Origin of the sequence: Paenibacillus cucumis (ex Kampfer et al. 2016) (assembly GCF_019748695.1) — a bacterium.
Classification (GTDB): domain Bacteria; phylum Bacillota; class Bacilli; order Paenibacillales; family Paenibacillaceae; genus Paenibacillus; species Paenibacillus polysaccharolyticus.
This window is the reverse complement of the sequence record NZ_JACLIC010000010.1, coordinates 57,672-173,014: the sequence shown is the minus strand read 5'-3', so window position 1 is coordinate 173,014 and position 115,343 is coordinate 57,672. Positions and strand designations below refer to the sequence as shown.

Below are 115,343 nucleotides of genomic sequence, written 5' to 3'. Positions count from 1 at the left end.
TGAAGTCATTCATCAGGCCACTGCTCTGTTCCATACCTGAAAGCCCTTCCGACATCGTGCCAATTACCTCTACCATGCCTTCTACGGATGTGTTGATGGTTCTGAACAACTTACCTGACGTAAGCATACGCTCCTGCCCTAATTCCGTTTCTTGAACGCCAACACGTAGCTCATTTACTACACCCTGTGAATCTTGCTGGATATCCTGAGTGATGGTCGTAATTTCTTCAACGGAAGCTTGGACAGCTTCTGACAATTTCCGGACCTCCGATGCTACAACAGCAAAACCGCGTCCACTCTCTCCAGCCCGTGCAGCTTCAATCGATGCATTCAACGCGAGTAAGTTGGTTTGGCGAGCAATGTCGTGAATCACCAAAACCAGCTTGGAAATGTCTTCATTTTTACGGTTTAGCTCCTCCATCTTGCTCATTGAGGACGATACCGAGCTGGCAATCTGTTGCATCTGTTGCACGGATTCTTCCATGGATTTGCGGCCGCTCTGTCCCTGCTCCAACACTTGATTGGACATCATACGAAGCTGATTTCCCTGTTCCGCATGCTGCTGAATATGATTATTCAAATCTTCCACTGTGCGAGCCGACTCCACAGCGGTCTGAGCCTGACTCTCAGCCGCCTTAGCCGATTCCTCCATTGTGATCGCAATTTGCTGACTGCCGATCTTCACTTCTTCCGAAGCAATGGCCAGTTCGCTACTCTGACGATTCACCGATTCAGCTACACGCCTTACATTGATCACCATCGAGGTCAGGTTACCTTTCATCTCATTGACTGCTTTCGCCAGGGCGCCCACTTCATCTTCATGTTTGGTATGTACATCCTGCACGTTTAATTGACCTTCCGCGATCAATTTAACAGCACTGATGACACGAAGCAACGGTTTAACCACCTGTGTGCGGATGATTGGAACAAATATGGCGGTAATGATAATCATCGCAAGCACACCTATGAGCACAGACAACCTGCCATCTTGAACAGAACGAATGGTTTGAGATGCCGAAATATCGGATTGCTGCTGGTTGTAATTGACGAGATAATCCAGATCAACCTGCATCAAATCAAACGAAGCAGATCCTTTGTCAGCTACTTCTTTGGCAAGCTGAGTCTGCCCTTCGTCACTAACCCGAATGGCTTGTGCATTCATTTTAAGATAGTCTTCCCATTTACTCTTAAACGCTGTCCAGTGCTCATTCTCTTCCTCAGACTTTGCCTGTTTATCATAAATTGCAATCGTCTGAGCCGTTTCACGAATATACTTGGTGCGCTCTTCGTTAAGTTTGGACTTGTCCGCTTCCTCAGCGTCAAAGTAACGATAACTCAGTGACAAAACATGTTCGGTTGAATAATTTAATTGGTTGATCTTCTGGATCGAAGGCATCCAATTACCTGTAATGTCATTTGTGTTAGTCTCAATTGAATTCATCCGGCCAATGATGGTAACACTCAGAATAATTAAACAGAGGATTAACAGATAAAATGCGATGCTGATACGCAGACCGATGCTCTTGATTTTAAATCGGCTAAACATATAATTTCCCCCTCATGACAACTTTCGCCACATTTACAATTTAGTACTTTTCTAGCAAATAAACCCATCTATTAGCCCCTTGCAAATTACACTCTTCTATATTTATCTGCATTATAGCGATAAAGTATTATAGCATTCTTTTGTCGGTAAACGCTGTAATCTATGAAATTTTGTTGAACTTTATCGAATTAAAAATGAGCTGCAACATCTGTATGATTCAGATCTGCAGCTCATCACCATCTTAACATCACCTAACACTTGATTAGGCAATTTTAGATTCACTTTGTCCCTTAACTCATTCTAGATTTTAACAAGCGGTAGGACTCCAGCCTGCATTCATAATCAGGACCACCCGTTACCACGAGGATCCGGTTGGTATCCAGCCTCTGCCCTACTTGCCGAATGTACTGCCATACTTGTTCGGGTGTGCCAGCAACATGCCGCTTCACCTCGTTGTCCTCTTTATGGACAGAAATACTCTGAGGCTTATCCTTGACGCTACCCACGTTGGTATCTCGCTCATTTGTGTGCTCTTCACGACTTTCCTGGCGCTGGTTCTCAATCTCACGACTCCACCTTAAAGCATCGTTCTCCGTTGCCGCACACATTGCACTGAGCGCCACCATCACTTCTGGTTCCTTCAGCCCAACACTAGGCACGAATTCCTCACGATAGCGACGTACAGCCTGGGTTCCATCCGAATCACTCAGGAACTGTCCAAAAACATAACCCATACCAAACTTCGCAGCATATGCTGCGCTTTTGACATTGGTCCCTAGCATCCATAAGGATAATGGAATTTCTGGAACTGGACGCGCTGTAACCGGAACATCCTCATACGTAAAACGGTCTTCCAGCAATTCGGTAAGCGAAGCCAGTTTGGCGGGAAGGTTCGAGACATGTTGCAAATAATTGCCACTGAGGGCCATCGTTGCATGAGGTCCTCCGCCAGGAGCCCGTCCTAACCCGAGCTCGATCCGTCCCGGATAGAGTGAAGCCAGCAGACGGAACGACTCTGCAACCTTGAGTGGACTATAATGCGGAAGCAGAACAGCTCCCGACCCAAGCAGAATGGTATCTGTCTTTGCACCAATATGAGATAGCAACACCTCAGGAGAAGCCGAAGCAAGTTCAGGCATATCATGATGCTCAGACGTCCAATATCGTGTGTAACCCCATGCTTCAGCTTGTTGAGCCAAAAGCACTGCTTGCTGAAGAGCATGCTCAGCGGATGCACCATTCAGTCTAGGAACGAGATCCAGCACGCCGAGACTGAATTTTTCTCCAGAGCAATCTTGTGTGCTGGCACCTAAGCTCTCAGTAAAGGTTTCACTTAAATTTGCAACCACACTGTACAACTCCTTTGATCTCTTGCCTCTCTTTGATTTTGCACCTAGTCCAGATCGTAGATCGAACCGACCTTCAGGCCATAAAGTTCATTATAAATTTTCTCGGCAAATGCATCGGTCATCCCCGCAATGTAATCAATCACCATATGCTCCCAAGTCCAGATCGGATGTGCTTTGGCTTGATCCTTCTCATATCGTTGCAACCAATCGGAAGGAATGATGGATTTTGACGTTTCCGGATCGAGAAATGCATCCCAGAGCCGTTTAATCATCCACTCACTGCGCTTCTGCAAACGCTGAACACGCAGATCCCGAATCATCGTCACCCAGGCGAAGCTCTTAAGCACACTAACGGTGCGCAGCATGTCAAGGTCTTCTACACCTTCGCGGACAAAGGTTACCTTTTTCCAATCCCCGTCATCAATGACTCCTAGACTTCCTACAAAAAGACTGACCCAATAAGCCTTCACCTCACGACGAGTACGCGAGTAATCATGCTCGCAGAAAGGCATTTTCTCATTCCAGATGCGCAGAAACGATGCGAGAACTTCTTCCACTTTTTCCGCGATTGCCTCTCTTGCCCAGCCCTTCCAGAACAGATCTTCAAGTGTAGTAATTTTGTCTACGATGAGCCGGTTAATATGCTGGTCTTGCAGAAAATGCTCATGCACCTCGATTTTGCCTGCCTTGATGCCATCCTCCAGATCATGTGCGGAGTACGCAATATCATCGCATAGATCCATCAGTTGTGCTTCGAGCGTTTTCTTGCCCGCCGGGATGTTCCAGCGCTCCCGAATCTCACGAATGTACTGCCACTCGTGGTGATACATGCCTTTCTTGCTCTCTGTTCCAGGGTACGGATACTTGTTGATCCCTAGCAGCACAGCATCCGACAAGTTCAGTCCGTCGATATCTTCACGTTTCTCCAAATACATGATCAGGCGGAAGTTATGTGCGTTGCCTTCAAAATGCTCGTATTTCCGTTTGAGCTCCGCTCGTACGTCAGACTCAGCCTTAGGGGCTTTCGCGGCCCGACTTTTTTTCATAATCTTCTTCGTCTCACTGTTGATCAGATCATCTAAAATGCCATCAAGCACTTCTTCCCCTTTATGTCCAAAAGGTGGATGACCAAAGTCATGTGCGATCGCCGCACATTCTACAACTTCCGAATCGATAATCAGACCGGGGTTCTCTGCCCGGCCCCAATCTACCTCCGGGTAATGACGCAACAGGCTTCTCGCCGCTTCTCGCGCAATCTGTGCCACCTCAAGGGAATGGGTCAGACGTGTCCGGTAATAATCACCCGTACCTGCGCCAAACACTTGCGATTTGCCCTGCAGTCTCCGGAACGTTGGGGAATGAATCAATCGGGAATAGTCTCGCTCATACGCTGCACGAGAGCCCTCCAGCTTGGTAAGTTCAGGGTATTGTCTATGTTCTCTCAGATCATGCCATTGCATGTAGATCACTCCTAGCCGACTGTCTCTATTTTGAGTGATTATACACAACATCTGCGGTTTCGAAAAGCAAAATCCGTCTGTCATGTCATCTCTTCTTACATCAACATATGATGCACAGTCCTCTCTATGTATATTATACCCTGCAAGACTACTGTCTGTGCATAGAATGAAGAACTGTACGTCGATAGTTGAGCCGGTGAGTGTTACCTCGATATAAAAAGAAAACCCGACAGACGAATGACGTCTTGTCGGGTTAAACTTCAAATGAAGTTTTAAATCTAGCAGATCTATACCATCACTTTGCAGATATCATTTGTAAATTCTACCGGGTCTTGAATCGGCAATCCTTCAATCAGCAACGCTTGATGATACAAGAGGCTCGTATACAGGCTGAGCTTCTCTTTATCCTGCGCAAAAGCATCTTTCAACGATTTGAACACATCATGGTTCACGTTGATCTCCAGCACTTTATCCGCTTGAACATCTCCGCTGTTTGGCATAGCTTTCAGCACTTTCTCCATCTCAATCGTCAAATCACCCTCGGTGGACAAACATACCGGGTGGCTGCGAAGACGTTTGGACGCTTTCACCGCTTTAACTTTGCCCTCCAGCTGTGCCTGCATCGCTTCGAACAATTCTTTGTTGTCATTGTCCTGCGCTTCAGTCTCTTCTTTTTCCGCACTGTCTTCAATACCAAGATCACCACTGGAGATGGATTTGAACTCTTTCTCCTTGTAATTCGTGATCATCTTGATCGCGAATTCATCGATATCGTCGGTGAAGTAGAGCACTTCGTACCCTTTTTCCAATACGCCCTCGATCTGTGGCAGTTTCTCGATTCGGCTGATGGACTCACCCGCAGCATAATAGATATACTTCTGATCTTCTGGCATTCTGGAGACGTATTCGTCCAGGCTCACCAGCTTGCTCTCTTTAGAAGACGTGAACAGCAACAGATCCTGTAATGTGTCTTTGTTTGCGCCATAATCGCTGTATACGCCGTACTTCAGCTGACGACCGAACGCTTGATAGAACTTCTCGTAGTTCTCGCGCTCGTCTTTGAGCAGACTTTGCAGTTGGCCTTTGATTTTGTTTTTGATGTTCTTCGCAATCAGGCTAAGCTGGCGGTCGTGTTGAAGCATCTCACGTGAGATGTTCAGAGATAGATCCTCGGAATCCACCATCCCTTTCACAAAACCAAAGTAATCTGGCAACAGGTCGCCGCACTTATCCATGATCAATACGCCGTTGGAGTATAACTCCAGACCTTTTTCATACTCTTTCGTATAGTAGTCAAACGGCGTATTCTCCGGAATAAACAGGATCGCATTATACACCACCGCGCCGTCCGCGCTAATGTGCAGATGTTTCAGCGGTTTGTCAAAACCGTACCGTTTCTCCATATAGAAGTTGGTGTAGTCTTCTTCGGTCAGTTCACTTTTATTTTTACGCCAGATCGGCACCATGCTGTTAACCGTTTGTTCTTCCTTGTAATCCTCGAACTCGTTCTCCGTACCTTCCTTCGGACGGTGATTGGTTACATCCATTTTGATTGGATAACGAATGAAGTCAGAGTATTTCTTGATGATGGATCTCAGGCGGTACTCTTCCAAAAACTCGTCATACGAGTCTTCTTCGGTATTTTGTTTAATCGTTAGAACGATTTCTGTACCCACGGTATCTTTTTCCGCAGGTGTAATCGTGTACCCGTCAGCACCTTCGGATTCCCATTTCCAAGCTTCGTTGCTGCCCAGCGTTTTACTCGTTACTGTCAGCTTGTCCGCCACCATGAACGCCGAGTAGAATCCTACTCCGAATTGACCGATAATGTTATGACCGTCTTTGGCTTCGTTTTCTTTTTTGAATGCCAGGGAACCACTCTTCGCAATGACTCCGAGGTTGTTCTCCAGCTCTTCCTGTGTCATACCAATCCCGGTATCGGTAAGGGTAAGTGTGCGGTTTTCCTTGTCAATGGTAAGCTTGATATAGTAGTCCTCTTTGTTGAAAACGAGCGTGTCGTCCGTCAATGCTCTGTAATATATTTTGTCGATGGCATCACTGGAGTTGGAGATCAGTTCTCTGAGGAAAATTTCTTTCTGTGTGTAAATGGAGTTGATCATCATATCCAGCAAACGTTTGGATTCTGCCTGAAATTCTTTTTTAACCGCCATGAATGAAGTGCTCCTTTCGAATTTGGGTATCAAATGATTCAGTTGAGTACAGAGGCAAGCTGAGCCATATACGACTGAACCATTCCATATGTAGTGGTGTATATTAGCTTCATTTGTTAGCACTCAAAGACTCAGAGTGCTAAACCCTTCTTTTTATATAACATATGGGAAAATTGGGTGTCAATACGAAGACGGTTATTTTAACAAAATCATGGATTTCATTCTGTAAAAAACCGATTAAACTTCTATACGGACAACCACTCTTCCCAGTGTAACGCACTTGCTCCAGCAATACAAAAACCGCCACGAATTGAAATTCGGGACGGTTGGGTGATATCGGTTATTTCTTCGCCATCTTTGGGTCAAGAGTGTCACGCAGGCCATCGCCCATCAGATTGAAACCAAGTACCGTCAGCATAATGGAAAGACCGGGAAAGATGAGCGTCCACGGAGCCTTTTGGATGTACTGCCGTGAATCCGAAAGCATCTTGCCCCACTCCGGGTCCGGTGGTTGCGCCCCCATACCCAGAAATCCGAGCGCCGCTGCCTCGATAATCGCTGTACCGATTCCGAGTGTACCTTGCACAATAAGGGGCGTAAGACTGTTTGGTAAAATGTGTCGAAACAAGATTCGGCCGTTCCCCGCTCCCAATGTCCGTGCCGATGTAATAAACTCTTCCTGCCGCAAGCTAAGTACACGCGATCTCACCAACCGTCCATACGTTGGAATATTCACGATCGCAATGGCGAGCAACGCATTCTGCAAAGAAGGGCCCAGAATCGCGACAATCGCGATCGCCAGCAAGATGCCCGGAAATGCCAGCAAAATATCAAACAGACGCGAGATCAACATGTCCGCCCATTTTCCATAGAACCCCGCAACCAGTCCAAGAAGTGCTCCAGCAACAATAGACCCAATGACGGAGAAAAATCCAACCCACAGCGATATTCTTGCGCCATGAATTACACGGGAAAACACATCCCGTCCCAGGTCATCCGTTCCGAACCAGTGCTCAGCCGACGGAGCTTGAAGCCTGTCCTGTAGCACCTGCTCTTTGTAATCATAGGGCGCAATATAGGGGGCAAGGAAGGCTAATACGATGAAAAAAAGAATAATGATTAAGCCTGCCAACGCAAGCCGATTCCGCCGAAACGTCCTCCACGCCTCACGCCAAGGACCCGATCTACTCGCGCTGACTGCGTCAACGGTTTGTCCGGTATTGGTCGACAATTTGGCCATACAGGTTCTCCTTTGCTGAACTTAGATAATGGAAGAGATAAACGGATTGTTTACACAGAAGAATAAACCAGCCATCGGGACTTTATCGTTGTATCGTAGGATGCTTTGCTCTGCTATCCTGTCCCTCCTACTTGTAACTGATTCTTGGGTCAAACACCGCATAGAGCAAATCTACGATCAGATTAATCAATACAAAAAAGAAAGCTACGATCAGGATTCCGCTCTGAATCACAGGATAGTCCCGTGAACTAATCGCTTCATATATGTAACGCCCTACACCCGGCCAGGCAAAAATCGTTTCCGTCAGCACAGCGCCACCCAGCAGAGACCCCGTTTGAATGCCGATAACAGTCAGCACGGGGATAAATGCATTCTTCAGCGCATGCCCGTATATGACAAAAAACGGCCCCAATCCTTTCGCCTTGGCGGTACGAATATAATCGGAACTCATCACTTCCAGCATGCTGGAACGTGTCATGCGCGCAATCACAGCCATCGGGATGGTGCCCAGCGCCACACTTGGCAGAATCAGATGTTTGGTCACCGTCCACAGCTGATCCCAGCGTCCTGCAAGCATCGTGTCCAGCACATACAAACCTGTAATCGCATCCACCGGATCACGTGCGTTCATTCGTCCAATGGACGGTAGCCATTGCAGTTTGTTAGCAAACAGCCATTGCTCCATCAACCCGAGCCAAAAAATCGGCATGGATACCCCTACAAGCGCAATTACCATGCAGCAGTAATCAAACCAGGAGTTGTGCTTCCAAGCACTGACAATCCCTGCATTCACACCAATAATGACAGCAAACAACATACTTGCCATCGTAAGTTCGAGTGTCGCTGTCAGATAAGGCACGATTTCCTGGGCAATAGGTACCTTGGTGCGAATAGATGTGCCCAGATCCCCTTTCAGCAAGTCGCCTAGATAGGCGAAATATTGCTGGAACCAGGGTTTGTCCAGTCCGAGCTGATCCCGGAGAGCCTGCTTGGATTGTTCCGTTGCTTTTTGCCCCAGAATCGTCTCGGCCGGATCACCGGGTATCGCATGAATGATGGAAAAAACGATCAACGTCATGCCCAGCAAAACGGGCAGCAGTACCAGCACACGTTTGACAATATAGCTGTTCACTTCCAGATCACCTGCCCTAAAGGGTTCATCTGCATGATTTCAACTTTGGCAAAATCATAGAAATAGCGCTGGCGAACACGTATGCTTTGGCTCGTCACGACCCGGATGTAGAATCTAATAAGCATTGCATGTCCGCCAGCGCATAACTTGGTTTAATACTTGAGTTTCATTTATTTTCACTCGAAAGTTTTATTCAAAATAAGCCCCCACATACGATTCCGTTCCCAGCGGAGAGGTTACAAAACCCTTCAGGCTGGCTTTCCCGGCAAGAATCGGTGTGGTATGCACAAGTGGAATCCAAGGAGCGTCTTCCTTGATGATGACCTGAGCCTGTTTGTAAAGCTCGGCACGTTTATCCTGATCCGTCTCCGTTTGTGCTTTTGTGAGTAAGGAATGCAACTCTTCATTTACATAGTAGCTACGGTTGTTGCCCGGGATGGCGTCCTTATCCAAAAGGGTATACAGGAAGTTATCCGGGTCACCGTTATCCCCTGTCCAGCCGAGCATGTATATGTCGTCCTTCTCCCCGGCTTTGGAATCTTCCAGATAGGTCGCCCACTCCGGAGATTCGATCGTTGTTTTGACACCGATTTTCTCAAAATCAGCCTGAATCGCTTCTGCTACCTTCTTGCCATCAGGCATGTACGGACGGGATACCGGCATGGCATAAAATGTTACCGGATCTGGCAATCCGTCAGGGAAGCCGGCTTCAGCCAGCAACGCTTTTGCTTTTTCCAGATCATACGCGTAATCTTCGATCTCATCGTTGTAACCCCATAGCGTAGGTGGCATCGGGTTCACCGCAGGCTCTGCCTGTCCAGCAAAGAACGCGTCAATAATGGCCTGTTTGTTCACGGCATGGTTCAGGGCTTGTCTGACTTTCACGTTATCAAACGGTTTTTTCTTAAAATTAAACCCGATATATGCCACGTTGAACGGCGGACGTTCAATCTTCTGTAGCTCGCTATTGCCTTCCAGAATGCTCAGATCATCCGGATTCAGGTCTTCCATAATATCGATCTCGCCATTTTGCAATGCATTGAAACGAGCCGTGTTATCCGGAATGGAGCGCACGATTACCTTGTTCAGCTTCGGAAAACCTTCCCTCCAGTAGTCTGAATTTTTCTCCAGCGTGATGGAATCGTTCCGTTTCCACTCTTTAAATACAAATGGCCCAGTGCCGACAGGCTCACTCTTGAAGTTTTCTTTCTTCTCCTGGATGGCAGCCGGACTGCCAATGCCAAACGGAGTCATCGCAATATTTTGCAGGAAAGGAGCTTGTGGCTGGTTCAGGGTAAACTCCACTGTCGATTCATCGAGTGCCTTCACTTCTTTGATCACACGCGCGCCATCTGGCCCAAACATGGAATCATAATAGTCGAAGGAATCGCCTTCGAATTTATATTCACTTGCCGGATCGCTCCAGCGATTAAAATTAAACACTACGGCATCCGCGTTAAAGTCAGTTCCATCATGGAACTTCACCCCGGATTTCAGCTTAAATACATACTTCAGCCCGTCCGCGGAAATTTCCCAGCTCTCGGCCAGCGCCGGAACCACTTCGGTTCCACCCTCTTTGTAATCGAGGAGCGAATCAAATACCTGATGCCCAATCTTGAGAGATTCTCCATCCGTCACAATCGAAGGATCAAGGGCGACCGAGTCCCCGCCACGTCCCATAATCATCGTATCCTGGGCGGCTGCTTCTGTTGGAGGTTCATTACCTTCAGCAGGTGCCGGCGTTCCTTCCCCGCCATCTTTGCTGCTGGAGCAGCCAGATAACACAAGTACGGTACTCAGAGCCAAAGTCAGTAAACCGGACATCCATTTTTTTCTCATTCGCATACGATACAACACCCTTCCCTGTCTCATAATGTTTGTGATGATTGCGACCGAAAAACGGTACCTCTGGCCGTGCGTGCGATGATGTGGTGGTGCTAGCTAGTAATCAGATCATCCCTAGTTATAATCTTTAAATTCTTGTATCATCTATTAAAGGCTTTATATGCCTCTGATACCTGTTTTAGAGTGCTGAGAGTTTTTCAACGAGTTAAATTAGCAGAGTGAGAGGGTACCATAGATGTAGAACCATTGAAAAAACACGGATCAACGGATCAGTAGCGTTAGAGTATAAAGCTTCTAGCATTCTGAGATAGGGCGATGCATCTATTTGAACCAAGGTCAATTCGAAACAGCAAATCTGCCCTTGAATGGGTACAAAAATAGAACACAAATGTTGGCCTTGGGACTTTGTTCCGTGAGTTTGTCTTCATGAAGTATGAATTAGATTTAATTCGATTTATGGGTAGAAAAAAGAATAGAACAGATCGACACTACAATAACTTTTCATGTTATGGTTTTGTCATGATGAGGAGGTTTGAGTATTAAATCGTGGTGAAAAACATTTTCGTGTAACTTACTTTACATCACATTTACCAATTAGACAAGAACTTTACAGACATACGTTTTTAAGTTTATCACACGCGTCAGAATTAGTGACATTATGTACAAAAAAGGAACATAGCTCGACAAAATAGCTCATGTTCCCTGCTTTTCCTCCACAGTCAAATCTGTTCTATTGAAGTAAAACTAAATTTGCTTACACTAAGCACCTGATAACGGAATAACCATTGTTGTGTAAATAATCAGTCTTGCTTATAACCTGATTTGATTCACTTTTTAAACAAACCTCTACGGTGCATCACGGTAATAAAACGATAAAAATCGTAGCTCGCACCGTTATCGATGCTAAACAACGGATTTTTGGCATCATAGGCCAGAGCAGCATCTACAGCAGCCTTCGCCCAGACAGGGACCTCCATCTGCTGACGCGCTTGCAAACGATCAACCTGTGCTTTCAGCGCATCAAACGCAGCTTTCTCTTCGGCTGTCATTGGTTCGCCTCCTTTCGGTGGTACAGTTGGTGGATTCGGATTCGGTGGTGTAGTCGGGTTCGACGGGTTACCAGGATTAGTCGGATTGGTTGGATTCGTAGGACTTGGGTTTGGCGTAGCCGCCGCATATCTCGCTCTAAGCTGCGCTGCTGTTCCCTCGAATTCATTCATGTCTACATTTCCGCTAATACCGTTCACCTTACCTGAATCCGTATACTGCCAGAACGTCCAGCGCTTCCATGCCGGCTGAGCATCCGGTACACGTGTCGTGCTGTAACGCGCAACCCACAGATCGTACGAGCCCAAAGAAGCATCGAAATTGCTAGCAAATGAATTGCCTGTATATATGATCGGTTTTACACCTGTGAGACGTTGCAATTCTGTTAAAAAGGCTTTGGCTACCGTATTCATCTGGGCTTTGCTCAGATTGCCGGGATTGTTCTCGTAATCCATAACCGGTGGCAATTGCAGAGCCTTGGCTCCCCCGATCTGGTTCAGCGTATTGGCATAATGTGCCGCTTCTGCCCTCGCAATCTCGACAGTCGTTCCGCGGAAGAAATGATAGGTTCCCACCATCATGCCCGCCGTAAGCGCACCGTTTACATTTTTCTGAAAATTCGGATCGATATATGTCCGCCCTTCGGTTGCTTTGATAAACACAAAGGTCATGCCGCTTGCCTTTACCTTCGCCCAGTCGATATTGCCCTGATACCTGGAGACATCAATGCCCTGCGTATTGCCCTGGGTTCTATTTTGCAAATTTCTCACACCCTTTATTCGGCTAGTTGCCGTTTGTATTTAGTAAATGCGGACGGGTTGAAGATTGCTTGTGTGCGTGTCCCTTGTTGTACGATGTATGACCCAGAATACCGAGCTAGCCTTATGAAAGAAAACTCCTATTTGGAACAGCTCAAATACTACTACGATCTTATTATTAAGTTGAACCAATAATCTGTAAGCAAGATAAATACAGAGTGACGACTGAAAGTAAAGAAAGCACCCGTTGGGTGCTTTTCTTATTGTTACGCTGTGCTTTTCTTATTATCTGAATTCTCTTGATCCGTGGCTTTTTCTTTGGATTGCTCATTTTCTGGAGGATGATCAATTTCGCCTTCGGAATGATCCAACGACGGAGGGGGATGTGGCAACGGAGAAGATAACACATCTTCCCCCGCCTTTCCTTTGAGCACTTGAATCGCCTGCCGAATGACAGGAGGGATCGGAGCACCCAGTTTGCCCCCATTTTCAATGATGGACAACAACTCATTCGCAATATAAAAAAAGGCGACCGCATCCCTGAACAAATGTCCGTCTCCCAGAACACCGTCCACCAGATGAGCCACCGATACCATTGCAAATATAAATACCTTTCGTGCAATGCCAAACAATCCAATATTACTCTCAAGCTTGCCTGTCATTCCCGCCGCCGCGATACCTGTCAGGTAATCGAAGATGACAAAGACTAGCAATACACCGAGCACCCCTGACCAGCCTCCAAAGAAGTAGGATGCCGAGCTACTCATCACCGCAATCCCCCATTTCCATAGGGTGTCCCATCGTTCCATGGCTTCACCTCCTTTTGTTTTGTATTCATAAAACGACTTATCTTATCCTTAATCGTCTGTATTGGCTGATTCCAATAGTACAGCCACCTGACTTCGACTACTCTCTGGAACTTGGTGTAGCTCAATCAATTTTTTATTAATCATCATTACGTATACAGCTAACATAGTCTCACCTCTCCTTATAAACATCACAGGCTAGTGGATCGCAAACCTTCAAACTTATCCCTGATTTGGCGGTACCACACTAAGCACAAGCATGTGTAATTCCATTAAAGCCAGTTGATTGGCATTACTTTCCTCAGCTAAACGTTTGTTTTCCAATTCTGATTCTGCAAGACGCTGTTTTAAAATGTCCAGTTCGGACGCTTCTTCTGGCTGCGGCTTAGTCAATTCTTCAATTTCTTCCTTGCTCAGCCCTTCCACCCATAGCTTAGGCAAACTTTCCTGTGGTGCTTCTTGCATAGCGTCCTGGTATGCTTCCCAAGCCGCCAAGTCAAAGCGCGGCCGGAACAGACCAGCAGGAACAGGTACGCCAACCAGATACCCAGCAATTTTCTGTTCCTCTTCGTTCACACCATCCGGTTGCTCAACCTGATTTGGGTCAAATACCACAGGCTCCGGTTTGGCATAAAAAGGGACGATACCACTAAAGGCATCGTCCACTAATTCGTCCTCTAAATAGAGTCCGTCTGTATTTACTTTAGGTACGGCTTTCATGGTAAACCTCCTTTATTGTTCAGCTAGAAAAGAGATATTCTCTAGATTAAGCCACGTGTTTCCTCCAGCGAATCCCAAGTACACGACTCCATTAGACGCAATCTCCAATGTGGCAACCACCAGTGTAGTTCCGTTGGATGTAAGTGTGTTAAATAAGATTGCCCTTTTGGGGCGGTATCCTACAGGCAAATTAAAAATGAATGTTCCAGTACCGCTTGTTCCGCTACTAATTAAACCGCGCAAGTGGACTACCCCTTGGCTGTCTTTGTAATAACCAGGAGGTTGATATGCTGCTGAATAATTGATCCAGCCATTAAGCAATGTCGGCGTTATCCATGCAGGATTATCTTTCTCAGCTTTCTTACTTTCAAGGACGGATATGCGTGTAGTGTTTTCTTGCAACGTTTTGACGGTATCCAGTAGCAGAGCCTTTTCATTCTTTGCATACGTACCAGTGATGTCCACAGCCGGATACTTGTCTAACATCAGGTATGTGACGCTGTAGGTTGCAGTAGGATCATATGATACTCCAAGTATTGATTCTTGCGCGGCAGAAAATTTAAACCACATTGGATCCAATTTCCCATTCTTGTATACATTAAGAACTAATTTTGATTTATTTTTAAAATCTTGAGCACCTGGACCAGCATAAATGTTACCAATATTCCAACGTCCGTAACCATCCCTAATCGGCGTAGGTGCTACTTCGCGTAATACAATCCCCGTACCCACTTCAATCTGATTATCCCCGTCAATAAACGTCAATTGCCCCTCAGACGTGATCGGCTCAACGATTGGTTTAGCTAGTTGGTATAGAAGTTGATATGAGGTCCAGTTTGGTGCTGGAACTGTTGGCACTTTCGTAAAAAAATTTTGTGAATTCTTGGATAGTAATGGTGTCCATACCTTAGTTCCAGACCCATTATACCCGGCTCCATTGTTATTCGGGTCTTGTCCAGCTGTATACATAAAATATCCCATGAAATAAGCCTTAATTTCATCAGAGGTCAGGTTAGTATAGCTGTCTCCCCACCCACTATCCGCGCTTGAAATAGAAATCTGAAAATTATCGAATACCCCGTTAGCACCAGATGAACCGATATTTAGATTATCCGTTGCGCTGTTTACAGTAACGAAATCTGTCTCTTTGATCACTTTACCTTGATACTTCGTCAGCGTACCTGATCCGTCAACGGCTGGGGGTCCCGGAAGCATTGCATTAACAACCTTAAAACCATTCTGCCCTCCCCACAATGAAAAATTGATGTCAGGACCCAACGTAACCTTACGCCACTTCGCCAATTTATAATACTGACCATCACGCTCAAAAACGCTATCCGGGTTTTCTCCCGTATCTGGATTGGCGTGTAGCTCAGTTTGTAGTGCGAGAAAAGAGTCTTCGCGTGGTTTAAACGTCATTGCTGACGTACCTAAGTTTAAACACGGATTCTTAAAAATTGCAGTTCCTGTTGTCTCGCTATCAAAACCGATAACAATACGTACACTCTTCGCGTTATCAGGGGTTTTAAAGATATTCCCTAATGTGAACTTCCCGTTTGCCTTTGCATAGGGAGGCTTATTAAACGACGTTATGGCATTATCATCTTCATCGTAGTACCATCCATTCCAATAAACTCCAGCTACTCCATTACCACCAAAGTTAGTCACGTCTACAGTAGTTGAAAATGTATATGCCGTAGAGGGAGCCACGTTTACAGTACAAATGAAATTGCTAAAACCCACCGTACCGCTTGCCTTTGTCATTTTCAGTTGGTAGGGTGCCTCGATCTCACTTGGACCTGCTATTGCTGTCTCACTCCACTCATAAAATGGCGGTAATAAGTTTTGTCCATAGCGAATGGCATACGGATTTAAAACTGGTTGGACACTATCAACGTAAGGGTAATTACGTGCAATCTGCTCCGTTGTCATATTTTCGAGTGCAACATACTCTGAGGCACTAATTTCGTAAAGTCTAATTGCATCAATATACCCTGAACTTCCAGATGCTCCAACAACTTGACTAACAAAAAAAGTGCTAATATCGGTAGAAATGCTATATGCTCCCCATAACGTACTGAATCTTTTACTATTACTTGAAGTAACATTCCCTTTGTTCGGGTTAAGCTCATTTAAGTACATACCTACCAATTCTCCAGATATCAGCTTTGCTGAAGAGAGAACAATATAATACTTCCCTGATTTTAAATTAATAGGGGATATCGATAATGCTCCTGCTGGCGTTGCTGTTGTCGTAATTTTCAAAGATTGATTTCCTTGTACTTTGTTAGATGTATCAGCCGTTATCGTAGATTGATAGGAGTTTACTAAGCTTGCTTGTTCACAACCTCCAGCACGCCCCAGCAAATTAACCAATGTTCTCCCCTTAATGCTCGAAAGATTAAACGTTGCCTCCTGATTAGCACTCACTACATTTACGCCAGGTTGTAATGTAGCAGCTCCTCGTTTATCTGTATCCAACCTCTCTTGCAAACTACTTACCTTCGTTGCTGTTTCTTCGGCCTGTTCCCCTATCTTCTCTGCAAAATCATCAATCTTCTCCCAGTTCTGATCCAGATATTTGTCCAGATCAAAGTAGGTTGTTGATGGCGAGGAACGATCGATTTTATTCAAACCCAGATTGGGTGTTTTTGGTTCACTCATTACGCTCCACCTCCTGCTAGTTTATCCTGCCGGGTTTGTTCCATCTCACTCAGAGTCATGCTTTCAACCTCGGCGATGGTCAGATACCGCAAACGGTACTCGACAGTCATGTGAGCCGGTTTAATATCTTCAATCGCTTCTTTTAGATCGTCCAGATTAGGTGGCAGTCCCAATGTGTCGATAAAACGGATCAAGATGCGATACTCACTTGAATCAACCGACACTTCAATGCCCCCGTTTTCGTACGCCTGAGCAACGTTTTTTAGCATGGAACCTGAAACTTTGCCACTGCCACGCATTTTGGAGATGATGACGGACCTTCGTTGATCGTCCGGTTTGGCACGGTTGGTCGGAATCTGCAAATCATGTTCATATCGCTCCAACGCCCACGTTGCGGATTCCGGGTAAAACTGCTGCAATACATCTCCCACACCGGCTGCAAGCTGGTCCAGTTCAGCACCTTCTGTCTGTGTCAGCAACTGCATCTCCAGCACATTTTCATATAGCGGGGGCAGTAGGTTCATCAGTACATCTGCTTTACTCACGTCACCTTCACCGTCCCAAGCACGGCTACAGCTCCCGGTGTAATCTCCAGATTGGACATGCCACCGTTAACCAGCAGATTGCTATAATCGATCACGGGCGGAATATCCAGAATGACATTGGCAATCCGTGTCCAGCGAACGAGCGGATCAGCAAACGCCAGCTCTTTCAGATACGCTGTCACCCCTGTCTCAATCAAGGATTTCACCCCATCGTACGTTGATCCTGATGCGAGCGTAACCTGCACCTCGATATGAATCGGGACTTCTTCCGCCCCTACAACGGTGACAACCGGACCGATGGGTGCTGCCCCTTCCCCCATGCCATCCTGCGAAGGATCGATGTATTGCTGCACGGCCTCGATCACTCCCTCCGCAGGAGCATGCATCTCATTATTAAGTAGGGCTACCTTGACTGTGCCTGGACCATTCCAGAGCGGAAAGGCCTTCGCTTTGCCAACTCCCGAATTCTCCCGCGCCCACAGCTCATACTGATACTTGTTGGCACTTGTGATCGGACGGGAAACTTTGTCCTGATAACGATCATACAGAGCTTGATCCGTCTCCTCGTCTTCACCTGGAACAAGCAGTTTGGTTAATCTCGCGGTGGTCAGGCCTGCAATATAATCAATGGGTAACAGTGTCCCGGTATACTCGTTACCTTCCGCACCGGCAATCTCACATTCGAGCACATATTGCCCTGCAGTAATTCGCTCCACCGCTCTGTACACTCGTTCTCCTGTCGAAAAACGACTTTCCATTGGAATCTCCACGGGTTTGCCCTCTTGATCCTGAAAGCTGGCAGACCAGCGCGCCCTTGCAGGTGGTTTGCGATTAATACCTGACCATGCTACTGCACGATCCAGATATTCACCTGATGCGGTATCCGCGAATTTAAGATTCGCATTGATATCCAGCTCAATATACATCTGAGCCATCTCCACTGCTGCTGGAGCGAGAGCATCATAGATAATGCTGCCCTCGCGTTTATCCACACCATCCGGAATTTTATCCAACATCCGGTTCAAAATGACCTCAAATGTCTCCTGTTCATACATTCATATTCACCTCCGTCTCTTGCCTGAAGTTGCCAAAATCTGTTGCCACGGTAAAAGAAACCTTAACGCCATCCGGCTCATGGACAAACTCAAATTCAGTGACTTCCGAAATCCGGTCGTCCGAAAGCAATGCTTCTTGAATCCAGCGTTCTAATTCAGATTCAACCATGGATCTCCCGGAAATGCCTTCCCAAGACCATTCCATTCCATAATCAGATGAATAGATCAGATGTTCATAACGACGTGTGGACAAAGCTTTGTACACCGCCTGTTTAACGGCCTCTTTTCCATCCAACTGAAGTCTGCCGATCCGTTGTCCCGAGGCTTGCAGTACGTAGGTCAAACTTGGAAGCACTGAAACTTCTTCCAGATTATCCTCCCCGCCGATCTGAGAACCTTGTGGAATCATGGTTTCACCAGCCGATCCAGCACAACATAACTGTCCCCGCCCTGCACACGTAGCAATAGGGCCGAGTCACCGATCATCCAGTTTTTCTGTGCCACCGATTCCGTGACAACGAGAAAAGGGTCACTTAGCGCAAGCCGCTGTTCCACGGTAATCTCCAAAGGCTGTGTATTCGTTACAGTTCCGTACATAATTTGTACGGGAGATTTAGCATCTACGGCGGCGACTGCCGCCTTTTTAATCACATCAAGCATCATAAATGGCTACACCACCTTCAAATCCAGAGACATGGTGTGCACACCCCCCTGTACCTTGTGCGTACACTCGTCCACCAGAAAATATTGATTGATCTTCAATTCATCGATCTGAATATTGACAAAACTCCCGGCTCTCACCTTGAAATCGCCAATGGCATCCACCTTTAACTTCTGTGTCTCACGGTTACGCAAGGTCATCAGGGTTTTCAGCATGTCATCAATCTGACCTTTATTCAGACCATCGTCCGCTTTTTGGTACAAAAAAAGCATCCCCCATTGACGGATGCTGTTTGAGTCCTGATGCACAAACGTCTCCCGTTTGCCCGTATCTTTGTTATCCCGGTATAACTTGATCTTGTTATAAGTCTGGTCGTCGATGGATCGTGTATAGCTGTAGTCCGTTAGTAGACTATGATCCCCTATCACAAAGCCATAGGGCATCTCTTCAACATCTCGAAGGACAAGCTTGCCGAAATCATCGTAGAAAATATAGTTTTTTCCGCCATAAATCAGCGTTCTGTCCAGAGCTTCGCAGATCATATCAATCAGCTTTTTATTATCAAAAACCATGCGCGGAATAGCGTAATTGGGTTGCTTCAAATCTCCTATTTTTAACTGGAAATCCGTTGCAATCCGCTTGATGACATCCGCTACTGTTGCGTTAACAAACTTATACGTCTGATTTGCGGTTAGATATCGTGTCTGGTCATAGGCTTTGATCTTTACTTTTTCGTCCTTGCCACTGTCGACAGAAAAGATATATCCGTAAAATATTCCCTGTTTTCCACGGGTGTACCTCACTACATAACCATTCTCATAGCTAAACTTTCGATGCTGAAACAAGCTGCCCTTAATCAACGTGAATTCGAGAGAGGATGGCTTGCCGATACGTGAAGTCTTGTACGTAATCTCGCCAGCAATGTCGCTGATATCCCAGATGTTTCCCTGTTTGTCATCCAGCAATAGCTGTTCCTTCTCAATGATCTGCCTGTTGTCCAGATGGATTTCCTTTTGCATATCGTCTCTCCTTTCACGGAAGCTTGATAACAAGACCAACAGGCAGCTTCTTGAGCTGTGCGTCTTTGATACCATTCAGCTTCTGCAACTCTTTCCAGCGTGCTCCGTCACCCAGATGAGCTTTGGCGACAGACCATAAGGAGTCTCCGGCTTTCAGCGTTACGGTTTTCGGTTTTACTTTTTCATCCGGCCGGGAGGCTTTGGTTTTCGTTTTCGAAGCTTCGGCCTTGTTCTGACTGTTCTTCAGCGGTACTACTTTTTTGGCAGCATAAAAAACATACTGCTTCAGCTTGATATCATACTGCACGTCGCCCACCGTTCCCGCTGTCTCCTTCCAATCGAAGCTCTCAATGGAGACGGCCATGTTAACCGTATATCTTTCACTCGAAAAGATTAGCCTGACGGGGCGCCCTGTCTGCATCCAGCGGATGATATCTTTCACGTACTCGTAGGGATCACGGTAAAACTCATTCTTTACTTTCGGGTCTTTTACGTCATATTTGTAATGATACGGACTGTAATCTGCCGGAAAAATGCCGCTGAAGCTCACTTCACGTAGTTTGGGGGACTTGATCACATTAATTTCCCCTAGACGACTAACGTTAAACGTGCTCCCATCCCCTGCATCTGAAAACTCAATACTCTCCGGTATAACCGGAAAAAATATATATTCGGCGCGGTTGTTAAAGCTAAGCTGTATCGAATAGCTCACTTATCCATACACCCCCTGGGCACCCGAGACGATCTGACTGTTCATTTCTTCGGTAATTTTGCTAATGATACTGTCCACATCATGTCCGCTATTGATATCACCTGTCGTCACCTGCACGGTTGGCGTCAGACTGACGAATCGCTGAATGGCCTGCATCTCGGCAAGCTCACGCATCAGTTTCAAGTCCTCACTCGTTACATCCACCGTGCCATCCACATCACCGATTTTGTCCACCTGTCCGATATTGTTAATCTTGTTGAGGTTACTCATATTGTTCATGTTTGTGGGGGCAGGTGCTGTTGGTATCGGTGGCATAGGAGGTGTTTTGGGTTTATAGTCCTTGCCAAAGCCGCCGGGCAATTCATCGGAAGTTTGGGAAAATGGATTTTTAGTGTTAGCCACTAAGTCATGGCCTTTCTTAAACCCTTGGTCAAATGAATTCTTATAATCTGCTGATGCATCCATTCTCCATAATTTAACAACATCTTCTTTATTCTCAGGAACACTATCTTCAAGATCATTCATTAGTCCTTTGATCTTCTCACTCATCGAGTGAATATTGTCATCTGATACAAGTTCAATTCCACCCCAGTCTGTACCAAAAATTTTATTCAGGTAAGGTATAACTGTATTAATGCCCTCAATTATCCAATTGATTTGATCCTTGAATCCTATTGCGAAATCTTCTACCCCTTTTGTTATGTTGTATAAGATTTGTAAAACAATAAGCCCCATGTCAGCAAACAACTTTTTAAAAGCGTAAGTCGGTTCTTTGAAAACATTAATGACGAACTCGGCCCAAGACATGAAATAATTCAGGATGGATGCGAAAATCGATTTCATATGCTCATATACCATGTAAAAGTAACCAATTATCGTTCCAACCATATCTCCAGCGGTGAATCCACACGCTTGCAAAATATAGATAAGTACTGTAATAGCACCAATTATAAGTAATATAGGCCAATTAGCTGCTGCCAACATCAAAAACTGAGCTATAACAACACCAAGTTTAATAATAAGATTACCTAGCAGAACTACAGCGATTGCAGTCAAAATAGGCGCAATAATATCCCAGTTTTCTTGCACAGCTGTGGCGAAATTTACGAATCCATCAACAATAAAAACAATGACCTGAGCGATGATCGCAAATGCTCCACTGATCCATTCAATAAAACTGCTGAACTGTCCTGAGCTCATCGCTTCGTTCAGTCGATCAAGTACTGGAGAAAGTACCTCCAACGCTTTTGTACCGACCTCAGATAGGATGCCATTGAACTGATTCACCAGAGCGGTCCATTTTTGTAATGGAGAATCCAGCATCGTATCAAATGCTTCTTGAGTATAACCTTGCATTTCAAGAACCGATTGCAAGCCCTGGATAAAACCATCCAAATCTTTCGTTTGAATAAATCCTTCCAAACCTGCACCACTCAATGTGCTCTCGGAGATTCCAAACTGACTTGCCAAATCACCGTTATCTCCATTCATAGCGCTTTGGATGGCACCAGAAGCATCCGACAGACTTTTGCCATCTGGTGACAACATACTTAGGCGTTGCGTAAGGTCATTTAACTGCTCTACTTGTCCTGTATTCTGTGCCATTGGCAAATAACCAAGGGATGCCTTAAGTGAATCATTCACATTTTGCCCCTTTTTAGAAGCCTGATCTCGGAATTTATGATAAATCCCTTCACCAATTTCCGGATCTTGAGCAGCTACCATATAACGATATTTAAAGTCTTCTTCTTCAGCGGCCGCTTTTAACACGATGCTTCCAGCCGACTTTATCATCTGCAGCCACTTGGAGAGCTTACTTAAGTTATCTCCGAGTTTATCCGTTGTATCATCAGCTGTATCCTCCAACTTTTCCATCAAGTTAATGGTTACATTCATCTGTTGATTCACTTGATTAAAGTGATTGGCAATATTGGTTTGATTAAACTGATTCAAGTTAATTTGATTCATCTGGTTGAAATTATTGATAATTTCTGTCGTTTTCACTTGGACCAGATTCAAATTATTGATCAGATTATTAATCGTCGGAGGATTGATTACCGTTATGCTCGTGTCCGACATTCATTTCCCTCCTTTCTCCACTATTTCTTCCGCATGCGGCTTCTCGCCCGCTCTTTCTTCTCTTCCTCCACCCGGACCTGGATCATCGCATAGATGGCTGCTCGTTCTCGCATGGAGAAAGCCATTAGATCATGCGGCAAAATCTTTAATTCATGGAGAGCGTAATAAGCCAGATTGGCCTCGGAATCGCCCTCTTTGATTAGTTTTTTACGTCATCCACCAATTCGTTCATGTCCTGATTGAAACCATTCAGCTTCTGTACCTGTTCACCCAGCGAAGCAAATTCACCAGGCAACAGCATTTTGCGCAAAAGCGACTCTGCACCCATCACATTATAGGAGCGCTGAAGTTCGGTATTTTTCAAATCCGGGTAGACCACGCTTGCCGTCATCAAACGAGCCATGTAATCATTGGCATCAATATCAGGAGTGTAGACACCATTCTTGCCCTTGATTTTGCGGGTAGCGGCCTTGCGGCATTCCTGGTTCTCGTCCTCGGTCATGCTTCGCAATTTCCAGGCAACCGGTGCACCTTTGTCATCTTTGAAACGAGGAGAGACGATAAATTCCTCCGTTGTATCCGCTACTGCATTTTGTGCAAAAAACATACTCAATCCACTCATGTTTAGTTCCTCCTCTTAAATTAGGGCTCCCCGCCGCATAGAGCGGCGAAGAGCATTTATACTGGGCTATTTACAAGCAAAGCTCGCTATGTTCAGAGCGAATACCTAAAAAATTTGGACACGCCAAATAACCCGTAACACAGGCAAGTTGAACCGGTTTCTTTTACAAAACCAATGCTCGATTATTTATTATTAATCTTGGTTTACGTGCTACTCTCATATATCGCTTACTTCGGAAGATTAAAGGACACAGGCATATCTACATCTTCAAACGTAAAGCTCACTTCTTCTTCCAGCGCCTCCGCCTCGGTATCCAGCGATGCCATGATTACACTGTCCAGATTAACACCTTTGAGGGTCACGGTCTGTTTACCAACGGTAGACGACGGATCTTCGTTAGTTACTTCAATGTCGAAGTAGGTGTCCACGCCATTTTGCATGTACTGAAGCATCAGCTCGCGGAAACGGGAAGTGGTATAGAAAATCGTCATGGAGCCTGAACCGGACCAGCCTGTCGCTTTGTGCTGCACGCCGCGGCGACCCAGAGTTTTAACCTCAGCTTTTTGTTTCTCCACCGTTGCTTCCAGTGTCTTCACATAGAACATTTCTTCCGTCTGTCCGTTAATGGTTGCATATGCACGGCCCTCTTGGCCGGAAATCGTGTCGCTTGCTTTCAAAAATGCCATCTTAAACCACCTTCACTTTCATGTATACTTTTTCAACGGAATCCACAGGTTGTACCTGCACTTCGATCAAAATACTGTCGGTTTCATTGCCCGGTAGCACGGTAATATCGGTTTTGGAATCAAAGTTTTGAATTGCTCCAATGTCTTGAAGCTGCTTCAAATAAGTTACACATTGCGAGCGGAACAGACTGCGCCCATCCTCGTTGTTGTTTACTTTGCCGATGTAATAGGATTCAAAAATACGTTTCATGTCGTTAGCGATACCATCCAGAACACGCACCACACGGTTTTTGGCAAAATGACGTGCCTTATCCGGGGTTACGGAACGGAATGTGTTCACATCCTGCTCAACCAGCGCACGGTTACTGCTTGCTGTAAATACAAACTCGCCGCTCCGCAGTGCCGCCTCTGTCTCGGTGTGTGTCAACCGTCCATTTACATCCACAGCATCGTCATACGCACGGAAGGTTAGAGACTCGTTCAGGTTAGCCCCTGCCGTTGCACCGGCAGTCCAAGCTACCGTTTGTTTCGGTGTAAGCACAGTACCGTCCGCAAGCACAACTCCGTTTTTCACACTAATGACACCTTCATGATCCGCAGCTGGATAGTTGGAAAGCACCAGTTGTACCTTCTTGCCCTCGATATCGCGCAAACGCTTGATATATGCGGTGTACACGGATTTCAATGTAGCATCATCCGAGATCAGACCAACCGTATTGAAATCAAGTACTTCCAGTTTGCTCAGGAAATCGGCATGCTCCTGGTTGGTAGATGTACCATCATTTCCGCCTGTTAGCGGAAGAGCAGCCGTATTCGTGAGCGTGCCTTCGCCAGTGAAGGTGATAAATGCATTGGAATGCAGTTGACCGATGTTGGACACCGTCTGTTTGTGTACTTCTTTACCTGCCAGCAAAGTAGATACATCAAATTGTTCCGGCTCATTCATATTTGCTGAAATGACAATGGCCAGGTCGTTTCCTCGAACGCCGCCATGCTGAGCAGTTACTGTAAGGGTGTCCAATGTGGCTTTAGCTTTCGTTCCTTCATTAAGACGATATAAAAGTAGAGTCTGTGCACGTTTCAACGCTTCACGAATCAGCAACAGTTGTGGTGCTGTCCAGTCATAACCAAGCTTCGATTGTACATCTTCACCTGCCTGTACCGTCAGGAGCGTATTAGCTTGCCCCCATGACATGGGAAGTGCCAAAGCCACCGTTCCTCGCTCTCCAACCGTTCCCGGTAAAGTGCCCTCTGATGCAAAGTTCATATATACGCCGGGGCGTACCTTATTTTGAGTTGTCCATGTTCCTCCAGCCATTATTGTGCCTCCCCATTCATAAATTGTTGGATGTGTTGCTGTGCAGCTTGCACGGTGTACGTTTTTTCTTCCGATAGAACGGCTACCAAAATATCTTTTTCCAACCGGCTAAACTGCCGGGCGTCGGCAAACTGTTCTTTCTTATATTCGGTATCGTTATGCTGCTGTTCTGTTTCTTCCAGGTTCTTCCTTTGATCGGTTTCTTTCTTGGTAAACATCGCGAGCGCGCCTCCTATTCCTCTCATAATAAGTCCTCCTAAAATAAGTTCATCCTACTATGGTGATTTCAAAGCAGTTGGTCGTTGTTCCAGCAGTTGCATTGGACTGGAGGACCCCGACAATTTGATGGTTCGCATCGTGTAATACACCCACAGTTTGGGTGTCTCTCCCCACGCTTTCCATCGCAGTTCTGTTGCTCGATAGGGCGTACCTTCCACTTCGATTGTTTCGAGTGCTTCAAAGAGCTTGTCTGGCAAGTCTTCGGGAATGTTGCTCCCATCCAGCCACCGAATCTCGAAGATGTGAGATTGCACGAATCGATCACTGCGCTCACGAGTTAGTTTGGCGGCGAGTAGGCGGTAGGTTAGCCCTTGGGTATCTGGAGCTATTGTTCCCGTTGCAGGCTGGATTGGGATGTTAGGGAGATGATGTGATAGTGTTGCTGCGATGGCACTAGTAAGTTGGGTTGTGGTCATGGTTCACCTCCTTTTCAATTAAAACTACAGACCAAAGACAAAACACTCTAAAGAATTCTGGTTAGATCGAGCATAATATTGAACTCCGAAATTTACGCTTCTTTCTCCAAACTCAACATATGAAAAATCGAAATTCGACGATTCCGGAGAGCTAGTACCAGCACTTGCTCCCACAGAAGTGCTTCTCTTTAAAGTATTACTTTCGTCTAACCAAGCTAAAATATTACCATTGGATCTAACACTTCCAATCATACCGCCAACTTCACGATATGATGAACTTTGCACTAATAAGAATAAAGGCTTAAAAGATAAAGATGAGATGCTCCCTCCTGAAGCAGAAACTGTAGCACTTTTAAATTTTATACTAGTTCTAAGTGAGCTTATGTTATTGGACATCATCAGGAATGAAGCATCCGCTGCCGTTGGAATACCTTTGCCAGTAATGGCGGCAGCAATGCTCGCTTTCCCACTACTGACAGATGACTTTAAATCCGAAAGAGTTGTAGGTCCATTCTTATCTCTAAAAATCAATTCTCCTCCATATTCATTCGCAATTGTTAAATCAATTCCACCGGGAGTGCCAAAGCCAATGTAGCCCTTCCTCCCTGCATTAACACCTGCTGGCAAAAAACTTTGGTAAACATGAGTTGATCCAACAAGATTTAACACTCCCGCATCGCCTACCAATGAGCCTCCTGACTTTGGTAAACTCGCATTTTTTGCATTTGTTTCAGCTGCTGTAGCTGCATCCCTAACCGCCTTCTCCGTAGCAGCCCGATTTTCACGGGTACCATCAACTGCGTTGGACAGTTGCACGATTCCCTTATTTGTTAAGGATGCATCATCAATAACGACTTCTCCGACTTTCTGATCGGTGTATACTTTTACTTCTTCAATATCATCCCTTGTGGGTACTTTTTTCCATGGCCCCCAGCCGACATAGTAATTCCTTTGAAAAACTTGTAGGTTACTCGGTTCAAATGTTGTTAGAGTCTGGACCACACCAGCATGTTTTTCTATTGTCAAATGAAAGGCTACTCCTACTGGGGAATTAGCTAAAGTTCCTACTGTGGCATTCGTTGGGCAATAATATTCTCCTTCTGTAATATAGCTATTAAGATCAGAGCCCGCAGATATAAGGATGGATTCACGTGTTGCAACGCCTGCGTCAATCTTTTCAAAAATTCCATTAATACTTTCCCTCGTTACTGTCTCGTTCCCCAAGGGAAGGGGTAGCTTCAATCGATCGGTTTCCTTTGGCATTACGCCCACACCTCCAGTTCATTCCACGTCAGGGACGCGGCATCAAGTTCATCCCAAGTTTTCTGCTTCTTATCCAAGTCATCCCAGACTAGATATCGGTATTTATATTCCACGGCCATGTGAGCTGGTTTCAGTTCATCAATGGCTCGTTTGAGATCATCGATATTGGGCGGAACGCCCATCGTGTCTACAAAACTCACCGTAAAGCTCCACGCTTCCGGCTGAAAAGTTACATCCACCTTCCCCCCGGCATACGCTTCGGCCACATTTGCGACCTGCCTGCCCGAAAACTTACCTGCTCCGCGCAGCTTCGACTCTACCACAGCACGCCGCTGCTCTACAGGTTTGAGACGATCCGTCTCAATACCAAGCTCCTGCTCCCAGAAGTCCAGCCCCCATGTCGCCGTGCGGACAAAAAACTGTTCCAGCGTCTCGTCCAGAGCCTGGTACAGCAAATCCATCTCACTGCCCTTGGCCTGCATATCGGCCTGCATCACACGCGAAGTCTCATAATATTGGGGCAAATACGAGAACATCTCTCGCCCCTTTTCACTCGTTAGTCCAGCACTACTCATGCACATCCACCGTCCCCAGCACAGCCACTTGGCTGGCGGTCATCTCGATATTCTGGTCGCTTACACCGTTCACGGTTAGCTCCGAATAATCAATAATCGGCGGGATGTCCAGCAGAATCGCAGCAATACGAGTGTAACGTACGAGTGGATCGGCAAAAGCAAGTTGCTTCAAATACGCTGTCACGCCGCGCTCGATTAATGCCCGGACATCCGCCAGCGTGGCATCACTTGCCAGCGTCAGCTTCACCTGAATGTTCATCGGCACTTCCTCTGCCGGCATCACCGTCACAACAGGTCCAGCCGGGGCAACGCCCTCGCCTTGTCCATCTTGCGTGGGGTCAACATACTTTTGCACCGCAGCCACCAGATCAGATCCCGCAGCACGCTTGTCCGTATCGAGCAGATACAGCCCAACGGTGCCCGGCCCCTGCCATAGCGGGATCACCCGCGCGGCCCCGACGCCCGGCACTTCACTGGCCCATTGCACATACTGTGCCTTGTTGCCGCTTGTACCCTGGTTGCGGACTTTGGCATAAAAGCGCTCCAGCAGCGCGGTATCTGCCTCGATGTCCGCACCGCCCTTGATGACGTCCGTATTCACCACGGACGTCACGCCGCTTACCGGTGTAGACAGCACGGTTAACGTGCCTGCGGGTACATTGCTCTCTTTTCCGGCGACAAGCGCACGTACCCCTATACTTCCCAGACCATCCTCATCCAGCTCCACACGGCCCACCGTTTCATATTCCAGCGACGCTTCACCGGACACCTCATCTGCGAGCGTAGCTACAACCGTACCTGCTGGCACGACTTTCCCCGGCTCACCCGTAAATTTCACGGTGCCCTGTGCCGCCACCGCCGCCCGGCGTGTAATGCCATGTTCCCCCGCGCGCAAATCCAGTTCCTCCGAACGAAAATTCGGATCACGGCTCGCCGCTGTACTGGCAAATCCGCGCCGCAACAGCTCCTGCGCCCAAAGCGCCGCCTCGGACAGCATAAAAGCTACCGGAGCCTCCGCATCCCACAAAAACGACCCTTCCGACTTGTCCAGATCCGCGGGCAGACGATCCAGCATGCGCTGCATAATCTGTTCCTCCGTCTGGCCCTCCAAATAACGCGGAATCTCAGCCATCCCGTCAGATCACCTCACTTTCCAGAATAAACATCTCATCCTGCACACTCATCACCCGGCACGTAAACCCGCACTGCTCCCGGTCCCAATCGAATATAAACTGGTCCACCGCATCCGTACGAGGATCAGCGAGCAGCGTTTCCGTCACCATCCGGGCAATCTCACTTTCCATCACACCGCGGCTATCCCCCTGACCGATCAGATCCTCCAGCTCCGAACCGTAGTCCCGAGAGTAGATCACATGTCTGTACCGCGGAGTTTTCACCGCCTTGATACACCATTGCACCCACGCTTCATGCGCGTCTGCTGTAGCCACCTTGCCACTTGGAGTCAACACAAAATCACCAGCATCATAGTCATAGCGCCAGCTTCGCCCAAAACGCACTTCTTCCGAAGCCGCACCCGACAGGTCCTCTTCATCTCCCCAGACCATACCCGTTTCCGGAAACAAACTAGGCATTCGCACTCACCACCTTACACAGCACCACAATATCGTTCCCTCCATTCACCCGCATCGCTAGCACGCGATCCCCGGCTTTCAAACCTTTGCCCAAAGACCAGACTGCTTCTTCCACTTCCTCTTTTTGCAAAAGAAAGCGTCCCGTGCCCGTCGTACCGCCGCCAGCCACGTCAGATATCCCGGAAATCGCGCCAGCCTGCTCGCGCTCCGGCAACCCCAGCGTGCCCGGTAGCTCAGCCACGAGATAGTCCTGCACTTCGTGCTTGAAATCGTCCAGCTTCACACCAGACGCCGTGATCGTACCAAGCACCGCGCCCAGACCGCTCACCGCCTGACGGGAATGTGTGCTCATCGCTCCCCGCATCACATCGGCAAACTGCCCATACGGATCTTCTTTATTCAAGATAAAACCTCCTTTTCACCAGCTCCGCCGTGCCCAGTTCCAGCGTCATCGTGCCCGGCCCGGCTGACAGATCCCGGCTGACAGACATGACGATCAGCTTTAGACCTTTCAGCATGACCGCATCTCCTGCGCGAATCGTATTGATATCCGGGGCCGAGATCGTAAACGTCTCCTGTATGCCTGTCAGCTTGCTTTTCGCCAGTTTTTTTGCGGCGGACGCTGTTTTTACCTGATCGTCCTCGACCAGTTTTTGCAATGTACCCAGCTGCTCTGTATCACTCTGCTCAATCGCTAACACTTTGGAAGGCACCTCTTTACCGCTACCGCCAGACTCAGACGCTGCCATCACCTTTACTTTCGTGACTGCGCCTTCGAGTGTACGCATCTGCGTCAGATCGATTAGCCGATCCAGCGCGTGCACCTTCGTGTTACTACCTACCTTGAACAACTGCAACCCTTCAGGCATCATCCGTGGGTGGTACATGTCTCCACCGGACTTGGCTGTTTCTTTCAGATCGGCAAATATCATCGAAAAAATCGTCTGTGACCGATACACCGCCTTACCCAGCTTGGTCTTGATCTCTGGCAACGTAGCCAAAGGAATTTTCCATTCCTTAGCGTAAGCTTTGAGCCGTTGTACTGCCGTCTGATCCTTGGGAAACAGGAATTCATCCTCCGATTTTTCGAGATAAATCATTCGGTCGTAGACCGTGAGGGACAAACGCTTGGTACCGCTATTGGAGCTTTCCGCTTCCCAAATGACCGCTGGATGGAGAAGATAGACCATTGATTTTTCGCCAAAAGGAACCCCGCTGATCCGTACCGCCATGCCCGGTGAAATCGCAGGAAGACCTGAAGATGCCGACACGGCCAGCCGGATGTTCGCCTGATAGGCAATCTGGTCGAGTGAGTCCTTCAGCGTAATCGTCTCCACCAGCTTGGTGATATCGTACTTGTCATCGACAATGACCTTGTAGGTCATGGCATCACCAGCTTTTGCCCCGGCTTGATCCGGTTCGGATCGCTACCGATGATCTTGGTGTTGAGCTTGTAAATCTCGTTCCATTTGGAACTATTTCCGAGCTCAAGCTTGGCTATTTTGGACAGGGAATCCCCGGCTTTGACGGTATACGTCTTGCTATTTTTTTTCAGATCGGTACGTGAACCAGACTTGCTACCAGCAGCACCCGAACCCACTTTCTCCACTTTCGAATCCCGCCAGGTTCGCAGCGTCAGATCGAAATATATATCTCCAGGCTCCCCGCCGCGAAAACTCGAATTGAGTGAAATCAGAAACACAGGTACGTTCACTCCGGTCCCCGAGATGATGAAACGCATCGGTTTTTTGGAGATGAGAAAATTGTTCAATACATCAAGCGCCACGCGTGGATCTAGAAAATACTTCTCGTCCATGCAATAGGATGGATCATACACTTTGGGAAAAAAAGAAGAGAAGGTGATCTCCTTCACCTTCTCCCCTTGTGCAAAATCAAACTCGCCATGCTCCAACATATTAATAGTTTCGTATCCTTTGGATCTGGAAATGTTGACTTCTTCCGGGTTCACCGGGAATACAAACGAAGTACTTCCATCCTTCAACGTGAACGACATTTCGTTAGGACCAACTTTATCTTCAAGTACAGACATATCTGCGGCCTCCTTTCTGCTTAGGCCATAATCGTTTTGCGATTTTGCATCGCCCGGCGGAGCTCGTTCGAGATCCGTTGCCCTACCTGTTGAGTCACAGCATCGTAATCAATTGCGTTCTCGCGGACCGTCACCTGTACCGTTCCCGGCGCAACATTCACCGAAATCTGGTTGGTCGTTTCCGTTTTGAAATCCTTAAGGTAACCTGCCAGACTGCTCATCTGTTCTTCGGAGATACTTACTGTGAGTGGCGATGCTTTACCGCTCTGCTGTCCCGTTTGATTTAACGCCATCGCTTGAGATTGCATCATACTTGTTCCAATCAAACCCGTAGCTGTCGGTGAGCCCAATCGATTGTTCATATAAGCTTCGGGTCCGGTGATCGATAAAAATTCTGGCCTGTACGCTGGCGGCATTTGCGGCGCTGCAGGTACGGAAGGGGTTGAAGCAATGGTTGCAGGCGGAGTAGTCTGTTCTTCTTTTTTCGATCCAAAACCGAAAAAATTAGAAAATCCCTCAGTGAGACTCTTTGCTTTCTCAGAGACGAAGTCAGCAGCACCAGATAACGCGTTGCCTAAACCTTCCGATGCATTGGATACAAAGCTACCGATATCCTTCGCCTTATCTCCAATCCAGCCTCCCACTTCACCACCAGCCCAACCACCAACAGCACCACCAATGTAAGTACCGATTCCTGGCAAAATAAAACTACCAATGGCGCTACCAATCGCAGTACCCGCCGTTCCGCCAATCATAGAGCCAACTGCCCTGCCCCTCTCCTCGGCAGGTGCATTGGCGATATTAGCCACGTCTGCCAGCATGCTGATTGGGCCTAGCAATTTCTTTGCACCTTTGGCAAAGCCGCCACCCAACTTGCCTAACATGCCATCTCCCGAAAACAAGTTAGACATTCCCATTGGTGAAGAGGACATGATCCCAGAAACCAGGTTGGATCTTCTGCCACCGCCAATTCCCCGGTTTCGATTCATATTTCTTGCTTCATTTACAGCACGATCTGAAGTGTCTGTAAGGATTCTTGGGACATTTGGCCTTGGCACAGACGCAGGGCTGGGTGCTCTCGAAGCAGATCTTCTTCCTCTTCCACCAGCCACTCTCCGAGTGGGTGCATTTCTAGAAACGTCTCCGCCATTTCTACTATTAGTACGTGTTTGACGGTTACCTTTAGTTGCTGTTCTTCGAACACTTCCTACTCGACCACCGCTAGAGCAACAGCAACATTTAGCTGCAGGACTTGTGGTTGGATCAGTTGTATTACTCCCTTTCTTTTTAGTAAATAGGCCTTTAATTTTTTCGAATTTATCCACGAAGTTATCAATGAGATCATTAAAATTATTAGCCATTTCTACATATTCATTGGCTTTCTCAAGCCAACTCTTATCTTCTTCTTTCGCCACATTCTTAACTGTATTGTTGTTGTTCCCAATGTTCAACGCCAATGAAGGCCCGCTAGCCGGGGTCAATTTCCCCATCGCCACTTCAACCTTCTGTTTCACCTCAACCGATACCGTTCCCGAAGCCTTTACTAACTGATTACGGAAGCTGTTCAGTTTGATCAACGCACGATCCAAAGCCGGGCTGAGCTGATCATCCAATCCAATTCTCGGTGTGATTCGCAAGCGGCTCAGGCGGACAGCAGTACTATAGATGCTCTCTAGTCTGCGTCCGGTGGTTCTCAGCTCATCATTCACTTTGATCAACCCTTGATAACGCACCCGGTTTAAACGATCTGTGGAACGTTGAATCTGATCCAGATAACGAAGGGTCGTCTTCATTTGTGTGTTGGATTGGGATAACCCGATAATCATTTCTGCCATTTGTTTCACCTCCTGCCTGTTTGGCTTAACGATTCATTTGAGCGGATATGGCCGCCATCTCTTCTTCCGAGAAAGCAAGCAAAAGCGAGCGCTCCCCCCGTGGCAAAGACCAGAACTCTCCGGGACGGAGATGATGACGCACCCACATGTGATATAGGAACGTGGTCATCCCGCCGGAGTGAATCAGTTTTTTAGGTCTTCAATCTCCACGCCGAAGCCGGATAGTTCGAGCACTTTGTCACCAACCGCATCCAGTTCACCAGCCAGCAACATACGGCGCACCGCCTGCTCTCCACCTGACAACTTCATACGTCCTGTGATGCGGTTGTCTCCCCAGCCGGACAGTTCCAGTCCGCGTACACTCATTTTCACCGTAGCCTCGGAGATCAGCAGGGCATTAAACGTTTCGGTATCCACCTTTTCTTCGGTGCGCCCCTTTGTCGTTTTGCGAATCGTACAGCGTTCGCGAATCTGATCCACTTTGGAAGAAGTCAATCCACGCAAGGTGAGTAGCAGATCCAGACGCTGGATACGCACATTTTCTTCTGGCAGACGTTCTGCCGCCTCAAACAACTGATCCAAAATCTGCTCTTCGGACAAATTTTCATTCATACTCATCGGTTAAAAATCTCCTTTTTCTCATGTATTCTCTGAATTCGAAGTGCTTCCGTGTGTATTTCATAATCATCTTAAGACACCAAAAAGACCGAGAGGTTCCCGGTCTGCTTCAGTGCCCTTGCCTGCTGTTAACAAGTTCAATAACCTTTCATAAAAATCAGTTCGCTACAATCGGATTCAGCAATTCGAATCCCTCAAAGGTAAAGCCCGTTTCTTCCGGCACTTCCTCGCCTGCCGTCCAGTTCGCCAGCTGAATTTTATCTACCATGCAACCTTTCAGCAGCACACTTTCATGTCCGTACGACTCGGGATCGTCCAGCTTGGAGATAATCTGAAATTTGGTGAAGCCGCGCTTGATCATATCGGACGTAACCTTGTAACCTGTCATCGTACCTGTACCTTTTTTAGCACCGTTTTTGTGAACCTTCCACTCGTTGCCGACCAGATTCAGCTCTCGTTTCTCAATCTCTACGCTGGCCTCCAGCTTGTTAATATTGGTCTGCCACACACCATCCATATGCAATTGACCGTGGGTACCGAGAATTACTCTTGACGCATCCAACATGTATATTTCCTCCTTTTTATGGTTGAGTGGTTATTGTTCACACATCATAACGATGCCGTCAGAAATCCTCCGAATCACTGTATCCCTAGAATTTCGCTGTTCTCCCCGTTATTTGTATAAACCAACCACTCAACATGTCCTTCTACTTTTTTCACAAAATGATCTACTAGCCTGTTAGCCTGCTTTCAAGCCTTTTACCTTATTGCACGTAAAACGTACCAAACAGTTGCTCCATCACATCCGTCAGCTTCACATTCCATTGCAGGAATACCTGATCTGCCTCCGGTTTCAGCACGGGTGCATCACCGTAATATGCCGGGTCGAGAACAACATCATACCCTTCGGCCTCGATAACATTGCTCTGTGCGAGCAACGCCAAATAAGCCTTCATCGCACCAATCAATGCCTGACGACCTTCTTCGGTATTGTTCACTTTGCCGATATACGTATCTTCTGCGGAGCGCTGCAAATCTGTATTAATCGCATCCATGACCCGGATCGACCGGATTTTTTTCCACGCATTATTTTGTCCGGCAGCAGGGGTAACCAGAGTATTCACGCCACGGAGAGCTTTAACCCGGCGTCCATCGTGGAAGAAAATAAATACGCCATTCTGTACAGCCTGCTCCTGCTCGGCGCGTGTCCAGCGGCGTGTAACATCATCGAACGGTGTTGCCGCATATGTCGTGGATTCGTTCAGACGTTGTCCGGCGATAAGACCTGCAACATAAGCCGAGGTCTGTGCGGAGCTATAGAAAGCATCGCCCAAACGCACGCCCGTGCCCACATTAATCACACCTTCATGGTTCAGCGTAAGGGAGCGCGTTGCAGCCTTCTGAGCTGCCGAAGCAGACGTATCGTCTGCTGTGGAGCCACCGAATACAGCCATGACTGGCTTGCCTTCACTGCGAACCCGTTTGACCCACGCCGCAAAGCTCGCAAGCAACGCTGCATCCGCCGCATGATCCAGGGCAAGCACATCAAACTGTTCGCCTTCCAGCGCGCCCTGCAAAGCAATGTACTCTGCATTCGTCAGTGCATCATTGCCGCTTACGCCGCCTTTGAAAGCCGCTCCCGATACGTTCGCAACCTCCCCAGTCCCTTCTCCAATCGCCTGAGCCGTGATCCACAGGTTTTGCTCATCGGCATTGATCTCTTTGGCAAGAGTTACAGCAGTAACATCTGCAGTCAAGAGCGCATACAACATGCGGTTGCCTTCAAACAAACGCACTTCAAACTTCGTATTGTCGATCACACCTGGCTGAATCGTTACATAGAAGCCATTCGCACGGTCGCCTGGATACTTTGCATCGAGTTGGAGCACATCCGCACCACCACCGTCTTTCAGCGTCAGCGTAGCTGCTTTCGCTACCGAACTTGCCACCCGATAAGCGAGCAGTTTCTTCGGTCCGCCAAGTAAAGCCAGCTTCAAAGACGCATAGGCCGTGCCGTTATCCAGTGCATTTGCCGCAAATGTACGTTCAATTGCCGTTTCACTGCTTACTTCCACAAACGTGTCCACCGGACCCCAGTTAGCCTTGACCGGCACAACGACCGTTCCACGACTGCCCGCCTGAATAGCCGAAGACGCCGCCGCCTGAAAATTCATATACAATCCCGGAAGGACCGGACGATTTGTTTGTTCCCAAGTTCCACCTGCCATTATTCATTCACCTTCGCTTTCAAAAATTGGTTGATTCTTGCCTGTGCTTCTTCAATGGAAAACGTCTGGTGCGCCGCTTCGTGCAGCGCACCAGCCAGCACCTCTGCCTTCACGGCAAAGAGGGCTTCCGAATGATTCATCAGTTCAGCCCGCGTATACTGCGGGAGAACCGGTAACTTTTTTTTCAAAAAGCTTGCCATGTATCTCTCACCTCGTTGATCTAACAAAGTTCAAATGATCTCGTCTCACCTATGAATTTTTGATCCTGTAATCTATAAAATTTCTACGAAGAAGCAGTCTTACTAAAGCTATGAGTCTACATAAGCTAAGGTATAAAACGATCTGAAACTATCCCTTAGTGATAACTTCTCTGGGGCTTACTTTTACTCGATTCCTTTGTTATGGTGGATCTCACGCATAAGAGGTGCACTTGTAACCGGACGACGGATTCGCTGTGTTAACGTTAGACGAATCTGTCCATTCAGATACGCATCGGCTTGCAAATCCGCTGTTACCTCATCTACTGTCACATAACGTGTGTGACTCTCGCCCATCGTGTTAGCTCCAGCTTCCTCACTATCCGATGGAGTCATTGGAATCCGCGATTGAAGTGCCAATTGCTTGACCAGATAACTTGCCGCCTGATCCGTCAGAATTGTATCATCGGTAAGAACATGCCCGATCCACTGTTTGCGTACTTCAAGCGCCGAGGTTCCCGCCACCGCGGTACTGTTCCCGTTTAATCGCCACAGTACAGACGGCATCCTATACCCACCTGGCCAACTATTGGCATACACAGACCAGTTCGATCCTAGCATGTTCGCTGTCCAAAGCTGCAGTGCAACAAGCCAAGGGTCATCCATCACAGGGCTATTCCCGGCGGCACCTTGCGGTTCAGGAACGTACACACCAAAGCGCAAACTACGTGTGATCAAACCTGAGGCAACATCTGCACGGTCGCTGTCCGTAGAACCCAGATAGAGGCAAGTAAAAGCTCCACCTTCCTCATCCTCCAGCCGCACCTGATGCAAGCCCGCGATTAACGATGCTGACCAGACCTCCACCAGCTCTGCACCCCCGTCTTCCGATCGGGCATACGGTGAAATCTTGATGATTCGCCTGTATCCTGCCCAAGCTGACTTCGGTACTTCTTCGGCAAAAGCAACAACTGCGCATGGACCTGACAATACTTCACCCGAAGCGGGAATATCCTGCACGCGGCCTTCCCAAGCAGGTATAAGAGCCGCAAGCTTCTGCTTTAACGTCTTTTTAATACGTGTGCTAATAGACACATTCATTTCGCCCCCTTCCGCCGTAAAAATGAATACTGCCCGCATGTTACAGCAACCATGTGGCAGTTCGGGACTCCCCCTTTTTCCACACTCCAAGTAGAAACCGGATCAAAATGCAGGGACAATCTCACCGCATCAAAAAGACCAGCCGTATTGGCTGGTCTGTACATTAGCGTATGTGCTTTCGGTGTGTCCCTCGGCAATTGATCCGATAATACTATCTTACAGCCTTTTTCCCCTACCGCGGATGGTGATTGGGTTGACTTGTGCGCGAATAAGGGCGGAGCTTGGGAGGTAAAAAGACGACACTTCTTATGTGATTTTTTTCTCATAAAGATAGACATTTACATGATAAAAACATACCCTTAATAAAGTGATCGTGTTCTATTAGAATGGAGGCGATTAAATGAAGAAATCTGATCTATTTTACATCTGGGTGTTCATCTCAAGTTATTTGGCAGGTGTAGTTGCTTATACTTTGAGTTTATTTCTACTTTATGATGAAAAAATGAGTGGTTGGGGACAACTTCTCATGTGGACAGCCCCCTCTTTTTTCACAGTAACCTTGCTATTATTTCTCTTATCCATTCTTCTATTGAAATTGATGAATAAGTACTTTCTTTGGACACAAACGCTGTTATTCACACTTGCAGCCATTGTCCCCGTATATTCTATCCCTATTCTTCCTGGATTTTGGAACTTTACAAGCAGTGCTTTTCTATTTTCTCCAGAAGGAATGTTGTTCTACCTATTTTTCTTTATCTCATCTCTCATGTCTTCTTATGGGTTATGGATCGCACATAAGCGTCACAATAATAAATCATTTCTCATACTTTCTTTTGTCGTAGCTATGATGTTCGTCATCATAGTTGCTTGGAATTGAGAATAGGAAAGCGAGCTACCGTTCATGAGTAGCTCGCTTTATTCGTTCTCAACTTAAACTACAGCCCATTTCTCCTGTCATTCTAAAACATGATTTTAATTCATCCTCACCTGCGGGCTCAGCGTAATTTCGAACGCGCGTCCCCAGATGAAATCAGGGTTATTGTATTCCAGAAGTGCACCGTTATACGTGGCGTACGTCAGTTGCCCGTCACAGATTTGGCGGATGGCCGGATTACCTTGCCCGAAAGCCGGTTTGCTCGCCAGTTCAGCGGTGTGTGTCTGCATGAGATCGCGTAACAAGCTTTGCAGATGAGCATAGTCCTCTTCCGAGTTAAACAGCACCATATTCTGATCCGCCAGTGTTGCCACATTGGTATACAGGGCATGCGCACGCGAATAGGTGCGAACATCGGCAATGGCTACCGCTTTGTAGCTGTAGTCCTTCAGGAAACGTTTGAACAATAGTGAGCCGTGTGCATTCATGGCATCCCGCAACTTATGTTTATGCTTTTCCGTAGTGATTAGCGCAAATCTTGATTGTGCCATGCCAACCGCAAGACCAATTTTGTTTCCCGGTGTATTCCAGGCACTGTATCCAAGTACACGTCCGGTATATGGACTATTGAGCAATACTTCAGCCACATCGACGTTCGCAGGCCCTTTACCCACAAAATCAATCAGGATCGAAGGCAACCCCTGCTCCCCATTCGTTGCCAAACGCTCCACCGCCTCCTGCACCTGATCAAGTGCTGTAATGGCGATGATCTCCATATCCACTGCGGAATCTGCCCCATCCTCAATCATAACACCGCCGACGATATCGACGTGGTGGACAACGTTTTGGTGTACATCCATATATTCATAGGTATTGATGATCGTCGAACCGTGTGGCCCGTAATACTTCACGCCATATTTTGTTTTAGCCCCACCTCTGAACAGCTGATTCGCCATCCGTGCGACCAAAGCATGTCCCAATCCATCGGCATCCGGCAAAATAATCGCACGATCCGGGTTCTGTCCATCCGTACCGCCAAGCCATTCGTTAATCCGCGCTTCGACATACTTGATCTCGTTGATCTGAACCCCTTGGGTATTCGCATCATCCACACCAACGGCAAGGAAATCAATATATCCTGTACGAGCCAGGTGATCCAGAATGTAACGGTTGGTTTTGAACTTGTGCTGTCTTGTATTATAGTATTTCGGTTTATCGAAATATGTGGTTTCCCCGTATTCTACTCCATCTGGAGAAACGTTATATCCTTGAATAATATCTTCAAATTCCGTAAAGGTTTGGCGTGGTTGTTGCATCAGAGAGCGAGATTCATTATACGCATCCAGTGCCAATCCATCTGCAAACGAAGTCGTTGCCAGTCGCATAATCGTATCCATCACAAACAACGGTTTGCGCGGGTACTTCGTTTTAATGATTCGAATGACGTCCAGCAAATGAGTCGTATGCTCGTCATATGACGGATACGTTCCGCCGCCGTTTTCGCGAAGCTGACGGCTGCCGATCAATCCACCGTAAGCGAGCATATCCGTTGAAATGATGAAACCGTCTGCCTTCGCTGCATGTTTGACAATGAAATCATAGATGTTGGACGGATTCCCGTAAATGGGCGTCGAAGTGCCCAGTAGCGTTGTGCCGTCGCTCGTCTTCTTCGTATCCAAACGGTTCTTGATATCTTTCAGGTTGGGTGTAACGATGTGAAGACCGGCTGCTTTACCTTGTACAATTACGTCATCCAGATTCGCCGGACGATCATCGAGTGGTACATACAATACTGTTTTCATATCATGTAGCCTCCTGTTTTTTGATATTCTTCAATACCCGATCAGGGCAAGGGCGCAATCACCGAAATGAAAAAAAACCAGCATTTGCTGGCCTGACTTTCGTACGGGATCTACTTTTCTGTTTCTTGCACGTCGTATAGACATTGTACACTGTACACTACACGTTGCTCCCTTGCTTCTGATCCGATAATATCATCTTACCTTCTTTTCTCCCTCATACAGACGGTATTGCGGATGAATTACGCCGATTTCTCGTTGGTTTTCTGCGAGAAAATGGAAATGACGAAAAAGCACCTGCCGCTTGGACAAGTGCTTGATTTAATGAACGTTAATTTTGAGTAATGGATCTTTCTAAGGTTTACTAGATACATATAGATTGTATAGAATGTGATTTGTTTGTTATACTTCCTACGCAATAATATAACGGAAGTTCTCCCAAATTTCAGGCATAGGTTCCTCATGTTTGGCATGGTGATAGAAGCTGAACGGAAATTTGAAAATATGCCCGCCATACCAGTCACGGCAGCGCCGATCCGTCAACCAGTACTCCAATTCATGCGGAAGAGCACGTGACCGCTCAGCTTGTTCTAATGGTAACATGTCCACAGGGGATTGCAGCGTGGCTGCCTCCGGCGTCAGATCGATATCACGGCTCAAGCGCAAGGCCTTGACCATTTTGAGAAAAGGCGGAATGCCTTTATAAAACAGGGCCTGATATCCCAGCTCATAAAGCATGTTCAGCGCATGACCGTAGGTAAGCATATGTCCAATCAGATCATGATGGACTTCCGCTTGATAAATCGTACGAAACGCACCAAGTTCCTCCAGAATGAACTGAGACAACTGAATCGGATGCAGTATCTCAGGAAAATTGTCATTCTCGTCCAGCTGCATAAGGCGAATCTCTTTTACCGTTGTATTCACCCAGGATCTGCCTGGAATCGTGCGTTCAAACGACTCAATTAATTGAGCAATCTGCTCAATCTCTTCTACGGTGCCCCATCCTTCCAGTTCACGAATGGCTTTGAGACTAATCGCTCCATAGATCACTTGGTGTCCTACCCAGTACAACTCGCCAATCGTGTGCTCCAGCGCGTCTGCAATACGCGCTTCGGCTTCTTCTAACGGCATGCGTTCACTTGGTGAAGCCGTATGACTGATATGTGTCCCATGCTGGCGAAGCATCGCTTTCGCTTCCGCGGTAACACTGCCAGCGGCAAGGGCCGTGAGACGATTTTCCCTCACCCAAAAGTAAGCCGCAATTGCCCCTGCCCCATAATGGGCATGCCATAGATCACCGGTGCGTTCCCGACTGGAGGCAATTGTCGCTAGTCCCTCTTCCAACAAACGTCGATCCAAGTGTGCCATCCCCCTTCAAGTTATGGAAGCCTCGCTACAAGCCGGACTACTCCTGATTCCAATAAAATAAAGCGTTTACTTCTATAACATGATGGAGTTCAGATACTTATTCCCCTTTTGCGCTATATCTGATCTAAAGATATTTTATACGGACACTCCAGTGGCGGAATATCCTGAAGAGTCGCTGCCATCTCCATTGAATTGAAGCTTGCCCACTTGATGGATCGTAGCTTCTAACGGGAAAATCTGTGCCTTTTGATTAGAGAAAAACCATACTCGTTCCTTCCTCACCACAATAAACAAACCGTTTCGATCACCTACAGGAGAAAACGTATCACTTCCTTCGCCCCAGCGGGATAATCCTGCTTTCTCCAGTTCGTGCACTGTGGCTGGCACATCCTCCGAAACCAGCCCGATCTCACACACCTTCAAAATATCTTCCACCGAAAATGCGCGCTCTTGCTCGTTGTTTTTCCTGTGATGAGCAATCAGCTCCACAATGTTCCCAGCCGGATCTTCAAAATATAGTGAGTGGGAGTCCCAGTTGTTAGAGTAAGTTTCATCCCGCTCTCCATCTGTGCTTAGCCTCACTCGTGACGCCGCCCACTGCTTGGCTTCCTGAAACTGATTCGTCGGGATCATCCAGGCAAAATGATAGAACGGCGCTCGGCCCTTTCCCTCTACTTGGGATGCAGTGTTCCAATGTTTGAATATCATTTTGGTACTTCCGGCCTGCAAAGTGAAGGCTTCCTCCACAGGATTAATCTCGGATACCCTCATGCCCAGCGTAACTCCATAGAAATGATGCAGTTCCTCCAGCTTTACGCTATAAAACAGTACTTCCTCTATGATCATATGCTTCTCCCATGCATTTTCTCCCATTCACTCCACGGCACCAAACCAAGCTCTGGCTTCGCTTCGTCCGGCAGCACAGCAATGAATTCTAACGAGTGACCATCCGGATCGGCAAAGTAAACAGAAACCGCTGGCATCCAGCCAAAAACATATGGCTCTCCAATGTCATCATCCAGAAAATTACGGGTGGCGATGCCCTTGTTTTCAAGGTATTCAACGGCATGTTTCATATCTTCCAGGGATACTTGAAAAGCAAAGTGCTGACGTTGCACCTGCGCGGGATCTTTCTCCCACAACCCTAGCATGGCATGGCGCTCGCCGCCAATCCAGTAAAATAAGTATCCGCGTTCCGGGTTTTCACTAGCAAGAGGTAATCCAAGTACCTTCTCGTAGAAATGATGTGATCTTTGAAGATCTGTAACATTCAGATGGGTTTCATATAAACCTTTAATCATGCTGTATTCCCTCCTTCTATTTCGTTAAAATGATGAATTTTATTAATTGAAATGATGCCCTAATTGTCAGCTGGATTACTCTACAGTGCGCTTCTTGCCGCCGTTAACGTCTGAGCCAGATTCAGAAAAGAGCCCAGTACACGCTGCACCCGTTCCTCAATATCCTGACTTCCTTCGTATTCCTCATATCCGTCAAACGTCGCTTCAAATCGTCTGCGCTGCGCACCACCAATGGAAATCCATTCCGGAGCATTAATTCCGTGCAGATTACGTACCATGGTTTGCATTTGGGTAAGTGAGCTTACCCCAACCGCTCCTCCCGCGGAGCTGATCGACAGAACGGGTTTGCCGCTGAAATGAGCCTGACTTAGGTGATCCAGCGCATTTTTAAGTACACCGCTTATGCTACCGTGGTACTCCGGTGTAGAAAGAATGATGGCATCCGCCGCAAGCATCAAGGTATTCAATGCTGCCAGGTTCTCGTCAGTCTCTTGCTTTTCATCCGGAGCATAGAATGGCAGTGGTTTTTCATACAGATTAAACAAGCTCGCCTCGTGTCCTTGTCCTTGAATGATCTCTACGGCATATTCACCCAGACGTGTGCTCGTTGCATTTCTTCGGTTGCTGCCTGCCAATATCACAATATTCATTACAATCACTCTCCTGATCGCTGTTATTATCGTCATCCATGCTCTTGCTTCTCGACTTTGGTTATCCTTATTTTACCTTGATGTAGGTCGGCATTCGTCAGCTAATGGACTTAACTTCAGCACAAAAAAACTCAACCTTTCGGTTGAGTTCATACGACTTTAGTCTGAATTTTGTCTGAATTTGGCGACTACAATGATAGCCTGCAACTCACTACAGTTCCCAGCCATTCCGAACAGCATGAAGCGCTGCCTGAGTACGGTCTGCAAGCCCTAGTTTATCGAGCAGATGACTGACATGTGTTTTAACTGTTTTCTCCGTAATCACAAGCCGAACCGCAATCTCTTTATTGCTCAGCCCTTGAGCGATCAGCCCCAGCACTTCGCGTTCACGGCGAGTGAGTGCATTTAGACCTTCATCGGACGGAGGACTCGATGGATTAGAGTTCCATGAATGACTTGAATGATTTGAACGACTTGAATAACCTGGTTCATCTAACTTACTCGGATTACTCCGTTCACTTGGTCCACTCGTTTGGTGTACAGTCTGGTTCGAACCTTGGAAAAGCGTTTCCTCTTGAGACCTGCCCTCCACTCGACTTGCTTCTGACAGCATATCCATCGATGCCATGACGTGCATCAATTGACTTGCAGCCGCCGGATGTAATTCGACCTGACCGGAATGCACATTACGGATCGCAACGGCTAAATCCTCAGGCTCGATATCTTTGAGCAGATATCCCTTTACGCCTGCACGAACGGCAGGAACGACATGATCCTGATCCGAGAACGAAGTTAGCACGATGATCCGTGTATGTGGTAGCAGATTACGCAAACGCCTGGCTGTTTCAATACCGTCCATGACAGGCATATGAAGATCCATCAGAATAACATCCGGCTCCAGGTCCTGCGCTTGCTCCAAGGCTTCTTGCCCGTTCGATGCTTCACCGATAACCTTCATATCCTCCTGCGTTTTCAGAAAAACATGTAGTCCCCGTCTGACCATGACATGATCGTCGGCAAGTAATATTGTAATCGGCATCTTTGCCTGCCTCCTGACTCTATTCCGTTTCATGCGGAAGTGGTATAACTGCCGTCACGGTTGTTCCTTTACGCGAAGAACTCCATATATTGAGCTTGCCTCCGAGTGATTGCGCACGCTCCCTCATAATCGACAATCCGAGTGAACTTTCCGATGATGGCTTCCGTCGCTTAGCACCGCCCTTCCCCCGATCGGAGATCGTGAGCTTCGCTTCACGTTCACTGAATTCAAGCTGTATGCATGCCGAGGATACCCCTGCGTGCTTCCGAATATTGTTCAGCGCCTCCTGACCAATACGCCACAAACCTTCTTCAATAAAACGTGGTATGGAGCGCATCCCCTTACGATCAGCGATAACTTGAAGCCCCTGTTTTGCACCGTACTCCTGAAGCGCGCTTACCAATCCGGCCTCCAAACCTGATGGACGAAGTTGCATAATCAACGCTCGCATCTCCTTGAGCGCTTCCTGGGACAAAGCTCGTATATCTCTCATCACTTCTGCTGCCGGATGCACCGGTTCCGAACCGGAGAGCATACTCTCTGCACCTTTCGCCGTCAGCGATAGGGAGAATAAAATCTGATTCACCGAATCATGCAAATCCCGAGCAAGCCGATTCCGCTCTTCAAGCCTCGCCAGTTCGCGCCGATGATCTGCCAGCTTCAAGCTCTCCCGTGAAGCAATGATATGTTCTGCCAGAGCCTCAAGGACTTCTTTGTCTGCCCGGATCAGATCAAGAGATCGTGACTTAGTACCAACGATCAGCACTCCTGGTTCCTCTGGTGCATGATATGGGAGAGGCACACCAACCCCTGAAGCAAATTCACCCCATTGAAATTCAAGCCTGAATTGGCAGAATATTTCAGCAAGTTCATCTGCGGATAGGATGGCTGCACGATAGTGATCCACGATCCGATCCATAAGGCGTGTCCCGTCCAAGGAAAGGGGATCTGGCGTGTCCGTCCATACCTCACCATGAGCATACATTGCATGTATATGAAATGTGCTATTCGTTTGTTGTACAAGCGCGGCGAACGGCCAATCAAAATGCTTGCCAAGTAACCTTACCACGGTATCAGGCAATGCATTCGACTCGGTACACTCATTGATCGCAAGACTTAATGCTGTACCGAAATCTCCGAGCCGGGCATAAAGTTCTGCCCGTCGTTGCTCCGCACGATACAATCGCATTCGCTCCATTGCACTGCCAATCTGATAGGCTACCGCCTGCAAAAGCGCGAGTTCGCTATCGCTGAAAACCTCTTTACCTGGCGCTGCCACATTGAGCAGTCCCAACATTCGTTCACCCGAGCGCAGTGGGACTGTAGCGTGGTGTGTAATATCCTGTGTGTCTCCCCACTTAAACTCCACAGCATCTTCAAGACGTTTGCAGTTAATGATATTAACCGCATGCTGCAGCCTTCCATCCCTGAAACGATTGATACACCAGCACGTTCCCGTTCTCATGGGCTCTTTATCGTTTCGAATTAAAGCTGGCGGCAGGTTATAGTCTGATACACAGGCATACTCTCCGCGTTCATCGATGAGAAAAAGCCATCCCGCCGTGAGTCCGGTTAGCTCAAGTAATTTGCCAACCACCGTATCCAGCATCAGACTAAGGTCATTGGAGGTGTTTAACGTTTCCGCAATGGTTTTCAGTGTCACCATTTCCTGCATTCCAGCCTCTTCCGGCATTGGCACTCCCCCTCAGATGCTCCGTCTGTGATTTTGTCCAAACCATTGTAACCAATCCTTCGGGGATATGAAAGCTTCAACTTTTTGCCTAATGCTCAGCCAGACTTCTTCCGTTCTTTTCTTGTGCATGACAGAGGTTCCATATTCATCAGCCCACGGTCAGACAAAGCCAGCGCCAATTTGTAAAAAGCACGGGTACGAATCTTGGTATAGGTATCCTTGCTCACAGGCGGATCAAAAACATGGTTGTATATTTTATAGTCAAAGACATCATCGTCCTTCATATAGCGCTCGTTTACCAATACCCGTTCTTTCTCACTGAGCCGAGATACGATATGATCAATGGTATCGCAGTAAGCCTGACGCGCTCGCTGGACATCCACATTAAAGATTGCTGTTTTCGCGGTAGAATCTCCTGTGACATTGGTAGCCCCATGAAAACGTTCCGTATAACTTGCAGTCACCTGCACCTCACGTTCTTCAAAAGCAATCGTTTTATAAATCCGATACTTCTCCAATACAGCCTCGACAGCTGCCTGCGTTTTCCGACGATCCAATTCCGGTAATATCAATTCCATATTTGTCATCGTTGCCATAGTCATTCTCCTCCTAATGTTAATTCACTCTATATTTCATTCCATTTTGACGACTCATACTGATATTTCTGCTCATCCCCATCTTCTAGCCAAGACTGTCTCCCACATAGAATTGTTCCGATTTTTCAAAACATAACGTATTTTATTTTTTTCTTCCATTGCCTTTTGGAAACGGCTCTCTGTTTACATTATGTTCGTACTTTGTTCGTATTTCTATTAGAGGATACCACTTTCTGGAGAAAAGAGTAAACCTTCATTTTGGGTCATTTAGACGATAAAATAAAACCTTCGCTCTCATTTTCTATACCTTTTGGCATAAATGTTTCATATCTCTTTACCTAATGGTATATATACGATATAGTACAGATAATTACTGAACTCGTATAAGTCATTTGTTTTTATGAAGAAGTCCATGGCTCTGGGAATGATTCCACGTCGGCAGGCGCACAGACGAAGTGCAGGAGGCGGAATCAATTCTGGAGAAGCGGAGCGCTCGCCTTTATCACCGGATTTCTCCCTTTAAGGAGAACATGACAGGAAATCCGGGGATAACAGCGATCGAAAGAATGATCCGCTTTCGGAACGGGTAAGTTTGCAGAACGTCGCATGAGCAGAACGAACTTCTTTATAATCACAAGCACTTATGACGAGTCGAAGGAGATGCATGAGTTGTGGAGCACGCTTTTGGTCCTTATATGAAACAACTGCGAGAGCAGCAGGGATTCAGCATCAACCAGCTCGCTGAAGCGGCTGGAATAAGCAATTCACAGATTTCACGGATTGAAAATGGTGTGCGCGGGGTGCCTAAACCAGCAACGATCCGAAAAATTGCCGACGCACTCGCCGTACCTTACTCAGACATGATGAAACAGGCAGGTTATATGGAGACAGGCCTTGAGGCGAACCCTCAGGAAGTACCGGAATGGGCAACGTACAAGGATCGCCGGGATTTTAAAAAAATGCTGGAGGATGACGACGATCTGATGTTCGACGGTATTCCGCTGGATGAAGAGGACAAGAAACGGATCAAAGACGTGCTGACTGGTTTGTTCTGGGAAGCCAAACAGATGAATAAACGGAAAAAGCCAGGCGAATCGGATCAACGCCCATGAGACCAGGACGCGAGTTCAAACTTATTGAAACTGCAGGTGAGATCATATGGATGACATCGTAACCAAGCTGATTCGCAAACACCGAACCAACTGTCCGTTCAGCATTGCCCGTGCTGTAGGAATACAGATTCGTTTTACGAATCTGGGCAAGTCGACGAAAGGGCTGTATTTCCGTAAACTTCGTCGCAGATTTATTGTGATTCACAATGACTTGCCCCCTGAATGGCAGCGATTTGTATGTGCACATGAACTGGGGCATGACAGACTGCACAAAGGAATTAACCGTTTCTTCCTTGAGGAGCATTCCTACTTCGCTCCAGGCAAATTGGAGAGACAAGCCAATCTTTTTGCCATTCAACTATTGACGGCCGGAGTCACACCGGAACCGGAAGAATCTCTTGAGAAATTTTGCTTACGTACCGGACTGCCGCGTGATGCGCAGCATTTTTTTTACAGTAATTAAGAACATACGTTCTTTATCATGTAGTGTTGAACCCGTTTTCCAGGCAGAATCAGATGTCACTTTCAGGTTACTTATTTTTACGCAAATCACGAGATTTCCTCAACATAGTCTGTTAAAATACTACATGAGCTGTATAAACGCTCTAATAGATTACTATTTTGGGAGGTTTCGGATTCATGAAAAACTGGAAAAACGTTGTTTTACTTCTGCTAACGGTTTGTTTACTGTTCGGCAGTGTAGGCATTGCGGCAGCAGCAACGGATTCTGCTCCAGGAACAGGTAAACACATCACTATCCTACATACCAATGACATGCATGCTCGAGCAGTGGAACAATCACCTGCTATGGGTTTTGCCAAAGTCGCAGGCATCGTTGATAAATATCGCAGCGAAAATCCTAACACCCTCTTGCTGGATGCAGGCGATGCGGTACACGGTACCACATTTGCAACTCTTGTTAGAGGCGAGAGCATTGTGCAGGTCATGAACGAAATAGGCTATCAGGCGATGGTACCTGGTAACCATGAATTCAACTATGGCTCGGAACGTCTCATGGAGCTGGCGAAGATGATGAAATTCCCTATGCTCAGTGCAAACGTAAAGAAAAAAGATGGAACTCGTATCTTCGAACCGTACCTTATTAAAGAAGTGGATGGTGTGAAGATCGGAATTATTGCCTTGACTACACCAGAAACCATGTACAAAACGAACCCGAAAAACGTAGAAGGTCTGCAAATTACAGATCCTTCTGCAGAAGCTAAAGTTCTTGTGAATGAAATTCGTAGCAAAGTCGATGTTGTCGTTGTTCTCGGACACCTTGGACAAGATGTTTCCAGTACGGATACAAGCTTCAAAGTCGTTAAAGAGGTGCCGGGCATTGATGTGTTCATCGATGGACATAGCCATACCGTATTGAAAAACGGACTTGTATCTGATCATGGAACTTTGATTGCAAGTGCAGGTGAATATACCAATTATGTAGGTGTCATTGACCTGTGGGTAGACGGCGGCAAAGTTTCGAAGAAAACAGCAACATTAGTGGATGAAACCGGGGCCAAAGACATTAAACCCAATGGGAATGTTGCAGCACTCGTAAGTTCCATTCAGAAAAAACAAGAACCGATCCTGAAAGAAGAAGTAGCAAATACCGCTGTTCTACTCGACGGTAAACGTGAACAAGTACGTGCTGGCGAGACCAATCTAGGAGACTTGCTGGCTGATGCAATCCGTGATGTCAGCAAAGCCGATATCGCTTTGACTAACGGCGGAGGTATTCGTTCTTCTATTGAAAAGGGCATCGTAACTAAAGGTGATGTCATTACCGTTCTTCCCTTTGGCAACCAAGTCGTTACCCTTGATGTAAAAGGCTCTGATGTACTCGCAGCCTTGGAGAACGGTGTAGGTTCCTACCCGGAACCAAGTGGTGGATTCCCGCAAGTATCCGGAATTACATTCAAAATTGACGCCGCTGCTGCAAAAGGTAGCCGTGTTCATACCGTAATGGTTGGTGATAAAACTCTTGATCCAGCCGCGACCTACACCCTTGCAACCAATGACTTCACAGCTGTCGGCGGTGATGAGTACACGATGTTCGCCAAGTATCCAACAACCGGTATGTACGGTGCACTGGATGAGGCATTGATCAACTACATGCAAAAACTCGGCGCAGTCGATATTAAAACCGACGGCCGCATAAGTGAAGGCAAGAAAGCCGCTGTAGAACCAGAAGCACCGGGTACTGAGGCTCCGGCCCCTGTTCCAGCACCAACACCAACCAAGCCTCAACCAGAAAAACCAAAGCCGGAGAAACCGGTCAAACCAGCACCGGGCAAACCAGCTCCAGCCCCTGCTAAATTGCATATCGTAAAATCAGGCGAGTCTCTGTATTCGATCTCCAAACAATATGGTACAACATGGCAGACACTTCAACAGATCAACAAAATCAAAAACCCACACTGGATTTATCCAGGTCAGACATTGAAGTTGCCTGCTGCTTCTTAATCTGCAACCATTTCGAATAAACGACGAAAGGGAGTCCTTATCCAGATCACTGGCTAAGGACTCCCTTTCGTTTTCTATTTCAAAAATAAATCTCTTGTATGCCGCTTTCGGCTTCAAAGTTGATGTCTACCCCCTGCTGAACTAGAACATATATGCCTGTAATATCCGTATTTATGCGATTTACGGCGCGGATGATGCACAACCACGCTTACGCTAGTTTTGCATACTTATACCCGTATCACTTTGAATAGCCCAGCCTAACGTATCTTTATAAGCAAAAGCACAATTAATCTGATTTTTATTTTCCAGCTATAGTCACTTGGTACGATTATTTTCTGTGATTAGACATTCTTTCTACTTCTAGAGTCCCGTTTTCCAAGGAACCTCTAGCTTATTCAGCTAAAAATAAAGATCGACACAATATTCAGTCCTATTATATAGGCAAATGTTATCTATCACATATGACATGTATTTTCATCGCTTCATATGCTACATCCATGCTTAATCTCGGCGCATTTGCTCTTTCACGTAATTCACAGCTTCCTGTGCCGTTATACTGATTCGCTTCGTCTCGCCTGAATCAGCAAGCATATGAGAGCCCAGTTCTACCTGTGCTTCGGCCGCTCCTCTGCCTACAACAATGTGTACAGGTAGCCCGATTAACTCGGCATCCTTGAATTTTACACCCGGCCGTTCATCCCGATCATCCACGAGCACACGGAATCCACAATCCATTAGATGTTGCTCCAACTCAAGAGCTAGCTTCTGTTGATGCTCGTCTTTCCAGCTTACCGGGATAAGATGCACATCATAAGGCGCTACAGATACAGGCCACTGAATGCCTTCTTCCGTCGCGTACTGTTCAGCAATAGCTGCCATCAAACGAGATACCCCGATACCGTAACATCCCATTACAGGTGCACACTGACGGCCATTGCGATCCAGAAAAGAAGCTCCCATGGCATCGCTGTACTTTTTACCCAGCTTGAATATGTGCCCTACTTCAATACCTTTGGTGAACACAAGTGGTTCGCCACATGATACGCAACAATCCCCTGCAGTGGCAAAACGGATACGCTCAACTTGATCCAGCGCAAAATCCATGCCTGGACGAACACCTGATAGATGCATGCCAGCCTCATTCGCTCCGGTCACTGCATGTTTCATGGTGGCCACATCAGCGTCTACCACCATACGTAACCCAAGCCCCACTGGTCCAAGATAACCGACGGTGAGATTGGAATGCGCGGCGATAGTTGCATCGTCAGCCAGCTCCAATTCCTCTGCGCCAAGCACCTGTTTCAAGGCAATATCGTTCAGTTCATGATCCCCACGGACAAGAGCAGCAACAAGCTGACCATCCGCCAGATAAAGCAATGTTTTGATCATATCTTCGGCCTTCTTATCAAGGAAAGAGCATAATTCTGCGATGGTACGAACACCTGGTGTCTCAATCGGTAACACTTCCGTGTGCTCATTAGCTTTTGGTTCATTCGTAAGGATAGCAGGTTCTACGGATTGAAACGCCGCCTTCTCCAGATTCGCAGCATAACCACATTTTTTACACGTCACAATGGTATCCTCTCCTACATCAGCCAGAGCCATGAACTCATGTGTCTCACCTTGTCCACCAATGGTTCCCGCATCTGCCTCAACTCGAAGAAAGTCCAGGCCACAGCGTTCCAGAATGCGGCAATATGCTGTATTCATTGCCTGATAGGTTCGATCCAGTTCCTCCCAATCCGAAGCAAATGAATAGGCATCCTTCATGATAAATTCTCGGCCACGTAACAAACCAAAACGTGGACGGCGCTCATCCCGGAACTTGGTTCCAATCTGATACAAGGTAAAGGGAAGCTTACGGTAAGAGTTGACCTCGTCACGAGCTAAGGCCGTAACGACCTCCTCATGGGTTGGTCCAAGCGCAAACTCTCTCATGTGCCGGTCCTTCAGACGCATCAACTCTGGACCATATTGCGTGTATCTGCCGGATTCCTCCCACAACTCTGCTGGTTGCATAATGGGTAACAATACTTCCTGGCACCCGGCACGATCCATCTCTTCCCGAACGATTCGCTCGACGTTCAGAAGCACACGTCGCCCGAGTGGTAAATAACTGTATATTCCCGCGGCCACTTGACGAATCATACCCGAGCGCAGTAGCAAGCGGTGTCCCGTTGCATCAGCCTCAGCTGGTGCTTCACGTAACGTTGGAACAAGCATTTCACTTTGACGCATCTTGAATACACTCCTTTTATGATCAGATAGGTAGGCACTACGCACATGAAATCTTGAACAGCAAAAAGACGCATTCGTCAAGGGACGAATGCGTCGTGGTACCACCCTTATTTAACTGTATACAGTCGTTTCATATCTCGCTCTGCTAACATACAGTCCTCTGGGGCATAACGGACCCTTCCGGCGAAAGTTTCAGCCTGTTATGAAACAGACATTCCCCTTGGCAGCTAACGAGGTAGGAATTGCGCAGCAGCAACAGGAATGTTACAGCAATCCATTCCCTCTCTGTTGAAGCAAGCTTACGTGATTATGTCCTCGGTAAACGCTATTTTTCATTTTTGATCACATTAGAACATTTAGACGAACTTGTCAATCAATACAATTAAACGAAGAGGTCACTCGAAACCCTTATGCCAAGCTACTTCAAGCGAAATCCATAACAATGGCTGACACAGCCCCAGGTTCACTGTAGAATAGAGATTAACATTTTACGGATCTAACGTACGGATCCCTGAATGGAAATTTGTATCTTTCATAAAGGAGTTTATCTTATGTCCTATATTATATATGATCTTGAATTTACAGTAAGTCGCAATACACGCTACTCCTCTGAAATTATCGATATCGGTGCTGTCAAAGTGAGTGAGAACCCGGATACGGGCCTTACAGTCACGGACACCTTTCATACGTATGTTCGTCCATCTAACAAATCCGTCCTGTCTACCGACACCGTTCAGTTCACAGGAATCACACAGAAAGACATCGATGCAGCCCCTCTTTTCCCGGCAGCACTGCGTCAATTCATCGATTGGATGGGCAATGAGCCTTATTATATGTGCTCCTGGGGACCAGATGACCGCAACAAATTCATCTCCCATTGCAGAACACATCATTTGGATGTGGCCTGGATTACCAATCATAATGATTTACAGCAACAATGGTCGCGGGCCATGCACAAAGAAGGAAAGTTTCGGCAACTCGGACTTGCCCAGGCTCTTGAACTCTGTGGAATTGAATTTGACGGTACACAACACCGCGCTTTGGATGATGCCATTAATACAGCTAAAGTGTTTATGCACCAGTTCGACAAGTTCAAATTAGAAAATAATTGCGCAGCGGATGATGAAGGCGTTGCTTCCAAAGTGGTTTACTCCAGTGCTGTGGATGATGAGGAAAAGGAATCACCGTTTGGCAATCTTGCCAATCTTTTTAAAGCCAAAGAGTAAGACGGTATCCAGACGTTAAACCTGTAATCTGAAGTTCATTTTGGATTGTACACTTGCCGCCAGCGCTCCAAATGTTCTTGCATCAGGTTACGACAATGTTCCGGTTCCAGGATCTCAGCCTCTGGCCCGTATCTGGATATCCACACGAAAAATCCCTCAGCATCACTCACTACAGTTTCAAACAATAGGGTACCTTCAGGCTCTCTGGTCAGAACGGGGCGCACAAAAAAGCGTTCCTGCATCACGCGGTCCACAACTAGGGAAGAAAATCGAATTTTAACCACGGTCTCTTCTGTACTTCCTCTCGTGATCCAGGCAGTACGGAAATAAGACTGGATTAAATAATCATTTTTGCGGAAGGTACGTGGAATAATTCGTAAATCGTATAGCCGATTTACCTGAAACGTTCTCATTCTCTCGGAGAGATGGCAATAAGCTAACAGATCAAATTGATATTCCCGAGGAATCAGGCAATATGGATCAAAGCGAATCATCTCCATTTCTCCCTGAGACTGATATTTCCCTTCCATGCTGTTTTGTGAAATTCCTGCTTGAAGCAACAAAAGGAGCGAATCACTCGATTCATCACCGTCTATATTTTGACAGACGATTCCTCCTTCTTTAAACATTCCTCTGACCTGCTCAGCCCATTCCACTCGCTCGGTTCTGTTCTTCTGGCTTGAAGCTACTACTTTCTCGTAGGCACTCTCAAATGCAGGCTTTAATAGCGGACGAATATCTTCCATAACGTCTGCAAGCTGTATGAAAGCTTGGGCTTCCTCGTCAGACCAATTTAGCGGATACATGGCAAAATGGCTGATAAACATGTACCCTCTTCCGTGTCCCATATTGGCGATCGGAATATGCATTGCGCTGAGGGCCTCCATGTCACGGTATATCGTCCTTTCCGTTGTCTCGCACCTCTCCGCAAGCTCCCGAGCCAGAATGCCCGGCTTGGCTTGGACCAGCGTAATAATGCGCATTAATCGGATTAGTCGGTCTGTCATTTGGCCAGGCCCTCCATGATGTTGTTTCAAATAGTATGATACAGCTCCATCCTCGACTGATATAGTATGGATATATACATTCGACTTGTTGTTTAACTTCACCTTCAAAACTTATGTAAACTGGTTCTCTCTGTACGGTCATCACTTGACTACGTTTTCATTGATCTAACAATGTTCTTTCACATTTTGGCGATTGGCAGTAAACGTAATACCATAATGATAACGAAGCTTCTCAACAATCTCCGCTTCTGTTAAATAATCCAGATCCTGTTTGCGTGCAGCTTCGATTAACAGTGCATCGGCATGACGGCGCAACATGTCGCTACCTTCCTGGGTACGGCCTCGTTCATAAGCACGTAGAGCCTGTTTAAGCAAGGGGACGGTTTCGTTCAATTTAATCGTTTTCTCTACTTTCGGGTCTTCTGGCTGTCTTAGCATCCCCAGGTGACTTGTATACTGAATATAGAGTTGTTCCCGACGAAGAAGTACACGCTGACTTTGCTTTAACTTGCGGGTACTCCAATAGGCAGAACATATCGCTGCTTTTCCTGATAGATGCGGTCCTACGGCAAATTCCAGCAAAATCTGTTTACTTTCTCCCTTGAGTACATCACCAAGTCGCAGTACCCAACCAATATCTGTTTCTTTCGATCGGCATCCATAAATGCCTTTAAGCTGAACGCCATATTCCGGTTTGAGCAAAAGCTCTAAATCTCTCGACATAATTTTGGGTGCTATTTTCCTAAGTCTTTTGGCAGGGGCTCCGTAACGCCACTCTACCATCATATATACGGGATCGGCTCCCCCTGTCGGTATGGCCTCTTTATTCCACGAATAAGATACTTCAAAGACTGAGTTCACTGGTAGTCTCTCCCCCGATTTATGTGTATTATCTTCTAAGTTAGCAGGGTGAATGGACACTATATTGTCACGGAACATATGTTCTCATTAATTTTTTCCATTATATTAGTTTTATTCCCCTTGATCCGCCTAGAAGCGACAATAAACGACGAAAAAGCTTGGCTATTAGCCAAGCTTTTCACACCCTTCTCTATGACAAGTCCCAACTTAAACAGCTGGATGATTATGCTCCATTTTGTGCATGTACTGTGCACTGTCCGTTTGATTAACCGGTGCATAAGTTACACTGTCAATAATCAGTTTGCGTCCGACTGGCTCGCCATTTAAAGTAATCATGATTGTTTTCGTTGACGCGCTCTGGTTTGATACGTACATATTATTCTACTCCTTCATTATTAACGATCTTATTCAAAATCGAAATATATTAATTTTAAGCATTATATTGCATATTTGTGAACAGGATATACCCGGAGCGGAAGTAAATCTTTGTGTTTGCTCTGTCCGGGGTACTGCTATTCTTGTATTACCCTCTGATTTTTAAAATAAAACATTTGTTAACATCAATCTTCACGAAACATTCGGGTAATAAAACGTAATCCTCTTGAACCCAACTCCAGGTTTTTGACGTATAATGAAAGAGCGAGAATTCAACAAATGACGACGAATTCAGCTCTGAATCGATCCTACCGAAGAGAGAGGTGTTAATCATGCCAAAATCCATTCAGGGATATTTCATTCGGGTGTTTATCTCCACATGTATTCTATTTACAGTCATACTCGGTTCTACTGCAAATGCAGCGAGTGCGAATATATTCTCGGATATCTATAATGGTTGGGAGCGTGTGTCGGAACTACCTGGGGAAGTGAACGCATTACAGGAGAGTTACAAGCAAACACTGGAGCAACTAAATCAAACCTCCGCCCAGCTCGGACAAGCCCAGGCGAATGTCGAAGCATTCAAAGCACAAAATGATCAACTCCTGGCTCAGAACCAGAAACTGACCGAAATGGTCAGCAAACTTCAATCTGAACAGGATGCCAGAACAGCCACCGCACAGCGAATTCAAACGATGGTGATCACCATTGTTGCTCTCATATTAGGTTACTTCCTTCTGATTCGCGTGATGCGCTGGGGAATGCGCCGGCGATCTGGCCGACTATAAAAGAACAGGAGTTACTGCATGCATATACATCTGAACCATGCTGAAGCTGGCGGAGTCGGACAAGTGGTTACATTTTCACTGATTCAGGATGACCGTCTTCATATTCTGCATCCGCAGCAAATTGTTGCTTTTCGCGGTGCCAGCAGCAACAGACAAGATAAATTCATGAATATCTCGGGTATGTATCGCAAAAAAAAGCTGATTAAATCAGAAATTACTGGACCATGCCAATTTGTAGCCGCCCTTCCACCGGGATTCACCATGAAAGAAGTGCAGCTTACGGAGAACAGTGATTTGCTTTATGATTTTCGCCACTTGTTCTTCTATTCCGAAGGTGTCACGATGCAGACCAAAATTCAGAAGATCAAAAACATGCTGATTACCCGGGATGCGGTGAAAATGAAATTCTCGGGCAAAGGAACCATTGGTTTGCTCACACAGGGTCAGGTATGCCAACAAGAACTTCACCCCACCGCACCACTCTATGTAGATGCTGGAAGCGTCATTGCTTACCCTGAAAATGCCCATCTGGAACTAACCGTATATGGAAACAACCTGGCCAGTCAGCATATGAACTATCATTGGAAAATGACAGGACACGGCCCGGTGCTTTTTCAAGCTGGACGTGAAAACTACAGACTGCAACAGGACGTCAATGATGAAGGTTTATTCAAACGTATATTAAAAGAAGTCATCCCCTTCGGCAACGTCATTATTAAGTAATTTTGGGATTTTAAAAAATGTGCCGATCCGGTAAATGATATGGTATACTGTACCCGGACAATTAAAGAAGAAAATCCATGCCTATGGCATGGGAGAGGTTCGCGAACTCCCTCTACAAGACTTGACCTATGTAAGGTCGCTACAGTCTTGCGTACTGCTTTCCGTGATTACACGTATCTTATATATGCTTAGGCTTAAGGTTTAAGTTGTAAAAGGATATGGGCTGACGTAATAACGTTGTCACGATGTACGTAAAAAACTAAGGACACTTGCTTATAGCAGCTTTTTTTGAAGCGGTTATTAAGAAGGTGTGTTTTTTGATGGATGCCAGTTCATGAACTTCTCTGTTCTTCCGACATTCCTTGCTACTATGCTGGAGTGATCTCAAGAAGATGGAGAGGTTTTTTTATGTTGAACAAAGAAAAAGCGGTCGTTGTATTCAGCGGCGGCCAGGACAGCACAACGTGTCTGTTCTGGGCAAAACAACAATTTGCCGAGGTTGAAGTGGTTACGTTTGATTACGGGCAACGTCATAAGCTGGAGATTGAATGTGCAGCAGCGATTGCCAAGGATTTGGGAGTGCAGCAAACGGTTCTGGATATGAGCTTGCTGAACCAGCTCGCACCGAATGCGCTCACACGAGATGATGTAGAAATCACCCACGAAGAAGGGGAGTTGCCCAGCACATTTGTGGATGGACGGAACTTGCTCTTCCTCAGCTTCGCGGCCATTATGGCAAAACAAAAAGGTGCTCGCCACTTGGTCACAGGTGTCTGCGAGACTGACTTTAGCGGGTATCCCGATTGCCGGGATTCGTTTGTAAAGTCGATGAATGTAACTCTTAATCTGTCGATGGACTACCCATTTGTCATTCATACGCCGTTGATGTGGCTGGACAAAGCAGCAACGTGGAAAATGGCCGATGAACTGGGCGCTTTCGATTATGTACGTGAACGTACGCTGACTTGTTATAACGGTGTCATCGGTGACGGGTGCGGCGAATGCCCCGCTTGCAAACTACGCAAAGCGGGACTCGATCGTTATGTAGAGGAACGTGCCATTGCTCTTACAGCTACTCCTTCCACTGGAGTGGACGCGCGATGAGAGAGCCTGGAACGTTTCGTATCGTTGAGCGGTTGCAGCGGATTGACCAGGATATTCTGCCCACACAGCTGAGATATCACCGCAAACGTGTGATGGTCAGCAAAGAATTCACTTTTGATGCGGCGCATCATCTGCACTGTTATGAAGGCAAGTGCAAAAATCTGCACGGGCATACGTACAAAGTGGTTTTTGGCATCAGCGGTTATCCGGGTGAAACCGGGCTAACGGTTGATTTTGGACATATTAAGGACATCTGGAAAAGCCGGATTGAAGGTTATCTGGATCATCAATATTTGAATGAAACATTGCCTCTGATGAATACGACGGCTGAAAATATGGTGGTCTGGTTGTTCGAGCAGATGGAACATGCTCTACAAACGGAGCCTTATGCCGGACTTACAGACGGCGCACGCACGGAATTCGTGCGACTCTTCGAGACTCCGACCAGTTATGCTGAAGCAAGACGGGAGTGGATGATCGATGAGTAAGGAAGCACGCATCCCCGTCATGGAGGTTTTTGGTCCGACGGTTCAAGGCGAAGGCATGGTCATCGGGCAAAAAACGATGTTTGTGCGCACCGCGGGCTGCGATTATCGCTGCTCCTGGTGCGACTCGGCCTTTACCTGGGACGGCAGCGGCAAGGACCAGATTCGCATGCTGACGCCGGAGGCGGTATGGGATGAACTGCGCCGCCTGGGCGGCACGCGTTTCTCCCATGTGACCCTCTCCGGCGGTAACCCCGCCCTGCTGGCTTCGCTGGGCGGGCTGGTTGCTCTGCTGCGGGAGAACGGCGTCCGCACAGCGGTTGAGACGCAGGGCTCGCGCTGGCAGTCATGGCTGGCAGACGTTGACGAAGTCACGGTCTCGCCCAAGCCACCCAGCTCAGGCATGGACACTGACTGGGCTGTACTGGACGATGTGATCAGCCGTCTGGCTGCTGGCCCGGCGGATCGAAACCATAGTCTGAAGATCGTGATCTTCGATCAGACAGACCTGAACTATGCCCGCAGTGTGCATGCACGATATCCGGGCACGGCTTTATTTTTACAAACGGGGAACCCGGATGTTTCTTCGGCGGATACGCCGGATCTGGCGGCTTCCCTGCTGGAGCGTTACGAGCGGCTGATTGATCAGGTAAGTGCCTCGGACGATCTGAACAACGTGCGCGTGCTTCCGCAGCTTCATACGCTGGTATGGGGTAATAAACGCGGGGTTTAACTATATACGAGATATAAATAAGAGGCCTACGGCTTCAATTGAATACGAGGAGTTTATTGGAATGAGACAACCTGACGAGATGCAAGATGTAACATTGCTGGGCAACCAGAATGTGAAATATACATTTGAGTATGATCCTGGTATTCTGGAGAGCTTTGATAACAAGCATCCGTACCGTGATTATTTTGTAAAATTCAACTGCCCGGAGTTCACTAGTCTGTGCCCGATTACGGGTCAACCTGACTTTGCTACGATCTACATCAGCTATATTCCCGATATCAAAATGGTTGAGAGCAAATCGCTAAAACTATACCTGTTTAGCTTCCGCAACCATGGTGATTTCCACGAGGACTGTGTGAACATCATCATGAACGACCTGATCAAACTGATGGACCCACGCTTCATTGAAGTCTGGGGCAAATTCACCCCGCGCGGCGGCATCTCTATTGATCCGTACACCAACTATGGCAAACCGGGAACCAAATATGAGCAAATGGCCGAGCACCGTATGATGAACCACGATATGAACCCGGAGACAATTGATAATCGTTAATTTGAGTCTGTAGATACTGCTTGCTTTAAGTAGATGTCCGCGATTTGGATTATATGGTATAATTTGTTACAACAACAGAATGGCTTGAATGGGCGGTCGGCTAGTCTCCTGAGTAAGGAGGTGATGCCTGTGGAGATAAAAGATGTACTGACGTTGATGATCAGTTTTGCGGGGTTTACAGTAACCTTGATTGGACTGATTGTAACCATCGTCATTGCATTGAATAATCAAAACAAAAAGAAATAGGCCGCCCTCGGTAAGGTAGCAGCCTATTTCGATTACCTGTCCACAGCCACCGCCCTTGAAAGCGGCTGTTGTAAAAGAGTGAGGATGTTGACGCATCCTTACTCTTTTTTATTTTATCCTTGTTGCCTACAGTTTATCACAACATTTCCCAAAACTCCACATGTACAAAAGTTGTTTTCATTTCCCCCTCTGTTCCCCTTGTCGGTCGATCCGATCTATCCTATTATGTAACAATATGCTTAATTGCATAGAATCTAACATAGGCGCTGATCCCTTGTGACCGCGACCAAAGGAGAACTGGACATGTCTACACAAACCACATTAGCCAAGGACGCCGCAGCGCGTTCTAAAGCCCCACCCGGATTGGATGCCCAAGGCACCGTATACCGGATACTAATTGCCATCAGTCTGGTGCATCTGTTCAACGATTCCATTCAGTCTGTCATTCCGGCAATATTTCCTATCTTAAAAGACTCCATGCATCTAACGTACACTCAGATCGGCTGGATCGCTTTTGCGATCAATTTTACCGCATCGATTATGCAGCCTGTTGTCGGCTGGTTTGCTGATAAAAAACCTACTCCGTCGATCCTGCCCATAGGCATGGGTTTCACGTTCACGGGCATGTTGTTGCTCGCTTTTGCCGACAGTTATATGATGGTGCTCATCTCTGTCATTTTTGTCGGGCTCGGCTCCGCTGCTTTTCATCCGGAAGGCTCCCGGGTATCCCATATGGCTGCGGGCCAGCGCCGTGGACTGGCACAGTCTATTTTTCAAGTGGGCGGTAATGCTGGACAATCCCTTGCACCGCTCCTGACACGCTGGATTTTCATCCCGTTTGGGTTGTTTGGTGCCATCGGCTTTACGGGCATTGCCGCGATGGGCATTGCTGTACAGCTCTATGTCGCACGTTGGTATGGGCAGATGTTGCAATCCGGCGCATATCTGCGTAAACAAGCGGCGGCTCGTCGCGCTCCCAATCCAGCGTTACGTCAAAAAATTGCTGCCGCAATTACGATTCTGATTCTGCTCGTATTTGTCCGTTCGTGGTACGTGGCTTCAATCGGAAGCTTTTATGCCTTTAATCTGAAGGATACGTTTGGTTTATCCACGGAAGATGCGCAAATTTATATTTTCCTCTTCCTGGCTGCCGGTGCACTAGGCACATTCTTTGGTGGCCCGCTCGCAGACCGATTCGGCAAACGTAACATGATCTTTCTCTCCATGGCCGGGGCCGCACCGCTGGCGTTGCTGTTACCTTATGCCAACTTGTTCTGGACTGGCGTATTGCTGACGATTATTGGCTTTATCATGTTATCCAGCTTCTCCGTTACTGTGGTATACGCTCAAATGCTCATTCCGGGCAAAATCGGAACGGTTTCTGGTCTGATTACTGGTCTTGCCTTTGGTATGGGAGGCCTTGGGGCACTCGTGCTCGGCAACTGGATCGACACCTTCGGCGTTTCACCCGTCATGCAGATATGCAGCTTCTTGCCACTGATCGGTATCTTTACGTTCCTGCTACCATCTGACAAGTTGCTTCATCGCTGGGCAAAAGAAAACGGGAGCGAGGAGTAAGTTCTTTTGGCTATATCCTGCTCTGGAGATCGTTAGATTTTAAAAAATCTGCTTCCAGTATACTTATAAAACACGTACAAAAAGGCTTCCGCCCGTATCTGAATTTACGCAGATCGGCAGGAGCCTTTTTTTCATCATATAGTCCTATCTTAGAACACGCTTCCCTAGTCATCTAGAGTAATATTAACCTATAACCAACTGCCTTAGGCGGATTTATCTATTTCAAACGCTTCAGAATCAGCCTTTTTTTGTACAGCATTTTGCCTGCTTCAGCGACGTCCTGAATGGTATTTTTATTGCTGACCGAACCAAAGATCATGCCTGCAATAGGCACCAACTGGAACAGCTTTTTCCAGCCAAAAGACTCACTGTATGAGTTGAACACTTCACGCCATCCCTGCATTTGAGAGATCACTTCAACTTGTTTCTCCGGATTGTCATAGTCGGCGAGCTCTTCAATGATGGCTTTCTTGCCTACAATATCGGCGGAAGAGAATTGCAGACATTTCACGATGAAGACACGCTCCAGTGGATCATCGGGATTATACCCGTAACATAGCGCCATCTCTTGCAATACTTTCAGTGAAAGTCCCATCACGAGCGGAATGTCCGCAGCAATGGTGACGATGCCTCCAAATCCTGTCGCAGCTCCTTGTGCCGCAGCAAATTTGCTTCGACTTTCGGTGATATTATCCGCCACACGGTCCAACACCTCAAGTGGTATTTTTTCCACACTATGAATTTTGGCCGTGTTCTCTGTGTTCGTATCCTGCTCTAATCGGTAGATGTCATCAGATGTCATAGGGTAACCCGAACGCTCGGCTTCTTCTTGCAGAAGCTTGGCCACTTTCTTTTTCTGAACAAGAAACTTACCACCCGTTTGCAAATATTGGCCCACTTCGTTCAGGGAGTCGCCAATCTTCTGTTTGATCGCCTTCGGCATCACTTTATCCAGCATTGCAAATGGCAGCCGCCCAATCTTGTCCCATATGAACAAGTCCTTCTGTTCCTTCTCCCACTTTAAAATCTGCTCAAGCTCCCCGTCTAATATCTCGCGTGATTCCATATGTAATCCTCCTTAGGGTTGTAGTGTACTCCCAAAATTCTGAATATGACACAGCTCATTCTCAGCTTAACACATCATAACAAAACACCGAGAATATGTAGGAAACAGGTTAAACTGAGGGGCTTTGGCTTTGGTCTTGGTTTTGGGTTTTGGGTTTTGGGTTTTGGGTTTTGGGTTTTGGGTTTTGGGTTTTGGGTTTTGGGTTTTGGGTTTTGGGTTTTGGGTTTTAAGCGTTTCGCACACACTCTATTTAGTCTAACGATCTCAGATGAGCTTATTTGATCAATATCGAGCTTTCTCCAATTCTAACGATCACCACAAACCTTATTTCGCTGAAAACGCAAGGTAAATGCCCTTTTTCACATCAAATCTACCAAATAAGCTCTCCTGAGATCGTTAGAATTTCAATCAGTCGAAAAACGGCTAAATAGCGTCTCCTGTGATCGTTAGAAATCTGCACACCACGTCCAAGGCTTTAAAACAAAAAGTAATAAGCAATTCCGTTTATATTTTGTTAATTCATTTTTTTCGATGTAATGGTATACGCTTCTGCCTCTCTTCGGTTGCTTTCACGATCTAAACTTTCTTAATCCAGACTTCTAACTCACACTGTTTAGATAACTTTGTCCTAGATCATACATATCAAAAAGAGCCTTTTGTCAGCATGATCTGCTCACCAAAGACTCTTATCTCTTATACTTTATCCAAAAAAATACTACTTCACCTCTGCCGCACTTTGCCCATCGGGAACCGGAATACCAAAGTTCGGCGTTCCATCTTCATTCCAATGAATGACCTGAGCGCGGGCGTGACGGTTCGGATCGTACAGCGGATCTCCCTCAATCTCTTTGTAGTTGCGCGCATGATAGATCAGAATGTCGGTTTTGCCATCTGGTGAAACAGTAAAGCTGTTATGTCCCGGACCATATTGTCCATTCTCTTCACAAGTCTGGAATACCGGTTTCGGTGATTTCTCCCAGCTTGCCGGATCAAGCAGATCAGCATCTTCATCGGCCGTAAGTAGCCCCATGCAGTAGTGATGATTGGTTGCACTGGCTGAGTAGCTGATAAACAGACGACCATTCCGATGCAGCACGGCTGCACCTTCGTTTACTTTAAAGCCGATGATCTCCCAATCATATTCAGGTGTCGTGATCATGACCTGTTCTCCGCGCAACGTCCAAGGATTTTCCATTTCACAAATATAGAGGTTTGAATTGCCGTCAATGCTCGGATCTTTCTGGGCCCAGACCAGATAACGAATGCCTCTGTGTTCAAAGGTCGTGGCATCTAGCGCAAAACTCTCCCATTTGGTTCGAATTTGCCCTTTCTCCTCCCACGTTCCTTCAAGCGGATTAGCGGAATCGTTCTCAAGTACATACATGCGGTGATCAAACAAACCTTCGTTGGTTTCACTTGTATGTGCGGCCGCATAGTATATGTACCATTTGCCATCAATAAAATGAATCTCTGGTGCCCAGATGTTTGCACTCATTGGCCCAGTCTCACGCTTCGTCCAAGCGGTTACGGGTTCGGCATCTCTCAAGCTCTCCAGTGTCGTTGCACGCCGAATTTCAATTCGGTCAAAGGCTGGTACGGAAGCAGAAAAATAATAGTACCCGTCTGTATGACGGTACACCCAAGGGTCAGCACGCTGCTCCAGCATGGGATTGGTAAGTGTAATGGAATTGGTCATGGGAATGAACCCCTTTCATATGTGTGTGTATGGCTTGAATCTATGATGTGCTCAGTGTGCTTGCAAAAATATGGAGAGCAGGGTTTGAGGGCACAGCGAGCGTTCGCGGGCGGTAGGTCCTTGGTGCTCTCCTTGACCTCCGATTTCTTTCCATTCACCGCTCTTGGCGGTGGAAATCGGATGGCAAACTCGCACGCGCGGCTCCTTCCTCCCTCTCACTGCTGGTGCCCACGCGTGGAACGCTCGCGATCCATTCGCTCGCCGGCACACCTCGCTGAACCACCCTACGGGGTCAGCGGTCTACTTCTCAGCTGCGCTGATTTGTTTGCCCCAGACCGCGATGCCGCGGTCGTTCAGACCAGTTACCACCAGCGCAGGCTGGCTTCGCTCCCAATCCCAGGATGGGAGCAGCTTTAGCTCTTCCGTGGAAGCACCGCCCCACGGGCTTTCCTTCCACGTCAGCGTTAACGTTTGTTTGCCATCAAACGTCCAGGTTCCCGAACCGTTCTCGCTTTCAATTTTGCCTTTACTCGTCAGCGTATATGGCACAGCCTGCACCTGCCCGTTCACAGACGGATCAAGCGCCATGCCTTCCCACGTTCCGGCAATCATCGATTTCGGCATGTCTTGTGCGGTCTCTCCGGCATAACGTTCAGGCGACACGACAGGCCAGCCATCCTTCGTCCACAGCATTTTACGCACATGCAGATACGGCCAGTTTTTATCCGTCTCGCCCCGCGCATGATGCACGATGTAATAATCGTCGCCATCCTTCAGCACGGAATTATGCCCAGGAGCAACCCAGCCTTCACCTTCGGTGAAGCGGTATCCGCCCAAAATTTTGGTGCCAATCTCATACTGTGGCAGATGCTCCGTATCCAACATTTTATTGCCGTTCATATCCGTATAAGGCCCTGTGATGGAGTCGGCACGAGCTACCCGCACGTTATAGTCTTCGAACAGAGAATCATAAGACACGAACAGGTAATATTTTTGAAACTCTGGATTATACACAATGTATGGCCCCTCGACTGCGCCCTCTTCGGTTGCACGATCCCTTGCTGCGATGCGTGTACCATACCCCTCTTCCTTGAACTTGCCCGTGTCCGGGTCAAGCGGTGCAATATAGATCCCATCGAAAAATGAACCATATACCATCCACGGGTTGCCTAAGGCATCAAGCACCGGATTGGCATCAATGGCATTCAGGCCGTCCTTTTCCTGACCAGCCGTCTTCACAACCAGTCCTTCATCCTTCCACGGTCCCTCGGGAGACTTGGAGGTTTGCAATCCGATCGCTGACTGTGTACTACCAAAGCTCGAAGCCGAATAATACAAGCGGTACGTATCCCCGGCTTTAATAATATCCGGTGCCCACAGGTTCGTCGCTCCTGTCCAATCGAGTGCTTCCTTCGGGATACCCGGCAAAGCCTGCCCCACCCATTTCCAGTTGATCAAATCATCGGATTTTCGCACCATTACGCCTGGTTTCGGTTCCCCTGCTACTCGAACGTCTGTGGAATAGACATAGTAGCCTTGATCCGTTTTGATAATCGCAGGATCATGTGCATTGTTAACCGTCCACTTGGATTCATCATCCAAAATCGAAAGATCATACATTCTTGGTTCCTGCGGAGCTTCCGGAAAAACCGGAGGTTTCGCCGTGTCGCCGCCATCTGCACAGCCTACCGTACCTAGAAGCATCAGTAACATCAACATCGCAACTCCTTTCCTCGCCCTATGCCACTCCTTAAGTCCTGTCCAATATTTATCATCTTTCCGCTTTTTTTGCCCCTTGCATTCTTTTTGTTCTTTCATTTCATTCAACTCTTCTCGTTCTTCCGGTTCTTTCCTTACTCTCCAACTTTTCATTCCCATCACCCTTTGACCCCTGAAATCGCAACCGACTCGATAATCTGCTTCTGGAAGATCAGGAAGATGATCAGAACCGGAAGCAATGCCACAATCGACGCCGCCATAATGAGCGGATAATCCGTTTGAATCGCATAGGTCGCGTTAAAGTTCGCAATGACAAGTTGCAAGGTTTGTTTTTCAGGTGAATTCAGATAAATAATCGGTGCCAGATAATCGTTCCAGATCCCCATAAACCAGAGAATCAGCTGTGCAGCCACCGCAGGTTTGATCAGCGGAAACGTGATGCTCGAATACAACCGGAAGTAGGAACTTCCGTCGATCTTCGCCGCTTCAATAATTGCATCTGGCACACTGAGCAGATACTGCCGCAGGAAAAAAATCATAATCACATTCCCGAATAGTCCCGGTACAATCAGCGGCAGCAAGGTGTCCACCCAGCCCAGCTTGGAGAACATGATAAATTGCGGGATCATGACCGTTGGATACGGAATCATCATCGAAGCCAGCAAGGCGAGAAATAGTTTGTTCTTATGTGGAAATCTTAACTTGGCAAAAGCAAATGCCGCAAGACTCGACGTAAATGTCCCAACTACCGTCACACTAAGAGCTACAATGAGACTGTTTTTAATCCCGCTGAGCAGCGGTCCTGCTTCCCAGATCTCTTTATATTTATCGAATCGAAACACTTCCGGAATCCAGACCGGCGGAAGCGCGAATACATCCTGTTTCTCCTTGAGCGAGGTGGACAGCATCCAGAGCAAAGGCGCAATCATCGCAATCGCACCGATGGACAGAACGATAAATATAATAGAATTGGTTACTTTCCTTCTTTGACTATAAGACATCTTCCGTTCCACTCCTCTCCTCGCCCATTAATCCCCGTCGTAGGCTGATCTTTCGTTAAGTTTGAATTGTATAAGCGTAATCACAAAGATGAAGATACCCAGAATCATGGCCATCGCAGAAGCGTAACCCATCTGCAGGTTGCTAAAGGCCTTCTGCCAGATATAAAAGACGATTGAAGCGGATGCATATTCCGGCCCACCTGTCGGTGTCATGATATTCATCTCGGTAAAAATTTGAGAACCACCGATGATATTTGTCACCACGAGGAAAAAAGTTACGGGTTTCACCATCGGCCAGGTGATATTGCGGAAAATCTGAAATCCATTCGCTCCGTCCAGCTCGGCGGCTTCGTAATAGGTACGGGATACACTTTGCAGTGCCGCCAAATATAACAACATCGTATATCCGAGACCTTTCCAGACGGTCATGATGATCAGAGCGGGTTTCACCGTATCTTTGTTAGCCAGCCAGTTCGGGCCTTTGATACCAAACAGATCGAGGAACTGGTTCACCAGACCATAGTCTCCGTTGTACGCCCAGTTCCACATGATGGATACCGCCGCCAAGGAAGAAATAACCGGTATGTAATAGATCACACGAAATGTAGTTGTACCTGGAATTTTACGATTCAGCCCCATTGCCAGTAATAGTGCCAACAACAGACCAATCGGAATACCGAGCATCAGGTAAAACGTATTAAACATGGCCTTGTAAAAAAGATCATCGGTCAACAAATCTTTGAAATTGGCAAGCCCGATAAAATTCATCTGCCCCAGGCCGTCCCAATCGGTAAACGAGCCATAGAGGGAGTAGAGGAACGGAAACAATACAAAGATCACAAGCCCCAAAACGGGGGGCAAAATAAACAAGTATCCATACATCATCTCTTTGCGATACAAACTCGATTTCGTATTCACGTGTTCACCCCTGTTTCTAAGATCAGCATGTGGCATACATCGATTGGCCTTTTTGAATCCTGGCTTCTGCTCTGTTCCGGTCAATACATGCCACATGCTCGTATGGAATCTGGCGATAAAATTAAACTAAACGTTTATATCGTTCACTCCGTACAACATGTAAAAAATAGTTCAATCTGTATCTTCTAAAGAGCAAATGATGCCAGCAGCATCGGTTCAGGCTGCTGGCATCCCTTGTCTATCTATTTATTCTGTGATTTCTTCTCCTGCTCCACCGCTTTATCCAGCAATTTCTGCATCTTCGGTTGTTGTTGCTTCACATAGTCAGCGGCGGTCATCTTGCCATCGAGTACCGGCTGAATGTCGGTGAAGAACATGTCGTACCACTCCGCGTTGTACGTGTAGTTACCTGGCAACGCTCGTCCGTAGTCTTTTACGATATCGATGAATTCTTGTTTATTTTCCGGTTTGGTCGAAGTATCCTTCGCCCACTCATCAGCCATATCAAGCAAGTTCGGAATTTGCACCTTCGCGTCTACCAGTTGTTTCATGCCATCTTTCGACGCAGTAAGGTAGTTTACCAATGCAGCAGCTTCTTCCGGATGTTTGGTTTTGGCAGATACACCGATTCCGAGGGAGCCGATCCATGTCGCTGATTTGCCTGTTGATCCTGCCGGGAAAGGCAACAGATCATAATCGAATGGAAGCTTTTCAAATGTACTCATATCCCACGGACCTACAGGGAAGAACGCCATCTCACCCTTCATCCAGCGTTGATACGTATCAAGCGTTTGTGCTTCCTCAATGGAGGGAGTGATCTTGTACTTGTTCTGCATATCCGCGAAGAATTGTAGCGCTTCGGCAAATTTTGGATCATCAATCGTGACTTTCGTTTTGCTCTCATCCAGCCAGTCAGCCCCGTTGCTCCATACAAAAGATTGCAGTGCCCACTGTACGTTAAATCCTGTACCGAATACGTCCGGTTTACCGTCTCCGTTCGTATCTTTCGTTGCTTGCTGATTTACCTTGATAAACTCTTCCCACGTATAAGGCTTGTCCTTGTCAGGGAGCGGAATGCCTTCTTTTTCAAAAAGGGTCTTGTTATAACCCAGTGCAAATGGCCCGACATCCTTAGGCATACCGTAGAGATCACCTTGCCCTGCCATCTTGCCATCATAACGATACAAGTCAACGCCATACTTCCAGATATTATCCAGATTGATATCTTTGTTTTTCTCGATATACGGTGTCAGATTCATGAGCACATTGCTGTTCACATAGGCCTTCATATCACCCGGTGTGAAATAAAATACGTCTGGCAAGCTATTGCCTGTAATCGCCGCGCGAAGCTTTGTCGCATATTGGTCCGCTGCGGTAACGATGATTTTAACTTTGACGCCTGGATGTTCTTCTTCAAACTTCTTCACGACAGCCTGATACGCCTTCTGCTCATCCGTGCCGCCGCGGAACATAAACGTCAGTTCTTTATCTCCGCTCGAACTTCCGCTTCCCCCTCCACAACCTGCAAGCACCAGTGCACTGACCAGCATTAGCAACATAAACGTGACCCAACTCTTTCTCTTGACCATATGAACCCCTCCTGATCTGGACTTGTAAACGTATTCAATACCATGAATCAACATTTCTGTTGTTAAATTTATCAAATCCAGATCCTTTTAGTCAATACTTTATTAAAACATTTTATGTTTTTATAAAATAAAAATCATACTAATACGTCGGCCAGCCATTCCCGTCCCATAACAAATCGTTAATCAGCAATTTCGGATTGCCATTATCCGTTGCATCATAAGCATGCCGTACGATTAGATTGCCGTTGACCACGTCCTGCCCACCCGGGCCTTTCCATCTCACATTACCTGAGTCCAAAATCGTGCCACCACCGTTCATCATATTTACTCCGTTTTTGTCGACGTAAGGACCTGTGATGCTGGTGGATCGACCGTAGACCATTTTGTAAGTACTGTTCACACCTTTACAGCAAGAGTCGATCGAAGCAAACAAATAATAATATCCGTTGCGATACGTGATACTTGGCGCTTCAATTGCGCCCCCGTTATTCGGACGTGCTGCAATCGAGGAGATGTTACCTGTCGGTTTCATCGTGTTTTTGTCCAGTTTTACAATTTTCAGACCGCTCCAGAACGAACCAAAGGCCAGCCATGGATTACCCGAAGCATCAATAACCAGTTCCGGATCAATAGCGTTGTAGTTATTCGATGTATTGGATTGCAGTACAAGCCCTTCATCTTTCCATTGCCCCGCGCCAACGCTGTTTGCGGACGCTAACCCAATCGCAGACCTGTTGGAACCAAAGGTCGAGATGGAATAATAGAGCCAAACCTTGCCGTTATACCGTTGTACGTCGGGTGCCCATACATCCAGGTCTTTCTGTGCAGGGACAGCCGAATTCCACCAGGACGGTTCACTTAGAAAAATCTGCGGCACACGATACCACGACGTTCCGTTATCGGATTTCAGCACCTGAATACCCGGACCCGTGGAAAAGGTGTACCAGGAATTGCCCTCTTTGATGATCGTCGGATCATGAACGGCAATGTCTCCCGATAGATTCCAAAACGCGGCTAAAGCCCGAGACTGTCCTGCAAGCACTAACACCATCACCAACAATGCAGGTAAAAACCAACGCCTTTTGGAGGAGAACTTCGAGCTGTTCAAGCCTGTCTTCCACTCCATCCTCTTCAACTTCTTCCACTCTAAACTCCTCAACTTCTTCCATGAACTGAACTTTTCCATACCGGAACGCCGCCTCTCCTGATTAAATGGTTGCTTTGGTTCATGAAGTATTAAATCAATTTAAGTATAATAGGATTATAAAAGCGGTTACATTACAATTCAATGGTATATTTCAAATATACATGAATTAATTTAAGTTTTTATTTTAAGTATGTGGGGATAAAATCTCATATAGGCTTTAAAAATTTCATTGTTTATATAAGGTATATCTCACTTTTCTCCGCTCTTTCTTTCGAGCATGTAATGATTTATAATTATCTGAAATAAAACAGTCAAATGTGCAAGAGTCTGTGTAAATAGGCTTTGTTCAGAACGGGGAAAGGACATCCACCTATGATTTATATTAAAGATCTGATGTCAGGTGTGAACATTTTCAAAGCACTCAGCTCCGAAATTCGCATTCAGATTATTGAGTTGCTGGCCAGAAACCAAAGTCTTAATCTCAATGACCTCGCAACCAAGCTTGGACTTAGTAACGGCGCGATCACAATGCATATCAAAAAGCTGGAGGAAAGCGGATTAATCGAGATTAACACAGCGGTCGGCAAACACGGCATTCAGAAGATCTGTTATCTTAACGAGGAAAAGTTGATGGTTGACCTGCGTTCACAGGAAATCCACAACCGGTACGAGGTAGAAATACAGGTTGGGCATTACAGTGATTATCAGGCAGCACCCACATGCGGCATTGCTACGAAAGACAGCATTATCGGGGAGTTTGATGACCCCCGTTACTTTGCCGACCCGCTTCGGATCGATGCCGAGATGATTTGGCTAGCGGAAGGATATCTGGAATACCGAATTCCCAATTACCTGAAGCCCAACCAGACGTTTAGCGAGATTCAACTCTCCATGGAGCTCGGTTCAGAAGCCCCTGGATTCTGTGACAACTACCCGTCAGATATTTACTTCTACATCAATGGCAAAAAGATCGGACTCTGGACGAGTCCAGGAGATTTCGGCGATACACGCGGTACGTTTAATCCGGACTGGTGGCCTCCTCACCTGAATCAATACGGTATGCTGAAGCTGATTCGCATTACGAAGGAAGGCAGTTATATCGACGGATGCAAAATCTCGGACGTTACCCTGGATGATATCGGGCTCGATTACAAAAGTGATATTCACTTCCGCATCGCTGTCACAGACGGCCCAGTCAACAAACGCGGCCTGACGATTTTCGGCAAAAACTTCGGTAATTACGGCCAAGGTCTGCTCGCACGGGTGCTTTACAACGTGCAGGAGGACTAGACAGGATCTGGCTGGAAAGTTTGGTTGAAGATGCTCCTAATTTTAGAAGAGTGCGAATCTGCACTCTTTTTTTAGTGATATACTTATGACCTGTATTGAACAAGAAGTGATGACGGGTGGGGTTCTATTGAAACTGGAACGGTTAGTCTCGATCATATACAAGTTACTTAATAACGAGGTGTTGTCTGCCTCTACCCTTGCCGAGGAATATCAAGTATCGCCCAGAACGATCTATCGGGATATTGATGTGATCTGCGCAGCCGGATTTCCGGTTGTTTCGCATCAGGGAATGAATGGCGGGTATGGCATTATGGATGGGTATAAAATGGATAAAAGCCTGCTCGGCTCCTACGATGTGGACGCTTTGATTACAGTGCTGACCAGCCTCTCCACCGTATTTAACGATGTGCGTGCACAGGGTACAATCGAGCGTTTGCAGACCATTGGAGAACAACATGAGAGACCAAACTTAACTGTAGACCTGAATACGTACCGAACTGAGCCTGACTCGCTTTCGCATCTTCGTGCAGGAATCATGGAACATCATGTCGTTCAGTTTGATTACATTAATTCCAAGAATGAGCGCACAAGCCGAGAAATTGAACCTGTTCGATTGCAGTTTAAATACCGTAGCTGGTATGTGTATGGATATTGCCGAAGCAGGCGGGATTATCGGGAGTTCCGGCTGTCACGCATGTTAAACGTACATCTGACCAACCGTCATTTTGAAGCGCATGTTCTCCCCATGGAAGAGCCATCCACCGCTCCCCCTGTCACCCAGGAGATCATGACAGATGTGGTATTTCGCGTATATCCGGATGCACTCGCGGAGGCGCTCGATCATTTTCAGCAGGCAGACAAACAATTTCATGAGGACGGCAGTATGACGATGCGCGTTCAGGTTCACAAACCGCTCCAAGCCCCGTGGTTATGGTCTTTTTTGCTGAGTTTGGGAAGTGGCGCAGAGGTTTTGGAACCTCTAGCACTGAGGGATGTTTTAGAGACTCAACTACTAAATGCACTGAGACGTTACGACAAACTCAATCATTGAAGCCCCATAATGGGAGTCTTGTGAAGTGAAAGAAGAAGTATGACACGCTGTTGTCATACTTCTTTTTTTATACTCATTTCAGTAACAAGGGAGGCACCATGAACATCCCATCATTCGCCAAAATAAAGGAGACGATTTTTTATGAATTACCTAGAAGAAATGGTTCATTATCATGTTTGGGCTTCGCAGATCATTATGCAACGCATTCAGGAGTTGCCGGCTTCTGTGCTGCATCAGGAAGTGAACAGTTCCTTTCCCACCCTCGCCCATGCGCTCAGTCATATGAATGCTGTGGATCAGATGTGGTACCTGGTGCTAACCGGAACCAGCATGCCTGAAGCTTTACAAATCTGCATGCCGCGTAACGGGGAAACGTTTGCCACCATAGAAGAATATTTCGAGCGTTATGCCGAACTATCCAATCAATACCTGACTTGGTTCAGTCAGCAGACGGATTTGGAGCAGGTGCTTCTGCTTGACAATCCCTTTGCAGGCGTACGACAAACCCGTTTCGCGGAAATCATCTTACATCTGGTGAATCACGGGACCTATCACCGGGGGAATATATCCACCATGTTGCGTCAGCTCGGCCATGCTTCTGTCATGAATGACTATTCCAGATTCTGGTACGAAAACTCCAATACTTCAGAGTAATTCTCTAATGCTTGAAGTCCATTGTGCCTGATAAGAGGTCTTGGATACGATGTAGTATGAAACTCTTAGATATCATGTAATATGAAGGTGTTAGATACAATGCAACATGAAAGGTCTTGGATATGATGCCATCTGTTCCACTTGAACGAATACTCACCTTTACCTCCAGGGAAGAGTTAAGAAATTGGTTACAGGAGCACGGAACTACAGAGTCCTGCTGCTGGGTTCCTGTGAGTTTGAAACCACTCCCGAATACCCTTTTATATCTGGATGCTGTTGAAGAAGCATTGTGCTTTGGCTGGATTGATGGCGTCAAAAAGAAAACTTCCGATGGCCTGTTATTACAACGCTTATCTCCACGTAGTCGCAAAAGCTCATGGACAGAGCTCAATAAGGAGCGTGTGCGCCGATTAGAAAGGCTAGGTCTTATGCAAGATGCGGGTAGAAAGGTTCTGCCCGACATGAATCCTGAAGCTTTTGTTGTGGATGCCGAGATTGAAGAGAGGTTAACTGCGGACAGACAAGTACATAATCATTTCGTAGCTTTTCCTCTCCTCTATCAGCGGGTACGTATCGACACGATTCAGAGCGTTAAACGGCAGCCTGCTCTCTTTCAAAGCCGACTTGATAAGTTCATCCAACATACGAAGGCAAATCAACTGTATGGTCAGTGGCATGATAACGGGAGGTTGTTACAGGACTAAAACATGAGTGGATTGGTTCGCCCGCCAGCCGGTCGAATGCTGCGTGAATGACGAACAAAAGCAAGGCGTTGGAAGTTATTCAAACAGCAGTTAGCCCGGTGTTATGCAAGCAGCAGAGTGCGTGGTATGATTCAAGCTCTATTTTGAACCAAAATCAACCGGCTGGGCTCTGGGTCGCTAAGTTTCTAACGATCACAGGAAACGCTATTTAGCTGTTTTTCGCCTGACTGGAATTCTAACGATCACCAGAAACCTTATTCTCCGATTGTTAGCTTTTTTTCAGGCGAAATTAGCGAAATTAGCCTAATTGGCTGAAATAGCGTCTCTGAGGATCGTTAGATTTTAAAACACCTTATTTTGTCCAAAATAAGCTCTGTGGTGATCGTTAGCGCTTCAAGCTTACTCATCACTCAGGCTCTCCACGCAAAAAAAGGCCAGCCAGTAATGACTGGCTAACCTGATCACACGAAAACCATCTGACCGAACTTTCCCATAGTTGGATGCTAATCAGATCACTTGACTGGCAACTGGCTGGCACCCTTTCATAGAGCATACGATCAGTTAGATGGTTTTCTAGTTTTCTGGAGGCAACTGGTAATGTGAGCAACCTTACATATGCTTTACTTGCCAGAAGGCTGTGCTTCAGCGGTGTAGCCCGTTGGAATTTCGGCTTCTGCCGTTACTTTCGTAATTACCATTGGATACATCATGTCCGGATCAGGCTGCACGATTGAATATTTTACAATGGCGTGGTTATCCTTCTCCAGTTTCACTTCATCAATCTTTAACCCGTACCCTGGATGCGGCATCTCCGCCGTCAAAGTAACTTTGCTTGTTTTGTCATCCACTTTGCTGATCGTTACCGAAGGTACGATGGCTTGCTGACCTTCACCAGGATTCGTTGGAGCCGGTTCAGTTGAACCGCCGCCGTGCTGATCCACAAATTCAAGCGCATTGAAAATCATACTAGCTGCCTCCATACGAGTAAGCGACTGATCCGGGCGGAAGTTTCCGTCCTTGTCCAGTTCAATGATGTTCATGTTCAGCAAGTTCTGGACCGCAGATATGGCGTCCTTACTTAATTTTTTTTCATCCTTCACTTCATTATACTTCATGATTACCGGATAATTACCGGTTGTGTTAATTCCCTCATGCAGCAAAATAACAAATTGTTCACGCGTCATCTTGCCTTGCGGATTCACCTCTACCGGAACGGACAGGCCATTCTGAGTGGCTGCTTGCACAGCATCCGCATACCAGGTATTTGGACTAATTTTAGTCTGAGCGGAAGCTTCCGCATATGCATTTTTCAATCCAAACGCTTTGACAATCAACTGAATCCCCTGCGGCTCAGACAAAGCAACATCTGGTCGGAACAGATCTGCCGTTACTCCGTTGACAATTCCCTTCGATTTCAAAGTATCCACAACCGTCTTCTGGCCCTCATCCTTAATGTCGGAAAATGCAAATACAGAAGCACCTCCTGCTGTCAAAGAAACGCATAGCGCAAGTGTTGCAGCCAATCCTTTTTTATGTTTCATTTCCTGGCACCTCCATTATGATTAGTAAAACCTGTTTTTCATCTTTTCATCCCTACAGACGGGACATCTTCGTAAAATGTTTCAGTTCTTTTCGCATTTGGTGAATACAACTTCATAACCATGCATATGATTTGCGGTGTATCGGTAGCCTATTTCAAGCTGTACTAGTACGTTGACAACGACTCATATTAGCGCGAAAATATAAATAGAAAGATTCATCGGTTGACGGATAAATAATAAACAAGTTCGCATAAAGTAAGAGGGCATGACACGCTACGATAAGGTGTCTGCCCTTTTCTTGACTTCGTAACAAAGGAGAACCCACACCTATGTCCAAAAAAGGTTTGCTGCGCGGTTACGTGTTATCCAACTGGCCTATCTATCTCCTGGCTGTTCTTTTGATTATTGCGTCCAATGTCGGTCAGGCCTCCCTGCCCCGTATTCTGGGCAACTTTACGGATCAACTCCTACAGAACACACTACAGATGCAGACGGTGATCCGTTACAGCTTGTCGCTACTTGCAATTGCAATTGCATACAACCTGCTGTTTGGTACCGGCCAGTTCATGATTATGAAACTGGGTCGGCGATTTGAATTTATAACTCGCGAGCGGATATTCCGCAAGTTTTCCGAGCTTAGCGAACACTATTTTTCCAAACAGGGCAACGGCAAGCTGCTCAGCTATTTTATGAATGATGTCACTTCCGTCCGGGAAGCCATATCCAACGGGGTTACGATGATGACCAATGCTGCCTTTCTATTATTGTCCTGTGTAGTGATGATGTTGCTTAGCGGCATTCCGCTGACACTGATCCTGATCAGCATTGTACCTCTGCTGGCCATTCCATTCCTGGTTGTGTTCTTCGGCCCACGGATTCGAAAGCGCTCCCGTGATGTGCAAGAGGCGCTCGCCACAATGACGGAATCTGCGGAGGAGCAGCTTGGCGGTATTCGCGTCATCAAAACATTTGCCATCGAGGATAACGCTCGTTCACGTTTTGGCGCAACCGTGGAGGATATCAAAAATAAACAGCTACGGTTAGTTCGTCTATCTTCCCTTTTTCAGGCCACACTTCCTTTGCTCGGTGCAACGTCTCTCGTAATTTCGCTGCTGGTTGGCGGCATTCTGACGATGCAAAACTCCATTACGCTAGGTAGCTTTGTCGCTCTGACCTTGTATCTGCGAATCATCATGGGTCCACTTCAGCAGATTGGTAACGTGATTAATACGATGCAACGTTCAGGAGCCTCGCTCGAAAGAGTGAATGATCTTCTCAGTGAAAAACCCGATGTACAGGAGATCCCTGAGGCAGAGACACTGCAGAACATGCAGGAAATTAGAATCAACGATTTGACGTTCCATTATCCAGGTAGCTCATCGCCTGCGCTAAAACATATCCAGCTCCAGATTCATGCGGGGCGTACGGTTGGCATTGTCGGTAAAACAGGTTCAGGCAAAAGCACACTGGTCAAGCTGCTGCTCCGTACATACGAACCGCCGGAAGGCAGCATTTTCATCAATGGCACAGACATTCGGGAACTGTCACTGGACAGTCTCAGGTCTCAAATCGCTTATGTGCCTCAGGACGGCTTTTTATTCAGCACCACCATACGGGACAACATTGCATTCAGCGACCGTGAAGCGCCTATGGGTGACGTAGAGGACAGCGCCAAACAAGCGATGATCTATGAAAATATTGTGCGTTTCCCTGATCGTTTCGATACCCTGCTGGGTGAACGTGGACTTACGCTGTCTGGCGGACAGCGGCAACGTACCAGTCTCGCTCGCGGATTGATCAAGCAGGCTCAGATCCTAATTTTGGATGACAGTATGAGTGCCGTAGATGCCGTTACCGAAACAGGCATTCTCCGCAGTCTGCGTAAGATCGGCAAAGGCAAAACCACCTTAATCATCTCTCACCGTATCAGTGCCGTCCGTCATGCGGATGTCATCCTTGTGTTGGATGAAGGACAGATTGTTGAACAAGGGACGCATGCGGAGTTGATGGCTGCCAAAGGGCTGTATGCAGCGACCTATCGTTTGCAGGAGGAGGGGTTACATCATGTCTGATGCGGATGCGAATCCTAAACACACCAACCATAATTCTAAACGTACCGATCAATCGGAGGCCTCCACCAACGATCATCACAGTAAACGTGCTTCATTTAAAGAAATGATGGGCTACGCCAAACCACATCGCTGGGCCTTTGCCGGCATATTTTTCTGCTCCCTGCTCGGCATATCCGCCGATTTGTTGCAGCCTTATCTGGTCAAGATCGCTATCGATGACCATCTGGCTGTGGGTCAAACCAGCACCTTGTTTCTCGTTAAACTCGCCGCCGTTTTTCTGGGGCTGGCTGTAATCAGTTTTATTTTTACCTATATACAAAATAATCTGTTGCAACATGTCGGACAGAGCATCGTCGCTCGCATTCGCAAGGATTTGTTTAGACATATTTCCAAAATGTCCATGTCCTTCTTTGACCGCTTCCATATCGGAAGTCTCGTAACCAATGTATCCAGTGATACAGAAACGATCAGCAGTTTCTTCACCCAGGTACTGCTCAGTCTGATTCGGGATGGCATGATGCTGGTGCTCATTATCTTTTTCATGTTTCAGCTCGATCCTATGCTCGCCGGTTATTCACTCATCGTACTTCCGGTCATCGCTGTCGTGGCTGCCCTGTTCCGCCGCAGACTGCGGAGCGCCTATCAGAATGCACGCACACGCCTTTCCCGTCTGATCGCGTTTACGGCGGAAAACCTGTCGGGTATGTTCCTGATTCAGGCGTTCCACCAAGAAGAAGAGCAGAAGAAACGATTCCAAGAACAGAACGCCCTTCATCTGGAGGCAAACATTACACAGGCTCGTTCCAATGTTATTTTTAACCGGACATTTGACATCCTCGGTAACGCGGCGCTGGTGATGATGGTGTGGCTGGGTGGTCGCGCCGTGCTGGGTGAGTCTTTGCAAGTCGGAGTGCTGTATGCGTTTATCAGCTACATTCGTCAGTTTTTTCAACCGATCAACCAGATTACAATGCAGTGGAATACCTTTCAATCGACCACGGTTTCGATGGATCGGATCTGGAACATTCTGAACACGAGGCCTGAAGTGCATGATCCGTCTCCCGATCAGGCTTCGCCGCTGGAACCGCAACATGTGATGGGTCAGATTGATTTTAATGATGTATCCTTCGGTTACAAGGCAGATCGCCCTATTATTCAACATATGAATCTGCACCTGTACCCTGGAGAGATGGTCGGTATTGTGGGTACAACCGGAGCGGGCAAAAGCACACTGATCTCCCTGCTCAATCGTTTCTACGATGTCAATCAAGGCAGCATTCAAATCGATGGCACCGACATTCGCCACATTCCACAAGCAACACTTCACCGGATTGTTGGGCTGATTCAACAGGAGCCTTTCCTGTTCTCAGGCACGATTATTGATAACGTGAGAATGTTCAGGGAGGATATTACACGCGAGCAAGCGATGGAAGCATGCCGATTTGTTGGGGCAGATGCGATGATAAGTCGTTTGCCGCAAGGCTATGACACCCGTCTGTCCGAGCGCGGAAGCGGGTTATCCGCCGGTGAACGACAGCTGATCTCGTTTGCACGAATCGTTGTATTCCAGCCGCGGATTCTTATTCTGGATGAAGCTACGGCTAATCTGGATTCACACACCGAACAACTTGTACAACATGCACTGGAGTCCGTATCCCAAGGCAGAACCACGATTGTGATTGCACATCGCCTGTCTACAGTCATGCATGCTGACCGAATTCTGGTCATGGAACAAGGCGCTATTGTCGAGGAAGGATCACATCAGGAGCTGGTTGCGAGCCAGGGCGTGTATGCGGATCTGTATCAGCACGCACGGGAGGCAGGACAACAACCTAGCAAGTTGGGGTAATATTTTTAGCGTTAGTTTGAATTACAACATTCCTCTCAACAGGACATACGGCCCTACCTAAATGCCGCAAGAACTCGTAAACTTGATATAGGATGCACAGGTCAAACAGGCCGCTCTGCTCGTGCAGGCGGCATTTTTTACATATGAATCTGCAATGAAAGGAGGTGACGATGATGTTGCCTAAAACTTCTGAGGAACACCATCAGGGGGAAATTCGCTATCGTCGCATCACAGCGATCTGGAAAGGGAGCCTTTGTTTCCTATTTCTCGTCTTATGTGTACTGCTCTTATGGGTTATCGTTGCCGGGCAGACTGAGAGCGTGGAAAAAATCTATTACCCTATGGCTGCGATACTCGGCATGTGGATGGTGGGACCGTTTTTCTTTATGTTTTGGACCCGTTCCATTCAGCGCGTGGCGATCCTCGTCTCATGGAATGAACAATCTCTCCATGCGGGTCAGCGCCATATTCCATGGAACCAGATTCGCAAGATCGAGCTTGCTACCCCTACCCGAAACAAATGGCAATTATCCGCCTCCCCCATGTACGCCTTGTATCTAAAGGACGGCACTCGAGTTCATATTCATACGGACCATTTGTTTGGAAAAAAAGAGCTACAGTCCTCCTTGTCTACTCTCCAAAAGACGTTAAGGGAACATCAAGGTCCTGACCTGGATTGAACTTGTCCAGGTCAGGACCTTCAGGATGATGATTTCTCCACTCCAATGGATAAACTCACCCTATAATTACCTAGCGGTAGCAGTGCTTCCAGCAGTTCACCGAGTTGCTCTGTTGTCCCTGTCTGCACCCGCATCAGGTAACAACCTTCTCCACTGACACGGTGGACTTCAACAACGTCTTCGCGCCCTGCCACAAACGCACGAAAGGCGGCATGTTTATCGCCAGAGTTCAGAAATACCGTGACAAATGCCTTCAAGCCAAGGCCGAGGCGGTCCGGGTTCCATTTTACCGTATACCCTTCTATAACCCCCAGGTCCTGCAACTTGCGAACTCTCGCCCCAACCGCTTGTCCTGTCAGATGCACTTCCTCTCCGATCTCCTTGTTCGAACGCTTGGCATCCCGGATCAGAATCTGCAAAATGCGTACATCCGTGGCGTCTATCATTTCGTTCATAGGTACTCAGCATTCCTTTCACCTTGAAAATAGTCTGGCCGATATGCATTCAGCAGGTTATGTACGACGTGAATCGGGTTGTATAACATATAGGATAATACTAAGAGAGAACCCGAAGGAGTGCAAATCAAATGAAAATCCAATTGATACGGCATGCCACCCTGTGGCTGGAATACGGCGGTCTGAAAATTCTGGTTGACCCCATGCTAATGGATGCCGAGAGTATGCCCGCTTTTCCAAACACACCGAATGAGCTGCGTAATCCTGGAGTCAATCTCCCCGAAACCGAAACAGATTATCTCAAGCCTGATCTGCTGATTGTAACGCATACCCATCCCGACCATTGGGATGAAGCAGCCGCAAATCAACTGCAGAAGGATATCCCATTGTTGTGCCAGCCGGGGGACGAGCCTATTTTCATAAAAGCGGGATTTACGGACGTAACGCCTGTCGATGTGGAGCATGAGCATCATTCGGTGCGATTCTCGCGCACATCTGGTCAGCATGGTACAGGAGAGATTGGCCAACGTATGGGTAAGGTATCCGGTTTTGTGCTTGAAGCGGATGGAGAACCGGTCACTTACATTGCCGGAGATACGATCTGGTGTGATGAGCCTGCGACAGCAATCAAACAATATAAACCAGACGTCATTGTACTCAACGCCGGGGGTGCACGCTTCTTGCAGGGTGATCCTATCACGATGGACGGACCCGACGTTGCTGCCGTGAAACGCGCCGCACCTTCCGCTCACCTCATCGCCGTTCACATGGATGCGATCAATCACTGCATGACAACACGCGCTGACCTAGCCGCTTACCTGGCAAAAGAGCAGTTGGAAGGCCAAGTGCTCATTCCAATGGACGGGGAAAGCTTCGAGTTTTGAATTACGGGGGTAAGCGAAGGGGCATAGTTGCGTATGTAGGATGGTTAATTTAGACCATGTCCCCTGCAATCATCATTCGTATGATGTAGATTGCTCGTGAGTTTTTCTAACGATCACAGCAGACGCTATTTGGGCTGATTTTGCCACTTTGAAATTCTAACGATCACAGCGGAGCCTATTTAAGCGAAATACCCACTTTTCCCTGGAATTCTACCCATTTTCACCGAAATAACGTCTCTCATGACCGTTAGAATTAAAATGTGGCGTTAAATGCCTAAATAAGGTTTCTTGTGATCGTTAGCGCAATTGGACAGCGAAAAAACACTTTACTGGGGCGCTCTACTGGGGCACAAAAAAACGGTATGCGAGTAGTCGCATACCGTTTTTTATTAAACATCGGCCTTACTTACCAACTTTAAACTCACCCTATTTCAGGTTGAGCCTACTTAAACGCTCGTGTTACTCCAACCTTATCTCACCAATATCTTACGATCTCGAAGCGCTACAGTAGTTTCTATGGCCTCTCAAAGCCACCGCAAGCCTCTTATTGCACCTTCAAACGAATCACGTTCCAGGATGCTTTCGCCAGACTCGCGGTGATGAGCGTATCGGATACTACTGCTCCTCCACGATTGTGCGGAACAACATTGTTAGGCTGTGCAGCTGTGTTAACCGCTTTGAGATCGTCCGCTTCCAGAACGATGTGCTCGATCAGAGTGCATTTGCCAAAACTGCGCAGATCCACTTCAAGCGGCAGAGATTCTTGCAAGTGACGATTGACCGCAAACACAGTTACTTCTCCCTGCTCTTCGTTATGCACCGCAATACCTTCCAGATAAGGAACATCTGTAATTTCTTTCGTATCGTATTTCGGTGATTGAATCAGAGGCACAAGTGCTGTGCCACGGCCATATACAGATGCATGCATGAATGGATAGAAGATGGTCTGTCTCCATGATGCTCCGCCCGTTTCGGTCATAATCGGAGCAATTACGTTAACGAGTTGAGCCAGACACGCCATTTTAACCCGATCCGCATGTTTAAGCATACTGATCAGCATACAACCCACCAAGAGTGCATCCTCGTGATTATAAATATCCTCCAGCTGCGGCGGAGCAATCTGCCATGCGTCCATTTTGGAATCATTCTCATGGGAGTGATACCAGACGTTCCACTCATCAAAGGACAGATACATCGTCTTTTTACTGCGTTTCTTCGCTTTAATATAATCACATGTCGCTTTCACCGTATCGATGAAACGATCCATCTCCAACGAGCGTGCAAGGAAGGTTGGCGTATCATCCTCCGGATTACCATAATACTGGTGCAGAGACAGATACTCCACATGATCATACGTATGATCCAGTACTGTTGCTTCCCAGTCCGGGAAAGAAGGCATGCCCAGGTTCGAGCTCCCACACGCGACGAGTTCAATCGTTGGGTCCGTCCACTTCATGACTTTGGCTGCCTCAACGGCAGTACGTCCATATTCTTCAGCAGTCTTATGCCCAATCTGCCAAGGTCCGTCCATTTCGTTGCCCAGACACCATGTTTTGATCCCGTGAGGTTGCTTGTATCCATGTTTAATCCGAAGATCGCTGTAATACGAACCTTCCGGGTGGTTGCTGTACTCCACGATATTACGGGCAGCATCCGCACCGCGTGTTCCAAGGTTAACCGCCATCATCACTTCGGAGTTAGCCTGTTTAGCCCAATCCACAAATTCGTTAAAACCAAATTCATTGGTTTCAATCGTTCTCCATGCCAGATCCAGCCTGCGCTTCCGCTCAGATACCGGACCTACGCTATCCTCCCAATTGTAACCGGATACAAAATTACCACCTGGATAACGTACAATCGGCACATGAAGCTCCTTCACCATTTCCAGTACATCTGTACGGAACCCCTGCTCATTGGCTGAAGCATGCCCCGGCTCATAAATTCCGCCATATACAGCACGTCCCAGATGCTCAATGAATGAGCCATACAAACGCTTATCCACTTCACCAATCGTAAAATCTTTATCTACCGTCATTTTCGCTTTTTCCATGAATGATCTCATCTCCCTAAGATTAATATAAAAATTAATTGATATTCTATGGATCAACGTTCATATTTATATTAAAATCGATAACAGCACATAATTCAACCCGAAATTTGAAAAATGTTATTCTTTTCGTTGAATTTATGTTTAACTTAATTCTATAAACGAAATTGGAGGAACATCTGTGATCAGAGCAAATACCGATGCCGAATGGCTCCCTTTATATGAAGCACTTGCCAGTGAAGTTCGGCTACAGATTATCCGCCTTGTGGCTGAGACACCAATGAATGTGAAAGATATAGCGGCATCCCTCGGACTGAGTAGTGCAATTGTTACCATGCATGTCCGCAAACTTCAAGATGTCGGCATTATTCAGTCCAAAATGGTACGCAAGGATGGCGGTACACATAAAATGAACAGCCTGGCTGTCGACTGGATTGGCATCTCCATGCCTCAAGAAACCGGAACATCCCGCAAGTTTCACGAGGTTTCCATCCCTGTTGGGCACTACACGCATTTTGACGTATATCCTACCTGCGGTTTAGCGACATCTGACCATGTCATTGGACAATATGATGATCCTCGTTATTTTTTGGACCCGGACCGGATGCATGCTCATATCTTGTGGATGGGACGCGGATTTGTCGAGTATAAAATTCCAAACTACGTGTTAACCGGGCAGCAGATTGACGCCATTGAGCTGTCACTGGAGATCGGATCAGAAGCCCCTTCCGTTAATCCAAACTGGCCTTCAGATATTACGTTCACACTTAACGGCATTCGTTTAGGGGAATGGACCAGCCCGGGTGACTCCGGCAATGGTCGCGGCATATTTACACCTGACTGGTGGAGTGATATCGTCAATCAATATGGCATGCTTAAAGTACTACGTATAACCCATGAAGGCACGTTTATCGATGGACAGCATCTGTCGAGCATCACACTCGCTGACATCCCGGTGGAGCGCAATCAGTGGACGTTGCGCCTTTCTGTGGAGGAAGATGCACGTCACGTCGGCGGAATGACCCTGTATGGTGAAGGATTTGGTAACTACAATCAAGACATTTTGTTCCGATTGTTCTATCACGATGGAATAGCACCTTTGTAAAATAAAGCACAAAAAAACACCTTTCATTTGCCAAAATAACGGTCAAATGAAAGGTGTTTTAATTTTATGTCACTGTCCTACAACGCACTGCCTCCGAACAGGAAGCGGGATTCCCAGTGCTTGCCGGCAATATCACTTACTGTCACACCGCCGCCAGCGTTGGAGTATGTATGCAATATTTTACCATTCCCCAAATAAATACCCGTATGTGTAATCGTCGCCCGAGATTTGTTCACGCCACTGTAGGCTGATGCAGAAGTGCCTTTGTAAGACATAAAGTACATGAGATCACCACGTTTCAGGTTCTTCCAATTCGTTGTGACCGTACCTTTCTTCTTCACATAATCTCCTTGTTGGCGTGAGTCTGCTGGAAGTGTAATGCCAAGTCCGTCAATAAAAGCTCGCCTTACAAAGCTGGAACAGTCAAACGTTGCCGTACTGTCGCGATCCGATGCATATTTATAGGGTGTCCCCATGTATTTCATTCCGGCCGCAATAACCTTCTCTACTGCAACACTTCCCTGACTTGTTGAGCCCTGACTAGAACCCGAGCCACTTGAACCGCTAGTCGTGCCCGTATTGCCTGTTGTTGATCCACCGCTTATCGCTTGTGTGTATTTGGATGAAGACGAGATATAACCTGTCCGATTAGAAGCATCTTTGATTTTATACCAATCCGATCCGGATTGCTCAAGCACAGTTAATGTTTCTCCTTTGGAAACCATACGAATGACTTTACCAGATGACGTTGGTGAGGTTCGAAGGTTTACACCCCAGATGACTTCTACTTTCGATTGATCTGCCGCTGCTGCGGATACCTGTCCTGTGAGCGCTGCCGTTGTAAGACTTCCCATCAGCATTGCTGCTGTTACACTTGCCGTAACAATGGTATTCTTCCAGTTCATGATGTCGTGTCCCTCCGGATATTACAAAATTTTAACCAAGAAGCCATCTTCCCGGCTCGCCTTATTGTAAACGGGCATTCTCTAACGTTCATCAGCCCAAAGTCCTGCAAGGGTTTAGACAAGTGTGAGCACTAAGGATCAGGGAAAACGTTCTTCGACTGGAAAAATAGAGCATACCCTACACGGAATGAACGGTTAATTTTTTGTAACTAATTGATACACCTTAGATTTCCACGTTTTGGTCAGGCAGACCTTTGCTACATGCAAATGCAACCTATGCACTAGATTTTAATATTTCCCCTCATCTAACTGGAAAACATTACTACGTTTCATTTCGTTTCAATCTGGAATCCTTCTTTCACAAATGAAAATAAATGGATTTAAATCGTTATGCACGTGAAAAAACCGGAGATTTCTCCCCGGCCTTTCATCGGAAGTATAATCAACAGCAGATTGGAATAAAAGATCAGGCTTTCCGTTCCCGGCCCCAATTCCTGAAACTAACCCTTTCCCTTCATTCCATGCTCTGCTTGCTGATTCAATTATGGCTCCATTCCCCATACCTTCACGCCATCCTGGTATGCTGTTACTTTTGTCCATGCACCAAATGCGGTTTGTGTAGCGTCGAAGGAGTAATCATTCGATTGATCAAAATTCGTCCAGTTGTTTTTGGAGGAACGTGTTTGAATGATTCCTGTCTCAGCACCAGCCGCCAGACTACCTGCTCCGGCAGTGAAGCTGATCTCCAGATACGTATCTGCCGTACCTTTTGCCGGCTCCACAGCTACAAATTTGCCCTGCACATTGGCACTGCCAACCTGTGCGTAGTCACACCAGAAGCTCAGATCAGCGGCACTATCTTTCGTAAAGTAATAACGAAGTTTCACTTTGCTCAGATCGACGGCCGTTGTACCTGTATTCTTCACATTGAATTGTGGTGTAAGAGAGTTGCCTGAAGCACCCGAGCCTCCATTGCGATACTGCACTTCAAGTGTTCCTGTTGAAATCGGAGCAGCCATTGGTGTCAACACAATCACATTCGAGTTCGTCTGTCCATCGGCATTGATGGCAACCACTCTGTAGTTATAGGCCGTACCATTCACTGCTGTTGCATCGGTATACGTCAGTGCCGTCAGCCCTGTCGCAAGATTGGCATACGCACCTGTACCTGTCGAACGCTGCACGTTATAGGTTGCCGCTCCGGTTGAAGCCGTCCAGTTCAGCACAGCTTTTGCATCCCCTGCTGTTCCACTCAGGGTAAAGGCTCCTGGTATAGCTACTCCGGCCTGCGGTGTTGCCGTAACCTGCGCAGATGGCGCGGACTCACCAGCACTATTTACAGCGGTAATGACATAATAGTATGCTTTTCCATTCGTCAGTCCGGTGTCTGTAAACGTAGAACCGCTAACGCTAGTTGCTACAGAAGTATACGGGCCACCGTTCACTTCGGCACGTTTTACCGTATAGGAAGTTGCTCTCGCCGCAGCATTCCAGTTCAAGACCACTTGTTTGTCACCGCCTGCAGCTGTTACGCCTGCAGGAGCGGCAGGTGCTTCCACGCCTGGTGTTTCGCTGTCACCAAGGAGACGGTCGAACTCTCCATAAGCGGTAGCCATATCAACCTGTGACCAGAAACGGTGATACGTAAAGGTCGGTGCACCATTTTCCCACTGCTTCGTGGTCGGGTTGTATGATGTTTTGTACTTGTTCTCCAGATAAGCCCAAGCCGGATCTTGCTTGATTGCAGGACGCAGATCGGAGTATCCGATGTACACGCCATTCCCGCCTTTTGCCGGATCGGAAGGTACACCTGCGGTGCCTGGAATCGTATTACCTTGACCGAACGTACCCGTCCAGTTCGCCGGGAGATAGATCTCTTTCGCGAAGTAACGGAAGTAATCTTTACGCTCTTCCTCTGTCACGATACCTACACCGTCATTGTAATCCCAAGCTGTATCGAGCAACGTCTGAGCCAAGTCTTTGGCTCCCTGACCTTTCACACTGAGTGTACCGTTCTCTGCCTCAGTTCCAGCTGCGAAGAACGTCAATGCTTTGATATAACTTCCCAGTACCCCTGTATCCTGTACTGGATCTTTAGTAATGGCATGGAAGTTTGGATTATTCGTATAGGTGCTGAATCCATTCCATTTATCCGGCTGTCCTTGCCATTCCTGACCACCTGGAATCCAGAACTCGCCTGGAGCCGGAGTTGTTGCTACCTGAACATTTTTTCCACCGAGAATACGCTGTCCTGCAGCATTCAAATAGTAGCCTTGAGCATCCGTTACAGGGCGCTCACCAGCAAACACATAATCTTTTGTCCAGTCCACCCATTTTGTAATGACCTGTTTAGCCATTTTGAAGTTCTCAGAGGTCAAGTCACCGCTCTCTGCCAAGATGTAATACATCTCCGCCACACGCTCCAGCGGCCATGCCTGGAATCCGAACCACGTGTTGGAATCCGGGTCACGATATACTGGTGCTTCCTGATAAGCCATATCATAGAACGTGCTCACACCTGCCGGGTAAGATGCATAGGAACCACCAATGCTGTTGGTTGCCCCGCCGCCAACTGCACCTTCATGGGATTGCAACCATGTGTAGAATTCGAGCTGACGTTTTAACGTCGCATTCCAGTCCGCTTTGGCTGTAGGTGACTCTGGAATCAAGCCGCCTGCCGGATCAGACAGGGCATATGCTGCAACCGGGTTTTGATAGGCCTGGTGCGTGTGACTTGCCCCAATACGCCATGCCCAGTCTCCGCCTTGACCCAATCCACCGCCCCATGACGTATACCACGCCATGAGATACATGTTGGAGTCTTTACCTGTACCTGGCGTTGGTGTACCGTTCTTTGCACTTCCAACTTTCTGGAAATACTTGTCGTACATACCATACCGCAGATAGTCACCCATCTTCTTCGCTTTATCGAGATACTCCGTATTGTTATAGCCCATCTCTTTCGCCCAGTACAGTACCTGTACTGCACGCGCATCCGCATCCGTTGCATTGGTATAACGCCACTGTGCCGATGGTGCCTGATTTTCCTTCGTAAACAGACTCATGAACCCTTCGCCTGCTTTACCAAATGATTTATCATCCTGGGATGGATGAGGAACAGCCTCCCACACGGACTCCTGCTCCCCACGCTGGAACGTATTCACATATGTTGTTGTATGAGAAGGATTCAGCAGATTTCCGTATCCATACCAGTCATCCACGTCGATCAGCCAGTGCATCAGATATGTCTGATTATTACCATAGGTTGCCTTGAGCTCGGCATCGAGTGGGTCCTTACCTGCTGCATACTGACCATTCAGATTGGAAGGATACTGGTCAGGGAATGGTTTTTCCGCTGCATATGTTGCAGGACTGTTCGGATTATAGAAACTCATCGTTGGTTGCTCTTCCTTGCCGTCCCCTTCATTCACCGGAATAATGTACTTCTCCATGTTATCCCAGGCTGCTTCCAGTTTGCTCCAATCGCCCGTGTAGTGACCATACATCGTTTCTAGCCACAACCAGTAACTGTACGCCTCCGACGTAGACATATGTCCATAATCCGGTGCCTCACTCAGCAACGTTTCAATGGAGTGATAAGGAATCCCTTCTGGAGAAAAGTATCCGTTCGCCGGGTCTTTTAATTGACCGTATAATTGCAAAAAGCGAGCTTCATTCACTCCATCGGCCTGAATTTCAATCGCCTGATCGGCAGCATGTGCCGTTTCAGGACCAGCCCAGAGTCCCGTGTATCCCGTCAGCATGACGGTTCCTGCCAGCATGGCAGTTAAACTCTTTTTTGCAGCTGTTTTCAACATGAATATATACCTCCCTGGAATAGTGGAAATTTAATATCGATGCTGCTGGTCTGCCCATGCTGTTCTTTGGCCTCTTGCCTGTCAAAGTTCTTTGATTTACGGCTCTAGCCCCCATACTTGGGTACTGCCTTGATACGCGGTCACTTTGTTCCATGCAGCAAAAGCAGTCTTGGAACCATCATAGGAGTAGTCATTGCTCTGATCGAAGTTACTCCAGTTATTTTTTGAAAAACGTCCCTGAATCACACCCGTTTCTGCTCCGGCTGCCAAACTTCCCGCTCCAGAGGTAAAACTGATCTCCAGGTACGTATCCGCCGTTCCTTTTGCCGGATTCACGTTCACAAACTTTCCTTGCACATTGGCTGTACCCACCACGGCATAATCACACCAGAAGGTCAGATCCTCTGTGCCATCTTTGGTAAAGTAGTACCGGATTTTTACCGTACTCAGATCGATAGGCTGTGTGCCTGTGTTCTTCACACTAAACTGAGGGGTTACCGCATTGCTGGAATTCCCGGACCCTCCGTTTCGATACTGCACTTCCAGCGTACCCGTTGACACAGGCGGTCCCGAAGGTGTCAGTACAACCACGTTAGATAACGATTGCCCACTTGCGTTTACGGCAACAACCCGGTAATTATACGAAGTTCCATTAAGCGCTGTCGTGTCCGTGTAAGTCAACACAGTCAGCCCGGTCGCTACATCCGCATACGTACCATTGGCAGTCGCACGTTGTACCTTGTAGCTGGCAGCTCCAGATGCTGCTGTCCATGACAACACAGTTTGATTGTTGCCAGCTGTTCCACTTAAAGTAAGAGCCCCTGGCACACTTGAAGCTGCCTGCGGTATCCCGAGCACTTGAACAGAAGCTGGCGATTCGCCGGCTGCGTTTACAGCGGTCACCACGTAATAATACGCCTTGCCATTCGTCAATCCTGTGTTGGTGTAAGTCAATCCATTCACACCTGTCGCAACGGTTGTGTACGGGCCACCACTAACCTCGGCACGCTTCACCGTGTACGATACAGCCCCAGCGGAGGCAGTCCAGCTCAGCGTCACCTGATTGTTGCCAGGCGAAGCTTGCACTCCAATAGGAGCGACTGGCACGGTCACGGGTGTAACACCCGGCTCCTGTCCATATACCTTCACTCCAGCATCATATACAGGAATGTGTGCACTTTTTACCGGAGTTCCTGTCGTCAGGTTCTGGTAGGAAGGATCATTCGCTGGATTCCATGCCCCTTGCGGTCCGGTAATCCGGAACTGAACTTCCTTGCGATAATTCCCCTCTCCGCCTGGATAAATTTTGGTATTACTGAAGTCTGCTGTAACGGCGTAGATCCGCTTGGCGACATCCACGACGACAGGTTGAGAAACGGTTGCACCTTCAGTAGAGGATACTGTGACTTGAACATCGGATACGGTGCGTCCCGCAGCATACACTTCACTCAAATCGAGGAAATATTTGAAGGAAAGCTTATCTCCCATCCGTGCAGGCCAACCTGAGCGGTTGTTAAGCAATCCGCGGATTTCCGTATAATTGGAGCCTGATGACCGCACGGCAGCCTCTACAAAGTACTCGTCACCTTTGACTTCAGGAGCAGGGAAATTCGCCAGAGGTTGATGATTCTGTCCATAGAGCAGATTCATCTTGGCGAGTGCACCCGTGAAGCCCGCATTATAATCCGTCGCCACCTCATTGCTCACATAGTCCGAGATATCGTCCGTATATTGATCTGACGCATTGGGTCCTCCCACCATGGCGCCGTATAAAATATGACGGTGATTTGCCGGAATATCTTCGTTGTTCATCCATGAACTATGAGCGGTACGATGATGCGGATGCTGTGGCGGATTTTTTCCGTACCCCACAACATAACTGCTCTGACGAGGATTATCTCCTAAAATGTAATTCATCTGTGAAGTCGCAAAGTTTTGATATCTGGATTTTTTCACAGGGTCACTAACCCAATCGGAGTACACGAATGCAATGAATGCTGCATTGGCTGTATATCGGAGTGAACCCCACTGATCCAGCCACGCCAATCCGCCCGGGGTGTAAGTCACACGCCCTCCATTCGTGCCAACCGTCCAGTAATCGAGATTGCGCTCGGTTGATTGGATGAACTTTGTTGCCTCCGGCATATTCAAACTGGAGGTGATTCGGGCAAGCAGAATCTGGGCGCCGTAATGTTTACTATCCCAGCCCTGTGTCCAGGTATAGGGCCAGTTCGCGGAACCTCCGCTTGTAGACCACCGATCTGCAGCTGCCATCGCCTTGGACAAGTAAGCGTTATCATTGGTAGCTAAATAAAGCCATGCTCCGCCCCACGCAAGCTCATCCTCATATCCCGTCCACGAATTATAAAATGCAGCAGCATCGGTAATACAATCGGTGTATTTTCCCCGATATGTATCTGCAAAGTTGTACAGTTCTTTCGCGTGCTGAAGCATCTTCGTCGAATAGGTTGGATCATCATCTGCAAATACGATGGACGCTGCCGCCAGTGCAGCAGCTGTTTCTGCTGCCAGATCACTTCCCGGACAGGAAGCATCGATCTTGAACGAAGGCCGGTTCATCTGCATCACCTCTGCAGGCCCCCACCAAGCATGATCGATATTGCCACCTCCGACTTGTCCCCATAATTCATTTGGCTTGGTATGCGCTTTCATAAAATAGTCGGTTGCCCACCGGATATTATCTTTGATTTCCTCCAGTTGTCCGGCTTGCTCATAGCCGTCGGCATACTCAACGACAGACCAGGCTAGCATGGTTGCCGAAGCAGCCATTGGAAATCCAAATTTCACATGATCTCCAGCATCATACCAGCCGCCGGTCAGATCGACACCGACATCGGCGCCATCCTGCAGTCCCGAGTCACCCCGCCATTCAACCCGATTATTGGCAGGCAACGGGCCTGAGCGTTGCGCTTCATAGAAATAAATAGCCTTCTGTAGTGCTTCGGCATAGTTATGATCTCCGGCGGCCGCATCCGCCTGACGTAATCCTGTATTCATAGAAAAGCTCCCTGCGAGAAGTCCTGCCGATAACGTTACCATAGCAACGCGTCTCCACCAGCGCCCTTTCATAAATCATGTTCATCTCCTTTTCTCGAAAGTTCCAGATGAATGCTTCCCAATATTCTGAGTGACCTCGCTCCTCTCCATGGTGGTAACTCGATGTAATTTCCACCATTAATTACCATTATAGTCGTTTGTTTGACTTGAAATATCAACATTGGTGACTTCTGAAATAACATTGTTGTGACTTGATTAGCGTGAGATGACAAAAAAGCTGTTTCTTCTCCGGATATATCCGGGAGAAACAGCCTTTTTGACGATTTGCTTTTGCAATCTATACTTTGAACTTGTTCACTTGTCCCTGCAATTCCTCCGCCATTTTGGATAACAATCCAGCCGAGGAAGCAATCTCTTCCATGGAAGCTAATTGCTCCTCGGTTGCAGCAGATACGTTGTGTACAGAACCCGCAGCCTCCGAAGCAATATTGGAGATTTGACCTACGTAACTTACAACCTCATTTGTGCTAGCCGACATCTCCTCAGAACCGGCAGATACTTCTTGAATCTCACCAGCGACCTTGTTGGCAGCGTCCGAAATCTGTTCGAAGGCTTGACCAGCTGCAGCAACCAGTTCAATGCCGGTTTCTGTTTCATTACTGTTTACTTTCACGGCTTGTACCGCATGATCCGTATCTTGCTGAATCAGTTGTACAATCTGTGTGATCTGCTGTGCAGAAGCGGAGGATTCTTCCGCCAGCTTGCGCACCTCTCCTGCAACGACAGCAAAGCCTCTACCGTGCTCCCCTGCTCTTGCGGCTTCAATCGCTGCATTCAAAGCGAGCAAATTGGTTTGACGGGCGATGTTATTGATCACTTCAGTGATCGTGCCAATCTCGGCAGAACGTTCGCCGAGTCCTGTAACCAGTTCTCTCAAGGAAGCGATGGAGTTACGAACCGATCCCATCTGTTCAACCGCTTGCTGAATGATTTTGTTTCCTTCCGATGATTGATTCGCCGCATCCACAGCGGATACGGATACACTTTGAGCCAGTTCGGCAATCTGTTCTGAACCCAAAGCCATCTCATTCATTGCCTGCGAAGAACGCTTCACGATATCAACCTGATTCGATGTTCCTACAGACAATTCTTCCACCGTTTCAGTAATTTGCTCCGAAGCTTTCGCGTTTTGCTCTGCACTTGCGAGAAGTTCTTCGGATGAAGCCGCAACTTGCTCCGATGTTTCCGATACGGATTGAATCATCGAACGCAGATTTTGACTCATTGTATTGAAGGATTCTGCCAGGACACCCAGCTCATCCCGGTTCTTCAATGTAATTGCCTCACCTGTCAGGTCACCTTCAGCAATCGCTGCGGCAGCTTCACTCATCTTTTTAACCGGACGAGAGATCATACTTGCGATGAAAAGTGCAATGAATAAGGATAACAATGTTGCAACAATCGCTACAACTAAAATGATGTTAAAAGCATTCTCAGCTAGCTTGACCGATCCAGCAGCAATTTCTTTTGCTCCACTATTGCCAAGATTGATTAATTGAGTAATCAGATCGTTGGCTGTATACCACATTGGATAGGCTGCTGTATGTAGCATGCTGGCCGTAGTATAGTCATTTTTCAGACCATAATCGACAAACTCCGGCATTTTCTGCAAATACGAATCATAATTGGTGGAAAACTGTTCATACAGTTGCTCCGCTTGAGGATCACCCTTAATGAAAGTAAGCAATTGTTTGCGCTCATCTTCAAGCTTGGCAAGCAACACTTTCAACGCTTCGTTCAGTTTCTCCGTCTCACTCGGATTCTGTTCTACAATGATGGCTAGTGCCAACCTTTCCACATCGGACACATCACCGTTCATAATCCCGAGCAAACTTACACTTGGCATCGATTTCTGGTCGATCTGTCTTGATTGGTCAGCCATTGTAAAAACCTGAGTCAGTGTGTACACGCTAACAAAGATAAGCAAAGCCAAAACAATCAAGAAGCCCGTTAATAATTTGCCACGAATTGAAAATTTCACTTTCCCCGATGCGTTCCCTCGCATTTTTTCCATGTTCCCACTCCTCCAACTTCCCCCAATAAACTAGTACATCTGTATAATATATCGACATAGATATTCTTCGAGTGAATATATAAAATCTTAATTTCAAGAAAGTTTCTCTTAACAATGAAATAAGTATATCTAACAGACCATAATTTCAATTAGCTAACAGAGCAGATATCCACCGCCTGTGGAAAGTCGAAAATTTTTCAAGAAAGCGGTGAAACTCCTTAATGAGTGTTCCAACTCCAACTCACAAACTATTCGTAAAAAAATATCGAAATTAAATGTATTTTCGGAATCAAGGAGGACATTTTACTTTCTTTTTGTTAAACTAGTTTGGGGATCTATCAGTTCTACATAAGAAAGGTGAGATTATGTTTAAAAAATGGTTATGGGGTACAGCCCTGACCTTGGCACTTGTTGTAACAGGAGTCATTGTCTACTACGGATATTCAATCGTTCATTTTGCTAATAGCATTTCGACCGCTGCATCCAGCGATTCACCTGCTTCAAACCTTGATTCAAACCACGCGGAAAGCTCCGATACACCCAAAGTGGTCATTCCGAAGTGGGACGGCAAAGAGAGAGTAAATATCTTATTAATTGGTGGTGACTCGAGAGGGGATGACGCAGGGCGTTCAGACTCGGTGATGGTTGCTTCGATTGATCCAGTTTCCAAAAAGGCCCACCTGTTCTCCGTACTTCGCGACACCTACGTTAACATCCCAGGCCATGGCAAAAGCCGCCTTAACGCCGCCTATTCCTTCGGGGGAGCCGAATTAACCAAACAGACGGTCAGCGATCTGCTCGGTATACCGATTCAGCATTATGTCTACACGGACTTTACAGGCTTCATGGCTCTCGTTGATGCGCTGGATGGTATCGATATTGATGTGGAAAAAGATATGTACTACACAAGCAAAGCGGATAAACACATGTATGATATTGATTTAAAAAAAGGGCTGCAACATATGGATGGCAAGACAGCCCTCCAGTATGTTCGTTTCCGGCATGATGCAACCTCCGATTTCACACGTACAGAGCGGCAGCGCATCTTTATGACCGAACTTGCCAAGAAGATGCAGAGCACCACTTCTCTCTTTAAAATCCCTGAGATGCTGGAAGCCATTGCTCCTTATATCAAAACAGATCTAAGCCCAACCCAAATGCTGAAGCTCGCTTCACTTGGCTTTGATATTCGTGTGAACGAGATCGACCAGCAACAGATTCCACCGAACAAGTTGCTTACAAATGAGCGGGCTGGATCTGCTCAGGTATTAGGTGTGAATGTGCCCAAGCTTCAAGCTTACATTCAGAAGTTATTTGAAGAAGATAACCAGTCTTCCTCTGATAGCTCAGTAACTGGAGAATCAAATGAGGAACTATCACATCATAACTAGTAAAAGGACGGCTTAGGCCGTCCTTTTTTTGATTCCTTTTTTCGCCATTTAATGCAGCCTTAATGTTTGGAGGGTAGTCTTATATGATGACCCTGGCTACATAAGGGAGGAATGTAAATGAAAAAGCAGAAAATAGCCGAATGGACCGAACTTCGCGGATTAGCTTTTCTGGCTATCGTCATGCAGCATAACATTGCTGAATACATCTATCGGCCAGATATTGAGCAACCTGATTCCGTGATGCTGACCATGATTTATCATTTGACACGGTTTGGCACACCTACTTTTGTATTTCTGTCGGGTGTGTTGTTGTTCTATCACCATCGCCATACGAAGCCGGATTATCCCCGCTTCATCGGGAAGCGATTTGGTGATATTTATATGCCTTTCTTCATATGGACGCTCATCTACTGGTTAGCTGTACGTGTGTTTACTCCTACGTTCTGGACTTCCGGTATGCCGGATCTGGGAAGCTTTGTACATGAGTTATTTATACCGCAGACAGGATATCACCTGTGGTTTGTGCTGATGGTGTTCCAATTTTATATCCTGTTTCCTTTATTTCTCGCGGGGGCTCATGCTGTTCGTAAAAGGCTCGATAACCTCAAGCGTTTTACGCCGAAACAGGTGACGTTAACCATCATACTCGTTGCAGCCCTATTTTATCTCTGGCTTATGAAATGGTCTTATTATGATATGGCTGACTGGACACAATGGTGGCCAGAGCCCTGGTCTAGCATGCTGGAATATCGTTCATATTCATGGCTCATGTATTGGTTCTACTTTTTCCTTGGCGCGGTATGTGCCTGGACGGTGGAAAGCTGGAGGAATTGGACGATGAGAATGCTCCCTTGCATGATTGCGGTCTTTGTCGCGATGTATATCTGGATGGGGTACGCTGTACTGCGCGGGTCAGAAGATACGATGAACCTCAATATCTCTACGTACCTAAAACCTAGTACGTTCATCAGTATTATGGCTCAGATGTTAATGCTCTACGGTTTCCTAGTTCTGCTACATGGTAAAAACCTATGGTTTCAGCGTCTTCTCACTTGGATTGGACGCTACTCCTTCGGCGGTTATTTAGTCCATGCCTTGGTGATTTATGCCATCGCATATGTTACCAGACCATTACACCTTAGCGGGTGGCATCTGCCTGTAACGATAATCTCATTCATAGTCACCGTTGTGACCGCTCTTGGCATTAGCTGGACCCTGTCTAAATTGCCAGGATCTCGTTTCATGGTTGGATTGACACGTAGCAAGGCTCGGCAAGCTTCTTCTTTTAGTGATCCATTAGCGGGTTCTGGAAGACGCACCCCGAATCAAAATTCGCCTCTTAGGCCCTCAGACGTGTAAAGCAAACAAAGAGCGTTCTCCCCTGCGGAGGACGCTCTTGAATTTCTTCCTCATCTTGCTCAGTAGATCAGTCATCTTGTTCTATGAAGTTGATCATTTCACTTCGGTTGAGGTGGATCGGCCAGGCACGTGTCCCGGATGAACTGGAATGGAATGACTGTGCCGTTTTTGATGAACGAACCTTTGCAGATCACCTGTTAATTGTTCTTTTAACTGATTCACCAGCTGTGTTTCACTGATGCCCTTCGCTTGCGCAATTTCAACCAAAGACTTGCCCGCATGCAGTTGTTCTTGCAATTGTTCAGGTGTAATCCCGATGTATTTCGCTATTGCCCCTTTATCTACCATCGGATGTTTTCCATGGTGCGTAAATTCACGTCGTAATTCGGCAAGAGGGGTATTCACTACTTTTTTTAACTTCACATCCATATTGGCTTTCGCTGCTGCAGCTTGTTCCTTGGTGAGACAACCTTCTTTTACGGCCAGATCCAAGCGCTCTGACAGCGTGGGCTTTAATTTTTGCAGTAACTGTTCCTCACTGAATCCTTTGCGTTCCTTCGCGATCTGGGTTAAGGTCTTGCCAAGTTGCATCTGCTGCTTCAAATCACGGAGTCCAATTCCGAGCAAATCGGCTGTTTCTCCGATCATAAACAGGCCATGGCCTGCCTGCATACAAGGCTTTTGGTTCCCACCAGCAGATTCAGCCAGGTTTTCATCTTGCTGCTCCGCAGGAGAAGCGGGATCAGCTAAGGCCATCTGGCCTGGTGCAACAGCAAAAATGATAACAGCTGCGCTGGCGGCCAGCCATGATTTCCAATTTATCTTCATTCTTTATCCACCTTTCTTTGTCTCGATATCCTCTGCCTTCATAGTCTGAACCCAAATTACAACTTTTTATGCTATAAAATCCAAAATGTCATCAAATTTCTCACAAATGATCACAAAAAATCCTATTTTTTTCAACTAACTTAAGCTATACTGTATTTAACTTCTTGATCTTACTGCATATTCCAACATTTAATGCAGGAGGGACGTTTTCATATCATGCATCGAGAATGGCTAGATCCGTATATGCTTGACGTGAAGGCCGTGTTTGATTCCGTTGAAGAGCGTCTTCGGCAATACCCTGATTCACTGGCAGAGCATGCGCTTGAACAACTCCGTTTGCTCAACCCCTTCAGGGGAGATCCGGGACACAGTTGCATCGGTTACATCACTCCGTTATGGATGCAGTACACAGAGGGACTCCCATCCGATCAAGCTCATCAGCTTAGCACAGCTTGCCTGTTACACATGATGTATTTTCTTAATCTGGATGATGTCATGGATGAGCCAACTGAGGATGCGGTGCTGAAGTTATCTCTGGGGAATCTTTGTTATGTGGATGCCCTTCAAGTCTATAACGCATTATTTGAACCCTCTTCTGTCTTCTGGAACCATTTCAGACAGGTTCTTCAGGACTGGGCAGTAAGCGTAAATGGTGAATTACGCATGGATTATTTTCAGCATAACCCACTTCTCATCGCCCAGAAAGCTTCACCAACGCAATTAGGAGTCATTGGTTCCCTGATTTTACTAGAGCAACCAGCTCGAATCTCTTCGGTCTGCGGTTCACTGAATATCGTTCTCATGACTCTACAGATGACAGATGACTTTACAGACACGAAAATGGATGCTGTACACGGCAACTACAATAGCTACCTCTCTCACCTATCCACAGCTCTCCAACAGGAATATCCGACGAGTCATGTACTTAACGAATCTATACACCACAATGTATATAACTCACAACTGATGAACAGTTATGCAGACGTAGCTCGACACTTCAATGACATCATTGCATCTTCTAACTTGGTGTTTCCACAATTCATTGCCCTGAATTCTTATCTGTGCAACTCATTGGTACAAGCAATTCAGGAAATAGAACAACGTAAAAAAAGACTTTACCGAGGTGGGTTTCACTACTGGATCAGCGAACCACAATCCGGGCCTTCTAATACGGGACAAGCCGATCCAGTTTAATTTAAATATGAAGGGAATGTTGACGATGATGGTGTCAGAAAAAACGTTGCATGAGGATATTATTGAGAAAGCTTGGACAGATGAACACTTCAGACAACAACTCCATTCTAATCCTAAGCAGGCACTTCGCGAGGCGTTTGGTATTACGATTCCTGATCATATCAAGATTCGCACAGTCGAGGAGCAACAAAATGATTATGTTCTGGTCATTCCACCTAACCCTTCCAAAGTCAATTACGACGTCAATTGCGGACCGTGGAGATCGTTTTAATCTTAGCTAAATAAAAAAATCAGGGGTAGAACATTAAACTGGATATCCTCCCCGAGTCCGTCATTTAACGAACTCGGGAAAAGATACAACAGCTTCTGTTCCTACCCCTTTTGTGCTTGTAAAACTGATCTGTCCATTCATCGCTTCCACGATGCGGAAGGTAACCATCATACCTAGCCCAGTGCCTTTGATTTTATTAGAGAAATACGGTTCTCCCAGTCGGGACAAGGCTTCCTCACTCATCCCTTCACCATTATCTCTGACATGCACTTTAACTTTGCCATCCTGTGAGTATGCCCAGATATCTATCTGACCTTGTCCTCCCTGAAACGCCTCAATACTATTTTTAATAATGTTGATAAAGGCCTGCTTGAACTTCGAAGAATTTCCACGAATATAAATATTAGGCGGGATATCCGTTGTAATTTTTCCACCTTCCAGATTGGCCATCGGTACCAGTATACCTTCGATATGATCAAATTCATCTGAAATATTCAATGAAATAATGTGATCAAATTCCGGTTTTGCAAAAGTCAGAAAATCCGTAATAATACCGGAAGCCCGGTCGAGTTCTTCCAATGCAATACGTACATATCCTTTGTTCTTGTTATCTTCCTGCTCTGTCATAAGTTGAAGAAACCCTCTCGTCACCTGAAGCGGGTTACGCACCTCGTGAGCAACTGAAGCGGCAAGCTCGCTAATGATTTCCATTTTTTCAGATCGCTGCAACTCGTTGTTGAATAGTTCCAGTTCCTTGGAGTACTCTAACACTTTGTTATGTTTTTCCGCAAACCGGCTACCAAGAATAGCAATCAATGAGATGACAAATGCAACCATCGACCACTTCCACCAGAGCAGGTGATATGCCCCGCTTCGCTGATAGTACCAAAGAAGTTCCATGACACTAATCAACGAAAAGGTGCCGAAACCAACTGCTAACAGGATCGCTTCACGGTTACGTTGTAGCGCCCGGGCTATCGTACCAACCAGCAGGATGGTCAGCACAATAACCAGTATAAAGCCCACCACATGCTGTACAAGAAGACTGTACAATAGATCCCATTGCCCACCCGATACTACATATACAAACAATGAAAACACAGAAACGATGGAATAGGCCCATTGAGCCTTCCTTAATTTGGTGAATATCCCGTGTACACCGGGGCCAATAACTTGTTCAAAGAAATAACAAAGTGCTGGCATGCCGAGTAACATGGCCAAATCAAACAGAATAGAATACAGGTCCCCATACACTTGATAGAAAGTGTACAAGAATTGAGAATAAGTGATCACCATTGTCCCGATGGAACCCATCACGACACACAGTGATATCCATAGTCCTTTATGAAACTGACCCAGAAAAAATGTGCAACTCAGCATAATAAGCGAGGTAAATACAAAAGTTGAACCCAAAATGATATCCATTAACCCATTATGGAGATACTTCTCCTGCAACATGGCATATGGCCCGACCTGGACATCACCTTGAATGCCCAACCATCCTCTCTCATTTTGCGCCCAAACATAGAGTGTATTACCCGAATTTTCTGCAGATAGCGGTAAAAAAACGGCATTATTGTCGTAATTATAATGGTAATTCTCATATACTTTCCGATCTTCAAGATAGATCACAATATGAGTACCTTTAATATTTTCGAAACGAATCGCTGAACTTCCGTCATGCAAACGGGGAATTGTCAAACGTGTCCACAAAGAACCTGATGGTTCTTTCGTACTGTCTACAATTCGCTCAACACTACGTTTCTCCCATATTTCATCCTGGCCCATAACTTCACTAATGAAGCCCTGATCTCCAGCGTTCCCCCATTTCACTTCCCATCCTGTAATGGCTACAGGCTGCCGAATCTCTTCTGGTGCGGCAAGCACGAGTCCATGCGGCATACACAGAATCGTGCATATCGTCATCCACAAGATGATAATAGCTTTGGGCACATTTCTCATTCACAGCACCTCAAAGTTTTTATTTTCGCTTCTTCATTTCTCCCTCACCCTATCAATTCGCCACCGTTTATCATGTCACCTTCTTACACAAATTTAAAATTCACATATAAGTAGATTTATAGTCTTTTTTCCATTTTATTGTTATAAAAGCCGTTAATTTCGCAAGTCCTCAAACTGGTTTTCGATCATTTCACGTTCCTTCTGTTCCACTTTCGTACGAAACTCCAACCACTGCTCCGTTTCTTCATCATCGTAAATTGTCCATATATCAGAGAATAAAAAATCACGTAACTGAACAACCTGTCCAGACCATATACCGCCAACCCAGAACAATCCATCCGGACGACGAATGACTGTACGAGAAAATCCGGGTGTGGACGCTTTCTGTCCGATCCGAATACGTGTGATCATATTGCCTAATGTATACCAGTCCACGTTGCACCCCTCCTTGAGTAGTCATGCTTCATCATAACATAGGAAAAACAAGAAATGCTGGAAAAACGGCTGGCACGATTCAATCCAGTGGATCATGTGTAATGGTTTTTCAAAGCAAACTCACTAAACAAGGAGATGATTATGATGAATGAGCCTCATCGCACGGTAGAAGTTGAACATAAGGATGTACAACACAAATCGGATTCAAGTATGGTCGCCTCTACATTTATTAAATATGCCGCATATATCATTATCTTTTTCGGATTTCTCTACTTCCTTGTGAAATATGTATTCCCGAAATTTTAACGAAATCCTGACATAATCTGGTCTGTTTACGGGGACAATATCATGCTTGGAAGAACGATAAAATGCTGAAATGATGCCATTACATTGTTTAAATTGGTCGTACTATAAACAAGTTATGAAAGGAAGTGCTGATGATGTCTGATAAACCCATTAGCAACGTGGAAAGTGAACGCTATTATGACCGTTACCAGAGGTCCCGTGATATTCCGCCTGAAACCGAAGTACCCGAAGGCGACATGGATACCTTTGATGAAGTTTCTGGACGCCGCATTGAAATAGAGATGGAAGATTCGGAGCTTCCACCTGCATCTGCTGTAGACGAAGAAGGTTTGGAATCCCGCTTGGCGGAAACTCCACTGGAAGCCGTACCCGATGCAGATCTGGTGCAACCGGGCAGCCCGGTTGATCCTGCCGCACCCGACCCCGATGCCCTGCATGGTACAGATCTGTTAAACGGGGCTGGAGCTGACGCTAAACCACAGCAGAATATCTTGCCTCCGCGTTAGTAGATGTCTTGTTTTGCGTATTCTGACAATAGGAGGTGCTGACATGACCAAAAACAATGAGGAAGAACAGGTTAAAGAAAATAAGAACCTTGTTACCGAGCGGGATATCGATCCTGATTTTGGCCTCTTTACAGAAGATTCTTTCCCTGATGCACTGGAAGATGAAGATCAGCGCGATGCGGTCAAACATGCCATTCCCGACGAACAGACCTCCGAGTAAACCTCATGAACTGATTTGCAGATCGGTATGCGTAAACGTTGCGCTGAATGTAATAAAGTGATGCTGGAAGCCCCCTCAACAAGGGGTTTCTTTTATTTTCTCTTCAAAGCTTGCTCTAGCTTACACAGAAAAGAAGATGACAATTGCATTTCCAGCGTCATCTTCTTCCCATACTTATAACGTTTCTTTCAAAAACCTGAATCCAAAATCTATAGCTAAACGCAGTTCTCTCCAGTCACCATTGCCATTGCAAGGTTCACTTCTCCACTGGCTTAGCCACTCCGGGGAGCTTGTGCTCCAACCTGGACCACTTGACCACAATAGCAGTAGCCAGAAGCGCAAGGCCATTAATGATAAATATCCAGCGAATCGGCAGCCAGCCGCCAAGGACACCGCCGATAATCGGCCCTGCCATCGTTCCGATCTGGGCTGCGGACTGGTTCAGACTAAATGCACGTCCCCGAAAAGCCGGTTCAGTCACTTGTACAATCATCGCATTGATCGCAGGAAAAACGGCCGCAAAAAAGAGTCCATAGACAAATCTCAGAATGCCAAATGCAACGTAACCTGTTGTAAAAAACTGCAACAGATTGCCCACCGCGCCGCCAATGAGTCCGATTACCAGCACTTTTCCAAAACCGATCCTTGATCCAAGCTTGCCCCAGCGCGGAGCCATAATGACCGTCGCAACCCCTACCGCCGAGAAAATAATCCCTGAGCTTAAGGAAGCCCGATCAGGCTGAACTCCCATCTCCATGACATATACCGTTAATAGCGGCTCCAGAATCATTACAGAAAAAGTACAAATGCCCATCATACCAAGCACGGTGACAAACACACGATTCGCTCTCGCTTCACGGATGTCATCCATAACATGCGAACGTGCCTTGTTACGATTAAAATTCTCTTCCTTGACCCAGAAGGTTGCAATGATTGCGGACACCAGCACGACTATCGCCGAAAATAGAAACGCACTGCGGTTGCCATAATAGTGGCTGACAAACCCGCCGATCAGTGGACCGATAATCCCCCCTGTAGCTCCAGCAGTGGACATAATGCCCAAAGCATATCCAGTCTTCTCTTCAGGTGTGTTCGTGCCCACAAGAGCAATCGCCGCAGGAACAAATCCGGCAAGCAATCCTTGGAACAGTCGAACCACAATCAGTGAATACGGATCTTGTACAAAAAAATTAATCAGATACAGGACAGCCAAGCTGTACCCTGAACGAATTAACATCGGCTTGCGCCCATATTTATCGGCTAATGATCCCCAGAAGGGTGATACAAGAGCGCTTGCAAGAAAAGTAATGCCAAAAGAAAGTCCTGACCAGAATTCCAGATGATTGCGCACACCCAGATCACTGCTTAGAAATAAGGGAAGAAACGGAATCGAAATGGAATACGCCGTACTGCAAAAAAAGACACCGATCCATAAAATGATCAGATTACGCTTCCACGAGAAGTTCATATACCCGCCCGTCCTTTCCGTAACTGACGCCGGGACTGCCGTGTTTGGAGCGGACGGATCAGACCCGTACGTCCCCCTGATGCGGAAGCATTTTCCTTATTTTACACCCATGCTCTCATGATGACCATCCCCAGTTCACCGAATTAACATGGCTTGCATTGCCATTCTGAGCCAAGAAACGGTATGATAGTTGAAGAATTCACCAAACTATATTGGATGAAACTCGTTATAACAACGAACCAAGGAGGAACATATTCATGTCTTTACGGTGGAAAAAAACAACCGCAGTCTCGCTTGTGTTTGCGATGCTGTTGATCGTTATGAGCGGATGCGTACGCCCGGCAAGCAATGCTACACAAACTCCGGTTCCAGCACCACCAGCGGGTGCTAATCCTGTAGCCACGATTGAGATGCAGGACGGACAGAAGATCGTCATTGAGTTGTATCCTGAGATTGCCCCCAATACGGTGTACAATTTCATCTCCCTGGCGAACAAAGGCTTTTATGATGGCCTGATCTTCCATCGGGTTATTCCGGGCTTTATGATTCAAGGCGGTGATCCGAACGGCAATGGTTCAGGCGGACCAGGTTATGCGATCAAAGGTGAATTCACCTCTAACGGTCATAAAAACCATCTGAAGCATACCCGTGGGATACTCTCCATGGCACGCAAATCAGATAATTTGGATTCTGCCGGATCTCAGTTCTTCATTATGCTGGCTGACGCTGATTATTTGGATAACTCTTATGCGACTTTTGGTAAAGTGACCGAAGGAATGGATGTAGTTGATGGAATTGCAGCACAGCAAATTGGCGAAGGTGACAAGCTGGTTACGGACCAAGTCATGAAGAAAGTAACCGTTGATACACACGGACTGGAATATCCAGAACCTGTTAAGATTACAGAGGAGAAAAAGTAACCCTCTTCTAAGAACAAACAAAAGCTCTGTTCTGTGCATTTGGCGCAGAGCAGAGCTTATTTAATGATAACGTTTACATAAGTAAATGGATCAAAAACTCTTTTTCGGTCTCGGATAATACCTCAATGTATCCATCCCAATAAATTCAGCCACCCGATAACCGCAATCCACAGTGGGAAACTAAAAGCCATCCCCCATGCAAGCCCTTTCAACAAACTACGGTTTGCCTCCATGAACAACGACTCCTTTCTTCAGGGAATAGTCGTAGTATCGGTACCATTATATGGTTTTATACCTGTCTTCATTCGCCGTGACATGCCCTTTTTCCTGCATGAGCTCTGCAACTTCATGGAATGCGCAACACGAACCTGATATACTATGACTACAATAATGATATGGATGATGATTCATGTTTTTGAAAGGAGATTTTCCAAGTGGCTAAATCCAAAAGACGTACTCCAGCACCCAAGGCTCAGAATCAAAATCAGGACCAACCGACCACGCTGAAAGATTTACTGAGCAGTGATGTGCTCGAGAAACTGAAAGCGCAAGCTGACGAAGCCAAAGCTGCTGAAGCACAGCGCAAAGAGCAGGAGCGTTTACAGGCAGAGGAAGCTCGTAAGGCGGAACAGAAGCGCCGGGACAATGACTTTGAGTATCTGCTGAACAATAGCTCCATGGACTGGAAGAAACATAAGTAACCAAGAGATGAAGTGGTCACACCAAGCTGTCCATACATCCTATGATACAAGTTATACGAATGAAACGTATGAAGCTAATCTTACTTCATGAGATTATTTTCATACTATAATTTCTGAACAAAGCAGGGCCCAGATGGGGCCCTGTTTTTAATATGAGCACATATGATTCACCTCCCCCATGTCGGGTATTTAGAAGTAGAGTGTTCAAGGACAATTCATACATGGAGGGATCAATGAATGGCTGAACAACGTTTGGAAGGTAAAGTAGCAATTGTTACTGGAGGCGGCTCCGGTATTGGTCAGGCCTCTGCCATTCGATTCGCCGAGCAAGGGGCCAAAGTATACATGTTAGATCGTACACCCGAGAACGCAGAGGAAACGAAACAGATCATCGAAAAAGCCGGTGGCGAAGCTTATGTGATTGAATGTGATATCTCCAAGCCGGAACATGTAGAGAAAGCCATCAACCAGGCGGCAACCGAAGCAGGCAAGCTGGATATCGTTTTTGCTAATGCAGGAATTAATGGCGCCATGGCTCCAATTGAAACGATGAAAATCGAAGATTGGGATCAGACGATGGAGATTAACATGCGTGGCACGTTTGCAACAGTGAAGTATGCCATCCCTCATCTGAAAGAGCGCGGCGGCAGTATTATCATTACGAGTTCCATTAACGGCAACCGCGTATTCTCCGGCATCGGATTTTCTGCATACGCTTCCAGCAAAGCAGGTCAAACGGCTTTCACCAAAATGGCGGCACTGGAGCTAGCTCGTTACAAGATTCGTGTCAACGCCGTTTGCCCAGGAGCGATCGATACCAACATTGATGACAATACGTATCCATCGGATGATCTGAAAGATGTTCAGATTCCAGTGGAGTTTCCTGAGGGACATGAGCACCCGCTCAAAGGCGAACCAGGAACATCGGAGCAAGTCGCCAATCTGGTACTGTTCCTCGCTTCAGATGAAGCCTCACATGTAACAGGCACACGTATCTACGTGGATGGTGCCGAATCACTTCTGCGTGGATGAGCTATTTATTTACACGCCCACTCCGATGACAGAAATATAACAAACCCGCAAATTTTCTGGATGATCAGAATGTTTGCGGGTTATCTTAATTAAAACTCGGATTCAGGAAAGTTAGTTTTTGGAATACGTCTGCGGCTGCTTTTCCTTTTTGCCACTGATACGTTTCAGCCACTCAGGAATCGCAAAGAGCATAAGGTACAACAAGGAGAATAACACCAGAGCCAGGATCTCTTCTCCGAGAATGTAGACCGGATAAGGCCCAAGCATATCTAACACAGACGGTGTGCCCGGTTTATGTCTCAGGAACATATAATTCGCATCGAGCAACACATCCAAACCGTATACCATGAGCGCAGCAATGTTTACAAATATCATGGAGCCTGCAACAGATCTCCATCCAGGACGAAGTTGTTCCACCCAAGTCATATAGAGAAGAGCAAGAATGATCATCGCATGTGCAACAAAGAATTGAATGAAGCGGAAATGAGCAAAAGCATAACCAAGATTCGGCGTAATTATAGCCATCAGAGCACCTGCAATACCTGAAAAAAGCAAGGCAGAAAATAACCATTTTTGGCGTGTCAGTAATAACAACGCTGATAATAATAACGACAGACTGCACAGCTCCAGCGGTAGCGATGTCTGCAGACTCCAAATTCCTCCATACACATACCAGATTTGCAGTACAATCTCACAACTTACCATGAATCCTGCCAAACCGATGCGTACGGTTCTGCTTGAACGTTCAGACATGAAACGAAGACGATGCCTAAAAAGAAATAACAGAATAACAAGTACAAAAATAATGATCATCGATGCAATATGTGAAGTCGAGAATGCCGCAAAAGGCTCTGCATCATACGGGTCAAGCCAAGGTGGATAGGCCATGCCTTTTCTTCTCTCCTTTTCCGGTTAACAGAGGTAACTTCTTATAACGCGATTGGTAACTTTTTTCATTTTGCCACTGATCACTATACCTGTCCAGCTTCATTCAAATAAGTATTGTATTTTAAATATCTTTATGTTAAGATAAAACCGAGAAATAAACATACAAAAAGTTAGTAACTTTAAATATTGAATTGATACTAGTCGAACTTAACTCCTTACCCTGACTTGTTATTTAAAACATTCGCGATCTAGTACATTTAAGGAACGTTCATAAAACTTCAACTTTATCTCTATCTAGGAGGAACATATTATGTTAATCAAAGGACTTCACCACGTATCCGCGCTCACCGCGCATGCCGATCAAAACTACCGTTTCTATACGGACATCATGGGCCTTCGTCTGATCAAAAAAACGGTCAATCAGGATGACGTTTCGGTCTATCACCTGTTCTATGGAGATGAGAAAGGAAATCCCGGCACAGAGCTCACCTTCTTCGAAATTCCAATGGCTGGACGCACACGTGAAGGTGTAAACAGCATCTCTGCCACCTCACTTCGTGTGCCAAGTGATGCAGCTCTTGCGTATTGGGCACAGCGCTTCGATGAATATGAAGTAACTCACGGCGAGATTGTAGAGCGTGGAGGCCGTGCAACACTGGCATTTACAGACTTTGAAGGTATGCGGCTGATTCTCGTTTCTGATGAACATAACTCGGGTGTCGCCGGGGGTAAACCTTGGGATCGAAGCCCTGTACCAGCGGAGTATGGCATCATTGGACTCGGCCCAATTCATCTGACCGTACGGGATGCTTCACTCACTACACCTGTTCTCACCGAATTGCTTGGGTTTAGAGCAAAAGGCAGCTACCCCGCGTTTACTCCAGGTCAACCTGATGTACTTGTGTTCGAATCTGGTGAAGGTGGTAGCGGTTCAGAAGTTCATTTGGAGGAACGCAATGATCTGGAGCAAGAACGGCCAGGACGCGGCAGTGTTCACCACGTGGCCTTCCGTGTAGACAATGAGGAAGAATTGAGACAATGGGTTGACCGAGTACATCAGTTCCGATTCCCAAGCTCCGGTTTTGTAGATCGCTTCTACTTCCGTTCCCTGTACTTCCGTGAAGCTAACGGCATTCTGTTTGAGCTTGCGACAGATGGCCCGGGATTTGATACGGACGAGGACTTCGCCACACTTGGAGAATCACTGGCGTTACCTCCATTCCTGGAAGGACGCCGTGCTGAGATCGAAGCAAACCTGAAACCGCTGGATACCATGATCCGCTAATGTTCGTGACTATCGGGTAAGTCAGCATTGAATTTTCAATGAAATGAAAATAAAACGATGATCACCACACAACTCTGTATTCAAAACTTGAGTCAGAGGATGCCTGGTGAATCATCGTTTTTTTATTAGCCGACATAACGTAGTCGTACTCTGTCTACTTTGTCAGATACGATGTTGTGAGCGGTACAAACAAGGCTGAACCTGGATCTTCGGATACAATCTCGACATATACAGCGTCTGTGCCTTTAACATCCACATCAAGACTCATCATACCGTTTTCCGGAGTGATATTGAATTTTTTGAGTGTCGCGAGATCCTGATCGTAGATATGAATCTCCTGATTTCCTTTGAGCGCGGCAAGTTCCAAGTGCAGAGAAGAATACTTTTTACCCGTATTGATCTGGATATCTTTTCCCTGCTTCGCAGGGTCATTATGCAGATAGACATCCTTGTAATCCTTGCCTTTGTACGTGGTATCCTTAGGATCTTTGGTGTGCCAAGCGGTAGAACCCAGTACGGATGTTCCAAGTGCACTCAGCGTTACTTTTCCGTTGGTTACCGGCGCAGAACCATTCGTTCCACCGATAAGGACGGATGAAGTTGCACCGTCATAATTGATCTCTGTTCCAAGCAACGTACCTACTGCACGAACCGGCAGATATGTGGTTCCGTTATATGTGATCGGAAGTACCGTCTTGCCATTGGCATCCTTGGCTGTCACTGTCTCACCATTTAATTTCAGGGTGATTTTGCTGTTGAGATATGCTTTGATTTGCTCCAAACCTGTAGCTGCCAGTGCACCCGTACCAATACCGAGTGTCAATGTGCCCACCATCAAACCAAGTACGACCTTTTTCTTCATCAAATTCCCTCCCAGACGTTTAAATGAGTTGTCCTTTATACATTTAAACGACTAAAGCGTGAATGTCAATTGTTTTCAGCATTTTTCCGCAACTTTTTTTATTTCCAGACAGCACAAAATGAGGCTGTAGTCACTCCTTTTTTTTCAGCCCCATCCAATGGTCACGCTTGCCATGGCATGTCCTATATTTTATTAGGTATTTACATCTAAGACCTCGTGCTGCAGCACAAGATCACCCTTTGCTCAATCAAATGATTCGTAGTATTCCTCTTCATACACTTCCATACTATATTTCAAGTCGTTCGCCTTCCATTCCCCATTCTGAAACACATAAGAAAACGTTAAATCGCCCGCATAAACCCCTTCGCCATATGCACCCGATGTAGAGACAACAAGCTTGTTATCCTCCACGCTATAATAAGTTACACGACCAAATTGTAACTTCTCATGATACAGAACATCTCCTGCTCCCTTCTCCACATTGGAGGGCTCGGCTGGAACCCCATTTAAAGTCACCCCAATCTCGATCTGGTCGGAGGTTACCGTAACTTTGGAATCCACATGTTCTTTCACAATCTCATCCAGAGTCTGCATCTTCATTACATCCAGTGAAACCGGATCAAGAATGTGTGCCTGACCCAGATAAATTCCGGTGCCGTGTCCCTCTGAATACAACACCACAATCTCTTTTTTACCATCACCGTTTAAATCCAGTTCATGTACTTCAGGTTTGTACGATCCCCCCTCTGCTCTCCAATCACTAAATTCACGTTTTTTGCCGTTTGCCTCAACCACGAGGCCATTATATATATATCCCGAGCCCCCAATACTCATTGGGTACACCCGAATATCATTATTCTCTGGAGCCACGGAAACATCATCTGCTTTCACCGGCATCATATCTTTGTTGCTGTTCAGTGCATCATTCATTCGATCTATATGGGAAGCCTCGACCGCTGTGGCCTGGCTGGATGATTCATCTATATTAAGCTGTTGTTGCGACTCATTTGTCGTTTTGGCAGTTGAAGTTACTGAAAGTGTGGCCACCGCCAAAATAATCATCAGCAGGATACCTGTCCAAGTTTTCAATATACTGGGCTCCTTCTTCTGTTGTGATAATCCTATTATATCTTCATTTATCGCCCGCGCGTTGCAATTTTGTTAATCTTTCTTAAAAATTCTTTACAAATCTTCAATCACACGAAAAAACGTTCGTCTTTTACCATAATAAGCTAGGGCATGTCTGAAAAACTGATTAGCTTTCAAGATACGCCCCAATTTCCCGGAAAATAAAAAACACTCCGGAAGCAGCTCAAGGCTGCATCCGGAATGCTTTAGTTTTATCGAGTAATCGATCTGTTAACTGTCTCAACTCTTCTGCAGAAGAGGATATCTCCTCCATGATTGCGGTCTCCTCATGCGCGGCATCCATGATGCGCTTCGCTTCATCAGAGAAGGAACCGGCTTTCCCCTGGATCTTCTTCACATGACCATGCGTTTGCTCTACGCGCCCTGTCTGCTCAGCAATTTTGGAACCAATATCATGAGCGCCTTGCATAAACACTTCAACCGTGCCTGTCAATTCAAGCAACGTCTGATCAACGGAAACCGTTCGTTCTGATTCGTTCACAACAAGTCCATGCTGTTCATGGCTCAGCTCCACGGTTTCCCGAATTCGTTGTTGTACACGACTGATCAGTTCATTAATGCGATGAACGGAATCTTTACTCTCATCAGCAAGTTTGCGAATCTGCTGCGCTACAACGGCAAATCCTGCGCCCTCTTCTCCTGCACGCGCCGCTTCAATAGAAGCATTTAATGCGAGTAACCCTGTTTCTTCAGCAATATTTTTGACCGATTGCGTAATCGCTTCGATATCGGAAGCTTCCTTCTCCAAGAGCAACATAATATCACGGGAACGGTTGTGAGACTCGGCTAGTTCATTCATGCCTTTCATCAATGATGAGAAGGTTTCTTTGGTATGATCCACCGAACGTCCCATCTTCCCAGACAATTCGGTCATACCTAAAGACTGATGTTGCATTTTCTGAAAATCATTCAACATCTCATCGGCGGTAATCAGGGAATGCTGGGAAGTCACTTTCTGATCCTCTACGCCAACCGCAATATGATCCACGGCCTCAGACATCATCTCGATCTGTTCTGCAGCCTGTGTAATGGCTTCGCTCAATGACTGTGCGTTCTGAGAGGTTGTCCGCGTACTATCCGCAATATCGTTCACGATACTTCTCAGATTAGAAACCATTACGTTGAACGCATCATATAATACGGTAAGCTCATCTTGTGTACGGCGCTGCGGAATCTCCGTGGTGAGATCACCGGAAGATACCTGCTGCGCTGCACGAGACAGCTGAACAATCGGACGAGTCAGATAGCGGGAAGCAATCCAGCCGAGAATCCCGTTCCAACATACTCCCATAAGCAAAATGATAGATATGTACAGCCAGTTTGGCATATCAAGCGAAATCCAATCTTTTACAAAGAAAATAAAAAAGCCGCTAGTTCCGTAAGTAATAATTGAAATTAGTACCAGACCTGCGACAGTCTTCGCCCCTAAAGTCCATTTCATGTTCGCACCCCGTAGTTCTTTTTTCCTATTTTACCAATCTTGTACCAAATTTCATGTGACATATATCACTGAAAACGCTCTATTTACCTTTTGCATATCGTTCATGCATGACTTTCATACCATAAAGCTCATAATGAATAAGACAAGCTTAGGTACCCCTCCCTTGTAGCTGTAATTCATGATATGAAATTTTAAATTCCCCAATTTAAATTATTATCGGTTTCAATGAAAGAATCATTTAGCTTGGCATCTATTTTGCTTAAATGATATACTGAGTGCGCTTCAGCAACGCTGGAGCCGAACTATTTTTAGGATGCCACTGGAGGCGAACGAGATGTCTACTATGTCCACACGGACGGAGAAAGATTTTATCGGCGAAAAAGAAATTCCAGCTTATGCGTATTATGGAATTCAGACGGTGCGGGCTATAGAGAACTTCCCGATTACCGGTGTTCCGGTTCACCGCGAACTGATTACGGCACTGGCTGCTGTTAAAAAAGCGGCAGCGATGGCGAACATGGAACTGAAAATGCTCCCAAACAAGATTGGGGAAGTCATCATCATGGCAGCGGATGAAATGATGAAAGGCCATCATCTCGATCATTTTATTGTAGACTCCATTCAGGGTGGTGCAGGCACCTCCATGAATATGAATATCAACGAAATTTTGGCCAATCGCGGACTTGAACTGTTAACGAAAAACAAGGGAGACTACTTCCACTGTAATCCGAACAACCACGTAAACATGTCTCAGTCTACCAATGACGTTGTGCCAACAGCCTTACGCATTGCGGCTTATCAGCTCTCCGAGACCCTGCTTGGTACAATGAAAAAGTTGCAGGAAGCCTTCCACAAAAAAGAGATTGAGTTCAACGATGTTGTCAAAGTAGGACGTACACATCTACAGGACGCCGTGCCTATCCGACTTGGACAAGAGTTCGGCGCTTATGCGCGCGTGATTGGACGGGATATTGAACGTCTTCAATTCGCCAATAAACGTATGCTTATGATCAACATGGGTGCAACAGCTGTAGGTACAGGACTCAATGCCAAACCGGAATATATCGTCAAGGTTACCGAGTATCTGTCAGAAGTGACTGGCCTGCCGCTACAGACCGCGGATGATTTGGTTGACGCGACACAGAATACAGACGCCTATTTGGAACTCTCAGCTGCATTGAAAGTATGCGCTGTCAGCCTGTCCAAAATCTGTAATGACATCCGTATGATGGCCTCAGGCCCGCGTGCCGGATTTAACGAACTGCTTCTGCCGCCACGTCAGCCGGGATCTTCCATTATGCCAGGGAAAGTCAATCCGGTCATGGCAGAGGTAATCAACCAGGTATCCTTCCAGGTCATGGGAAATGATCACACGATTTGCATGGCCTGTGAAGCCGGACAATTCGAGCTGAATGTGATGGGACCGGTTATTGCATTC

At 46.7% G+C, this 115,343-nt stretch carries 108 protein-coding genes (2 of these 108 cut by a window edge); 36 read left to right on the top strand and 72 right to left on the bottom strand.

The window, feature by feature from the left end; translation table 11 throughout:
* The 38 genes from H7T88_RS07160 to H7T88_RS06985 all read right to left on the bottom strand — a co-directional run.
* Positions 1-1,546, bottom strand: the 5' portion of a protein-coding gene (locus H7T88_RS07160) for a HAMP domain-containing methyl-accepting chemotaxis protein (RefSeq protein ID WP_154890809.1). The gene continues 167 nt to the left of window position 1, outside the view; only the first 1,546 of its 1,713 coding nucleotides appear in the window; its start codon is at positions 1,544-1,546; the stop codon falls past the left edge of the window.
* A 290-nt stretch (positions 1,547-1,836) separates the two neighbouring features.
* Positions 1,837-2,895, bottom strand: a complete 1,059-nt coding sequence (locus H7T88_RS07155) for an MsnO8 family LLM class oxidoreductase (RefSeq protein ID WP_221787803.1) — start codon at positions 2,893-2,895, stop codon at positions 1,837-1,839.
* A gap of 44 nt (positions 2,896-2,939) precedes the next feature.
* The gene (locus H7T88_RS07150) at positions 2,940-4,355 is read right to left on the bottom strand and encodes a deoxyguanosinetriphosphate triphosphohydrolase family protein (RefSeq protein ID WP_221787802.1); all 1,416 of its coding nucleotides are present in this window, start codon (positions 4,353-4,355) and stop codon (positions 2,940-2,942) included.
* A gap of 287 nt (positions 4,356-4,642) precedes the next feature.
* Positions 4,643-6,526 carry a molecular chaperone HtpG gene (htpG, locus tag H7T88_RS07145; protein WP_154890806.1) on the bottom strand — a complete coding sequence of 628 codons (1,884 nt, stop codon included), beginning with the start codon at positions 6,524-6,526 and terminating at the stop codon, positions 4,643-4,645.
* Between the two features lie 340 nt (positions 6,527-6,866).
* Positions 6,867-7,766, bottom strand: a complete 900-nt coding sequence (nikC, locus tag H7T88_RS07140) for a nickel transporter permease (RefSeq protein ID WP_090918316.1) — start codon at positions 7,764-7,766, stop codon at positions 6,867-6,869.
* Between the two features lie 127 nt (positions 7,767-7,893).
* Positions 7,894-8,898 (bottom strand): ABC transporter permease, encoded by a 1,005-nt coding sequence (locus H7T88_RS07135; protein WP_154982712.1) that lies wholly within the window; start codon positions 8,896-8,898, stop codon positions 7,894-7,896.
* A complete protein-coding gene (locus tag H7T88_RS28675) occupies positions 8,895-9,023 on the bottom strand; it encodes a hypothetical protein (protein WP_260510766.1) in 129 nt (42 codons plus the stop codon). Before H7T88_RS28675 ends, H7T88_RS07135 begins: the two co-directional genes overlap by 4 nt.
* Before the next feature lie 64 nt (positions 9,024-9,087).
* Positions 9,088-10,737 carry an ABC transporter substrate-binding protein gene (locus H7T88_RS07130; RefSeq protein ID WP_154890944.1) on the bottom strand — a complete coding sequence of 550 codons (1,650 nt, stop codon included), beginning with the start codon at positions 10,735-10,737 and terminating at the stop codon, positions 9,088-9,090.
* An 833-nt stretch (positions 10,738-11,570) separates the two neighbouring features.
* Entirely contained in the window at positions 11,571-12,560 is a 990-nt protein-coding gene (locus H7T88_RS07125; RefSeq protein WP_423246122.1) for a glycoside hydrolase family 25 protein, read from the bottom strand.
* A gap of 254 nt (positions 12,561-12,814) precedes the next feature.
* Positions 12,815-13,357 carry a phage holin family protein gene (locus tag H7T88_RS07120; RefSeq protein WP_260510764.1) on the bottom strand — a complete coding sequence of 181 codons (543 nt, stop codon included), beginning with the start codon at positions 13,355-13,357 and terminating at the stop codon, positions 12,815-12,817.
* A gap of 219 nt (positions 13,358-13,576) precedes the next feature.
* The gene (locus H7T88_RS07115; protein ID WP_221787800.1) at positions 13,577-14,074 is read right to left on the bottom strand and encodes a hypothetical protein; all 498 of its coding nucleotides are present in this window, start codon (positions 14,072-14,074) and stop codon (positions 13,577-13,579) included.
* Between the two features lie 12 nt (positions 14,075-14,086).
* Positions 14,087-16,738, bottom strand: coding sequence for a hypothetical protein (locus tag H7T88_RS07110; RefSeq protein WP_221787799.1), 2,652 nt, complete (start codon positions 16,736-16,738; stop codon positions 14,087-14,089).
* Entirely contained in the window at positions 16,738-17,283 is a 546-nt protein-coding gene (locus H7T88_RS07105; RefSeq protein ID WP_221787798.1) for a putative phage tail protein, read from the bottom strand. Before H7T88_RS07105 ends, H7T88_RS07110 begins: the two co-directional genes overlap by 1 nt.
* Positions 17,280-18,338: a baseplate J/gp47 family protein gene (locus tag H7T88_RS07100; RefSeq protein ID WP_221787797.1), complete on the bottom strand. Its 1,059-nt coding sequence runs from the start codon at positions 18,336-18,338 to the stop codon at positions 17,280-17,282. Before H7T88_RS07100 ends, H7T88_RS07105 begins: the two co-directional genes overlap by 4 nt.
* Positions 18,331-18,747 (bottom strand): DUF2634 domain-containing protein, encoded by a 417-nt coding sequence (locus H7T88_RS07095; RefSeq protein ID WP_221787796.1) that lies wholly within the window; start codon positions 18,745-18,747, stop codon positions 18,331-18,333. Before H7T88_RS07095 ends, H7T88_RS07100 begins: the two co-directional genes overlap by 8 nt.
* Positions 18,744-19,001, bottom strand: coding sequence for a DUF2577 family protein (locus H7T88_RS07090; protein ID WP_260510763.1), 258 nt, complete (start codon positions 18,999-19,001; stop codon positions 18,744-18,746). Before H7T88_RS07090 ends, H7T88_RS07095 begins: the two co-directional genes overlap by 4 nt.
* Before the next feature lie 6 nt (positions 19,002-19,007).
* Positions 19,008-20,018 carry an XkdQ/YqbQ family protein gene (locus tag H7T88_RS07085; RefSeq protein ID WP_221787795.1) on the bottom strand — a complete coding sequence of 337 codons (1,011 nt, stop codon included), beginning with the start codon at positions 20,016-20,018 and terminating at the stop codon, positions 19,008-19,010.
* 13 nt (positions 20,019-20,031) lie between these two features.
* Positions 20,032-20,730, bottom strand: a complete 699-nt coding sequence (locus tag H7T88_RS29020) for a LysM peptidoglycan-binding domain-containing protein (RefSeq protein WP_221787794.1) — start codon at positions 20,728-20,730, stop codon at positions 20,032-20,034.
* Positions 20,731-22,809, bottom strand: a complete 2,079-nt coding sequence (locus tag H7T88_RS07075) for a phage tail tape measure protein (RefSeq protein WP_221787792.1) — start codon at positions 22,807-22,809, stop codon at positions 20,731-20,733. It abuts the gene before it with no gap.
* A gap of 199 nt (positions 22,810-23,008) precedes the next feature.
* The gene (locus H7T88_RS07070) at positions 23,009-23,431 is read right to left on the bottom strand and encodes a phage tail assembly chaperone (protein ID WP_221787790.1); all 423 of its coding nucleotides are present in this window, start codon (positions 23,429-23,431) and stop codon (positions 23,009-23,011) included.
* Positions 23,432-23,658: 227 nt separating this feature from the next.
* Entirely contained in the window at positions 23,659-24,117 is a 459-nt protein-coding gene (locus H7T88_RS07065) for a phage tail tube protein (RefSeq protein ID WP_221787789.1), read from the bottom strand.
* 1 nt (position 24,118) lies between these two features.
* Positions 24,119-25,435: a phage tail sheath family protein gene (locus H7T88_RS07060; RefSeq protein ID WP_221787787.1), complete on the bottom strand. Its 1,317-nt coding sequence runs from the start codon at positions 25,433-25,435 to the stop codon at positions 24,119-24,121.
* Positions 25,435-25,680 carry a YqzN/YkzM domain-containing protein gene (locus tag H7T88_RS07055; protein ID WP_260510762.1) on the bottom strand — a complete coding sequence of 82 codons (246 nt, stop codon included), beginning with the start codon at positions 25,678-25,680 and terminating at the stop codon, positions 25,435-25,437. The genes H7T88_RS07060 and H7T88_RS07055 overlap by 1 nt, the downstream gene beginning before the upstream one ends.
* 30 nt (positions 25,681-25,710) lie before the next feature.
* Complete coding sequence (locus H7T88_RS07050) at positions 25,711-26,130, bottom strand: phage tail terminator family protein (RefSeq protein ID WP_221787786.1); 420 nt, start codon at positions 26,128-26,130, stop codon at positions 25,711-25,713.
* Between the two features lie 24 nt (positions 26,131-26,154).
* Positions 26,155-27,393 (bottom strand): tail fiber protein, encoded by a 1,239-nt coding sequence (locus H7T88_RS07045; RefSeq protein WP_221787785.1) that lies wholly within the window; start codon positions 27,391-27,393, stop codon positions 26,155-26,157.
* Positions 27,393-27,968, bottom strand: coding sequence for a YmfQ family protein (locus tag H7T88_RS07040; RefSeq protein ID WP_221787923.1), 576 nt, complete (start codon positions 27,966-27,968; stop codon positions 27,393-27,395). The genes H7T88_RS07045 and H7T88_RS07040 overlap by 1 nt, the downstream gene beginning before the upstream one ends.
* Positions 27,961-29,100: a baseplate J/gp47 family protein gene (locus H7T88_RS07035; protein ID WP_221787784.1), complete on the bottom strand. Its 1,140-nt coding sequence runs from the start codon at positions 29,098-29,100 to the stop codon at positions 27,961-27,963. The genes H7T88_RS07040 and H7T88_RS07035 overlap by 8 nt, the downstream gene beginning before the upstream one ends.
* Positions 29,101-29,104: 4 nt before the next feature.
* Complete coding sequence (locus tag H7T88_RS07030) at positions 29,105-29,560, bottom strand: DUF2634 domain-containing protein (protein WP_090918333.1); 456 nt, start codon at positions 29,558-29,560, stop codon at positions 29,105-29,107.
* Positions 29,553-29,963: a hypothetical protein gene (locus tag H7T88_RS07025; protein ID WP_090918335.1), complete on the bottom strand. Its 411-nt coding sequence runs from the start codon at positions 29,961-29,963 to the stop codon at positions 29,553-29,555. The genes H7T88_RS07030 and H7T88_RS07025 overlap by 8 nt, the downstream gene beginning before the upstream one ends.
* Entirely contained in the window at positions 29,956-30,945 is a 990-nt protein-coding gene (locus H7T88_RS07020) for an XkdQ/YqbQ family protein (RefSeq protein ID WP_221787783.1), read from the bottom strand. Before H7T88_RS07020 ends, H7T88_RS07025 begins: the two co-directional genes overlap by 8 nt.
* A complete protein-coding gene (locus H7T88_RS07015) occupies positions 30,942-31,574 on the bottom strand; it encodes a LysM peptidoglycan-binding domain-containing protein (protein WP_221787922.1) in 633 nt (210 codons plus the stop codon). The genes H7T88_RS07020 and H7T88_RS07015 overlap by 4 nt, the downstream gene beginning before the upstream one ends.
* A 56-nt stretch (positions 31,575-31,630) precedes the next feature.
* Positions 31,631-33,445 carry a hypothetical protein gene (locus H7T88_RS07010; RefSeq protein WP_221787782.1) on the bottom strand — a complete coding sequence of 605 codons (1,815 nt, stop codon included), beginning with the start codon at positions 33,443-33,445 and terminating at the stop codon, positions 31,631-31,633.
* Positions 33,446-33,470: 25 nt separating this feature from the next.
* The gene (locus H7T88_RS28665) at positions 33,471-33,593 is read right to left on the bottom strand and encodes a hypothetical protein (RefSeq protein WP_260510781.1); all 123 of its coding nucleotides are present in this window, start codon (positions 33,591-33,593) and stop codon (positions 33,471-33,473) included.
* Positions 33,594-33,628: 35 nt separating this feature from the next.
* Entirely contained in the window at positions 33,629-34,063 is a 435-nt protein-coding gene (locus tag H7T88_RS07005) for a phage tail assembly chaperone (RefSeq protein ID WP_090918338.1), read from the bottom strand.
* A 157-nt stretch (positions 34,064-34,220) separates the two neighbouring features.
* Positions 34,221-34,628: a phage tail tube protein gene (locus H7T88_RS07000; RefSeq protein ID WP_123063182.1), complete on the bottom strand. Its 408-nt coding sequence runs from the start codon at positions 34,626-34,628 to the stop codon at positions 34,221-34,223.
* A 199-nt stretch (positions 34,629-34,827) separates the two neighbouring features.
* Positions 34,828-36,291 (bottom strand): phage tail sheath subtilisin-like domain-containing protein, encoded by a 1,464-nt coding sequence (locus tag H7T88_RS06995; RefSeq protein ID WP_221787781.1) that lies wholly within the window; start codon positions 36,289-36,291, stop codon positions 34,828-34,830.
* Positions 36,291-36,491 carry a YqzN/YkzM domain-containing protein gene (locus tag H7T88_RS06990; RefSeq protein WP_090918345.1) on the bottom strand — a complete coding sequence of 67 codons (201 nt, stop codon included), beginning with the start codon at positions 36,489-36,491 and terminating at the stop codon, positions 36,291-36,293. Before H7T88_RS06990 ends, H7T88_RS06995 begins: the two co-directional genes overlap by 1 nt.
* A 183-nt stretch (positions 36,492-36,674) precedes the next feature.
* Positions 36,675-37,628, bottom strand: a complete 954-nt coding sequence (locus tag H7T88_RS06985; RefSeq protein ID WP_221787780.1) for a hypothetical protein — start codon at positions 37,626-37,628, stop codon at positions 36,675-36,677.
* A 361-nt stretch (positions 37,629-37,989) separates the two neighbouring features.
* Here H7T88_RS06985 and H7T88_RS06980 point away from each other — a divergent pair, with 361 nt between their 5' ends.
* Positions 37,990-38,466 (top strand): hypothetical protein, encoded by a 477-nt coding sequence (locus tag H7T88_RS06980; protein WP_090918349.1) that lies wholly within the window; start codon positions 37,990-37,992, stop codon positions 38,464-38,466.
* Positions 38,467-38,561: 95 nt separating this feature from the next.
* On the opposite strand, the gene H7T88_RS06975 is transcribed toward H7T88_RS06980, so the two are convergent.
* The 8 genes from H7T88_RS06975 to H7T88_RS06940 all read right to left on the bottom strand — a co-directional run bounded on the left by H7T88_RS06975 (position 38,562) and on the right by H7T88_RS06940 (position 46,894).
* Positions 38,562-40,265: a DUF4127 family protein gene (locus tag H7T88_RS06975; RefSeq protein WP_221787779.1), complete on the bottom strand. Its 1,704-nt coding sequence runs from the start codon at positions 40,263-40,265 to the stop codon at positions 38,562-38,564.
* 408 nt (positions 40,266-40,673) lie between these two features.
* The gene (locus tag H7T88_RS06970) at positions 40,674-41,624 is read right to left on the bottom strand and encodes a hypothetical protein (RefSeq protein WP_260510761.1); all 951 of its coding nucleotides are present in this window, start codon (positions 41,622-41,624) and stop codon (positions 40,674-40,676) included.
* Positions 41,625-41,768: 144 nt separating this feature from the next.
* Positions 41,769-42,479, bottom strand: a complete 711-nt coding sequence (locus H7T88_RS06965; protein ID WP_221787777.1) for a VOC family protein — start codon at positions 42,477-42,479, stop codon at positions 41,769-41,771.
* Positions 42,476-42,934, bottom strand: coding sequence for a VOC family protein (locus H7T88_RS06960; protein WP_221787775.1), 459 nt, complete (start codon positions 42,932-42,934; stop codon positions 42,476-42,478). The genes H7T88_RS06965 and H7T88_RS06960 overlap by 4 nt, the downstream gene beginning before the upstream one ends.
* An 80-nt stretch (positions 42,935-43,014) precedes the next feature.
* A complete protein-coding gene (locus H7T88_RS06955) occupies positions 43,015-43,584 on the bottom strand; it encodes an NADPH-dependent FMN reductase (protein WP_090918359.1) in 570 nt (189 codons plus the stop codon).
* Between the two features lie 211 nt (positions 43,585-43,795).
* Positions 43,796-44,623 (bottom strand): response regulator, encoded by an 828-nt coding sequence (locus H7T88_RS29015; RefSeq protein ID WP_221787773.1) that lies wholly within the window; start codon positions 44,621-44,623, stop codon positions 43,796-43,798.
* A 19-nt stretch (positions 44,624-44,642) separates the two neighbouring features.
* Entirely contained in the window at positions 44,643-46,316 is a 1,674-nt protein-coding gene (locus H7T88_RS06945) for a GAF domain-containing sensor histidine kinase (protein ID WP_221787771.1), read from the bottom strand.
* A 95-nt stretch (positions 46,317-46,411) separates the two neighbouring features.
* Positions 46,412-46,894: an ArpU family phage packaging/lysis transcriptional regulator gene (locus H7T88_RS06940; RefSeq protein WP_221787920.1), complete on the bottom strand. Its 483-nt coding sequence runs from the start codon at positions 46,892-46,894 to the stop codon at positions 46,412-46,414.
* A gap of 418 nt (positions 46,895-47,312) precedes the next feature.
* Between H7T88_RS06940 and H7T88_RS28650 the strand changes: the two genes are divergently transcribed.
* The 4 genes from H7T88_RS28650 to H7T88_RS06925 all read left to right on the top strand — a co-directional run bounded on the left by H7T88_RS28650 (position 47,313) and on the right by H7T88_RS06925 (position 50,487).
* Positions 47,313-47,435 (top strand): hypothetical protein, encoded by a 123-nt coding sequence (locus tag H7T88_RS28650; protein WP_260510760.1) that lies wholly within the window; start codon positions 47,313-47,315, stop codon positions 47,433-47,435.
* Between the two features lie 172 nt (positions 47,436-47,607).
* Complete coding sequence (gene relB / locus H7T88_RS06935) at positions 47,608-48,024, top strand: type II toxin-antitoxin system RelB family anti-toxin (RefSeq protein WP_090918477.1); 417 nt, start codon at positions 47,608-47,610, stop codon at positions 48,022-48,024.
* 46 nt (positions 48,025-48,070) lie between these two features.
* A complete protein-coding gene (locus H7T88_RS06930) occupies positions 48,071-48,487 on the top strand; it encodes an ImmA/IrrE family metallo-endopeptidase (protein ID WP_090918365.1) in 417 nt (138 codons plus the stop codon).
* Between the two features lie 176 nt (positions 48,488-48,663).
* Positions 48,664-50,487 (top strand): 5'-nucleotidase C-terminal domain-containing protein, encoded by a 1,824-nt coding sequence (locus H7T88_RS06925; RefSeq protein ID WP_221787769.1) that lies wholly within the window; start codon positions 48,664-48,666, stop codon positions 50,485-50,487.
* A 501-nt stretch (positions 50,488-50,988) separates the two neighbouring features.
* Here the strand turns inward: H7T88_RS06925 and H7T88_RS06920 are convergent.
* Positions 50,989-52,725 (bottom strand): proline--tRNA ligase, encoded by a 1,737-nt coding sequence (locus H7T88_RS06920; RefSeq protein WP_221787767.1) that lies wholly within the window; start codon positions 52,723-52,725, stop codon positions 50,989-50,991.
* A 551-nt stretch (positions 52,726-53,276) separates the two neighbouring features.
* Here H7T88_RS06920 and H7T88_RS06915 point away from each other — a divergent pair.
* Entirely contained in the window at positions 53,277-53,951 is a 675-nt protein-coding gene (locus tag H7T88_RS06915) for a 3'-5' exonuclease (RefSeq protein WP_090918371.1), read from the top strand.
* A gap of 35 nt (positions 53,952-53,986) precedes the next feature.
* Here the strand turns inward: H7T88_RS06915 and H7T88_RS06910 are convergent, their stop codons facing one another.
* The 3 genes from H7T88_RS06910 to H7T88_RS06900 form a co-directional block, all read right to left on the bottom strand.
* Entirely contained in the window at positions 53,987-54,958 is a 972-nt protein-coding gene (locus H7T88_RS06910) for a helix-turn-helix transcriptional regulator (protein WP_221787765.1), read from the bottom strand.
* Positions 54,959-55,123: 165 nt separating this feature from the next.
* Positions 55,124-55,819 (bottom strand): hypothetical protein, encoded by a 696-nt coding sequence (locus H7T88_RS06905; protein ID WP_154890781.1) that lies wholly within the window; start codon positions 55,817-55,819, stop codon positions 55,124-55,126.
* Positions 55,820-56,026: 207 nt separating this feature from the next.
* Positions 56,027-56,194, bottom strand: coding sequence for a hypothetical protein (locus tag H7T88_RS06900; protein ID WP_167375691.1), 168 nt, complete (start codon positions 56,192-56,194; stop codon positions 56,027-56,029).
* A gap of 332 nt (positions 56,195-56,526) precedes the next feature.
* On the opposite strand from H7T88_RS06900, the gene H7T88_RS06895 reads away from it, so the two are divergent.
* The 8 genes from H7T88_RS06895 to H7T88_RS06860 all read left to right on the top strand — a co-directional run bounded on the left by H7T88_RS06895 (position 56,527) and on the right by H7T88_RS06860 (position 62,404).
* Positions 56,527-56,982, top strand: a complete 456-nt coding sequence (locus H7T88_RS06895) for a hypothetical protein (RefSeq protein ID WP_221787763.1) — start codon at positions 56,527-56,529, stop codon at positions 56,980-56,982.
* Between the two features lie 18 nt (positions 56,983-57,000).
* Entirely contained in the window at positions 57,001-57,705 is a 705-nt protein-coding gene (locus H7T88_RS06890) for an AIM24 family protein (RefSeq protein WP_090918381.1), read from the top strand.
* A gap of 411 nt (positions 57,706-58,116) precedes the next feature.
* Positions 58,117-58,809 carry a 7-cyano-7-deazaguanine synthase QueC gene (gene queC, locus H7T88_RS06885; protein ID WP_154983098.1) on the top strand — a complete coding sequence of 231 codons (693 nt, stop codon included), beginning with the start codon at positions 58,117-58,119 and terminating at the stop codon, positions 58,807-58,809.
* Positions 58,806-59,297, top strand: a complete 492-nt coding sequence (queD, locus tag H7T88_RS06880; RefSeq protein ID WP_221787761.1) for a 6-carboxytetrahydropterin synthase QueD — start codon at positions 58,806-58,808, stop codon at positions 59,295-59,297. Before queC ends, queD begins: the two co-directional genes overlap by 4 nt.
* Positions 59,290-60,027, top strand: coding sequence for a 7-carboxy-7-deazaguanine synthase QueE (gene queE / locus H7T88_RS06875; RefSeq protein WP_221787760.1), 738 nt, complete (start codon positions 59,290-59,292; stop codon positions 60,025-60,027). Before queD ends, queE begins: the two co-directional genes overlap by 8 nt.
* Positions 60,028-60,088: 61 nt before the next feature.
* Positions 60,089-60,580, top strand: a complete 492-nt coding sequence (gene queF / locus H7T88_RS06870) for a preQ(1) synthase (RefSeq protein ID WP_110897191.1) — start codon at positions 60,089-60,091, stop codon at positions 60,578-60,580.
* Positions 60,581-60,709: 129 nt separating this feature from the next.
* Positions 60,710-60,826 carry a putative holin-like toxin gene (locus H7T88_RS06865; RefSeq protein WP_221787759.1) on the top strand — a complete coding sequence of 39 codons (117 nt, stop codon included), beginning with the start codon at positions 60,710-60,712 and terminating at the stop codon, positions 60,824-60,826.
* A gap of 303 nt (positions 60,827-61,129) precedes the next feature.
* Positions 61,130-62,404, top strand: a complete 1,275-nt coding sequence (locus tag H7T88_RS06860) for an MFS transporter (protein ID WP_221787758.1) — start codon at positions 61,130-61,132, stop codon at positions 62,402-62,404.
* Between the two features lie 217 nt (positions 62,405-62,621).
* Here the strand turns inward: H7T88_RS06860 and H7T88_RS06855 are convergent, their stop codons facing one another.
* From H7T88_RS06855 to abnA, 7 genes are all read right to left on the bottom strand, one after another.
* The gene (locus H7T88_RS06855) at positions 62,622-63,470 is read right to left on the bottom strand and encodes an EcsC family protein (RefSeq protein ID WP_090918388.1); all 849 of its coding nucleotides are present in this window, start codon (positions 63,468-63,470) and stop codon (positions 62,622-62,624) included.
* A 715-nt stretch (positions 63,471-64,185) separates the two neighbouring features.
* Positions 64,186-65,166 carry a glycoside hydrolase family 43 protein gene (locus tag H7T88_RS06850; protein WP_221787757.1) on the bottom strand — a complete coding sequence of 327 codons (981 nt, stop codon included), beginning with the start codon at positions 65,164-65,166 and terminating at the stop codon, positions 64,186-64,188.
* A 300-nt stretch (positions 65,167-65,466) separates the two neighbouring features.
* Complete coding sequence (locus tag H7T88_RS06845) at positions 65,467-66,882, bottom strand: arabinan endo-1,5-alpha-L-arabinosidase (protein WP_221787918.1); 1,416 nt, start codon at positions 66,880-66,882, stop codon at positions 65,467-65,469.
* Between the two features lie 161 nt (positions 66,883-67,043).
* Positions 67,044-67,886 carry a carbohydrate ABC transporter permease gene (locus tag H7T88_RS06840; RefSeq protein WP_090918394.1) on the bottom strand — a complete coding sequence of 281 codons (843 nt, stop codon included), beginning with the start codon at positions 67,884-67,886 and terminating at the stop codon, positions 67,044-67,046.
* 27 nt (positions 67,887-67,913) lie between these two features.
* Complete coding sequence (locus H7T88_RS06835; RefSeq protein WP_090918396.1) at positions 67,914-68,804, bottom strand: carbohydrate ABC transporter permease; 891 nt, start codon at positions 68,802-68,804, stop codon at positions 67,914-67,916.
* 242 nt (positions 68,805-69,046) lie between these two features.
* The gene (locus H7T88_RS06830) at positions 69,047-70,393 is read right to left on the bottom strand and encodes an ABC transporter substrate-binding protein (protein WP_090918398.1); all 1,347 of its coding nucleotides are present in this window, start codon (positions 70,391-70,393) and stop codon (positions 69,047-69,049) included.
* 139 nt (positions 70,394-70,532) lie between these two features.
* On the bottom strand, positions 70,533-71,444 hold the full coding sequence (abnA, locus tag H7T88_RS06825) for an arabinan endo-1,5-alpha-L-arabinosidase AbnA (RefSeq protein WP_221787916.1): 912 nt from the start codon (positions 71,442-71,444) through the stop codon (positions 70,533-70,535).
* Between the two features lie 468 nt (positions 71,445-71,912).
* Between abnA and H7T88_RS06820 the strand changes: the two genes are divergently transcribed.
* The 5 genes from H7T88_RS06820 (at position 71,913) to H7T88_RS06800 (ending at position 75,451) form a co-directional block, all read left to right on the top strand.
* Complete coding sequence (locus H7T88_RS06820) at positions 71,913-72,830, top strand: ArsR/SmtB family transcription factor (RefSeq protein ID WP_090918400.1); 918 nt, start codon at positions 71,913-71,915, stop codon at positions 72,828-72,830.
* A 127-nt stretch (positions 72,831-72,957) separates the two neighbouring features.
* A complete protein-coding gene (locus H7T88_RS06815; protein WP_221787914.1) occupies positions 72,958-73,881 on the top strand; it encodes a helix-turn-helix transcriptional regulator in 924 nt (307 codons plus the stop codon).
* Positions 73,882-74,022: 141 nt separating this feature from the next.
* On the top strand, positions 74,023-74,535 hold the full coding sequence (locus H7T88_RS06810) for a DinB family protein (protein WP_221787756.1): 513 nt from the start codon (positions 74,023-74,025) through the stop codon (positions 74,533-74,535).
* Between the two features lie 125 nt (positions 74,536-74,660).
* Positions 74,661-75,239 (top strand): YdeI/OmpD-associated family protein, encoded by a 579-nt coding sequence (locus H7T88_RS06805; RefSeq protein ID WP_221787912.1) that lies wholly within the window; start codon positions 74,661-74,663, stop codon positions 75,237-75,239.
* 47 nt (positions 75,240-75,286) lie between these two features.
* The gene (locus H7T88_RS06800) at positions 75,287-75,451 is read left to right on the top strand and encodes a hypothetical protein (RefSeq protein WP_221787755.1); all 165 of its coding nucleotides are present in this window, start codon (positions 75,287-75,289) and stop codon (positions 75,449-75,451) included.
* A gap of 408 nt (positions 75,452-75,859) precedes the next feature.
* Here the strand turns inward: H7T88_RS06800 and H7T88_RS06795 are convergent, their stop codons facing one another.
* Entirely contained in the window at positions 75,860-76,780 is a 921-nt protein-coding gene (locus H7T88_RS06795; RefSeq protein WP_221787754.1) for an S-layer homology domain-containing protein, read from the bottom strand.
* A gap of 329 nt (positions 76,781-77,109) precedes the next feature.
* Between H7T88_RS06795 and H7T88_RS06790 the strand changes: the two genes are divergently transcribed.
* The 3 genes from H7T88_RS06790 to H7T88_RS06780 all read left to right on the top strand — a co-directional run bounded on the left by H7T88_RS06790 (position 77,110) and on the right by H7T88_RS06780 (position 81,381).
* On the top strand, positions 77,110-78,852 hold the full coding sequence (locus tag H7T88_RS06790; RefSeq protein ID WP_221787753.1) for an ABC transporter ATP-binding protein: 1,743 nt from the start codon (positions 77,110-77,112) through the stop codon (positions 78,850-78,852).
* Positions 78,845-80,701 (top strand): ABC transporter ATP-binding protein, encoded by a 1,857-nt coding sequence (locus tag H7T88_RS06785; protein ID WP_423246121.1) that lies wholly within the window; start codon positions 78,845-78,847, stop codon positions 80,699-80,701. The genes H7T88_RS06790 and H7T88_RS06785 overlap by 8 nt, the downstream gene beginning before the upstream one ends.
* A 170-nt stretch (positions 80,702-80,871) precedes the next feature.
* Positions 80,872-81,381 carry a hypothetical protein gene (locus H7T88_RS06780; RefSeq protein WP_221787752.1) on the top strand — a complete coding sequence of 170 codons (510 nt, stop codon included), beginning with the start codon at positions 80,872-80,874 and terminating at the stop codon, positions 81,379-81,381.
* Positions 81,382-81,401: 20 nt separating this feature from the next.
* Here H7T88_RS06780 and H7T88_RS06775 read toward each other — a convergent pair whose 3' ends face one another.
* Positions 81,402-81,836 (bottom strand): Lrp/AsnC family transcriptional regulator, encoded by a 435-nt coding sequence (locus H7T88_RS06775; RefSeq protein WP_221787751.1) that lies wholly within the window; start codon positions 81,834-81,836, stop codon positions 81,402-81,404.
* A gap of 131 nt (positions 81,837-81,967) precedes the next feature.
* Between H7T88_RS06775 and H7T88_RS06770 the strand changes: the two genes are divergently transcribed.
* Positions 81,968-82,720: an MBL fold metallo-hydrolase gene (locus H7T88_RS06770; RefSeq protein ID WP_221787749.1), complete on the top strand. Its 753-nt coding sequence runs from the start codon at positions 81,968-81,970 to the stop codon at positions 82,718-82,720.
* Between the two features lie 544 nt (positions 82,721-83,264).
* On the opposite strand, the gene arfA is transcribed toward H7T88_RS06770, so the two are convergent.
* Positions 83,265-84,770: an arabinosylfuranosidase ArfA gene (arfA, locus tag H7T88_RS06765; RefSeq protein ID WP_154890768.1), complete on the bottom strand. Its 1,506-nt coding sequence runs from the start codon at positions 84,768-84,770 to the stop codon at positions 83,265-83,267.
* A 181-nt stretch (positions 84,771-84,951) separates the two neighbouring features.
* Between arfA and H7T88_RS06760 the strand changes: the two genes are divergently transcribed.
* Positions 84,952-85,872 carry an ArsR/SmtB family transcription factor gene (locus H7T88_RS06760; protein ID WP_373323223.1) on the top strand — a complete coding sequence of 307 codons (921 nt, stop codon included), beginning with the start codon at positions 84,952-84,954 and terminating at the stop codon, positions 85,870-85,872.
* 77 nt (positions 85,873-85,949) lie between these two features.
* On the opposite strand, the gene H7T88_RS06755 is transcribed toward H7T88_RS06760, so the two are convergent.
* The 4 genes from H7T88_RS06755 to H7T88_RS06740 form a co-directional block, all read right to left on the bottom strand.
* The gene (locus H7T88_RS06755; RefSeq protein ID WP_154890766.1) at positions 85,950-86,777 is read right to left on the bottom strand and encodes a C40 family peptidase; all 828 of its coding nucleotides are present in this window, start codon (positions 86,775-86,777) and stop codon (positions 85,950-85,952) included.
* 542 nt (positions 86,778-87,319) lie between these two features.
* Positions 87,320-90,595 carry a glycoside hydrolase family 48 protein gene (locus tag H7T88_RS06750; protein WP_221787747.1) on the bottom strand — a complete coding sequence of 1,092 codons (3,276 nt, stop codon included), beginning with the start codon at positions 90,593-90,595 and terminating at the stop codon, positions 87,320-87,322.
* A 96-nt stretch (positions 90,596-90,691) separates the two neighbouring features.
* Positions 90,692-93,613 carry a glycoside hydrolase family 9 protein gene (locus H7T88_RS06745; protein ID WP_260510758.1) on the bottom strand — a complete coding sequence of 974 codons (2,922 nt, stop codon included), beginning with the start codon at positions 93,611-93,613 and terminating at the stop codon, positions 90,692-90,694.
* Positions 93,614-93,950: 337 nt separating this feature from the next.
* Positions 93,951-95,687 carry a methyl-accepting chemotaxis protein gene (locus tag H7T88_RS06740; RefSeq protein ID WP_260510757.1) on the bottom strand — a complete coding sequence of 579 codons (1,737 nt, stop codon included), beginning with the start codon at positions 95,685-95,687 and terminating at the stop codon, positions 93,951-93,953.
* Between the two features lie 365 nt (positions 95,688-96,052).
* On the opposite strand from H7T88_RS06740, the gene H7T88_RS06735 reads away from it, so the two are divergent.
* Together H7T88_RS06735 and H7T88_RS06730 are read left to right on the top strand one after the other, a co-directional pair.
* On the top strand, positions 96,053-97,078 hold the full coding sequence (locus H7T88_RS06735) for an LCP family protein (protein WP_154890764.1): 1,026 nt from the start codon (positions 96,053-96,055) through the stop codon (positions 97,076-97,078).
* Positions 97,079-97,195: 117 nt separating this feature from the next.
* On the top strand, positions 97,196-98,437 hold the full coding sequence (locus tag H7T88_RS06730) for an acyltransferase (RefSeq protein WP_221787744.1): 1,242 nt from the start codon (positions 97,196-97,198) through the stop codon (positions 98,435-98,437).
* Positions 98,438-98,530: 93 nt separating this feature from the next.
* Here the strand turns inward: H7T88_RS06730 and H7T88_RS06725 are convergent, their stop codons facing one another.
* Positions 98,531-99,265 (bottom strand): hypothetical protein, encoded by a 735-nt coding sequence (locus tag H7T88_RS06725; RefSeq protein ID WP_221787743.1) that lies wholly within the window; start codon positions 99,263-99,265, stop codon positions 98,531-98,533.
* A 216-nt stretch (positions 99,266-99,481) separates the two neighbouring features.
* On the opposite strand from H7T88_RS06725, the gene H7T88_RS06720 reads away from it, so the two are divergent.
* Both H7T88_RS06720 and H7T88_RS06715 read left to right on the top strand, forming a co-directional pair.
* Positions 99,482-100,459 (top strand): hypothetical protein, encoded by a 978-nt coding sequence (locus H7T88_RS06720; protein WP_221787742.1) that lies wholly within the window; start codon positions 99,482-99,484, stop codon positions 100,457-100,459.
* Between the two features lie 7 nt (positions 100,460-100,466).
* Positions 100,467-100,730, top strand: coding sequence for an NHLP leader peptide family RiPP precursor (locus tag H7T88_RS06715; RefSeq protein ID WP_253496596.1), 264 nt, complete (start codon positions 100,467-100,469; stop codon positions 100,728-100,730).
* A 60-nt stretch (positions 100,731-100,790) separates the two neighbouring features.
* Here the strand turns inward: H7T88_RS06715 and H7T88_RS06710 are convergent, their stop codons facing one another.
* On the bottom strand, positions 100,791-102,692 hold the full coding sequence (locus H7T88_RS06710; protein ID WP_154890760.1) for an ATP-binding protein: 1,902 nt from the start codon (positions 102,690-102,692) through the stop codon (positions 100,791-100,793).
* Between the two features lie 153 nt (positions 102,693-102,845).
* Complete coding sequence (locus H7T88_RS06705; protein ID WP_090917871.1) at positions 102,846-103,127, bottom strand: hypothetical protein; 282 nt, start codon at positions 103,125-103,127, stop codon at positions 102,846-102,848.
* A 141-nt stretch (positions 103,128-103,268) separates the two neighbouring features.
* On the opposite strand from H7T88_RS06705, the gene H7T88_RS06700 reads away from it, so the two are divergent.
* The 3 genes from H7T88_RS06700 to H7T88_RS06690 all read left to right on the top strand — a co-directional run bounded on the left by H7T88_RS06700 (position 103,269) and on the right by H7T88_RS06690 (position 104,159).
* Positions 103,269-103,433, top strand: a complete 165-nt coding sequence (locus H7T88_RS06700) for a hypothetical protein (protein WP_167433721.1) — start codon at positions 103,269-103,271, stop codon at positions 103,431-103,433.
* Positions 103,434-103,564: 131 nt separating this feature from the next.
* On the top strand, positions 103,565-103,939 hold the full coding sequence (locus tag H7T88_RS06695; RefSeq protein ID WP_154890759.1) for a hypothetical protein: 375 nt from the start codon (positions 103,565-103,567) through the stop codon (positions 103,937-103,939).
* A gap of 43 nt (positions 103,940-103,982) precedes the next feature.
* Complete coding sequence (locus H7T88_RS06690; protein WP_186809741.1) at positions 103,983-104,159, top strand: hypothetical protein; 177 nt, start codon at positions 103,983-103,985, stop codon at positions 104,157-104,159.
* 256 nt (positions 104,160-104,415) lie between these two features.
* Here H7T88_RS06690 and H7T88_RS06685 read toward each other — a convergent pair whose 3' ends face one another.
* On the bottom strand, positions 104,416-105,627 hold the full coding sequence (locus H7T88_RS06685) for an MFS transporter (protein WP_090917867.1): 1,212 nt from the start codon (positions 105,625-105,627) through the stop codon (positions 104,416-104,418).
* Between the two features lie 257 nt (positions 105,628-105,884).
* On the opposite strand from H7T88_RS06685, the gene H7T88_RS06680 reads away from it, so the two are divergent.
* The 3 genes from H7T88_RS06680 to H7T88_RS06670 all read left to right on the top strand — a co-directional run bounded on the left by H7T88_RS06680 (position 105,885) and on the right by H7T88_RS06670 (position 108,280).
* The gene (locus H7T88_RS06680) at positions 105,885-106,547 is read left to right on the top strand and encodes a peptidylprolyl isomerase (RefSeq protein ID WP_221787741.1); all 663 of its coding nucleotides are present in this window, start codon (positions 105,885-105,887) and stop codon (positions 106,545-106,547) included.
* A gap of 434 nt (positions 106,548-106,981) precedes the next feature.
* Positions 106,982-107,248, top strand: coding sequence for a YqkE family protein (locus H7T88_RS06675; protein WP_090917861.1), 267 nt, complete (start codon positions 106,982-106,984; stop codon positions 107,246-107,248).
* Positions 107,249-107,485: 237 nt separating this feature from the next.
* Positions 107,486-108,280: an SDR family oxidoreductase gene (locus H7T88_RS06670; RefSeq protein WP_154890757.1), complete on the top strand. Its 795-nt coding sequence runs from the start codon at positions 107,486-107,488 to the stop codon at positions 108,278-108,280.
* A gap of 111 nt (positions 108,281-108,391) precedes the next feature.
* On the opposite strand, the gene H7T88_RS06665 is transcribed toward H7T88_RS06670, so the two are convergent.
* Entirely contained in the window at positions 108,392-109,168 is a 777-nt protein-coding gene (locus H7T88_RS06665; RefSeq protein WP_154890756.1) for a YwaF family protein, read from the bottom strand.
* Positions 109,169-109,478: 310 nt separating this feature from the next.
* Here H7T88_RS06665 and H7T88_RS06660 point away from each other — a divergent pair, with 310 nt between their 5' ends.
* Positions 109,479-110,453: a ring-cleaving dioxygenase gene (locus H7T88_RS06660; protein ID WP_154890755.1), complete on the top strand. Its 975-nt coding sequence runs from the start codon at positions 109,479-109,481 to the stop codon at positions 110,451-110,453.
* Positions 110,454-110,607: 154 nt separating this feature from the next.
* Here H7T88_RS06660 and H7T88_RS06655 read toward each other — a convergent pair whose 3' ends face one another.
* The 3 genes from H7T88_RS06655 to H7T88_RS06645 form a co-directional block, all read right to left on the bottom strand.
* Positions 110,608-111,315 (bottom strand): stalk domain-containing protein, encoded by a 708-nt coding sequence (locus H7T88_RS06655; protein ID WP_090917854.1) that lies wholly within the window; start codon positions 111,313-111,315, stop codon positions 110,608-110,610.
* Positions 111,316-111,558: 243 nt separating this feature from the next.
* On the bottom strand, positions 111,559-112,404 hold the full coding sequence (locus tag H7T88_RS06650) for a hypothetical protein (protein WP_221787740.1): 846 nt from the start codon (positions 112,402-112,404) through the stop codon (positions 111,559-111,561).
* Between the two features lie 223 nt (positions 112,405-112,627).
* Positions 112,628-113,905 (bottom strand): methyl-accepting chemotaxis protein, encoded by a 1,278-nt coding sequence (locus H7T88_RS06645; RefSeq protein ID WP_154890754.1) that lies wholly within the window; start codon positions 113,903-113,905, stop codon positions 112,628-112,630.
* 334 nt (positions 113,906-114,239) lie between these two features.
* On the opposite strand from H7T88_RS06645, the gene H7T88_RS06640 reads away from it, so the two are divergent.
* On the top strand, positions 114,240-115,343 hold the 5' portion of the coding sequence (locus H7T88_RS06640) for an aspartate ammonia-lyase (RefSeq protein ID WP_221787739.1). The gene runs 330 nt beyond the window's last position; the window shows 1,104 of its 1,434 coding nt (coding positions 1-1,104); its start codon is at positions 114,240-114,242; the stop codon falls past the right edge of the window.

Excerpts from the sequence above, each read along its gene's own strand:
- relB (WP_090918477.1), top strand. The coding sequence starts at position 47,608 with ATGAAACAACTGCGAGAGCAGCAGGGATTCAGCATCAACCAGCTCGCT.
- abnA (WP_221787916.1), bottom strand. The coding sequence starts at position 71,444 with ATGGTGTTAGTGCTTGCAGGACAGTCTCGGGCTTTAGCCGCGTTTTGG.
- H7T88_RS06680 (WP_221787741.1), top strand. The coding sequence starts at position 105,885 with ATGTCTTTACGGTGGAAAAAAACAACCGCAGTCTCGCTTGTGTTTGCG.
- H7T88_RS06750 (WP_221787747.1), bottom strand. The coding sequence starts at position 90,595 with ATGTTGAAAACAGCTGCAAAAAAGAGTTTAACTGCCATGCTGGCAGGA.
- H7T88_RS06655 (WP_090917854.1), bottom strand. The coding sequence starts at position 111,315 with ATGAAGAAAAAGGTCGTACTTGGTTTGATGGTGGGCACATTGACACTC.
- H7T88_RS28675 (WP_260510766.1), bottom strand. The coding sequence starts at position 9,023 with ATGCTTATTAGATTCTACATCCGGGTCGTGACGAGCCAAAGCATACGT.
- H7T88_RS06685 (WP_090917867.1), bottom strand. The coding sequence starts at position 105,627 with ATGAACTTCTCGTGGAAGCGTAATCTGATCATTTTATGGATCGGTGTC.
- H7T88_RS07020 (WP_221787783.1), bottom strand. The coding sequence starts at position 30,945 with ATGACCTACAAGGTCATTGTCGATGACAAGTACGATATCACCAAGCTG.
- H7T88_RS06700 (WP_167433721.1), top strand. The coding sequence starts at position 103,269 with ATGATGAATGAGCCTCATCGCACGGTAGAAGTTGAACATAAGGATGTA.
- H7T88_RS07010 (WP_221787782.1), bottom strand. The coding sequence starts at position 33,445 with ATGGCAGAAATGATTATCGGGTTATCCCAATCCAACACACAAATGAAG.
- H7T88_RS06660 (WP_154890755.1), top strand. The coding sequence starts at position 109,479 with ATGTTAATCAAAGGACTTCACCACGTATCCGCGCTCACCGCGCATGCC.
- H7T88_RS07110 (WP_221787799.1), bottom strand. The coding sequence starts at position 16,738 with ATGAGTGAACCAAAAACACCCAATCTGGGTTTGAATAAAATCGATCGT.
- H7T88_RS06805 (WP_221787912.1), top strand. The coding sequence starts at position 74,661 with ATGCCATCTGTTCCACTTGAACGAATACTCACCTTTACCTCCAGGGAA.
- H7T88_RS06790 (WP_221787753.1), top strand. The coding sequence starts at position 77,110 with ATGTCCAAAAAAGGTTTGCTGCGCGGTTACGTGTTATCCAACTGGCCT.
- H7T88_RS06800 (WP_221787755.1), top strand. The coding sequence starts at position 75,287 with ATGACGAACAAAAGCAAGGCGTTGGAAGTTATTCAAACAGCAGTTAGC.
- H7T88_RS07115 (WP_221787800.1), bottom strand. The coding sequence starts at position 14,074 with ATGAAAGCCGTACCTAAAGTAAATACAGACGGACTCTATTTAGAGGAC.
- H7T88_RS06820 (WP_090918400.1), top strand. The coding sequence starts at position 71,913 with ATGATTTATATTAAAGATCTGATGTCAGGTGTGAACATTTTCAAAGCA.
- H7T88_RS07040 (WP_221787923.1), bottom strand. The coding sequence starts at position 27,968 with ATGAGTAGTGCTGGACTAACGAGTGAAAAGGGGCGAGAGATGTTCTCG.
- H7T88_RS06975 (WP_221787779.1), bottom strand. The coding sequence starts at position 40,265 with ATGAAAACAGTATTGTATGTACCACTCGATGATCGTCCGGCGAATCTG.
- H7T88_RS06755 (WP_154890766.1), bottom strand. The coding sequence starts at position 86,777 with ATGAACTGGAAGAATACCATTGTTACGGCAAGTGTAACAGCAGCAATG.
- nikC (WP_090918316.1), bottom strand. The coding sequence starts at position 7,766 with ATGGCCAAATTGTCGACCAATACCGGACAAACCGTTGACGCAGTCAGC.
- H7T88_RS06810 (WP_221787756.1), top strand. The coding sequence starts at position 74,023 with ATGAATTACCTAGAAGAAATGGTTCATTATCATGTTTGGGCTTCGCAG.
- H7T88_RS06830 (WP_090918398.1), bottom strand. The coding sequence starts at position 70,393 with ATGGTCAAGAGAAAGAGTTGGGTCACGTTTATGTTGCTAATGCTGGTC.
- H7T88_RS06960 (WP_221787775.1), bottom strand. The coding sequence starts at position 42,934 with ATGATTAAAGGTTTATATGAAACCCATCTGAATGTTACAGATCTTCAA.
- H7T88_RS06710 (WP_154890760.1), bottom strand. The coding sequence starts at position 102,692 with ATGAGAAATGTGCCCAAAGCTATTATCATCTTGTGGATGACGATATGC.
- H7T88_RS06900 (WP_167375691.1), bottom strand. The coding sequence starts at position 56,194 with ATGTACGTATCAAACCAGAGCGCGTCAACGAAAACAATCATGATTACT.
- H7T88_RS06855 (WP_090918388.1), bottom strand. The coding sequence starts at position 63,470 with ATGGAATCACGCGAGATATTAGACGGGGAGCTTGAGCAGATTTTAAAG.
- H7T88_RS06665 (WP_154890756.1), bottom strand. The coding sequence starts at position 109,168 with ATGGCCTATCCACCTTGGCTTGACCCGTATGATGCAGAGCCTTTTGCG.
- H7T88_RS06920 (WP_221787767.1), bottom strand. The coding sequence starts at position 52,725 with ATGCGTCAAAGTGAAATGCTTGTTCCAACGTTACGTGAAGCACCAGCT.
- H7T88_RS06690 (WP_186809741.1), top strand. The coding sequence starts at position 103,983 with ATGACCAAAAACAATGAGGAAGAACAGGTTAAAGAAAATAAGAACCTT.
- H7T88_RS07065 (WP_221787789.1), bottom strand. The coding sequence starts at position 24,117 with ATGGCATTTTTGAAAGCAAGCGACACGATTTCCGGCCAAGAGGGCCGT.
- H7T88_RS06770 (WP_221787749.1), top strand. The coding sequence starts at position 81,968 with ATGAAAATCCAATTGATACGGCATGCCACCCTGTGGCTGGAATACGGC.
- H7T88_RS06955 (WP_090918359.1), bottom strand. The coding sequence starts at position 43,584 with ATGAATATTGTGATATTGGCAGGCAGCAACCGAAGAAATGCAACGAGC.
- H7T88_RS07055 (WP_260510762.1), bottom strand. The coding sequence starts at position 25,680 with ATGAGAGGAATAGGAGGCGCGCTCGCGATGTTTACCAAGAAAGAAACC.
- H7T88_RS07045 (WP_221787785.1), bottom strand. The coding sequence starts at position 27,393 with ATGCCAAAGGAAACCGATCGATTGAAGCTACCCCTTCCCTTGGGGAAC.
- H7T88_RS07095 (WP_221787796.1), bottom strand. The coding sequence starts at position 18,747 with ATGATTCCACAAGGTTCTCAGATCGGCGGGGAGGATAATCTGGAAGAA.
- H7T88_RS07060 (WP_221787787.1), bottom strand. The coding sequence starts at position 25,435 with ATGGCTGGAGGAACATGGACAACTCAAAATAAGGTACGCCCCGGCGTA.
- H7T88_RS07030 (WP_090918333.1), bottom strand. The coding sequence starts at position 29,560 with ATGCCTAGTTTGTTTCCGGAAACGGGTATGGTCTGGGGAGATGAAGAG.
- H7T88_RS06775 (WP_221787751.1), bottom strand. The coding sequence starts at position 81,836 with ATGAACGAAATGATAGACGCCACGGATGTACGCATTTTGCAGATTCTG.
- H7T88_RS07100 (WP_221787797.1), bottom strand. The coding sequence starts at position 18,338 with ATGTATGAACAGGAGACATTTGAGGTCATTTTGAACCGGATGTTGGAT.
- H7T88_RS07070 (WP_221787790.1), bottom strand. The coding sequence starts at position 23,431 with ATGAGTGGATTGAGTATGTTTTTTGCACAAAATGCAGTAGCGGATACA.
- H7T88_RS06985 (WP_221787780.1), bottom strand. The coding sequence starts at position 37,628 with ATGCGGGCAGTATTCATTTTTACGGCGGAAGGGGGCGAAATGAATGTG.
- H7T88_RS07085 (WP_221787795.1), bottom strand. The coding sequence starts at position 20,018 with ATGCAAAAGGAAATCCATCTGGACAACAGGCAGATCATTGAGAAGGAA.
- H7T88_RS07015 (WP_221787922.1), bottom strand. The coding sequence starts at position 31,574 with ATGTCGTTCACGTTGAAGGATGGAAGTACTTCGTTTGTATTCCCGGTG.
- H7T88_RS06840 (WP_090918394.1), bottom strand. The coding sequence starts at position 67,886 with ATGTCTTATAGTCAAAGAAGGAAAGTAACCAATTCTATTATATTTATC.
- H7T88_RS07150 (WP_221787802.1), bottom strand. The coding sequence starts at position 4,355 with ATGCAATGGCATGATCTGAGAGAACATAGACAATACCCTGAACTTACC.
- H7T88_RS06745 (WP_260510758.1), bottom strand. The coding sequence starts at position 93,613 with ATGAATACAGGATTACGTCAGGCGGATGCGGCCGCCGGAGATCATAAC.
- H7T88_RS06860 (WP_221787758.1), top strand. The coding sequence starts at position 61,130 with ATGTCTACACAAACCACATTAGCCAAGGACGCCGCAGCGCGTTCTAAA.
- H7T88_RS06715 (WP_253496596.1), top strand. The coding sequence starts at position 100,467 with ATGAAGGGAATGTTGACGATGATGGTGTCAGAAAAAACGTTGCATGAG.
- H7T88_RS06735 (WP_154890764.1), top strand. The coding sequence starts at position 96,053 with ATGTTTAAAAAATGGTTATGGGGTACAGCCCTGACCTTGGCACTTGTT.
- H7T88_RS06890 (WP_090918381.1), top strand. The coding sequence starts at position 57,001 with ATGCATATACATCTGAACCATGCTGAAGCTGGCGGAGTCGGACAAGTG.
- H7T88_RS06780 (WP_221787752.1), top strand. The coding sequence starts at position 80,872 with ATGATGTTGCCTAAAACTTCTGAGGAACACCATCAGGGGGAAATTCGC.
- H7T88_RS06925 (WP_221787769.1), top strand. The coding sequence starts at position 48,664 with ATGAAAAACTGGAAAAACGTTGTTTTACTTCTGCTAACGGTTTGTTTA.
- H7T88_RS06850 (WP_221787757.1), bottom strand. The coding sequence starts at position 65,166 with ATGACCAATTCCATTACACTTACCAATCCCATGCTGGAGCAGCGTGCT.
- H7T88_RS06725 (WP_221787743.1), bottom strand. The coding sequence starts at position 99,265 with ATGAAGATAAATTGGAAATCATGGCTGGCCGCCAGCGCAGCTGTTATC.
- queD (WP_221787761.1), top strand. The coding sequence starts at position 58,806 with ATGAGAGAGCCTGGAACGTTTCGTATCGTTGAGCGGTTGCAGCGGATT.
- H7T88_RS07075 (WP_221787792.1), bottom strand. The coding sequence starts at position 22,809 with ATGTCGGACACGAGCATAACGGTAATCAATCCTCCGACGATTAATAAT.
- H7T88_RS06915 (WP_090918371.1), top strand. The coding sequence starts at position 53,277 with ATGTCCTATATTATATATGATCTTGAATTTACAGTAAGTCGCAATACA.
- H7T88_RS06995 (WP_221787781.1), bottom strand. The coding sequence starts at position 36,291 with ATGGCAGGTGGAACTTGGGAACAAACAAATCGTCCGGTCCTTCCGGGA.
- H7T88_RS07000 (WP_123063182.1), bottom strand. The coding sequence starts at position 34,628 with ATGTTGGATGCGTCAAGAGTAATTCTCGGTACCCACGGTCAATTGCAT.
- H7T88_RS07090 (WP_260510763.1), bottom strand. The coding sequence starts at position 19,001 with ATGATGCTTGATGTGATTAAAAAGGCGGCAGTCGCCGCCGTAGATGCT.
- H7T88_RS06910 (WP_221787765.1), bottom strand. The coding sequence starts at position 54,958 with ATGACAGACCGACTAATCCGATTAATGCGCATTATTACGCTGGTCCAA.
- H7T88_RS06930 (WP_090918365.1), top strand. The coding sequence starts at position 48,071 with ATGGATGACATCGTAACCAAGCTGATTCGCAAACACCGAACCAACTGT.
- H7T88_RS06945 (WP_221787771.1), bottom strand. The coding sequence starts at position 46,316 with ATGCCGGAAGAGGCTGGAATGCAGGAAATGGTGACACTGAAAACCATT.
- htpG (WP_154890806.1), bottom strand. The coding sequence starts at position 6,526 with ATGGCGGTTAAAAAAGAATTTCAGGCAGAATCCAAACGTTTGCTGGAT.
- H7T88_RS07035 (WP_221787784.1), bottom strand. The coding sequence starts at position 29,100 with ATGGCTGAGATTCCGCGTTATTTGGAGGGCCAGACGGAGGAACAGATT.
- H7T88_RS07050 (WP_221787786.1), bottom strand. The coding sequence starts at position 26,130 with ATGACCACAACCCAACTTACTAGTGCCATCGCAGCAACACTATCACAT.
- H7T88_RS06645 (WP_154890754.1), bottom strand. The coding sequence starts at position 113,905 with ATGAAATGGACTTTAGGGGCGAAGACTGTCGCAGGTCTGGTACTAATT.
- H7T88_RS06720 (WP_221787742.1), top strand. The coding sequence starts at position 99,482 with ATGCATCGAGAATGGCTAGATCCGTATATGCTTGACGTGAAGGCCGTG.
- queE (WP_221787760.1), top strand. The coding sequence starts at position 59,290 with ATGAGTAAGGAAGCACGCATCCCCGTCATGGAGGTTTTTGGTCCGACG.
- arfA (WP_154890768.1), bottom strand. The coding sequence starts at position 84,770 with ATGGAAAAAGCGAAAATGACGGTAGATAAAGATTTTACGATTGGTGAA.
- H7T88_RS06965 (WP_221787777.1), bottom strand. The coding sequence starts at position 42,479 with ATGATCATAGAGGAAGTACTGTTTTATAGCGTAAAGCTGGAGGAACTG.
- H7T88_RS06740 (WP_260510757.1), bottom strand. The coding sequence starts at position 95,687 with ATGGAAAAAATGCGAGGGAACGCATCGGGGAAAGTGAAATTTTCAATT.
- H7T88_RS29015 (WP_221787773.1), bottom strand. The coding sequence starts at position 44,623 with ATGCCGATTACAATATTACTTGCCGACGATCATGTCATGGTCAGACGG.
- H7T88_RS06895 (WP_221787763.1), top strand. The coding sequence starts at position 56,527 with ATGCCAAAATCCATTCAGGGATATTTCATTCGGGTGTTTATCTCCACA.
- H7T88_RS06695 (WP_154890759.1), top strand. The coding sequence starts at position 103,565 with ATGATGTCTGATAAACCCATTAGCAACGTGGAAAGTGAACGCTATTAT.
- H7T88_RS06990 (WP_090918345.1), bottom strand. The coding sequence starts at position 36,491 with ATGGCAAGCTTTTTGAAAAAAAAGTTACCGGTTCTCCCGCAGTATACG.
- H7T88_RS28665 (WP_260510781.1), bottom strand. The coding sequence starts at position 33,593 with ATGTGGGTGCGTCATCATCTCCGTCCCGGAGAGTTCTGGTCTTTGCCA.
- queF (WP_110897191.1), top strand. The coding sequence starts at position 60,089 with ATGAGACAACCTGACGAGATGCAAGATGTAACATTGCTGGGCAACCAG.
- H7T88_RS06785 (WP_423246121.1), top strand. The coding sequence starts at position 78,845 with ATGTCTGATGCGGATGCGAATCCTAAACACACCAACCATAATTCTAAA.
- H7T88_RS07005 (WP_090918338.1), bottom strand. The coding sequence starts at position 34,063 with ATGAGTATGAATGAAAATTTGTCCGAAGAGCAGATTTTGGATCAGTTG.
- H7T88_RS06670 (WP_154890757.1), top strand. The coding sequence starts at position 107,486 with ATGGCTGAACAACGTTTGGAAGGTAAAGTAGCAATTGTTACTGGAGGC.
- H7T88_RS06795 (WP_221787754.1), bottom strand. The coding sequence starts at position 76,780 with ATGAAACATAAAAAAGGATTGGCTGCAACACTTGCGCTATGCGTTTCT.
- H7T88_RS07130 (WP_154890944.1), bottom strand. The coding sequence starts at position 10,737 with ATGAGAAAAAAATGGATGTCCGGTTTACTGACTTTGGCTCTGAGTACC.
- H7T88_RS28650 (WP_260510760.1), top strand. The coding sequence starts at position 47,313 with ATGAAGAAGTCCATGGCTCTGGGAATGATTCCACGTCGGCAGGCGCAC.
- H7T88_RS06730 (WP_221787744.1), top strand. The coding sequence starts at position 97,196 with ATGAAAAAGCAGAAAATAGCCGAATGGACCGAACTTCGCGGATTAGCT.
- H7T88_RS06940 (WP_221787920.1), bottom strand. The coding sequence starts at position 46,894 with ATGGAATTGATATTACCGGAATTGGATCGTCGGAAAACGCAGGCAGCT.
- H7T88_RS06980 (WP_090918349.1), top strand. The coding sequence starts at position 37,990 with ATGAAGAAATCTGATCTATTTTACATCTGGGTGTTCATCTCAAGTTAT.
- H7T88_RS07120 (WP_260510764.1), bottom strand. The coding sequence starts at position 13,357 with ATGGAACGATGGGACACCCTATGGAAATGGGGGATTGCGGTGATGAGT.